98 protein-coding genes and 2 pseudogenes (2 of these 100 cut by a window edge) are annotated in these 114520 nt (G+C 69.7%); 63 read left to right on the top strand and 37 right to left on the bottom strand.

What is annotated here, in order from left to right; translation table 11 throughout:
- The 4 genes in view from Amac_RS06820 to Amac_RS06805 are tightly spaced (at most 3 nt apart) and all read left to right on the top strand, a layout consistent with a single transcriptional unit that may run on beyond the window.
- Positions 1-1154: the 3' portion of an MSMEG_0567/sll0787 family protein gene (locus Amac_RS06820; protein WP_155353497.1), read on the top strand. 295 nt of this gene lie to the left of the window's left edge; the window shows 1154 of its 1449 coding nt (coding positions 296-1449); the start codon falls outside the window, past its left edge; it ends in the stop codon at positions 1152-1154.
- Positions 1151-1981: a carbon-nitrogen hydrolase family protein gene (locus tag Amac_RS06815; RefSeq protein ID WP_218040907.1), complete on the top strand. Its 831-nt coding sequence runs from the start codon at positions 1151-1153 to the stop codon at positions 1979-1981. The genes Amac_RS06820 and Amac_RS06815 overlap by 4 nt, the downstream gene beginning before the upstream one ends.
- 3 nt (positions 1982-1984) lie before the next feature.
- Positions 1985-2821, top strand: coding sequence for a carbon-nitrogen hydrolase family protein (locus Amac_RS06810; protein ID WP_155353451.1), 837 nt, complete (start codon positions 1985-1987; stop codon positions 2819-2821).
- The gene (locus Amac_RS06805; RefSeq protein WP_155353450.1) at positions 2818-3879 is read left to right on the top strand and encodes an MSMEG_0565 family glycosyltransferase; all 1062 of its coding nucleotides are present in this window, start codon (positions 2818-2820) and stop codon (positions 3877-3879) included. Before Amac_RS06810 ends, Amac_RS06805 begins: the two co-directional genes overlap by 4 nt.
- On the opposite strand, the gene Amac_RS06800 is transcribed toward Amac_RS06805, so the two are convergent.
- The gene (locus Amac_RS06800) at positions 3850-4317 is read right to left on the bottom strand and encodes a winged helix-turn-helix transcriptional regulator (RefSeq protein ID WP_155353495.1); all 468 of its coding nucleotides are present in this window, start codon (positions 4315-4317) and stop codon (positions 3850-3852) included. The genes Amac_RS06805 and Amac_RS06800 overlap by 30 nt on opposite strands.
- Positions 4318-4402: 85 nt before the next feature.
- On the opposite strand from Amac_RS06800, the gene Amac_RS06795 reads away from it, so the two are divergent.
- Entirely contained in the window at positions 4403-5086 is a 684-nt protein-coding gene (locus Amac_RS06795; RefSeq protein WP_246268116.1) for an SDR family oxidoreductase, read from the top strand.
- Between the two features lie 49 nt (positions 5087-5135).
- On the opposite strand, the gene Amac_RS06790 is transcribed toward Amac_RS06795, so the two are convergent.
- The gene (locus Amac_RS06790) at positions 5136-6221 is read right to left on the bottom strand and encodes a Gfo/Idh/MocA family protein (protein WP_155353449.1); all 1086 of its coding nucleotides are present in this window, start codon (positions 6219-6221) and stop codon (positions 5136-5138) included.
- Between the two features lie 322 nt (positions 6222-6543).
- On the opposite strand from Amac_RS06790, the gene Amac_RS06785 reads away from it, so the two are divergent.
- The 9 genes from Amac_RS06785 (at position 6544) to Amac_RS06745 (ending at position 18337) form a co-directional block, all read left to right on the top strand.
- Entirely contained in the window at positions 6544-9786 is a 3243-nt protein-coding gene (locus Amac_RS06785) for an amidase family protein (protein ID WP_155353448.1), read from the top strand.
- Positions 9787-9934: 148 nt separating this feature from the next.
- A complete protein-coding gene (locus Amac_RS06780; protein WP_246268114.1) occupies positions 9935-10687 on the top strand; it encodes a GntR family transcriptional regulator in 753 nt (250 codons plus the stop codon).
- Positions 10650-12164, top strand: coding sequence for an ABC transporter ATP-binding protein (locus Amac_RS06775; protein ID WP_155353447.1), 1515 nt, complete (start codon positions 10650-10652; stop codon positions 12162-12164). The genes Amac_RS06780 and Amac_RS06775 overlap by 38 nt, the downstream gene beginning before the upstream one ends.
- Complete coding sequence (locus tag Amac_RS06770) at positions 12164-13216, top strand: ABC transporter permease (RefSeq protein WP_155353446.1); 1053 nt, start codon at positions 12164-12166, stop codon at positions 13214-13216. The genes Amac_RS06775 and Amac_RS06770 overlap by 1 nt, the downstream gene beginning before the upstream one ends.
- Entirely contained in the window at positions 13213-14118 is a 906-nt protein-coding gene (locus Amac_RS06765; RefSeq protein ID WP_155353445.1) for an ABC transporter permease, read from the top strand. The genes Amac_RS06770 and Amac_RS06765 overlap by 4 nt, the downstream gene beginning before the upstream one ends.
- A 13-nt stretch (positions 14119-14131) precedes the next feature.
- Complete coding sequence (locus Amac_RS06760; RefSeq protein WP_155353444.1) at positions 14132-15271, top strand: BMP family ABC transporter substrate-binding protein; 1140 nt, start codon at positions 14132-14134, stop codon at positions 15269-15271.
- Positions 15268-15816, top strand: coding sequence for an isochorismatase family protein (locus Amac_RS06755; RefSeq protein ID WP_155353443.1), 549 nt, complete (start codon positions 15268-15270; stop codon positions 15814-15816). The genes Amac_RS06760 and Amac_RS06755 overlap by 4 nt, the downstream gene beginning before the upstream one ends.
- Positions 15813-16496, top strand: a complete 684-nt coding sequence (gene biuH, locus Amac_RS06750; RefSeq protein ID WP_155353442.1) for a biuret amidohydrolase — start codon at positions 15813-15815, stop codon at positions 16494-16496. The genes Amac_RS06755 and biuH overlap by 4 nt, the downstream gene beginning before the upstream one ends.
- Positions 16493-18337: an allophanate hydrolase gene (locus Amac_RS06745; protein WP_155353441.1), complete on the top strand. Its 1845-nt coding sequence runs from the start codon at positions 16493-16495 to the stop codon at positions 18335-18337. Before biuH ends, Amac_RS06745 begins: the two co-directional genes overlap by 4 nt.
- Positions 18338-18465: 128 nt before the next feature.
- Here the strand turns inward: Amac_RS06745 and Amac_RS06740 are convergent, their stop codons facing one another.
- Entirely contained in the window at positions 18466-19092 is a 627-nt protein-coding gene (locus tag Amac_RS06740) for an NADPH-dependent F420 reductase (RefSeq protein WP_155353440.1), read from the bottom strand.
- A 53-nt stretch (positions 19093-19145) separates the two neighbouring features.
- Complete coding sequence (locus Amac_RS06735; protein ID WP_155353439.1) at positions 19146-19802, bottom strand: TetR/AcrR family transcriptional regulator; 657 nt, start codon at positions 19800-19802, stop codon at positions 19146-19148.
- Positions 19803-19890: 88 nt separating this feature from the next.
- Here Amac_RS06735 and Amac_RS06730 point away from each other — a divergent pair, with 88 nt between their 5' ends.
- From Amac_RS06730 to Amac_RS06720, 3 genes are all read left to right on the top strand, one after another.
- Positions 19891-20769: an SDR family NAD(P)-dependent oxidoreductase gene (locus Amac_RS06730; RefSeq protein WP_246268110.1), complete on the top strand. Its 879-nt coding sequence runs from the start codon at positions 19891-19893 to the stop codon at positions 20767-20769.
- 222 nt (positions 20770-20991) lie between these two features.
- A complete protein-coding gene (locus tag Amac_RS06725) occupies positions 20992-21468 on the top strand; it encodes an anthrax toxin lethal factor-related metalloendopeptidase (protein ID WP_155353438.1) in 477 nt (158 codons plus the stop codon).
- A 16-nt stretch (positions 21469-21484) separates the two neighbouring features.
- On the top strand, positions 21485-21721 hold the full coding sequence (locus Amac_RS06720) for a hypothetical protein (protein ID WP_155353437.1): 237 nt from the start codon (positions 21485-21487) through the stop codon (positions 21719-21721).
- 226 nt (positions 21722-21947) lie between these two features.
- Here the strand turns inward: Amac_RS06720 and Amac_RS06715 are convergent, their stop codons facing one another.
- Positions 21948-23060 carry a sugar phosphate isomerase/epimerase family protein gene (locus tag Amac_RS06715; protein ID WP_218040905.1) on the bottom strand — a complete coding sequence of 371 codons (1113 nt, stop codon included), beginning with the start codon at positions 23058-23060 and terminating at the stop codon, positions 21948-21950.
- Between the two features lie 485 nt (positions 23061-23545).
- Here Amac_RS06715 and Amac_RS06710 point away from each other — a divergent pair, with 485 nt between their 5' ends.
- Both Amac_RS06710 and Amac_RS06705 read left to right on the top strand, forming a co-directional pair.
- Complete coding sequence (locus Amac_RS06710) at positions 23546-24076, top strand: hypothetical protein (RefSeq protein ID WP_155353436.1); 531 nt, start codon at positions 23546-23548, stop codon at positions 24074-24076.
- Between the two features lie 33 nt (positions 24077-24109).
- Entirely contained in the window at positions 24110-24403 is a 294-nt protein-coding gene (locus Amac_RS06705; RefSeq protein ID WP_155353435.1) for a LuxR C-terminal-related transcriptional regulator, read from the top strand.
- Here Amac_RS06705 and Amac_RS06700 read toward each other — a convergent pair.
- The gene (locus Amac_RS06700; RefSeq protein ID WP_155353434.1) at positions 24393-25253 is read right to left on the bottom strand and encodes a hypothetical protein; all 861 of its coding nucleotides are present in this window, start codon (positions 25251-25253) and stop codon (positions 24393-24395) included. The genes Amac_RS06705 and Amac_RS06700 overlap by 11 nt on opposite strands.
- Before the next feature lie 110 nt (positions 25254-25363).
- Between Amac_RS06700 and Amac_RS06695 the strand changes: the two genes are divergently transcribed.
- Entirely contained in the window at positions 25364-26200 is an 837-nt protein-coding gene (locus tag Amac_RS06695) for a hypothetical protein (protein ID WP_155353433.1), read from the top strand.
- Positions 26201-26396: 196 nt separating this feature from the next.
- On the opposite strand, the gene Amac_RS06690 is transcribed toward Amac_RS06695, so the two are convergent.
- On the bottom strand, positions 26397-28148 hold the full coding sequence (locus Amac_RS06690) for a hypothetical protein (protein WP_155353432.1): 1752 nt from the start codon (positions 28146-28148) through the stop codon (positions 26397-26399).
- Between the two features lie 112 nt (positions 28149-28260).
- Here Amac_RS06690 and Amac_RS06685 point away from each other — a divergent pair, with 112 nt between their 5' ends.
- On the top strand, positions 28261-30555 hold the full coding sequence (locus Amac_RS06685) for a vWA domain-containing protein (protein ID WP_155353431.1): 2295 nt from the start codon (positions 28261-28263) through the stop codon (positions 30553-30555).
- Between the two features lie 174 nt (positions 30556-30729).
- Here the strand turns inward: Amac_RS06685 and Amac_RS06680 are convergent, their stop codons facing one another.
- Both Amac_RS06680 and Amac_RS06675 read right to left on the bottom strand, forming a co-directional pair.
- Positions 30730-31518: a class I SAM-dependent methyltransferase gene (locus Amac_RS06680; RefSeq protein WP_155353490.1), complete on the bottom strand. Its 789-nt coding sequence runs from the start codon at positions 31516-31518 to the stop codon at positions 30730-30732.
- Between the two features lie 83 nt (positions 31519-31601).
- Positions 31602-34067, bottom strand: coding sequence for a GH116 family glycosyl hydrolase (locus Amac_RS06675; RefSeq protein ID WP_155353430.1), 2466 nt, complete (start codon positions 34065-34067; stop codon positions 31602-31604).
- A gap of 135 nt (positions 34068-34202) precedes the next feature.
- On the opposite strand from Amac_RS06675, the gene Amac_RS06670 reads away from it, so the two are divergent.
- The 10 genes from Amac_RS06670 to Amac_RS06625 all read left to right on the top strand — a co-directional run bounded on the left by Amac_RS06670 (position 34203) and on the right by Amac_RS06625 (position 44940).
- On the top strand, positions 34203-35198 hold the full coding sequence (locus tag Amac_RS06670) for a LacI family DNA-binding transcriptional regulator (RefSeq protein ID WP_155353429.1): 996 nt from the start codon (positions 34203-34205) through the stop codon (positions 35196-35198).
- Positions 35199-35326: 128 nt separating this feature from the next.
- The gene (locus Amac_RS06665; RefSeq protein ID WP_155353428.1) at positions 35327-36649 is read left to right on the top strand and encodes an ABC transporter substrate-binding protein; all 1323 of its coding nucleotides are present in this window, start codon (positions 35327-35329) and stop codon (positions 36647-36649) included.
- A 27-nt stretch (positions 36650-36676) separates the two neighbouring features.
- Complete coding sequence (locus tag Amac_RS06660; protein ID WP_155353427.1) at positions 36677-37627, top strand: carbohydrate ABC transporter permease; 951 nt, start codon at positions 36677-36679, stop codon at positions 37625-37627.
- On the top strand, positions 37624-38469 hold the full coding sequence (locus Amac_RS06655) for a carbohydrate ABC transporter permease (RefSeq protein ID WP_170322356.1): 846 nt from the start codon (positions 37624-37626) through the stop codon (positions 38467-38469). Before Amac_RS06660 ends, Amac_RS06655 begins: the two co-directional genes overlap by 4 nt.
- Positions 38469-39113 (top strand): hypothetical protein, encoded by a 645-nt coding sequence (locus Amac_RS06650; protein ID WP_155353425.1) that lies wholly within the window; start codon positions 38469-38471, stop codon positions 39111-39113. The genes Amac_RS06655 and Amac_RS06650 overlap by 1 nt, the downstream gene beginning before the upstream one ends.
- A gap of 16 nt (positions 39114-39129) precedes the next feature.
- Positions 39130-40122 carry a LacI family DNA-binding transcriptional regulator gene (locus Amac_RS06645; protein WP_155353424.1) on the top strand — a complete coding sequence of 331 codons (993 nt, stop codon included), beginning with the start codon at positions 39130-39132 and terminating at the stop codon, positions 40120-40122.
- Positions 40119-41585 carry an FGGY-family carbohydrate kinase gene (locus tag Amac_RS06640; protein ID WP_155353423.1) on the top strand — a complete coding sequence of 489 codons (1467 nt, stop codon included), beginning with the start codon at positions 40119-40121 and terminating at the stop codon, positions 41583-41585. Before Amac_RS06645 ends, Amac_RS06640 begins: the two co-directional genes overlap by 4 nt.
- A gap of 17 nt (positions 41586-41602) precedes the next feature.
- On the top strand, positions 41603-43243 hold the full coding sequence (locus Amac_RS06635; protein WP_155353422.1) for a fucose isomerase: 1641 nt from the start codon (positions 41603-41605) through the stop codon (positions 43241-43243).
- Positions 43244-43401: 158 nt separating this feature from the next.
- On the top strand, positions 43402-44019 hold the full coding sequence (locus Amac_RS06630) for a hypothetical protein (protein WP_155353421.1): 618 nt from the start codon (positions 43402-43404) through the stop codon (positions 44017-44019).
- Between the two features lie 147 nt (positions 44020-44166).
- Positions 44167-44940, top strand: coding sequence for a helix-turn-helix domain-containing protein (locus Amac_RS06625; protein WP_155353420.1), 774 nt, complete (start codon positions 44167-44169; stop codon positions 44938-44940).
- A 1-nt stretch (position 44941) separates the two neighbouring features.
- Here the strand turns inward: Amac_RS06625 and Amac_RS06620 are convergent, their stop codons facing one another.
- Positions 44942-45646, bottom strand: a complete 705-nt coding sequence (locus Amac_RS06620; protein WP_218040903.1) for a type II CAAX endopeptidase family protein — start codon at positions 45644-45646, stop codon at positions 44942-44944.
- A 79-nt stretch (positions 45647-45725) separates the two neighbouring features.
- Here Amac_RS06620 and Amac_RS57850 point away from each other — a divergent pair.
- Positions 45726-45995, top strand: a pseudogene (locus Amac_RS57850) (hypothetical protein); the annotation flags it as partial.
- 14 nt (positions 45996-46009) lie between these two features.
- Here Amac_RS57850 and Amac_RS55895 read toward each other — a convergent pair.
- Positions 46010-46293 (bottom strand): annotated as a pseudogene (locus Amac_RS55895) (helix-turn-helix domain-containing protein); the annotation flags it as partial.
- A 12-nt stretch (positions 46294-46305) separates the two neighbouring features.
- Positions 46306-47175, bottom strand: a complete 870-nt coding sequence (locus tag Amac_RS06610) for an SDR family oxidoreductase (protein ID WP_155353419.1) — start codon at positions 47173-47175, stop codon at positions 46306-46308.
- A gap of 55 nt (positions 47176-47230) precedes the next feature.
- On the opposite strand from Amac_RS06610, the gene soxR reads away from it, so the two are divergent.
- Positions 47231-47695, top strand: coding sequence for a redox-sensitive transcriptional activator SoxR (gene soxR / locus Amac_RS06605; protein ID WP_155353418.1), 465 nt, complete (start codon positions 47231-47233; stop codon positions 47693-47695).
- Here the strand turns inward: soxR and Amac_RS06600 are convergent.
- A complete protein-coding gene (locus tag Amac_RS06600) occupies positions 47673-48185 on the bottom strand; it encodes a winged helix-turn-helix transcriptional regulator (protein ID WP_174900145.1) in 513 nt (170 codons plus the stop codon). The genes soxR and Amac_RS06600 overlap by 23 nt on opposite strands.
- A gap of 99 nt (positions 48186-48284) precedes the next feature.
- On the opposite strand from Amac_RS06600, the gene Amac_RS06595 reads away from it, so the two are divergent.
- Together Amac_RS06595 and Amac_RS06590 are read left to right on the top strand one after the other, a co-directional pair.
- Complete coding sequence (locus Amac_RS06595; protein WP_155353417.1) at positions 48285-48626, top strand: Cif family virulence factor; 342 nt, start codon at positions 48285-48287, stop codon at positions 48624-48626.
- Positions 48627-48671: 45 nt separating this feature from the next.
- Positions 48672-49514, top strand: coding sequence for an oxidoreductase (locus Amac_RS06590; protein ID WP_155353416.1), 843 nt, complete (start codon positions 48672-48674; stop codon positions 49512-49514).
- 75 nt (positions 49515-49589) lie between these two features.
- On the opposite strand, the gene Amac_RS06585 is transcribed toward Amac_RS06590, so the two are convergent.
- A complete protein-coding gene (locus tag Amac_RS06585; RefSeq protein WP_155353415.1) occupies positions 49590-50930 on the bottom strand; it encodes a wax ester/triacylglycerol synthase domain-containing protein in 1341 nt (446 codons plus the stop codon).
- Between the two features lie 268 nt (positions 50931-51198).
- Here Amac_RS06585 and Amac_RS06580 point away from each other — a divergent pair, with 268 nt between their 5' ends.
- Complete coding sequence (locus Amac_RS06580; protein ID WP_155353414.1) at positions 51199-51837, top strand: SRPBCC family protein; 639 nt, start codon at positions 51199-51201, stop codon at positions 51835-51837.
- Positions 51838-51870: 33 nt separating this feature from the next.
- Here Amac_RS06580 and Amac_RS06575 read toward each other — a convergent pair whose 3' ends face one another.
- Entirely contained in the window at positions 51871-52500 is a 630-nt protein-coding gene (locus Amac_RS06575) for a hypothetical protein (protein ID WP_155353413.1), read from the bottom strand.
- A 376-nt stretch (positions 52501-52876) separates the two neighbouring features.
- Here Amac_RS06575 and Amac_RS06570 point away from each other — a divergent pair, with 376 nt between their 5' ends.
- Both Amac_RS06570 and Amac_RS06565 read left to right on the top strand, forming a co-directional pair.
- A complete protein-coding gene (locus Amac_RS06570) occupies positions 52877-53929 on the top strand; it encodes a site-2 protease family protein (RefSeq protein ID WP_170322355.1) in 1053 nt (350 codons plus the stop codon).
- 122 nt (positions 53930-54051) lie between these two features.
- Complete coding sequence (locus tag Amac_RS06565; protein WP_155353411.1) at positions 54052-54768, top strand: CBS domain-containing protein; 717 nt, start codon at positions 54052-54054, stop codon at positions 54766-54768.
- A gap of 13 nt (positions 54769-54781) precedes the next feature.
- Here Amac_RS06565 and Amac_RS06560 read toward each other — a convergent pair whose 3' ends face one another.
- Complete coding sequence (locus Amac_RS06560) at positions 54782-55129, bottom strand: spore germination protein GerW family protein (protein WP_155353410.1); 348 nt, start codon at positions 55127-55129, stop codon at positions 54782-54784.
- Between the two features lie 229 nt (positions 55130-55358).
- Here Amac_RS06560 and Amac_RS06555 point away from each other — a divergent pair, with 229 nt between their 5' ends.
- On the top strand, positions 55359-55898 hold the full coding sequence (locus Amac_RS06555; protein WP_155353409.1) for a universal stress protein: 540 nt from the start codon (positions 55359-55361) through the stop codon (positions 55896-55898).
- 81 nt (positions 55899-55979) lie between these two features.
- Here Amac_RS06555 and Amac_RS06550 read toward each other — a convergent pair whose 3' ends face one another.
- Positions 55980-57518 (bottom strand): DUF1349 domain-containing protein, encoded by a 1539-nt coding sequence (locus Amac_RS06550; protein ID WP_155353408.1) that lies wholly within the window; start codon positions 57516-57518, stop codon positions 55980-55982.
- Between the two features lie 140 nt (positions 57519-57658).
- Here Amac_RS06550 and Amac_RS06545 point away from each other — a divergent pair, with 140 nt between their 5' ends.
- The 6 genes from Amac_RS06545 to Amac_RS06520 all read left to right on the top strand — a co-directional run bounded on the left by Amac_RS06545 (position 57659) and on the right by Amac_RS06520 (position 62049).
- Entirely contained in the window at positions 57659-58321 is a 663-nt protein-coding gene (locus Amac_RS06545) for a response regulator transcription factor (RefSeq protein WP_155353407.1), read from the top strand.
- On the top strand, positions 58318-59502 hold the full coding sequence (locus tag Amac_RS06540; protein ID WP_155353406.1) for a sensor histidine kinase: 1185 nt from the start codon (positions 58318-58320) through the stop codon (positions 59500-59502). Before Amac_RS06545 ends, Amac_RS06540 begins: the two co-directional genes overlap by 4 nt.
- A gap of 37 nt (positions 59503-59539) precedes the next feature.
- Complete coding sequence (locus tag Amac_RS06535) at positions 59540-59821, top strand: PLDc N-terminal domain-containing protein (protein WP_155353405.1); 282 nt, start codon at positions 59540-59542, stop codon at positions 59819-59821.
- Between the two features lie 130 nt (positions 59822-59951).
- Positions 59952-60821 carry a universal stress protein gene (locus Amac_RS06530; protein WP_155353404.1) on the top strand — a complete coding sequence of 290 codons (870 nt, stop codon included), beginning with the start codon at positions 59952-59954 and terminating at the stop codon, positions 60819-60821.
- The gene (locus Amac_RS06525) at positions 60818-61309 is read left to right on the top strand and encodes a CBS domain-containing protein (protein WP_155353403.1); all 492 of its coding nucleotides are present in this window, start codon (positions 60818-60820) and stop codon (positions 61307-61309) included. The genes Amac_RS06530 and Amac_RS06525 overlap by 4 nt, the downstream gene beginning before the upstream one ends.
- 182 nt (positions 61310-61491) lie before the next feature.
- A complete protein-coding gene (locus tag Amac_RS06520; RefSeq protein WP_155353402.1) occupies positions 61492-62049 on the top strand; it encodes a hypothetical protein in 558 nt (185 codons plus the stop codon).
- A 106-nt stretch (positions 62050-62155) separates the two neighbouring features.
- On the opposite strand, the gene Amac_RS06515 is transcribed toward Amac_RS06520, so the two are convergent.
- On the bottom strand, positions 62156-63211 hold the full coding sequence (locus tag Amac_RS06515) for an acyltransferase family protein (RefSeq protein ID WP_170322354.1): 1056 nt from the start codon (positions 63209-63211) through the stop codon (positions 62156-62158).
- Between the two features lie 405 nt (positions 63212-63616).
- Between Amac_RS06515 and Amac_RS06510 the strand changes: the two genes are divergently transcribed.
- Entirely contained in the window at positions 63617-63928 is a 312-nt protein-coding gene (locus Amac_RS06510; protein WP_155353400.1) for a PadR family transcriptional regulator, read from the top strand.
- Positions 63925-64878: an HD domain-containing protein gene (locus Amac_RS06505; RefSeq protein WP_155353399.1), complete on the top strand. Its 954-nt coding sequence runs from the start codon at positions 63925-63927 to the stop codon at positions 64876-64878. Before Amac_RS06510 ends, Amac_RS06505 begins: the two co-directional genes overlap by 4 nt.
- 5 nt (positions 64879-64883) lie before the next feature.
- On the opposite strand, the gene Amac_RS06500 is transcribed toward Amac_RS06505, so the two are convergent.
- Positions 64884-66470, bottom strand: coding sequence for an alkaline phosphatase D family protein (locus Amac_RS06500; protein WP_218040902.1), 1587 nt, complete (start codon positions 66468-66470; stop codon positions 64884-64886).
- Positions 66471-66628: 158 nt separating this feature from the next.
- On the opposite strand from Amac_RS06500, the gene Amac_RS06495 reads away from it, so the two are divergent.
- Together Amac_RS06495 and Amac_RS06490 are read left to right on the top strand one after the other, a co-directional pair.
- Positions 66629-69748, top strand: a complete 3120-nt coding sequence (locus tag Amac_RS06495) for a CHAT domain-containing protein (protein WP_155353397.1) — start codon at positions 66629-66631, stop codon at positions 69746-69748.
- A gap of 5 nt (positions 69749-69753) precedes the next feature.
- Positions 69754-72615 (top strand): CHAT domain-containing tetratricopeptide repeat protein, encoded by a 2862-nt coding sequence (locus Amac_RS06490; protein WP_155353396.1) that lies wholly within the window; start codon positions 69754-69756, stop codon positions 72613-72615.
- Here the strand turns inward: Amac_RS06490 and Amac_RS06485 are convergent.
- The 3 genes from Amac_RS06485 to Amac_RS06475 all read right to left on the bottom strand — a co-directional run bounded on the left by Amac_RS06485 (position 72607) and on the right by Amac_RS06475 (position 80174).
- Complete coding sequence (locus Amac_RS06485) at positions 72607-76203, bottom strand: CHAT domain-containing tetratricopeptide repeat protein (protein WP_155353395.1); 3597 nt, start codon at positions 76201-76203, stop codon at positions 72607-72609. The genes Amac_RS06490 and Amac_RS06485 overlap by 9 nt on opposite strands.
- A 759-nt stretch (positions 76204-76962) precedes the next feature.
- Positions 76963-78087, bottom strand: a complete 1125-nt coding sequence (locus tag Amac_RS06480; RefSeq protein WP_155353394.1) for a macro domain-containing protein — start codon at positions 78085-78087, stop codon at positions 76963-76965.
- A gap of 26 nt (positions 78088-78113) precedes the next feature.
- Positions 78114-80174: a CATRA conflict system CASPASE/TPR repeat-associated protein gene (locus Amac_RS06475; protein ID WP_155353393.1), complete on the bottom strand. Its 2061-nt coding sequence runs from the start codon at positions 80172-80174 to the stop codon at positions 78114-78116.
- A 106-nt stretch (positions 80175-80280) separates the two neighbouring features.
- Here Amac_RS06475 and Amac_RS06470 point away from each other — a divergent pair, with 106 nt between their 5' ends.
- The 6 genes from Amac_RS06470 (at position 80281) to Amac_RS06445 (ending at position 87053) form a co-directional block, all read left to right on the top strand.
- Positions 80281-80628 (top strand): CATRA system-associated protein, encoded by a 348-nt coding sequence (locus Amac_RS06470; RefSeq protein ID WP_155353392.1) that lies wholly within the window; start codon positions 80281-80283, stop codon positions 80626-80628.
- Between the two features lie 249 nt (positions 80629-80877).
- Entirely contained in the window at positions 80878-81213 is a 336-nt protein-coding gene (locus Amac_RS06465; protein WP_155353391.1) for a PadR family transcriptional regulator, read from the top strand.
- The gene (locus Amac_RS06460) at positions 81210-82238 is read left to right on the top strand and encodes a permease prefix domain 1-containing protein (protein WP_155353390.1); all 1029 of its coding nucleotides are present in this window, start codon (positions 81210-81212) and stop codon (positions 82236-82238) included. The genes Amac_RS06465 and Amac_RS06460 overlap by 4 nt, the downstream gene beginning before the upstream one ends.
- Positions 82239-82440: 202 nt before the next feature.
- Positions 82441-83172 (top strand): SDR family oxidoreductase, encoded by a 732-nt coding sequence (locus tag Amac_RS06455; protein ID WP_155353389.1) that lies wholly within the window; start codon positions 82441-82443, stop codon positions 83170-83172.
- A 603-nt stretch (positions 83173-83775) separates the two neighbouring features.
- Entirely contained in the window at positions 83776-85881 is a 2106-nt protein-coding gene (locus tag Amac_RS06450) for a cellulase family glycosylhydrolase (protein ID WP_155353388.1), read from the top strand.
- Positions 85882-85958: 77 nt separating this feature from the next.
- Entirely contained in the window at positions 85959-87053 is a 1095-nt protein-coding gene (locus Amac_RS06445; protein WP_155353387.1) for a cellulose binding domain-containing protein, read from the top strand.
- 142 nt (positions 87054-87195) lie between these two features.
- Here the strand turns inward: Amac_RS06445 and Amac_RS06440 are convergent, their stop codons facing one another.
- Positions 87196-88122: an NmrA family NAD(P)-binding protein gene (locus tag Amac_RS06440; protein WP_155353386.1), complete on the bottom strand. Its 927-nt coding sequence runs from the start codon at positions 88120-88122 to the stop codon at positions 87196-87198.
- A gap of 103 nt (positions 88123-88225) precedes the next feature.
- Between Amac_RS06440 and Amac_RS06435 the strand changes: the two genes are divergently transcribed.
- Together Amac_RS06435 and Amac_RS55890 are read left to right on the top strand one after the other, a co-directional pair.
- Positions 88226-88792, top strand: a complete 567-nt coding sequence (locus Amac_RS06435) for a TetR/AcrR family transcriptional regulator (protein WP_155353385.1) — start codon at positions 88226-88228, stop codon at positions 88790-88792.
- A gap of 8 nt (positions 88793-88800) precedes the next feature.
- Positions 88801-89271: a CGNR zinc finger domain-containing protein gene (locus Amac_RS55890; protein WP_246268107.1), complete on the top strand. Its 471-nt coding sequence runs from the start codon at positions 88801-88803 to the stop codon at positions 89269-89271.
- Here Amac_RS55890 and Amac_RS06425 read toward each other — a convergent pair.
- The 7 genes from Amac_RS06425 to Amac_RS06395 are packed head-to-tail and all read right to left on the bottom strand — an operon-like array spanning position 89250 to position 98392.
- Positions 89250-90959, bottom strand: a complete 1710-nt coding sequence (locus Amac_RS06425; RefSeq protein WP_155353384.1) for an ABC transporter ATP-binding protein — start codon at positions 90957-90959, stop codon at positions 89250-89252. The genes Amac_RS55890 and Amac_RS06425 overlap by 22 nt on opposite strands.
- On the bottom strand, positions 90956-92668 hold the full coding sequence (locus Amac_RS06420) for an ABC transporter ATP-binding protein/permease (protein WP_155353383.1): 1713 nt from the start codon (positions 92666-92668) through the stop codon (positions 90956-90958). Before Amac_RS06420 ends, Amac_RS06425 begins: the two co-directional genes overlap by 4 nt.
- Positions 92665-93405, bottom strand: a complete 741-nt coding sequence (locus tag Amac_RS06415; RefSeq protein ID WP_155353382.1) for an ABC transporter ATP-binding protein — start codon at positions 93403-93405, stop codon at positions 92665-92667. The genes Amac_RS06420 and Amac_RS06415 overlap by 4 nt, the downstream gene beginning before the upstream one ends.
- On the bottom strand, positions 93402-94466 hold the full coding sequence (locus Amac_RS06410; protein WP_155353381.1) for a FecCD family ABC transporter permease: 1065 nt from the start codon (positions 94464-94466) through the stop codon (positions 93402-93404). The genes Amac_RS06415 and Amac_RS06410 overlap by 4 nt, the downstream gene beginning before the upstream one ends.
- Positions 94463-95467, bottom strand: coding sequence for an ABC transporter substrate-binding protein (locus Amac_RS06405; protein WP_170322353.1), 1005 nt, complete (start codon positions 95465-95467; stop codon positions 94463-94465). The genes Amac_RS06410 and Amac_RS06405 overlap by 4 nt, the downstream gene beginning before the upstream one ends.
- Entirely contained in the window at positions 95464-96468 is a 1005-nt protein-coding gene (locus Amac_RS06400; RefSeq protein WP_155353379.1) for an LLM class flavin-dependent oxidoreductase, read from the bottom strand. Before Amac_RS06400 ends, Amac_RS06405 begins: the two co-directional genes overlap by 4 nt.
- A 10-nt stretch (positions 96469-96478) precedes the next feature.
- Complete coding sequence (locus Amac_RS06395) at positions 96479-98392, bottom strand: YcaO-like family protein (RefSeq protein ID WP_218040901.1); 1914 nt, start codon at positions 98390-98392, stop codon at positions 96479-96481.
- Positions 98393-98935: 543 nt separating this feature from the next.
- On the opposite strand from Amac_RS06395, the gene Amac_RS06390 reads away from it, so the two are divergent.
- Complete coding sequence (locus Amac_RS06390; RefSeq protein ID WP_155353377.1) at positions 98936-99529, top strand: dienelactone hydrolase family protein; 594 nt, start codon at positions 98936-98938, stop codon at positions 99527-99529.
- Here the strand turns inward: Amac_RS06390 and Amac_RS06385 are convergent.
- Both Amac_RS06385 and Amac_RS06380 read right to left on the bottom strand, forming a co-directional pair.
- Complete coding sequence (locus Amac_RS06385; protein ID WP_155353376.1) at positions 99526-99933, bottom strand: hypothetical protein; 408 nt, start codon at positions 99931-99933, stop codon at positions 99526-99528. The genes Amac_RS06390 and Amac_RS06385 overlap by 4 nt on opposite strands.
- Positions 99934-99971: 38 nt before the next feature.
- Positions 99972-100637, bottom strand: a complete 666-nt coding sequence (locus Amac_RS06380) for a hypothetical protein (protein WP_155353375.1) — start codon at positions 100635-100637, stop codon at positions 99972-99974.
- Between the two features lie 140 nt (positions 100638-100777).
- On the opposite strand from Amac_RS06380, the gene Amac_RS06375 reads away from it, so the two are divergent.
- Complete coding sequence (locus Amac_RS06375) at positions 100778-101758, top strand: metallophosphoesterase (protein ID WP_155353374.1); 981 nt, start codon at positions 100778-100780, stop codon at positions 101756-101758.
- A 45-nt stretch (positions 101759-101803) separates the two neighbouring features.
- On the opposite strand, the gene Amac_RS55885 is transcribed toward Amac_RS06375, so the two are convergent.
- Positions 101804-103951: a DUF6055 domain-containing protein gene (locus tag Amac_RS55885; protein ID WP_246268105.1), complete on the bottom strand. Its 2148-nt coding sequence runs from the start codon at positions 103949-103951 to the stop codon at positions 101804-101806.
- Between the two features lie 360 nt (positions 103952-104311).
- Between Amac_RS55885 and Amac_RS06365 the strand changes: the two genes are divergently transcribed.
- The 4 genes from Amac_RS06365 (at position 104312) to Amac_RS06350 (ending at position 110978) form a co-directional block, all read left to right on the top strand.
- Complete coding sequence (locus Amac_RS06365; RefSeq protein WP_155353373.1) at positions 104312-104818, top strand: monooxygenase family protein; 507 nt, start codon at positions 104312-104314, stop codon at positions 104816-104818.
- Positions 104819-104874: 56 nt separating this feature from the next.
- Positions 104875-106614, top strand: coding sequence for a hypothetical protein (locus tag Amac_RS06360; RefSeq protein ID WP_155353372.1), 1740 nt, complete (start codon positions 104875-104877; stop codon positions 106612-106614).
- A 62-nt stretch (positions 106615-106676) separates the two neighbouring features.
- Positions 106677-108245 (top strand): hypothetical protein, encoded by a 1569-nt coding sequence (locus Amac_RS06355; RefSeq protein ID WP_155353371.1) that lies wholly within the window; start codon positions 106677-106679, stop codon positions 108243-108245.
- Positions 108246-108257: 12 nt separating this feature from the next.
- Positions 108258-110978 (top strand): hypothetical protein, encoded by a 2721-nt coding sequence (locus Amac_RS06350; RefSeq protein ID WP_155353370.1) that lies wholly within the window; start codon positions 108258-108260, stop codon positions 110976-110978.
- A gap of 402 nt (positions 110979-111380) precedes the next feature.
- On the opposite strand, the gene Amac_RS06345 is transcribed toward Amac_RS06350, so the two are convergent.
- The 4 genes from Amac_RS06345 to Amac_RS06330 all read right to left on the bottom strand — a co-directional run.
- Positions 111381-112289, bottom strand: coding sequence for a cytochrome P450 (locus Amac_RS06345; protein WP_170322351.1), 909 nt, complete (start codon positions 112287-112289; stop codon positions 111381-111383).
- Between the two features lie 319 nt (positions 112290-112608).
- Positions 112609-113478: an acyl-ACP desaturase gene (locus Amac_RS06340; protein WP_155353368.1), complete on the bottom strand. Its 870-nt coding sequence runs from the start codon at positions 113476-113478 to the stop codon at positions 112609-112611.
- Positions 113475-114344 carry an SAM-dependent methyltransferase gene (locus Amac_RS06335; protein WP_155353367.1) on the bottom strand — a complete coding sequence of 290 codons (870 nt, stop codon included), beginning with the start codon at positions 114342-114344 and terminating at the stop codon, positions 113475-113477. Before Amac_RS06335 ends, Amac_RS06340 begins: the two co-directional genes overlap by 4 nt.
- Positions 114341-114520, bottom strand: partial view of an acyl carrier protein gene (locus Amac_RS06330; protein ID WP_155353366.1) — the 3' portion only. Its footprint extends 99 nt past the window's final position; only the last 180 of its 279 coding nucleotides appear in the window; its start codon lies beyond the right edge, outside the window — the gene reads right to left on this strand; the stop codon is at positions 114341-114343. The genes Amac_RS06335 and Amac_RS06330 overlap by 4 nt, the downstream gene beginning before the upstream one ends.

Below are 114520 nucleotides of genomic sequence, written 5' to 3'. Positions count from 1 at the left end.
TCCGGCTGGGTCCCGCCGCCGACGGGCCGGACCTCGGGTGGTGGCGTGGCGGGCGGCTGGTGGTGGCGCCCGGGCAGCGCGGCGCCCCCGGCGTCGGCCCGGCTCTGGTCCGCGCCGCCTGCGCGCACGCCGAGGAGGCGGGGGTGGTGCGGTTCGACGCCGACGTGCAGGCCAGGCACGAGTCGCTGTTCGTCCGCCTCGGCTGGCGGCGGGTCCGGCCGGTGTCCGTCCAGGGTGTGCCGCACGTGCTGATGCGCTGGCCGATCGGCCGGGTCGCGGCGGCGGCCGCCGGGAAGGCCGCGCTGGGGCCGCTGCTGCGCGGGCTCGACCTCGGCGGGCGCGGCTTCGTCGGCGACGACGGCGCGCCGGTGCCCGGCGGCGATCTGGTCGCGGCTTGTGACGCGATCCTGCCGTCGATGGTGGAACGGGACCCTGACTGGGCGGGCTGGTGTGCCGTCCTGGTCAACGTGAACGACCTGGCCGCGATGGGCGCGGCTCCGGTCGGGCTGCTGGACGCGCTCGGCGCGCGGGACGCCTCGTTCGCGGCCCGGGTGCTGGCGGGGCTGCACCGGGCGTCCGACGTGTACGGGGTGCCGGTGCTGGGCGGCCACACCCAGTTCGGCGTTCCGGCGGCGTTGTCGGTGACGGCACTCGGTCGTACCTCCCATCCGGTCCCCGGTGGTGGTGGGCGTCCGGGGCAGCGGGTGCGGCTCACCGCGGATCTGGGCGGGCGCTGGCGGCCCGGCTACACGGGACGGCAGTGGGATTCCACGTCGATCCGCACCCCCGGCGAGCTTCGCACCATGATCGGCGCGGTTGGGGCGGCCAAGCCCGCAGCGGCCAAGGACGTGTCCATGGCCGGAATCGCCGGGACGCTCGGCATGCTGGCGGAGGCCAGTTCCTGTGGCGCGGTTCTGGATATGTCCCGACTGCCGCGGCCGCAAGGGGCCACCATGGGCGACTGGCTGACGTGTTTCCCCGGTTTCGCCATGCTCACCGCCGATGCCCCGGGCGCGCCCGGCCTGCCGGCAGGGCCCGCGACCGGCGCCGAGTGCGGCGAGCTCACCTCCGGCCGTGGCGTACGGCTGCGCTGGCCGGACGGCGAGCTGACCGAGGCGCTCAGCGGGCCCGTCACCGGAATGGGACCGGCATGATCAGGATGGCCGCGGTCGCGGCGCCGTTCGGGCGGGACATGGAGGAGTGTTTCGCCCGGATCGCCGACCTGACCGGCCGGGCCAGAGCCGACGGGGTGCGGGTGCTCGCCCTGCCCGAGGCCTGCCTCGGCGGCTACCTGGCCAACCTCGACGGCGACGCCGAAGGGCCGCCCGCGCTCGCGGCCGACGGTCCCGAGATGCGGCGGCTGCGCAGCCTGGCGGGGGACATGGTCGTCTGCGCCGGATACTGCGAGTCGGACGCGGGCCTGCGCTACAACAGCGTCGTGTGCGTGACCGGCGACGGCGTGCTCGGTCACCACCGGAAGGTGCACCAGCCGCTCAGCGAGGACAGCTCCTACGCGGCGGGTGACGGGTTCGCCGCCTTCGACACGCCGGTCGGGCGGCTGGGCATGCTGATCTGCTACGACAAGGCGTTTCCCGAGTCGGCCAGGGCGCTCGCGCTGGACGGGGCGGAGATCGTGGTGTGCGTGTCGGCGTGGCCGGCGAGCCGTACCAACCCGGCCCCTGACCTGGCCGACGACCGGTGGACGCACCGGTTCGACCTGTTCGACCAGGCACGGGCGCTGGAGAACCAGGTGGTCTGGCTGTCGGCCAACCAGTCGGGCTCCTTCGGCGATCTGCGTTTCGTCGGCCGGGCCAAGATCGTCGGCCCGGGTGGGGAGATCCTCGCGAGCACCCCCGTGGACGGCGGCATGGCGGTGGCGGAACTCGACGTCCAGGCCGCGCTCGCCGCCGCGCGGCGGTCCATGGGCCACCTGCGCGACCGCCGCCCCGAGACGTACGCGGTTCCCGTGGGAGGATCCTGACTCGTGGCAACGCTACGGATCGCCGCGGCCTCCGCGCACTTCGGCCGCGACCTGGAGTTCGACCTGCGCCGGATCGCCAAGCTGGTGGCGGACGCGCGGGAGGCGGGCGCGGGCCTGCTCGTGCTGCCCGACGCGGCGCTCGGCGGCTACCTCGCCGACCTGCGGCACCCCGACCCCGACGCGCTGCCGCCCGCGCTCGACCCGGACGATCCGCTGCTCAAACAGGTCGCCGAACTGGCCGCCGAAATGGTGGTCTGCGTCGGCTACTGCGAAGCCGGCGGCGACCGCCGCTACAACGCCGCCGTCTGCGTGACCGGCGACGGCGTGCTCGGCCGCCACCGCAAGGTGCACCTGCCCGCGGGCGAGGTCGCCGCCTACGACCCCGGCGACCGGTTCGACGCGTTCGACACCCCGGCCGGGCGGATCGGCATGCTGATCGACTACGACAAGACCTTCCCCGAGTCGGCCCGCAGCCTGGCCCTGGACGGCGCCGAGATCATCGCCTGCCTGTCCGCGTGGCCCACCAGCATCACCAACCGCGCCCCCCGGATGGCCCAGGACCGCCAGTCCCGCCTCTTCGACCTGTACGACTGCGCCCGCGCCGCCGAGAACCAGGTCGTGGTGGCCTCCTCCAACCAGACGGGGGCGCTCGGCGGGATGCGCTTCCTCGGCCAGGCCAAGGTGGTCGGGCCCGGCGGGGACATCCTCGCCAGGACCTGGTCCAAGGCGGGCCTCGCGGTCGCCGAACTGGACGTGGCCGCGGAGATCGCCAACGCGCGCCGGGTGCTCAACCACATCGGCGAGCGTCGGCCGGGCAGCTACCGGGCCGGTTCCGGGTGAGGATCGCGCTGCTCACGTACTCGACGAAGCCGCGCGGCGGGGTCGTGCACACGCTCGCGCTCGCCGAGGCGCTGGCCGGGCTGAACGCGGACGTGACCGTGTGGTCGCTCGGCAGGGGCGGGGATCTGGGTTTCTTCCGGCCGGTCGATCCCCGGGTGCGGGTCAGGATCGTGCCGTGCCCCGACGTTGAGGGTGAAAGCCTGGGGGAGCGGGTACTGCGGTCGATCGCCCTGCTGGGCGACGCCTTCGACCCCTCGTCGTACGACATCGTGCACGCGCAGGACTGCATCAGCGCCAACGCGGCCGGACCCTGTATCCGGACTGTTCACCACATCGACCACTTCACCACGCCGGAGCTGGCCGCCTGCCACGAGCGGGCCATCACGCGGCCGTGGGCGCACGTCTGCGTCTCCGCGGTGGTCGCGGCCGAACTCGCCGACGGGTGGGGCATCAAGGCGACGGTCATCCCCAACGGCGTCGACGCGGCCCGGTTCGCGTCGGCTTCGGGGGAGCGGTGGCGGGCCCGGCTCGGGCCGTACATCCTGACGGTGGGCGGGATCGAGCCGCGGAAGGGCTCGATCGACCTGCTTGAGGCCTACGCTCTGCTGGACCCGGCCGAGCACCGGCTGGTGATCGCGGGCGGCGAGACCCTGTTCGACTACCGCGACTACCGGGCGGCCTGGGAAGCCCGCGCGGCCGAACTCGGCGTGCGCCCCGAGGTTCTCGGGCCGGTGGCCCACGACGAACTGCCCGCCCTGGTCGCGGGAGCCGCCGTGTTCGCCTTCCCCTCCACGAAGGAGGGCTTCGGACTGGCCGCCATGGAAGCGCTGGCCGCCGGAGTCCCCCTGGTGACCCGCGACCTCCCCGTCTTCCGCGAAGTCTTCACCGGCGCCGCGCGCTACGCGGCCGACGTCCCCGCGTTCGCCACCGCGATCCGCGAAGCCGCCACCATCTCAGATCCGTCAATGCGCGCGGCGGGCCGCACGCTCGCCTTCCGGCACACCTGGACGGCCGCCGCCCAGGCCCATCTAGACCTGTACGCCTCGCTGACCGGCTGAGGGCACGAACTCGACGTCGCCCAAAGCCACCGCCTGGCCTGACTCGTCCACGAACGCCACCTCCAGACGCTGCCCGGTCGTGCGGCTGCGGCGTTCCATGGACGGGGAGCCGCCGAGCAGGCGATGCGCGTCCCCCCATTGCTGGAGCGCGCCGAGCACGACGCGCAACTCCATGCCCGTAGGGGTGAGGAGGTAGCCGTACCGGGTGCGTTTCCCCGGTTCGGAGTAGGGGCGCTTCTCCATCACACCCGCCTCGACCAGCACCGCGAGGCGGTCGGCGAGCAGGTCGGTGGAGATGCCGATGGCGGCGACGAAGTCGCTGAAACGTGTGGTGCCCAGGAACGCCTCACGCAGGATCAGCACCGTCCAGGGATCCCCGATCACCTCGAGGCTGCGCTGGATGGAGCAGTCGCTGTCCTGCAGGGCGCGGCGAGTCATCCTCCTCACACCGCACAGGCTACCCCCTTGCTTGCCTATTCCAAGTTTGATGCTAGCTTGGTTTTACCAAGCCAGAAGGGGAAGCATGATGAAGATCGAGAATTCGGTGGCGATCGTGACCGGCGGCAACCGCGGGCTCGGCCGCCGGTTCGTCACCCAGCTGATCGACCGCGGGGCGAAGGTCTACGCCGCCGCCCGCAGGCCCGAGACCGTCGACGTGCCCGGCGCGGTGCTACTCGAACTGGACTTCACCAAGCCGGAAACGGTGGCGAAGGCGGCCCAGGAGGCTTCCGACGTCACCCTGCTGATCAACAATGCGGGCATCTCCACCCACACGTCATTGATCGACGGCGATTTCGACAAGATCCGCCTGGAGATGGAGAGCCACTACTTCGGCCCGCTCGCTGTGACGCGGGCGTTCGCGCCGATCATCGAGGCCAACGGCGGCGGCGCGATCCTCAACGTGCTGTCCGTGCTCTCCTGGGCCCACCCGCCGGGGTACGGCGCCTACGCGGCGGGCAAGGCCGCCGGATGGGCCATGACCAACGCCGTCCGGCAGCAGCTCGCGCCGAAGGGCATCCACGTGGCGAGCCTGCACGTCGGTTACATGGACACCGACATGGCCGCGTCCGTCGCGCCCGAGAACAAGGTGGACCCGGCGGTGGTCGCCGCGCTCGCCCTGGACGGGATCGCCTCCGGCGCAGCGGAGATCCTCGCCGACGACGTCAGCCGCACGGTCAAACGGAACCTGTCGGAGCCCCTGGCCTAGGGTGTGGGCCCTTGAAAGTGGCCTCCGAGGCTTCAACCGGGGTCGTGATCTACTGGGCCCAGGCTTCGCGGGTGGTGGTGACAGGGGTTCCGGAGCGCAGGGACTCTCCGATGGCCAGGCTGATCTGGTGGTCCTGGCAGCCGTCGGCCAGAGGGTAGGGTTCAGCGGCTTCGTCCCGGCACCAGGCCGTCATCTGGCACAGGAGGCTGACGACGGCCAGGTCGTCCTCGGAGAAGTGGGCGCCCTGCCACTCATTCCTGTACACCACGCGGCCGTCGAAGCTGATGTGGTCCAGGTCGAAGCCTTCGAGGTTCAGGTCGATTCCGGTCTGGCGGCGGATGAGGGGGGACTCGACGGGGGTTCTCGGGTCGGCCAAGCGGACGACGCGGTCGTCCACCACCTCGCCCAGGGATCCGCGGATGACGATCCGGCGGGCGCGCAGCGGGTTCCACCACTGGTTGTCGGTGAAGTCATAGAGGCCCATGCCGCCGGTGAACTCCAGGGTGGCGATCGTGGTGGACGCCGGTTTCGGGGTGGAGTCGCCGGTCCATCCGTCCCTGGACAGCGGATTGGCCAGGGGCGCGGTGAAGGATCGGGCGCTGACGGCAGCCTCCTGGAAGCCCGCTCCCAGCAGGTGCCTGATCATCGAGACGGCGTGGTAGAGGTGCGTGGACGACACCTGGACGGAGGTCACCTCGCCGATCACGCCCTCGCGGACCAGGGCCAGCCTCGCCGCGTGTCCCGGCATGTGCAGGTACTGCTCGGCCACCTGCACCAGACCGCTCGAACCGACGGCGTCCCACAGGTCGCGCAGCCCGTCCAGGTCGGCGGCAGGCGGGGTCTCCGCCAGCACCGGGACGCCGAATTCCACGAGCTCCTTGATCACCACCGGGTTGACCGGCCACGGCACCGACGTGATGACGAATTCGGGCCGTCCGGCCGCGAGCATGTCCCCGATGGAGCGGAACGCCGGCACTCCCCATTGGGACTCGACCTCGGCCCCCCGCTCGGCCGATCGCGTCACCACGCCCGAAACCGACAACCGCTCAGGTAACTGCCTGGCCAGACGAACGAAGAACTCCGAACGCCACCCGCTGCCCACCAACCCGAAACGGCCCGCGGACTGTGCACCCATCACGCTTTCCTTCCTGCGAAAGAGAGTCGATCTGCCGGCGCCGCCAGGGTTCAAGGACATCCGTGACACCCAGCGGACACATAACTGCCCCTTCTGGGTCGCATGGAACAAACGCCTCAAGCGTCACATTAGTTCTATCATTTACGCTTGCTGGGCTGCTGATCAGGCGCGTAGGAAATCGCCCACCACGGGATCCATCAGTACATTGCGCCCAGATTCGGACCCATGATCTTTGGTTTCGGGCCGGGAACATTCCGGACATTTGGCTGTAACTGGCCGTCTATACGGTCACGGCATTACCGGGTTCCTCAAGGAGCACGTGGTGCACAGATTGCGCTTCACCCTCATCGCCTTACTCTCCCTCACCCTCACGACGACGCTCGCCCCCACGGCCGCCACGGCCAAACCCAAGCCGCCCGTACTCGACCTGGAAACGCTCACCGGCGCCCAGGCAGTGGACATGATGGCCAAGGGACAGCTCACCTCCGTCCAGCTCACCCAGGCCTATATCGACCGGATCGACGCGCTGAACAAGCGCGGTCCGGGGCTCAACGCCGTGACCCAGCTCAACAAGGACGCGCTCAAGGACGCGGCGCAGGCCGACAAGCTGCGGGCGAAGGGCCAGGTCCTCGGCCCCGCGCACGGGCTGCCCATCCTGCTCAAGGACCTGATCGACGTCACCGGCATGTACACCTCGGCCGGCAACTACTCCCTGCGTGACTCCTACCCGGCGACCGACGCGGGCATCACCAAGAAACTCCGCGCCAGCGGGGTCGTGATCCTCGGCAAGCTCGGCCTCTCCGAATACGCCAACAGCTTCGGCAGCCAGCCGTCAGGTTTCGGCAACCTCACCGGGCAGGTCCTGCACGGGCTTGACACCGACCAGAACCCCAGCGGCTCCTCGTCCGGAACCGGCACGGCCATGGCGGCGGCCATGTCCACGCTGGGCATCGGCACCGAGACGTCGGGTTCGATCATCAGCCCGTCGAACGCGCAGAGCCTGGTCGGGCTCCGGCCGACCGTCGGGCTCGTCCCGGGGTACGGCATCGCGCCGATCAGCGCCTCGCAGGACACGGCGGGGCCGATGGTCCGCTCCGTGTCGGACGCGGCGATGACGCTCGCCTCGATCGCCGGTCCCGACCCGGACGCCGACGCGGGCTACCGCGCGATGTTCGGCGACGACTACATCGCCACCGGCATCATCCCCGCGCTCCCGGCGCAACTGCCGGACTATATGAAAGCGCTGGACGTCGACTTCGTCCAGGGCAAGAAGATCGGCTACAACGGCACCCTCACCGACGGCAGCCCGCTCAAGATCGCCTACGACGCGCTGACCGCCGCGGGCGCGATCATGGTGCTGCGGCCGAGCGTGTCCATCCCCGCGCTGCCGAGCCTGCCCAGCGGGTACGAGCAGCACAAGAGCATCGACGAGTACTACAAGCGGCTCGGCCCGCAGGCGCCGATCCAGTCGCTGGTCCAGGAAGTCGCCGACAATCAGGCCAACGCCCACCAGGCCCTGAAATACGGCAACAACAACCACCTGAACTCGTCGCTCTCCGACGTCACCCCCGGCGGAGCCAACGAGGCCGCGTACCGGACGAACCTCGCCATCCGCAAGGCCGCCTGGCACAAGGCCATCAACGACATGGTGACCTACCCCAACTCCGACCCGACCCAGCCCGCCGACCCGGTGATCGCGATCCTCGGCAGCGTGCCGAACGGGCCGCAGGCCGGATACCCCACGATCACGATCCCGATGGGGTACTCCGCCACGCAGCGGCGCGCGGTGGCCGTCCAGGTCCACGGCAACGCCTACAGCGAGTTCGACCTGCTGGGCGTCGGATACGTCATCGAGCAGGGCACCCACCTGCGCCAGCCGGCCAGCTCGGTGAACCCGAGCATGTACCGCTGCGCCAAGACGGTTCCCGCGCCGCCGTACAGCGAGCGCGAGCACTGCAACCCCGACTATGACACGATCATGGACCTGCTCGGCTACGAGCCCAGGCCGCTGCCGTTCTCGCTGGAGACGGAGTCGGTGCAGAGCCTCAAGGCCCGGCTGCTGTCCAACAAGCTGAGCTCGGAGGCCCTGGTCAGGGCCTACCTCTACCGGATCGCGCTGACCAACGCCGAGGGCCCGGCCACCCAGGCGGTCCGCTCGATCAACGAGGACGCCATCAAGGAGGCGCGCCGGCTCGACTGGGACAAGGACAAGTACAAGAAGGACAACGCCAACCCGACGGACAAGCGGCCGGTACGCCCGCCGCTGTACGGCATCCCCGTGCTGCTCAACGACGGGTTCGACGTGGACGACCTGGCGACCACGGGCGGCTCGATCGCGATGCAGGACCTCGAGCCGAAGGACGACTCGACGGTGGCGGCCAAGCTCAAGGCCGCCGGCGCGATCATCCTCGGCACGACGAACATCACCGAGCTGAACGGCGTGTTCGACGCGAACCTGCCGAAGGGGTACTCCTCGCTGGCCGGTCAGGTGCTCCTGCCGTCCGACACGGACAAGACCCCGGCCGGTTCCTCCGCCGGTTCGGCGGCGGCGACGGCCTCCGGGCTCGCGGCGTTCACCGTGGGCATGGAGACCTCGCTCGACTCGGCCCAGCTGGTGGCTCCCGCCGACGCGGCGGGCGTCGTCGGGCTGAAGCCGACGGTCGGCCTGGTCAGCCGCGCCGGCGTGCTGCCGGTCGCCCGGTCGCAGGACGCGCCGGGGCCGATCGCCCGCACGGTGTACGACACGGCGAGCGCGCTCACGGTCCTGGCCGGGCCGGACGCGGCCGACCCGGCCACGGCGGGCGCGCCCGTCAAGGACTACACCGCGGGCCTGACCACGACCGCCCTGCAGGGCAAGAAGATCGCCGTCGTGGCGAACACGGCCGAGCCGTACGCCACGATGGTGAGCAAGCTGCAGTCGCTCGGGGCCACGACCACCCAGGTGACGATCGGCGCGCCGAACCCCGACCCGGCGAGCATCGTGGCCAGGGAGTTCAAGCGCGACCTGAACGGCTACCTGTCCGGCTACAAGAACAAGTCGCTGCAGGCGATCATCGATTACAACAACGCCAACCCCGTGGAAGGACTCAAGTACCAGCAGGGTCAGCTGCTCGCCGCCCAGGCGGTAGACCTGGCCGATCCCGCGACCAGCGCGGCGTACACGGCCGACCTGGAATCCGGCAAGGCGTCCAACAAGGCGCTGATCGACGGCATCCTCGCCAACGGAACGCCCGGCGACAAGTCCGACGATTTCGACGCCATCATGGTGCCGAGCGGCAACGCGCTCGTCGGTAACGCCGACCGCGCGGGCTACCCGGTGCTGACGCTCCCCGCCGGATACGGCGTGCAGACCAGCTCCGCGGGCCGCAACCCGATCGGCGTCACCCTCGTCGGCACGGCCTTCAGCGAGGCGACCCTGCTCGCCGACGGCTACGCCCTCGAACAGGCGACGAACGTCCGCCTGGCGCCCAGCTACACCAACCCGAGCATGTGGCGGTGCGTGCCCGGCAGCACGTTCTTCACCGGGGAGTTCTGCCACCCCGGCGACCGCCTCCTGTCCGACTGACCCTCAACCCCCTTCAGGGCCCGCGCCGTCGACCGGCGCGGGCCCCTTTTTTGTGTACGAAGCCCCGCGAGGGATCGTGAGGGGTTGGCTACACCGAATTAACCCGAGCCGACTTGTCAGGAAATAGCGCATCTTTAGCGTCCATGCCGTGGATACAGGTCTGTATACAGAACGGGATCCAGCCATCAAGCTGCGGCGGGACCAGGTCTACGGCGAGTTGCGCCGCAGGCTGATGATCGGGCATTTCGCGATCAGGGCCCGGCTGGTCGAGGAGCGAGTGGCGGCCGAGCTCGGGGTCTCCCGCACACCCGTGCGGGAGGCGCTCGTCCGGCTCCTCGCCGACGGCCTGGTGGAACGCGGTGAAGACGGCGGTTACTACGTCGCCCAGCCAGACCTGACCGACCTCAGAGATCTCTACGAACTGCGGATCACTCTCGAACTGCGCGGCATCAGCCGCGCTCTCGACCCGGACGTGCGTGCCCACGACCCGGCGATCCTGGAACCGCTGCGCGACCAGTGGCGCGCGCTGCGGGACGACCAGCCGGAGCCCGATCCCCAGTTCGTCCTGATGGACGAGGACTTCCACGTCACGATGAGCCGCGCGTCGGGGAACGCGGCGCTCACGAGCACCCTGGCCGCGGTCAACGCGCGGATCCGGGCGGTGCGCATGTACGACTTCCTCACCGAGGACCGCATCACCCTCACGATCATCCAGCACCTGGAGATCGCCGAGGAGGTCCTGGCCGGCCGGCACGCCGAGGCGCTGACCGCGATGCGCCGCCACGTGGGGGAGTCGATGGACGTCGTGGAGCGGCGCGCCGCTCGCGCGATCACCCAGATGGCCCTCAACCGAGGCAGGCGCCATGACATTGACCGAACCCCGAACCGGGCCCAAGACTGACATACCACTCCTCGCCGTCCGGGGCCTGACACGCCGGTTCGGCGAGGTGCTCGCGAACGACGGGGTCGACTTCGACGTACGGCCCGGCGAGGTGCACGCCCTCGTCGGCGAGAACGGCGCGGGCAAGAGCACCCTGCTCAAGCTCGTGTACGGCGTGCACCGCCCCGACGCGGGCGACATCTCCGTCGAGGGGGCGCCGGTCACGGTCGGCTCCCCGGCGCAGGCCCGCTCCCTCGGGATCGGCATGGTCTTCCAGGACCTGCGGCTGGTCCCGGCGCTGACCGTGACCGAGAACGTCGCCCTGGCCGTGCGCGGCGTGAAGTCCCGCATGATCGCCGAGGCGGCGGCCGAGCACGGGCTCGCCGTCGATCCGCAGGCGCGCGTGGCGCACCTGTCGATCGGGGAGCGGCAGCGCGCCGAGATCCTCAAGGTGCTGATGACCGGCTCGCGCATCGTCATCCTGGACGAGCCGACCAGCGTGCTGGCGCCCCAGGAGGTCACCGCGCTGTTCGGCGTGGTCGAGCGGCTGCGGGCCGCCGGGTACGGCGTGGTGATCGTCACGCACAAGCTCAACGAGGTGCGCGCGATCGCCGACCGGGTGACCGTGCTGCGCGGCGGCCGGGTCATCCTCGGCGGCGTCGATCCGGGCGGCTACACCGACGCGGAGCTGGTGGAGGCCATGGTCGGCAGGGCCGTACCCAGCCTGCCGGCCGATCGGCCCGAGCCGCCCTACGAGGCCGAGCCTGTGCTGGCCATGCGCGGCGTGAGCGCCTTCGGCGCGAGCGGCGTGCGGCGGCTCAAGGACGTGAGCCTGGAGGTGCGGCCCGGCGAGCTGGTCGGGGTCGCGGGGGTGGCCGGGAGCGGGCAGCGGGAGCTGTGCGAGGTGGCGTGCGGGCTGCGCCCGGCCTCCGCCGGTTCCGTCACCGTGGCCGGGGCCGAGGTGACGGGCCCACGGCAGGCGCTGGGGCGCGGGGTCTGCGACGTGCCCGAGGACCCGCTGGCCGACGCGGTCGTGCCGGGGCTGACGATCGTCGAGCACGTGGCGCTGGGCCTGCCCGCGGTGCCGCGCCGCCGCGCGAACGTGGACTGGGCCGCGGTGCGCAAGACCACCGCCGAGCTGGACTCCCGGGTCGGCCTGCAGATGGCCGCCGGGCACCGCCGGGTCGCCGAGCTGTCGGGCGGCAACGTGCAGCGCGTCATGCTCACCCGGGCGCTCGGCCGGGGCGACAGCGTGCTGGTGGTGGCGGCCTATCCGAGCCGCGGGCTCGACATCGCCACCACCCGGCGCACCCAGGAGCTCCTCCTGGAACGCCGCAACGCGGGCGCCGCCGTGCTCGTCGTCTCCGAGGACCTGGACGAGCTCATCGCGATCAGCGACCGGATCGCGGTGATGCACGACGGCCACCTGGCCGGGATCGTGCCGGCGCGCGGCGCGGACCGCCAGGAGATCGGCCGCCTGATGCTCGGAGGTGCCTGATGACCACGCAGCTCACGCCGACCCCGGTCGCCTCGCCCCTCGTCTCGCCCGGATCGGGTTTCGCGGCGGCGGCCGGCCGCTGGGCAGGGGCCTTGGCCGGGGCGATCGCGATCTTCAGCGTCCTGCTCCTGGCCAAGGGCGCCGACCCGCTCGCCACGCTCGGCGACATGGTGGTCTCGATGACCACCGGGGCGAGCCTCGAACAGATCGTGATCAAGGCCGCGCCGTTCGTCCTGGCCGCGATGGCCGTGGTCCTGCCCGCCCGGGCGGGCCTGGCCAACGTCGGCGGCGAGGGGCAGGTGATCATCGGCGCGGTGGCCGGGGCCGGTGTCGGTCTGGTCGTCTCAGGACCGGCGGCGCTGCCGCTCATGCTGGTCGCGGGCGCGCTGGGCGGGGCGCTGTGGGCCGGGCTCGCGGTCGCGCTGCGGGTGACCGTGGGCGTCAACGAGGCCGTCACCACCCTGCTGCTCAACTACGTCGCCCTCGACGTGATGCTCTACCTCATCTACGAGCCGTGGAAGGACGCCAACGGCTCGGGCCAGCCCGCGACCCCGCCGCTCGCGATCGAGCAGCGGCTGCCGCTGCTGGGCGGCACGGCCGTGCACGCCGGGATCATCCTGGCGCTGCTGGCCGCCGCCGCGGTCTGGCTCACCCTGCGGCACACCGCGTTCGGCTTCCGGCTCGCGGTCACCGGCGGCAACCCGGAGGCGGCCCGCCGGGCCGGGCTGCCGGTGGCCCGGCTGCTGCTGACCGCGATGCTGCTGGGCGGGGCGCTGGCCGGGCTCGCGGGCGTGATCCACCTGGCCGGCATCGAGTTCAAGCTCCGGCCGGGCCTGACCACCAACATCGGCTACATCGCCTTCCTGGCCGCCTGGCTCGCCCGGCACAACCCGCTGCCCGCCGTGGCCGCCGCGTTCATGCTCGCCGCGATCACCGTCGGCGGCGACAGCCTCCAGCTCGACAGCGGCCTGCCCGCCGCCACCGTCAACGTGCTGATGGCCCTGATCCTGCTCGCCGTGCTCGGCTGGACCGCCAAGAGGAGCCCGTCATGAGTGACCTGGTCGTGGATGTTCTCACCGGCGCCGTCCGGGGCGGCACGGCGATCATGTTCGCCGCGCTGGGGGAGACGATCGCCGAGCGCGCCGGCGTGGTCAACCTGGGCACCGAAGGGTCCATGCTGGTGGGCGCCCTCGGCGGATACGCGCTGGCGGCCGAGACCGGGAGCCCGTGGGTGGGCCTGGTGGCCGGGGCGCTCGCGGGCGGGCTGCTCGCCCTGGTGCACGCGGTGATGGTCGTCTGGCGGCGATCCGACCAGTTCGCCACCGGCCTGACCGTCATGTTCCTCGGGCTGGGCCTGACCTCGCTGTTCGGCGCGGCCTACGTGGGCCGGGCCGCGCCCGGATTCGACCCGGTGCCGGTGCCGCTCCTGGCCGACGTGCCGGTGCTCGGCGAGATCCTCTTCCAGCACGACCCGGTCACCTACCTGTCGTTCGCCGCGGCCCCGCTGCTGTGGTGGTGGCTGCGGTCGACCCGGGGCGGGCTGCTGCTGCGCACGGCGGGGGAGCGCGCAGATGTCCTGCATGTCCATGGTTACCGGCCGGGACTCATCCGGGGCGCCGCCGTCGTGGCGGGCGGCGCGCTGGCCGGGATCGGGGGAGCCCAGCTCGCCACCGCGTACGCGCACGCCTGGTTCGAGGGCATGACCGCCGGGCGGGGCTTCATCGCCGTCGCCCTGGTCATCTTCGCCGCCTGGCGTCCGCTGTGGGTGATGGCGGGGTCGTACCTGTTCGGCGCGGCCCTCGCTCTCGCCCCGGCGCTGCAGGCCAGGGGCGAGTCGCTCAACCAGTTCGCCCTCGACGCGCTGCCCTTCCTGATCACCCTCGCGATCCTGGCGATCCTCGGCCGCCGCACCCTGCGTGCCGCCCCCGAGGAACTGCGCCGCGTGTTCACCTAGGAGAGACAACCTCATGCGAAAACTCACCACGCTGGCCGTCCTGCTCACCCTCCCGCTGATCGCCTGCTCCGCGAACACCACCGGCACCGCCACCGCGCCGACGGCCGGGAGCACCCCGCCGGGCAAGGACTCGGCCGCCGTCGGGTTCATCTTCGTCGGGCCCAAGGACGACTTCGGCTACAACCAGGCCGCCTACCAGGGCAGCCAGGAGGTGGCCAAGGCGTTCCCGAACCTGGAGGTGATCACCGCGGAGAACGTGCCCGAGGACGACAACGCCGCCCGGGTGATGAACTCGATGATCGCCAAGGGCGCGAAAATCATCTTCGCCACCTCCTACGGCCACCTGGACGCCGCGCTGAAGGTCGCCGCCGAGCACCCCGACGTCGCCGTCGTGCAGCAGGGCAACCTGATCACCGCCGCGGTCCCGCCGAACGCGGGCACCTTCTTCGGCACCGTGTACGAGCCGGTCTACCTGGCCGGGATCGCCGCCGGGAAGGCCACCAAGACCGGCAAGCTCGGGTACGTCTACGCCTTCCCGATCACCCAGACCATTGACAACATCAACGCCTTCGAGCTCGGCGCCCAGTCGGTCAACCCGGACGCGCAGACGTTCACCGTCAGCACCTCGTCCTGGTGTGACCCGGGCAAGCAGGCCGAGGCCGCCGCGAACCTGCTGAAGCAGGGCGTCGACGTCATCACCCAGCACCAGGACTGCACCGCCACCGTGATCAAGGCCACCGAGGCGGCCGGCAAGTTCACGGTCGGCTACCACGCCGACGCCTCCGCGATCGCGCCCAAGGGCTGGCTGACCGGCTCGCAGTGGAACTGGGGCCCGCTCTACACCGACATCGTGAAGACCGCCCTCGGCGGCACTTTCACCGGATCGAAGTACAACGACAACTTCCGCGTCGGCTACCGCACGGGCGAGAACCCCTTCGTCCAGTCGCCGTACGGCCCGCTCGTGGACGACGCCACCAAGGCCGAGATCGACAAGGCCCGCGAGCTGCTGAAGACCAGCTCCCCGTTCGCTGGTCCGATCAAGGACCAGGAGGGCAAGGTACGCATCCCCGAGGGCACGGTGCCCGACTACACCACCATCGAGAAGATCGACTACTTCGTGGCCGGCGTGGTCGGCTCGCTGCCGAAGTCATGACCACCGTCCCGGGCACCACTCCTTACCCCTGGCCCTGGCACGGGCGTCTCGATCCGGTACGGCTGGCGCTGCTGGCGGTGGCCTGCCCGCACCCGGCCGACCGGGGCCAGGCGGTCGACCCCGGTCACCCGGTCGAGGTCCTGGCCGGCCAGGTGCGCGGGGCGGGCGGGCTGATCATCTCGGTGCGGGTGCGCCCGCCCGGCTGGCCGCCCGCCCCGCCCGCCGAGGCGCCGCCGCGCCGGCCCGACCAGGTCGTGCACGCGGCGGGCTGGGACGGCTTCCACGGCAGCGACCTGGACTCCGTGCTCCGGGCGGCGGGGCGTGACCTGCTGCTGCTCGCGGGCTGCTGCCTGGAGCTCGGCGTGCACTCGACCATGCGGGCCGCCAACGACCGCGGCTACGAGTGCCTGCTGGTCGAGGACGCCTGCGGCTCCGCCGCCCCGGACCTGCGCCAGGGGGCCCTGTCCACGATCGAGATGTCCGGCGGTATCTTCGGCGCCGTCGGCTCTCGCTCGGCCGTCGCCACTCTTATGGAGCGATCATGAAATATCAGGCTTTAAACGCGGAGCCGTACGCGTGGCCCTTCGACGGGCAGCTCGATTCCGCCACCACGGCGGTGATCTGCATCGACTGGCAGGTCGACTTCTGCGGTCCCGGCGGATACGTCGACATGATGGGTTACGACCTGTCGCTCACCCGGGCCGGTCTGGAGCCTACGGCGGCCGTGCTGGCGGCGGCCAGGGAGCACGGGCTGCTGGTGATCCACACCCGGGAGGGGCACCGCCCCGACCTGTCCGACTGCCCGCCCAACAAGCTGTGGCGCTCGCAGCGGATCGGCGCGGGCATCGGCGACGCGGGGCCGTGCGGGCGGATCCTGGTCCGGGGCCAGCCCGGCTGGGAGATCGTCCCCGAGGTGGCGCCACGCGAGGGCGAGCCGATCATCGACAAACCCGGCAAGGGCGCGTTCTACGCCACCGATCTGGACCTGCTGCTGCGCACGCGCGGGATCACCCACCTGATCCTGACCGGGATCACCACCGACGTGTGCGTGCACACCACCATGCGGGAGGCCAACGACCGGGGCTACGAGTGCCTGCTGCTGACCGACTGCACCGGCGCCACCGACAAGGGCAACTACGAGGCCGCCCTGAAGATGGTCACCATGCAGGGCGGCGTGTTCGGCGCCATCGCCCCGTCCTCCGCGCTCCTGCGTACGCTCGGATGACGGTCGGCAGCCTGCAGTTCGCGGCGCTCGCCCGCGGCTACGCGGCGGGGGAGTTCACCCCCGCCGACGTGGTCGGGGAGGTGCGCCGGCGGATCCGCGCGCGCGGCGACGACGGCGTGTGGATCACCCTGCGCCCGATCGAGGACGTGCTCGCCGAGGTCCGCCCCGGTCCGCTCTACGGAGTGCCGTTCGCGGTCAAGGACAACATCGACGTCGCCGGCATGCCCACGACCGCCGCCTGTCCCGCCTTCGCCTACGTTCCCGATCGTACGGCTCCGCTGGTCGAACGCCTGCTCGCGGCGGGCGCGCTGCTGATCGGCAAGACCAACCTGGACCAGTTCGCCACCGGGCTGTCGGGCACCCGCAGTCCCTATGGCGCGTGCGAGTCGCCCCTCGTGCCGGGGCTCATCTCCGGCGGCTCCAGCTCGGGTTCGGCGGTGGCGGTCAGCGCGGGCCTGGTCAGCTTCGCGATCGGCACCGACACCGCCGGCTCCGGCCGGGTGCCCGCCGCGCTCACCGGCGTCGTCGGCCTGAAACCCTCCCGCGGCCTGGTCCCCACCACCGGCCTGGTCCCCGCCTGCGCCTCTCTCGACTGTGCCAGCGTCTTCGCACTGTCCGTCCCCGACGCCGCCACCGCCGTCGGCATCATGTGCGATTCCAGGTTCGCCGTGGCCGGGGCGGTGGAACACGTTCGGCGAGCGGGCACTGGGGGATTGTCGGCGGCGGGACCGACCCGGCGGAACGCCCCCGGGGGTTTGCCGGAGGCGGGACAGGCCCGGTGGAACGCCCTCGTGGAGGGGACCGGGGGATTGCGGGTGGGGGTGCCGGAACTCCCCGAGTTCTTCGGGGACGAGGCGGCGCGGGTGGGATTCGGCGAAGCCGTGGCTGAGCTGGCCGGGCTCGGGCACGAGATCGTCGCCGTCGACTTCGCGCCGTTCCTCGCGGCGGGACGCCTGCTCTACGAAGGGCCCTGGCTGGCGGAACGGCTCGCCGGGATCGGGGACTTCGTGGCCGGGCATCCTGATGACATTCATCCGGTCACCCGGGACGTGCTGGCCCGAGGCTGGGACATCACGGGGGTCGACGTGTTCCGCGGCCTGCGGCGGCTCGCCGAGTTGGATGTCGAGACGGCGGCCACCTGGGCGGAGGTCGATGTGCTCGCGGTGCCGTCCGTGCCGACCACGTTCACTCTGGCCGAGATGGCCGCCGACCCGATCCGGCGCAACTCGGTGCTCGGTCACTACAGCACGTTCGCCAACCTGCTGGATCTGGCGGCGATAGCCGTACCGGCCGGAATGACCGCCACAGGCAGGCCGCACGGGCTCACCCTGCTCGGCCCCTCCGGCTCCGACGCCCTGCTCGCCAATCTGGCCCGCGACTTCCACCACGCCACCGGCGGGATGACCGGCGCCACCCGGGACCCCCTGGAAGAGACGCCGCGTGGGGAGGCGCGGATGCGGGAGGCAGCCACCTTGGCGGTCGTCGGCGCGCACCGGACCGGGCAGCCGCTACACCCCCAACTCGCCGCCCTGGGCGCGCGCTGCCAGGGGCTGGCCGGCACCGCTCCCGCCTACCGCCTCTTCGACCTTGGCGACCGCCCCGGCATGACGCGCATGCTCGGCGGCGAATCCATCGAGGTGGAACTCCACCACCTCACCCCCGAAGCCCTCGGCCGCCTCCTCGTCCAGATCCCCGCCCCCCTCGGCCTCGGCACGATCGAACTCCTCGACGGCAGCCAGGTGTACGGCTTCCTCTGCGAGTCCTACGCCGCGGCCGACGCCAAGGACATCACCGAGTTCGGCAGCTGGCCCGCGTACCTGGACAGCCGGGGCAGCGGCTGACCCCCACATGCACGGTCAATCCCGGCAGCACCCCGGCGCCAGGAGGCGAATAGGACAGCGGTGACGCGCGGTGGCGAGCCTCAGGAAGGCCGGCTCGCCACCGGCGATTTCAAGATGGTCGGGCCGTGTCAGGCCTTGGTGAGGGCTTCCCGGAGCTCGCTCGCGGTGAACCGGGGCCCGTAGGCGGGCTTGTCACGCTGGAAGCGCCAGCCCTCCGCGAGCGCCCCCGCGTCGACCGTGTCGAACCCGAACTCGTCCAGCAGCTCGGCCACGACGCGCTTCGCATCCGGATCGTCACCCGCGATCGGCAGCGCCCTCCGCGCGGGATCGCCCGCCGGGAGCCCATGCTCGCCCAGGTCCACGTAGTAGATGGTGTTGAACGCCTTGACCACGCGCGCCGTCCCCAGATGATCGGCAAGCGCCCCGCTGTCGGTGTTACGACCCTCGTCGATGTCCGGGAAACGGCCGTCCCGCTCGTGGTAGTAGTTGTTGGTATCGATGACGATCTTCCCCGCGAGCGGCCCGACCGGCACCTTCGTATGAACCCCGAACGGCACGCTCACGACCACGATCTCCCCAGCCCTCCCCGCCTCCTCCGCGGTGCCCGCCCGCGCGTTCGGACCGAGCTCGGCCACGAGCTCAGCGAGCGTCTCCGGCCCACGCGAGTTACTCACCACCACCGAGTGCCCGGCGTTCACCGCCAGCCGCGCCACGGTCCCACCGATGTTTCCACTGCCAATGAATCCAATGACCATGCCCGCTGCAACACCCCCACCCCCCGGATCGATTCCCGACCAGGTCAGGGGGTTTATTGGCGCCTGGCCGGATCGCAGAGCCGGGCCATGGCGCGGCTCAGCTGCTGCGGGGTGAGCGGCGCCTCGGGGATCGGGTGCGCGCGGTCGGCGCGGTAGGCGTCGATCAGCAGGTGCAGATGGCGCCGCCACGCGTGGGGGGCGATGCCGCTGGTGGCCTCCATGATCCGGCTCTGCGACCAGATCAGCAGATGCAGGTCCTCGGGGGTGAGATCGGGGCGGATGACCTTCTCCCGCTGTCCGCGCCGGAGGAGTTGTGTCCCCAGGTCGCGTACGCGGCTCTGCATGCAAGTGATGTCGTCGATCGCGTACGGATCGGCGGAGGTGAGGTCGTTGAAGCCGCGGTCATCCGCCTGCAGCTCACATAACCTTTCGAGCAGCATGCAGAACGCGGCCCAGGTGTCCTTCATGGTGAGCGCCTGTTCCGCGGCGGCGACAGAGGCCTGGAGCTTCTCGGAGAAGATCGCGCTGACCAGGTGCCCGCGGGTCGGGAAATGCCGATAAAGCGTGCCAATGGCGACCCCGGCTCTCTTGGCCACCTGCTCCAGGGAAGCTTCCAGCCCATGCTCGGCGAACGCGTCGCGTGCCGCCGCCACCAGCGCGTCGTAGTTGCGCTGGGCGTCACGCCGAAGACGCGGGGGGTCGGGTGCCATGCGCGTAGCCTATCAACCTGAGGGGTCCCTCATATTATGCTAACCTGAGGACCCCCTCACATTTGGTCGCAGGAGAAAGAGTGATGCCATGAACGACAAGACGGGTCAGGCCGCGCGCGACATGCGGGGCAAGACCGTAGTGATCACGGGTGCCAGCGCCGGTGTCGGCGCCGCAGCAGCCCGCGGGCTGGCCGCGCTCGGCGCGACCGTCGCCGTGGTCGGCCGCTCACCGGAGAAAACGAACGCGGTCGCCCGCGCGATCGGCGCGGAACCGCACCTCGCCGACTTCAGCCGCCTGTCGGATGTACGGGCGCTCGCGGACACCCTGCTCGACCGCTACCCCACCATCGACGTGCTGGCCAACAACGCCGGAGGCCAGATCGCCCGGCGAACCATCACCGAGGACGGCCACGAGATGACCTTCCAGGTCAACTACCTAGCTCCGTTCCTGCTCACCCACCTGCTCCTGGACCGCCTGGCCGCCGCCAAGGACGCCCGGGTGATCTCGACAAGCAGCCAGGCGCACAGCCTGGGCCGCGTCGACCTAGACGACCTCGACAGCACCCGCGGCTACGGCGCCTTCCGCGTCTACGGCACAACAAAGCTGGAGAACATCCTCTTCACCCGCGAACTGGCCCGCCGAACCCAGGGCACCGGCATCACCGCGACCGCCTTCCACCCCGGAGCCGTCGCCAGCGACTTCTTCCGCGACAACGCCATCCTGCGCCGGATCATGCGCTCACCCCTGGCCAGGGCCATCGCTCTCCCACCCGAGAAGGCCGCCGAACCACTCCTCCACCTGGCCACACTCGAAGACCCCCAGCCGACCAACGGCGCCTACTTCAACCTCCTCAAGCGCCGAGAGCCCAAGTACCGCCAGTCCGGCGACCACGAACTCGCCCGCCACCTGTGGGACCGCACCGCCACAATGCTCGGCCTCACCACCGCGGAACACCGGAACGGCTGACACGCCAACAGGGCACGTCGGCGCACATAAAGAGGCCAGTCACGTGATAGATGTGGGCCAGAATTGGCGCTCGTGGCTTCCCCCTCCTGGTGTCTGCCGTGGGCAGCGAACACCCACCCCATTCCGCGTGACGGCCGACGACACTGTGGGGTTCTGGAGCGAGTACTGCGCCGCCAGTGGGTACCGAGCGGCGACTTGCTACCTGCGGCTGAGCTCATCCACATGGTGGACGATCTGGCCAGTCTTCCCGTCCATATCGCCACCCGGCTGGCGGAGGAACTCGACGCGATCTGGCTGGGGCCGGGCGCGGTCCCCGATCTTGATGATCTCGGCCATCTGCGCGGCCAGGCCATCCCGTCGGGAGTCGCGCTCTGGGATGTCGTGCCGGGGATATGCACGGGCCGGGTCATCGCCATCGGCACCAGCGCGCACGTGTCGGCCAGCCTCGTCCTTCACGAGATCGGGCACGCATTGGACATATGGGATGGAATGTCGTCCTCAGTGGAGTGGACCACTGTCATGAAGATGATCAGTCCGCACATTCAGCACCCGCGATATCTCGATACGGTGGAGTGGTTCGCCGAAGCCTACGCCCTGTGCGCCTCCGGGCAGGCCAGCCGCCTTCTGCGAATGCTCAATGGCCAGGAGAATCTCGCCGCGGTAGTCTGGGGATACTTTCGTCGACACTATGGCGTATAGAGGGAGGGCGAACAGCATGTGGACCACTGTCCGTAGGAATGATGGCACCCTCCTGGCGCCTTTCCACGTCGAGACTCCCGACGGCGTGCATGCCGATGGTGTGGTCGAGCTCCAGCCCGGTGACCCTGGTTACGAGGAGCACGCGGCCCTCGCGATCAACGAAGAGGAGCTGCAGGGCGACCCCGAACAGGACGCCCTGCTAATCGCCAGGTGGTCTGCTCTCTACGACACCAATACCCGCAAGACTGCCTAAGAGCGGGTGCATGACCTTTCCTCGGTCGAATCGGGGATCCCCCTGAGATCAATGAGTACCGGTTGGTTCCCAATCGATGGTGCTCAGTGCGGAGTCATTGTCGTTTGGTGGCCGGCGAGAGGGCCCGTCCCCGGCGGACGGTGATGCTGCTCCGAGGAGTGTCAAAGCCCGGACCGCTACGCCTGCCGCGGTGACGGCACTGGTCGCGTAGGGGTCCGGGTGGTTGTCAGCCGCGGAGGGCGGCCATGTTGGTGTAGCTCAGTGCGGCGTAGTTGAGGGACTGTGCTGGGTCGGTGCCGGGGGCGTTGTCCTGCTCGTACATGGGGTTGTGGTAGCCCTTGGCGCCCATCTGGGAGAAGAAGCTTCGGTAGTCGATGTCGCCGGTGCCGAAGGGCACCATGTCGTAGCCGTTGGCGGTCGCGGGGTTGGACTTGCCGTCTTTGGCGTGGAACAGCGGGAAGCGCTTGGTCTGTGCCTGGACGACGGCGAGTGGGTCGAAGATGTCGGTCTGGGGTGAGCCGTCGGGGGCGGTGAAGGTGCGGTGCTTGAACTGCGCCACGTGTGCCCAGAAGATGTCCATCTCCAGGTAGACGAGCTTGGGGTCGGTGATGGTCAGGAAGTACTCCAGCTTCCTGATGCCCGAGGAGCGGGTCGGCCGGCCCTGCGCGTCCAGCGGGCCGCTGTCCAGCAGGAAGTTGTAGGCGGCGTCGTGGTTGTGGGTGTAGAGCTTGAGCCCGGCCTGGTCCGCCAGCGAGCCGAGGTGGTTCCACTTCGCCGCCGCGACGTCCCAGTCGGCCTTGTACGCGCTGCTCGTGGGGTCGCTGCCGGTGCCCACGTGGCCCAAGCCCAGGATGTTGGCGATTTCGAGCGTCTGCTTCCACCGGTCGAGGTCGGCGGTCGACAGCGGCCAGGAGCCGGGGATGAAGCCGTGGTTGCCCTCGGCCTCCAGCCCGTTGTCGTCCAGCCACCGCCGCAGCAGCCGCGCGCCCTCGACGGTTTCGAGGTTGGCGCCGCCCTCGGCGTTGGCGTGCTGGCGGTAGCCGGCGAACTCGATCTGCTTGTAGCCCATCCCGGCCAGGGCCTCGAACACGCGGCGGAAGCCGGAGGGGTGGGGTGTGGTCAGCGGGTCGCGCGAGATCGCGTCGCGGACCGTGAAGAGGATGAGGCCCCGCTTGGCCGGGGGGATCAGGACGCCGTTGGATGCGGCCAGCGCGGCGGCGGGCTGGGCGAGGGGGATGGCGGCCGCGGCGGCCATGCCGGTGGTGGCGGCCAGGAACTGGCGGCGGTTCAGGCCCAGCTGGCGACGGAGCGGTTCAACGCGGGCATGCGCGTGGCTCACGCTTCTTCCCTTTCATTGAGGGACGCGTGCGCCGACCACGTCACTGTGGTTCTGTGTCAAGCCCGCGAGCATGCCACCGCCGTGGAGCTGAGACGGCTCACATTGTTACTAGGTCCATTGCACGTGGTCAATGGCCGTCACACGCCCGTGACAATCCAGGTGACGTGGACCACTTTGATCCGTCCGTCGGCGTACTTCTGTTGACAAAAATCAAAAGTCCGAACTATTGTCTCGAAACGTGTAGGACATATGTGGAAATTTCCGCATAACATCCGATCTTTCAGTACCGGCGGCAGCGCCGGTCCCTTCCCTGCCCCCCATCCATCGATCTACCTCTCCGCCTCCGGAGGATTCGGTCCGGTCCCTTCCGCCGTCGCGCCGAGACAGCGGGCATGAGGGATGCCACCCCGTCCCGAATCCTCCAGGCGGCCATGTACGCAAAAGTACGTGGAACCCGCCTTCCGCCCCCGCCGATACTCGCGGGCATGGATCTGCCGTCGCGAGACTACGAGCGGATGCTGGACCTGGCCGTCGCACTGCTGGGCAGCACCCAGCCGGAACTCGACTGGCCGCAGCTGGCCGTGGAGCTCAACGACGCGCTCCACGGCGTCCTGTGCCTGTTCGTCGACGACATGCAGCCGAGCAGGAAAGCCGGCCACGTCAAGGCATGCGCCCCCGAATGGGCGGACCAGCTCCGGCTGGACGCGCTGGTACGCCAGACCATCGGCGACCACCCCCTGGCCGCCTACTACGCCGCCCACGACCACGACCGCACGCCGCTCGCCCTCACGGACGTGATCGCCAGGACCGGCTGGCACCGCACCCGCGCCTACGCCGTCCTCCGGTCGGAGGTCGGCGTCGACCACCAGATCGCGCTGCCGATGGGCATCACCCGCTCGTTCCTGATCTGCCGCCCGCCGGGCGAGGAGATCACCGACCGCGACCGCGGCTACGCCCGCCAGGTCCAGCCGCTCCTCGTCACCGCCGAGAAACACCTTCGCTACCTGCGGCGATGACGCGAATCCTTCGACCCGCCACCGGACAGCGGCCTGGCCGCACAGCTGGGCGTCACCCCACGCGAACTGACCGTCCTGACGCTGGTGGCCCAGGGCCTGACCGGGACCGCGATCGGAAGGCGGCTCGGCATCTCGCCGCGCACCGTGACCAAACACCAGGAGAAGCTGTACCGCAAGCTCCAGGTGAGCGACCGGGTCACCGCGGTCCTGCGCGCCCAGTCGTGGGGACTGCTGCCCGTCAACGAGGAACTCAGACCAGCCTCGCCGGAATCACCTGATTCGTCAGCGCGAAGACCGCTGCCCGTCGACGAGGACCTCAGACGCTGACGCACATCCCCTGGCCACGTACCGACCAGGCGGCGGCCGTGCCGTCGTGGTCCTCCCATGCCCACGCGACCGCCAGGGCGGGGGAGGAGAGTCCGGGCACCAGGTTCCCCAAGGCCACCTGGCCGTCCCCGCCGATGACCGCGCCCCCGGCGCTGATCGCCTCCTTCCCGCTGGGACAGGTGACGCTCCTCCCCTTGTCATCGGAGGTCGCCGCGCTGGTCGCGGTCACGAGCTCGTGTCCTGGCGGGACCGAGCCGCAGATGGCGTACGCGCGGACCCGCCAGTTCTCGCTCGTCCCGTTCTGGCCCTCGGTGGCGCCGACAGTGACACTGCGCAGGTTGGCGGAGAACTCGATCCGGTCCAGCAAGACCTGCCCCTCCGCCCCCTCGATCAGGCGGCCCGCGCCCAGCAGCCACTTGTGCGGCGGGCACGAGGCGACCTGCGACTTGCTCCGGCTGGAGTCGTACGCGCTGCTGGCCGACACCCGCACCAAGCTCGACAGCGCGCTGGCGCACACGGCTGCCGCCTTGATGCTCCAGTTTCCCGTGGTGGCCGTCTGGTCCTCCCACGCGAAGGCCGTCACCGAGGTCAGCGCCGTGTCCGGGATCGCCTCGGTCATGATCACCCGGCCCTGCGCCGCGGAGTTCATGGTGAGCAGCCCGGACGCGCCGATCACCTGCTTGCCGGCCGGGCACGAGACCTGGACGCCCTTGACCCCGGTGGAGTCGAAGGCGCTCAACGCCGTCACCCGCTCGATCCCGGTCAGCGGCGCCATGGCCGTACCGCTCGCGACCGCCGGCGCGGACGGGCACAGGAGAAGGAACGCGAGCAGCAGTCCACCGATTCTCACGGCAGACTCCTTCCAGTCGTCGGAGCTCTACTCTGCGTGAGACGGCGGGCGTTCGCAGTACGCACTTCTGCGTATGTCGGGTGGTCCAGCCGGGCGGCGACGCTGGGGGCATGAAACGTATCCTGCTCGCCGGGATCCTCGCGCTCTGCGGCACAGGCGCGGTGCCCGCGGCCGTTCCCGGCGGCGAAGTGATCGTGGCGCAGAGTTCCGCGGACTCGCTTCCGGTCAAGAGCGCGCGGGCGGTCTGCCCGAGCGGGAAGAACGTGGTCGGCGCGGGCGGGAGCGTCGGCGGCTTCCTGCCCGGCCTGATCATGACAGAGGTCGTCCCCGACGCAACGCTGACCTCGGTCACGGTCGTCGGCCGGGAGGACGAGGCCGGAACCACCGCCCAGTGGTCCTTCTACGCCTACGCGGTCTGCGCCGACCCGCTTCCGGGTCTGGAACTCGTCACCAGGACCAGCTCATTCAGCTCCGGACCCGTGAGGTCCCTGAAGATCCTCTGCCCGGCCCCCAAGAGAGCGCTCAGCGCCGGCGGCCGCATCGATGGAGCCGGGGGCGAGGTGCTGCTGACCAACCTGAGGGTGCATCCCTTCTCGGCTCCGCTCCCCAATAGTGCCTACCTCGGAGCGACCGAGGACGACACGGGCGCCAGCGGTAACTGGGGGCTGCACGGCTACGCCATCTGTGCCGATCCACCGCCCGGCTACCAGGTGGTCACCTACCAGAGCCCGGTGGGCTCCCCGCCCAGCCAGCCGCTACAGGGCCCCGCCTGCCCGACCGGCAAGCGAGTGCTCGGTGTCGGCGGCCAGGTTCTCTCGGTCAACGGTCAGGTGTCGCTGAGGCATCTCATCCCGCAGTCGCTCGCGGTGTCCGTCTTCGCGATGGAGGACCACGACGGCACGACCATCAACTGGTCCATGGGGGGCCAGGCGATCTGCGCCGACTAGGGCCCTCTGATCAGCGGGCTCGGGGACCGTGTGCCGGATCTTGCGGCTGCGCAGGTAGCTGCGATTGGCCCTGGAGCCACCACGACCCCATACGCCAAGCGTCACAAGCCAGGCACCCTGTCAGCCGATCCAGGAAACAGGGCCTAGACCACCCCTCCGGCCGGGACGCCTCCGCTGCCGTCTCCGCCCTGAGGGCTCAGGGCGTGTCGGCGGGCGGCGGCTCTCGGTCGGCAGCGCGCGGCCGGGACGGGCCGGGCGGGACGCTGCACTCCCACGGCATCGCGGCCAGGTGACCGTTCAGCCAGCGGCCCGACTCGATCCCGACGGCCTCGGTCAGGGCCCGGACGGCGGCGTCCGGGTGCTCGGCGGTGGCCCTCCAGTACGAGGTGTGCGCGAGCGGGGTGCCCCGCCGCAACCGACTGTCGGTGGTGACCTGGACGTCCTTGATGCCGCCGCCCAGCACGGGTGCCAGTGGGCCGCCCACCGGATCGCCGAAGAACAGGAAGCGGCTGGGGAAGTAGAGGTTGGTCCACCGGACCACGGCGAATGGAGCCCCCGCTGGCAGGGTCCGGACCGTGAGGATCCTGCCGTCGGCGAGGTACTGCACCCTGATGGCCAGCTTCTTGGGGTCGCAGGTCGGCGGGCATGTAGGGAGCTCCTGCCGTGCCTTGTGAAGTTCCAGGTCTGCCGGGGACCGGGCGAGCAGCGTGTCGGCGAGGCTCAGCGGGCTGCCGAGGGTGACGAAGTCGGTCACCAGCCAGGGCGAGCCGAGCCGCCGGTACTCCATCCACAGCTTCCGCTGCGCCGTCTGATAGCCGACCAGGTCGGTCACCGGTGCGGCGAGCAGCCTCCGGTAGGCGTCGAGGGCCTCCTGCTTGAAGGGCGGCGGCGAACCGTGCAGACCGTTCACCTCGGCCCAGTAGAGGCGGATGATGTCGTAGCCGATCACGCTGCCCAGGGAGTGCCCCACGACCACTATCCGGTCGTAGAGACCCCCCTCATGCAGGCGGCGCAGCAGCGCCACTCCGCTATCCCGGATGCCCTGCCGGACGGCCACATTGCCCGGGGCGTCGTCCAGGTAGCGGGCGACGTCGCCGAACGTCGACAGGAGCACGCCGCTGACGGCGCCGCTCAGCAGCGAGAGGAGCAGACTGACCCCGCCCGCCTGGGTGAGCGTAGAGGTGTTCGCCTTGATCCCGTCGAACCATTGGGTGCCGACCACCAGGACCAGCGCCCCGGCCCCCATCAGCGCGGTTAGCAGCACCCCGTAGAAGAGGAGGACGAGCGGGCGGAGCCTTGGATGGATCCGTCGTGGATCGCGCAGGAACACCGACCGGAGCCACGCGGTCAGCTGGCCCCATCCGGTGGTGGGCACGCGGTGCGCCCAGTACAGCTCGTAGATGTCGGTGCGCGGCCGGTTCCGCTTGCGTTCCAGCTGGCTGCGGCGCAAATCGTAGGCGCGGGACACCTGGTCGGGCTTGCTGAACTGCTCCTGGGGTGGGGCCAGCGCGTCACCGAGCCGCCGGACTGTGGCGTTCGGGCGCTGGTTGCCCATGCCGTGGATGACGACGACGGCCTGCCGAGGGCGGCGACGCGCGTGCGTCCGGTCGGCCAGGAAGCGCGCCGCGGTCAGCAGCCCATCCCAGCCGACGGCGAGGGCGTCGCCTCCGTAGTCGGTAACAACCATGATCGTGTCGGCGCCATCCGGTCGGACCTCGACGGTCGCGCGGCGGCCTCCCTCGAACAGCAACGACAGGGTCCCGTCGGGTGCGATGCCGTCGATCACCGCGGGACGGCTCCCTCGCACCGGCACCAGCGCGCCTTCCTGCAGGCCGGGATGCCAGGGGTCGCCCAGCCACTGCCGGGCGCCCGCCGGGCTCGCCAGCACCCGCCAGACGGCGTCCGCCGGGATCACGAGGCGCGTGCGCGCAAGGTAAGGCTCGGTCATCGCTCCTCGGCTCGTGGGACGGTGCTTCCGACCACACGGACGGTACGCCCACGACATCACCGAGTGGCAACAAATACAGCGGTGGACCCGGAGAAGGAAGATAGTTGGCGGTATGAGCGACCAGAGCGTCCGGATCCGCCTGGCCGAGCTGATCGTCGACGCACTCGAAGTCGGCACCGGCAAGCACGAGCGGGACGTGATCCACGACCTGTTCAGCCTCTTCGGCATCGACTTCACGGCCCTGGAGCGAGGAAACAGCCGGCACGGCACGGCACGGCTGCGCGCGGTAGCCTCCGCCGACCTCGCCGCCGCCGCGCCGACGGCGGAGGACCTGCTCAACGCCGTCCTCCAATGCGGCGGACGGTTCGTCGCGATGCTCGAGGAGATTTATCAGCGGCTGGACCGGCACACTGCGAGCACTAACGCCAACGAGGAGATCCGGCTGCGCCGCGCCGGCGTTAGGGAGGACCTGTTCACCGTCAGCCCCGCCTTCATCGAGCAGGTCCGGCGCACGATCGAGCGGTTGGCCACCATCCAGATCGGCCGGCTCGACGTCGAGGCGATCGGCCGCTTCCTCGGCGGGGACGGCGGCGAGTACTACGGAGTCTGGCCTCCCGGCACCGAGAACCGTTTCGCCAACGCTCTGCTCACCTTGCGCCGAGTGGAGGCTGGTCTCACCGACCTGCGCTTCACTCCGGCGGAGCGGCGCGAGGCAGCGATGGCGCTCGACCGTGCGACCCGCGCCGCCGAGCAGGTGATCGCGGCCGCGGAACGGCTGATCCGCTCCCATCTGCTCGGGCTCGATCTAGCTGGTGTGGACGCTCCCGACGGAGACACCGACTCCGATGACCGGTCTTCTCGGCTGGAGCAGAGGTTCAGCGACGAACGCCGCTTCTATCAGGAGACCGGCATGATCGGAGCGTGGCTCGGCACCGCCCGTTTCAACGGTGTCGAGCCGGGATTCCTCGGCCTGAACCGGCGTCTGGAGACGGTATGGCTGGCGCCGCCGGCAGGCCCCCGGTCACGGACCGATCTCGGGACGCTCGCCTGCTTCGTCGCCCAGTGGCGCGGCGGGCACTGGAGCGACCGCTCCAGCAACCTGTTCGGAATAGTGACCTCCTCGACCGAGCGGCTGACCGCATGGCTCGCCGATCTCACGGAGCATTGCGGTACCGCCGCATCCTGGCTGGCCGACCGGGTCCTCCCACCGCAGTCGACCGTGAGCGCCCGGGAGACCGTGGAGATTCTGGAAGACTTCCTCAACCTGCCGATGTGGCGACAGCGCAGCCTGATCTACGAGATCTGGGTGCTGTGCGCGACGCTGGAGGCGTGCGAGCGCGCGGGCTGGGAGACCAGCCTCCTCGGCCTCAAGGAAACCGGAAAGGTGTGGGAACTGCCGGCGCACGGCGCGGACAGGCCTGTCGCGCTACTGAGCCGGGAGGCTCCCGAGGAGCGGATCTTCCTGGAGGTATGGCGCGAGCCCCGGCGGGCCACCGCGTCCGGTGAACTCACCCCCGATGTGACGGTGAGCACGCCTCGTCCGTACGTACGGGACCTGGTCGTCGTCGAGGCCAAGGACCGGGTGCGCATGACCGCGAGGCGCCGCCGTAACGCCCCGCCCGGCGGCGACGACCACAGCCGGGCCCTGCCCGTCGCCGAGCGGTACGCGGCGGCCCTGCGCCCGGCGGTGACCTGGGTCGTCAACCACTGCGACTACCGCGATCCCGTCGACCCGGCCGAAGAATTCGGGACGGCCTGGTCCCACATCCGCCTCGCCGCCTGTTTCCGTCCAGGCGAGATCCCCGACGCCTTCCACGCCACGGTCCTCGCCGCGATCGCCCCGCCCGTCGTCGCCCCGCCGGAGACCGACGCAGAGGACGGCCCGGAGGAAGCGGCGCGCGGCGGGCTGCTGCTGGTCCTCGACATGACCTACAGCATGCGGAGGCGGCGAGACTGGCTCTTTACGGCGCTCACGGTCGCCCCGCTCGCGGAGCGGTTCTCCGTGTTCCGGGCGGTCGTCTACTCCGACCACGGTGCGGACGAGCCCTTCCTCGTCCGCACACTCGGCCCGTACCCCGCGCTCGGCGCCTTGCTTGAGGTGGTCGCGGAGCTTCCGGACGGGGACGGCGGTGACTGGGCCGAGGCGCTGGAGGATGCCTTGCAGCGGTGCCGGGAGCTGGTGGCCGAGGCCGGTCCGCAGACCGTGCTGATCCTCACCGACGCGAGTCCGCACTCGTCGGATGAGTGCCCTTATCGGATCGACGCGGCAACAGAGGCCGCCGCGCTGGCTGCGGCCGGCTGCCAGCTCCTGGCGGCGGGCGACTGGCTTCCTGCGGACGCCTGGCCCTGGGCGCCCGAGGACCTCCTCATCGCCCCGCTGTCGGTGCTCCTCGCCGATCCTGCCTGACCGACCCGGGACGCTCACCGGCCCGCCAGACGAGTAGCTCCGACGGCATCGCGTACTCGAATAGCGATGCATCCTCGATAGATCCACAGGCCATGGTCGCATCACGGGTCAACAACGAAGAGAACCATGAGCATGAGCACCTGGCAACCAGTGATCACTACGGAGCTAACTCATCTAGAGATCGATGATGACCTCGACGTACGCGGCGGGCAGGAGCAGCGTTGAGTTCCGCGCGACGTTGTCGGCCTGGAGGAGGTCGGTGAGGTCCTGGGTCAGGCGCTGCTGGGCGGGAGGGTCGAGGGCCGCGAAGGTCTGGCGTACCGGGCCGAAGTATTCGCGGTAGTGGTCGATCCAGTCCGTGGCGGAGTGAGCGCGGAAGACGTGGTCGCGGCGGGTGAGGGTGAACGAATGGCCGGCGAAGAGGTCCCGCAGGCTTTCCTCCGTGCCCCAGACCAGGGGAGAGGGCACATCCGGAGGCGGTGGGACGTGGCCGGCGAGTACGGCGAACAGGCGGCCGACGAAGCCGTCGGGCGCCCAGTTGGCCAGCCCGATGCGGCCGCCCCCGCGGCAGACGCGTACCAGTTCGCGGGCCGCCTGGTGCTGGTCGGGCGCGAACATCACGCCGAGCGTGGAGAGCACGACGTCGAAGGAGCCGTCCGGGTAGGGCAGGTCCTCCGCGTCTCCCTCCTCGACGGTGATCTCGAATCGTTCGGCCACCGCCCTGGCGCGTGCGATCTCCACCAGTTCCGGGACGAAATCGAGCGCGGTGACCACGCAGAACCGGCGGGCGGCGGCCAGCGCGAGGTTGCCGCTGCCCGTCGCCACGTCCAGCACGCGCTCCCCGGCCCGCAGGTCCGCCGACTCGCAGAGCAGCTCTGCCATCAGGACCAGCTGGCGGCCGATCACGAAGTAGTCGCCCGCCGACCACGTCTTCAGGCTGCCCGCTTTGACCTCGTCGCGCATGGTTTCCCCCTCGATGAAGGCGTCGGCACCAATCACCTTTTCATCGCGCCGTACTGGGAGGTATACGCAGAAATACGTAGAGGTCAGAGAAGGTCGACGGTCAGATCGGCCGGTAGTTCGCCGCCCAGGACGTCGATGGTCGCGTCATCGCCGGTGACCGTGATCGTGCCCCAGCCGGTGCCGGCGACGAACGGGAACCTGCCCGGCCGCCGCCCGATCCGCAGCCGCCGCGCCGTGGCGTCGTAGCCGAAACCGGTGTACGCGTCGAGCAGCGACCAGCCCGCCATCGCCCGCACGTAGTGGTCACCGCACTCGACCTCGTTGAACGGGTTGCGCCGGGTGCCGTCGTAGCGTTCCTGGATCGCCGTGACGATCCGCATGGCCTCGTCGTTGAGCCCTTCGTACAGGCAGTGGGCGGCCACCTGGTACTCCACGCCGGTCCACACCTCGTCGCAGTAGCGCAACGGCACCTCAGGACGGCCCCCGTTCGGCCAGCTGCACACCACCAGGCCGGTCTCGTCGCCGTCGGCGAAGACCCGGTAGTCGTGCGCGCCGAACCCGGTGCGCAGGTTGTATCGCACGATCGCGGCGAGCGCCGCCCGCACCCGGTCCTCGGGCAGGAGGTAGCCGAGGCCGAGCTGGTGCGCCCACCACTGGCCGAGAAGCTGATCGGACAGGCAGCCCACGCCGAAATCGTTGTCCTCGCCGGTCACCGGCTGGGCATAGTATTCGCCGTTCCAGAGCAGCTTGTCGTAGCTGTCGCGGCCCGTCGCGAACCGGTCCGCGAAGGCCGGCGCGGCGGCCGGTTCGACCAGTTCGGCCATCGCGCGCATCGCCTGCAACGCGGCCAGCCACAGCCCTCCGACGAACATGTTCGGCCCGTGCAGGCTGATGTCGTAGGTGACCGGCTGGTCGCCGTGCAGCACCCCGTCGCCGTCGGAGTCCCAGGTCGTCGTGATGTGGTCCATCAGGCGGCGCAACGCCGGCCAGTGCCCGCGCAGCCAGTCGACGCCCGCGCCGTCCAGCACCGAGCGGTAGGTCTTGAGCACCGCGCCGAGCATGCCGTCCAGTGCCGGCCGTTCCGGGCCGCCGATCCGCACGTCGTGCAACTGCGGCAGGAACAGCGGCAGCTCCACCCGGTGCGGCAACGATCCATCGGGCCCCTGCACGGAGAGCTCCGTCTCGCGCATGCTGCGCCCCAGCTCGGGGAAGAGCCTGGCCAGGGCCTGCTCGTAGTTGAAGACGTGGTTGCAGTTGAGCGGGCAGGAGCCGCCGGCGTCGCCGTTCCAGTTGCGGGTGGAGGCGCCGAGCGCGCCTTCGAAACCGTAGGCGCGCCCGTCGGCCGTACGGAACAGGGTCGGCGAGCGCACCAGCGTGCCCTGGGCGGAGACCACCTCCCGCAGTGGTTCCGGCAGGTCGCTGTGGGCGACCGCGTCGGCCCACGCCCGCGAGGCGGTGTCGAGGTGATCCCGGTCGGCGAGGTAGGCGTCCAGCACGTCCAGCGCGCCGCCGAACCGGCCGGCGTAGTGGTTGCCGACCCAGAACTTGCTCGGCCCGTACGACTGCGTGGGACCGAACCGGTCGAAATCCGCGTACCGGTTGGGGAACCACCAGGCGTGCACGAAATCGATCGTGGTGGTCTCACCCGGACGCAGCGCGAACGCGACCGCCACGCCGGCGTCCCAGGTGTGCCCGGCCGGGCTCGGGCCCGCCGGAGCGCGCAACGGCGACACCCCGTCCGCGACCGCGTCGCGCAGGGCCGGGTCGCTGTAGTCACCCAGCTGGATCGGGGTCACCAGCTTCGCGGTCTCGACGAAACGCAGCATCGCTTCGGCGCTCGTCGCGCGGGGCAGAGCCGCGGCCGGGCCGTCGGTCCACAGCAGCATTTCGCCGTAGGCCGGGTTGTCCTCGGCCAGGCCCGGATGATCCATCAGCACGCCGGTCTGGCCGGGACGGCGCAGCAGGCGGTTGACATTGCCGCCGTAGCCCGCGCCGCGGGTGCCGTCGATCGGCGTGACGCCGTCCCAGCCGACCGCGTTCTGCAACGTCCCGAGCAGCCAGCCGTGCCGGAACTCCGCGCTGGTGTTGCGCACCGTGAAGCGATACCGCACCAGCGGCAGCGCGCTGGCGTCCGGATCGAGCGGCACGAACGGCGTGAACGCCGAGAGCGACACCGCGACCGGCAGCTCCTCGTCGACGTAGGACACCTCGGCGAAGGGATAAGCGGCCCGGAACTCCGTGCTCGCCACGGTCGGCCAAGGCGGTAGCCGATCGGCGTCCGGCACTTCGGCGTCCGAGACGTTCGGCGCCGGGCGCTCGTGCGGCGGCAGCGGCGCGGAACGCAGCAGCCGGACCACGTCGCCGGGCGGCTCGGTCGAGGAGACCCGCAGCGCGAAGAAGCTGTCGGGCAGGAAGCCGCGATGGTTGGCCACCCCGGACAGCTGCCACTGGCGCAGCGCGCCGTCGCCGCCGAGAGCCACGTGTCCGGTGCCGAAGCCGCCGAGCGGAAACGCGACCGCGCGCCGCGCCTCTCCCGTGTAACGCCTCACCGGCGCCTTCCCTTCGTAACCCAGAAGACCTTGATCGTGAAATCGGTTTCACAAACGTAGGGCGAGGTCACAGGAGGTGTCAAGTGCGGTGACGACGGAGGCCGGTTTCACCCCGGGTCGGTAATGTGGAGCTCTATGGCCACGATCTACGAGGTAGCGGCGCTCGCCGGAGTCTCTCCCGCGACCGTCTCGCGCGTCTTCAACGGGCTCACCGTCTCGGAGGAGAAACAGCGGCTCGTCCGCGACGCCGCCGCGCGGCTGGCCTTCACCCCGAACAAGACGGCCCGCCGGCTGCGCAAGCAGAGCTCGGAGATCATCGCCCTGCTCATCCCGGACATCGAGAACCCGTTCTACACGGCGCTCGCCCGCGGGGTCGAGGACCGCGCCCAGGAGTCGGGCTTCTCGGTCGTGCTCTGCAACACCGACGACAATCCCGGCAAGGAGCTGCGCTACCTGCAGATCGCCGCCTCCGAGCAGATGGCGGGCGTCATCCTGTCCCCGGCCTCGGATGAAGTCGATCTCGGGGCGATCGTGTCGCTGGGGCGCCCGGTCGTGGCCGTCGACCGTACGACGCCGTATCCGGTGGACGCCGTCAAGATCGACAACCGCGCCGCCGGGATCGCGGCCACCGCCGCCCTCTTCGACGCCGGGTACCGCAGGATCGCCTGCATCGCCGGCCCGGCCGGGATCGAGATGACCGAGGACCGCTTCCTCGGCTGGCGGCAGGTCGTCGCCGCGCGCGGGACCGGCACGCACGAGGGCTACCTGCAGCACGCCAACTTCCGGGTGGAGGGCGGCCACGCGGCGATGAAGGCCCTGCTCGCCCTCGACACCCCGCCGGACGCGGTCGTGACCACCAACAACCTGATGGCCATCGGCGCTTTACAGGCGATCGCGGAGGCGGGGATCCCGCCGGAGACGTTCGGCCTCGCCGCCGTCGGCGAGCTGCCCTTCATGGTGCTGGCCCCCGCCACCGTGGTGCAGGTCCGGCTGCCGGCCCGCTACCTGGGCAGGACCGCCGCCACGATGCTGCTCGACCGCATCGGCGGCGACACCCAGCCGCTCCGCACCGTGGTGCTCCGCGCGGAGGTTAGCCCTCCGGTGCCGCCGGGCAAAGGCCTAGCCCTGTAATCGATGCCAGGACGTTATCTCCCTGATCAGAGGGCGTTCTGCTGACTTCTTGTTCGACTCTTGACGAAATCGATTTCTTAGACTTCACTGTGGCGCACCCCACAGCTGTTAGAGAGGGACGCAGGCCTATGAACATCCCCCAGCGCAAGGTCGCGCTGGCCTGCGCGGTCACCGCGCTGGCGGCGACCGCCCTTGCGGGTTGCGCAAGCGGCTCGGACACGCCGCCGTCGTCCGGCAACAAATCACTCGAAATCGTCTACTGGAACTACGGCCCCGCCGCCGAGAGCGGCAACAAGGCCACGGCAGACTCCTTCATGGCCTCGCACGCCGATGTCAAGGTCACCCTCACCCCGGTCACCGGCGAGAACTGGGGCACCTACTACGCGAACGTCGCGACGCTCATCGCGTCCGGCAAGCGCCCCGACCTGATGGTCATCTCCGGCGAGGGCGCCCAGTTCGTGCACGCCAACAACCTCGTCCAGCCGATCAACGCCTACCTCGACAAGGACGCCGGGGCGAAGGCGATCGTCGACGACATCGCCAAGGGCCTCATCGACGGCTTCACCGTCAAGGGCGACGTCGTCACGCTCACCTACGGCTGGAACGACATGGTCGTCTACTACAACACCGACGTCTTCAAGAAGGCCGGTGTCGAACCGCCGAGCGCCGACTGGACCTGGGACGACTTCAAGGCCACCGCCAAGAAGCTCACCGCCGACACCAACAACGACGGCAAACCCGACCAGTACGGCTTCACCTGGGCCAGCAACGAGATCTTCCCCGGCATCATGCCCTGGGTCGCCAACGCCGGCGGCAACCTCACCAGCGACGACGTCTGCACGGCCACGGCCGACACACCCCAGGTCAACAAGGCCGTGACCTTCCTCAACGACCTGATCAAAGAGGGGATCGCCCCGGCGCCGATGCCGATGAGCGACGTCTTCACCCGCTTCCAGAACGGCCAGGTCGCCATGTTCGGCGCGGGCCGGTGGCCGATCGCCACCTTCCTCCCGGCGGGGTTCAAGGCGTTCGACATCCAGCTCTACCCTAAGGGCGACACCTACAAGACGGTGTTCGGCGGCGCCGGGTACCCGATCCTCAAGTCGTCGCAGAACCCGGACCTCGCCTGGGAGTACCAGAAGTTCACGGTCAGCGACGAGATCGAGAAGCAGTACGTCGGGACCCCTGACAAGCCCGGCGACTCCATCCCGTCGCGCCGCTCGGTGGCGGAGACGATCTCCAAGGTCGGCGTTCCTCCCGCCAACTCCGACCTTTACTACGACAGCATCGACAAGTATCCGACGCTCGTGCCGTACCCCGCCCCGGCGAAGTACAGCACGTTCGAGTCGACCGTCCTCCGCCACCTGCAGCAGATCTTCGCGGCCGAGACCCCCGTCGCCGACGGCCTCAAGAGCCTGCAGAGTGAACTGAGCGGCATCGTCACCTGCTGAGTCCGACACGATCCCGCAAGGCAGATCATGACAACCAGTAGCACACTCCGGCCCGGGGCCGGCGACCACGCGGTCGCCGACCCCGGGCCACCGGCCCCGCGCACCCGAAGGGGAGACGGGCCAGCCGCGCTGGCGTTCCTGACGCCGTCGATCCTGATGTTCCTCGTCTTCGTCCTCGCCCCGACCGTGGGCGTGCTCGGGCTGAGCTTCTACAACTGGAACCTGCTCAGCGACGGCTCGTTCGTCGGCCTCGACAACTTCGACCGGCTCCTGCACGACGAGCGGCTGCTCGGGGTCTACGGCTCGACGACCTACATGGCGCTCGCGATCCTCGCCGTCAACGTCGTCGCCGGGCTCCTGCTCGCGGTGCTGCTCGAAACGCGGATGCCCCGCTGGCTGCGCGGGTTCTTCCGCCTGTCCTTCCTGTTCCCCTTCGTCGTGTCGGCCTCCGCGGTCGCCCTGATCTGGCGTTTCCTGCTCAACAAGGACCTCGGCCTGGTCAACTACCTGCTCGGCCTGGCCCACATCGACCGGATCGACTGGCTCGGCTCCTCGGCCTTCGCCCCGGTGTCGGTCATCATCGTCAACTCCTGGAAGACGATCGGGTTCTCCATCCTCGTCTACATCGCCGGCCTGCAGTCGATCCCGAACCAGCTGCGGGAGGCGGCCATCGTGGACGGCGCCGGCGCCTGGACCAGGTTCTGGCGGATCACCTTCCCGCTGCTCTCGCCGACCATCTTCTTCCTCGTCGTGATCAACACCATCAACTCCTTCCAGATCTTCGCCGAGCCGCGCGTGCTCACCCAGGGCGGCCCGGGCGACTCCAGCCGCACGATCGTGGAATACCTCTACGACCGGGCGTTCGGGGACTTCGACCTCGGCTACGCCTCCGCGATCGGCATCACCTTCGCGCTCGTCCTCGTCGTGCTCACCGCCATCCAGTTCTGGTTCTCGCGCAGATGGACGCACTACTCATGAGCACCCGCCTCCGCCCCGGGCACCTGGCCGCCCGCGTCCTGACCTTCCTGGTCCTGGCCGTCGCGGCCCTCGCCATCACCGCGCCGTTCCTGTGGATCTTCCGTGGCGCCTTCTCCGGCTCCGACGCGGAGCTGTACCGCCTGCCGCCGACCTTCCACGCCGAGAACCTCACGGTGCGCAACTTCGGGCTGGTCGCCGAGCAGGTGCCGTACTTCCGGTTCTTCCTGAACTCGATCATCGTGTCGGGCACGGTCACCGCCGCGCAGCTGATCACCTGCTCGACGGCCGCGTACGCCTTCGCCCGGCTGCACTTCCGCGGCAAGGGCGTGCTGTTCGCCGTCGTCATCGGCTCGCTCATGATCCCGATCCAGGTCACGATCGTCCCGCTCTTCCTGGTCATGTCGAAGATCGGCCTGACCAACACGCTGTGGGCGCTCATCCTGCCGGGCATCTTCAGCGCGTTCGGGATCTTCCTGCTGCGCCAGCACTTCCTGTCGCTGCCCCGCGAGCTGGAGGAGGCCGCGAAGATCGACGGCGCGGGCCGGTTCCGCACCTTCGCCCGGGTCATCCTGCCGCTGTCCGGGCCGTCGATCGCGACGCTCGGCATCCTGTGCTTCACCTACTGGTGGAACGACCTGCTGCTGCCGCTGGTGATGATCAGCGACACCGAGCGCCAGACGCTCCCGGTCGGCCTCGTCCTGCTCGCCGGCCGGTTCTCCACCGGGTCCCTGGGGACCATCGCGGCGGGCATCGCGATGGCGATCGTCCCGGTCCTGGTCGTGTTCATCGCGGCGCAGCGGTACATCGTGCAGTCCATCGCGTCGAGCGGGCTGAAGCTCTGATGCGGGCCGGGTTGGGCACCGCGACGCTGCCATGGCTGGTCAGGCGCGGCATGCTGGCGTGCTGGCAGGAGCTGCCTCGCTGCCTCGCCGCGGGCGTGTTCGGCCTCGCCGCGGCGACTCCGCTGCTGGTGGCGATCCTCGTGGCGGCCCCGGACTGGATGCCGGCCGCGGCGACCGTGCCGCCCGCGCTCGCGCTGACCGGTCTGGCCCGGTTCGCCGCCGCTCTGGCGCGCGGCGATGGCCCGCGCCTGGCCATGCTGCGCCAGATCGATCCGGCGCTCGCGCTGCTGCTCGCGTGCGGTGTGTCGCTCGCGGGGTTCGGGCTGGCCTCGGGCGGAGCCGCTACGCTGGCCGCCACTCTGGGCGCCGCCGGGCTGCTGCTCGTTTTCCCGTACGCGCTCGTCTACGGCGCGCTTCGCGGGCGGTACGGCCTGGGCGCGTTGCGGGGCGGGGCGATCCTCGTCGCGTTCCGGCCGAGCTGGGCGTTCACGCTCGTGGGCCTGGGCTGGCTGGGCGGCTTCGCGGTCGCGGCCTCCACCGGCGTCCTGGCCGTCGTGGTCCTGCCGCTGCTGCTCGCGATCACGGCCACCCAGACGCTCTCGCTTCTTGGCGAGATCGACGAACTTCAGGGTTCGCGGCAATGACCCCAGGCGGGACCGGATGGCCGACGCGAAGGTGACGATCTACCAGGTGGCCGCCCGCGCCGGAGTCTCCGCGGCCACCGTGAGCCGGGTGATGAACGGGGCGCGGGTCTCGCCGGAGTCCGAACGGCGCGTGCGAGCCGCCGCTGCGGAGCTGGCCTTCACGCCCAACCGGACCGCCCGGCGGTTGCGGCGCCAGTACTCGGAGGTCATCGCGCTGATCATTCCGGACATCGAGAACCCGTTCTTCACGGCGCTCGCCCGGGGTGTGGAGAACAGGGCACGGGCGGGGGGCTTCTCGGTCGTGTTGTGCAACACCGACGACGATCCGGCGCGCGAGTCGACGTACATGGACATCGCGATCGCGGAGCACATGGCCGGGGTCATCCTGGCCCCGGCCGACGCCACCAGCGACGTCAGCAGGCTCATCGCGCACCGGCGTCCCGTCGTGGCCGTCGACCGGAGCCTGAACCGGGCCGACATCGACGCCGTCACCGTCGACAACCGGGCCGGCGGGCTGTCGGCCGCGGAGTCGCTCTTCGCCGCCGGATTCTCGCGGGTGGCCTGCATCACCGGGCCCAGCTCGGTCGAGACCGCCCAGCTCCGCATGGAGGGCTGGCAGCAGGCCAGCCGCGACCGCCACGGCGCGGGCGACGACGAGCTGCTGCGCTACGCCGACTACCGCGTCGACGGCGGCCGCGCCGCCATGGCCGAGCTGCTCGCCCTCCGCGAGCCGCCGGACGCCGCGGTCGTCGCCAACAACCTGATGGCGGCCGGCGCGCTCGACGCCCTGCACGACGCGGGGCTCGCGCCGCCCGGGTTCGGCCTCGCCGTCTTCGGCGACCTGCCGTTCGCATTTTTCGGGCGGCGGGGCATCCGCGTCGTCGACCTGCCCGCCAGGAAGCTCGGCGAGGCGGCGGCGGGCCTGCTGCTCGACCGCATCGCCGGTGACGACGGCCCCGCGCGGACCGTGGTCCTGCGCGCCGATCGCAGATCAAGGGAGAAGCAGTGAAATTCTTTCTGGGCGTCGACATCGGCACGTCGAGCAGCAAGGGCGTGCTGGTGGACGAAACCGGGCGGCTGCTGGCCTCCGCCGTACGCGAACACGAGGTCAGCCGCCCGCGCCCCGGCCACGTCGAGATGGACGGCGAGCTGTGGTGGACCGAGTTCCGCGAACTCGCCGCCGAGCTGACCGCCGGGGCGGAGATCGCGGCGGTAGGTGTCAGCGGCATGGGACCGTGCGTGCTGCTGACGGACGAGGACGACCTGCCGCTGCGACCGGCGATCCTCTACGGCGTCGACACCCGCGCGGCCACGCAGATCGAGGACCTCACCGCCGAACTCGGCGGCCCGGAGGCGATCCTCGACCGGTGCGGCTCCGTCCTGTCCTCGCAGGCCGTCGGGCCGAAACTCCGGTGGCTCGCCGAGAACGAACCGGACATCTGGAGCCGCGCCCGCCGCCTGTTCATGCCCGCCTCGTGGCTCGCGTATCGCCTCACCGGGGCGTACACGCTGGACTACCACTCGGCGAGCCAGTGCACGCCGATGTTCGACATCCGCGCCGTCGACTGGCACCGGCCGTGGGCCGGGCGCATCGCGCCGCAGCTGGAGCTACCGGCACTCGCCTGGTCCGACGAGATCGCCGGCACGACCCGCGAACCGGTCGCGGGCATCCCCGCCGGCACCCCCGTCATCACCGGCTCGATCGACGCGTGGACCGAGGCCGTGAGCGTCGACGCCCAGAACCCGGGCGACCTCATGCTCATGTACGGCACGACCATGTTCCTGATCGCCACCGTCGAACGACCGCTCAGGACGCCGTCCATGTGGGGCACGGTCGGCGCGTTCCGCGGCTCGCACAACCTCGCGGGCGGCATGGCGACCTCCGGCGCGCTCACGACCTGGCTGCGCGACCTCGTCGGCGCGCCCGACTACGCCACCCTCCTCGCCGAGGCGGAAGAGTCCGGTCCTGGCGCGCACGGCCTGCTCGTCCTGCCGTACTTCGCGGGCGAGCGCACCCCCCTGCAGGACCCGGACGCCCGCGGCGTCATCGCCGGTCTGACCCTCAGCCACACCAGGGGCGATCTCTATCGGGCCGCGCTGGAGGCGACCGCCCTCGGCGTACGCCACAACATCGAGGCGCTCCACGCCGCGGGCGCGCACGTCGAACGCGTCGTCGCGGTCGGCGGCGGCACGCGCGGCGGGCTGTGGACGCGCATCGTCAGCGACGTCACCGGCCTGCCCCAGGTCATCCCGGCCACGACCATCGGGGCGGCCTACGGCGCCGCCTACCTCGCGGCGCGCACGCTCGTCTCGGCCGCCATCACCGACTGGAACCCGCCCGCGGAGACGATCATCCCGAATCCCGCGCTGCGATCCGGCTACGACGAGCTCTACGCGATGTACCGCGAGCTCTACCCGGCCACCCGAACCATCGCCCACACGCTCGCGGCCCGGGAACGGATGCTCGCGTAACCCTCGGAGGAAAGACCATGGACAGCTACACCCTCCCCGCTCCGGCCAGCCGCCCGGCGTCGTCGCCGAACACGGCCTATCTCATCGCCAGCGGAGACCTGCGGCCCACCGCCAACCTGGCGGGCTGGCCCACCCAGGTACGGATGGAGGCCGACCTCACGGCCGCCTTCGCCGAACTGGGCTGGGCGGTGCTGCGGGCGAACCCGGTCGACCCGGCCACCGGCCACGGCTTCATCTCCAGCCAGCGCATGGGGCTGGAGGTGTTCAAGAACATCCCCGTCGACGCGCCGCTCATCGTCGCCGAGGCCGTCTGGCAGTACAGCCACCACGTGCTCGCCGGGCTGCGCACGCACCAGGGCCCGATCCTCACCGTCGCGAACTTCGCGGGCGACTGGCCCGGCCTCGTCGGCCTGCTCGGCCTCAACGCCGGAATGGCGAAGATGGGCGTCGAGTACTCGACGATCTGGAGCGTCGACTTCACCGACGACTGGTTCAAGGCGGGCATCAAGAGCTGGGTGCAGAACGGGACCATCGCCCACGACCTCTCGCACGTCCGGGACCTGCCCGCCCTGCTCGAGAGCCCGGAACGCGCGCTCGGCCGCGCGCTCGCCCGGCAACTCCTCGCCGACAAGGCCATCATCGGCGTCTTCGACGAGGGCTGCATGGGCATGTACAACGCGATCATCGACGACGAGCTGCTCAACCCGATCGGCATCTACAAGGAGCGGCTCTCCCAGAGCGCGCTCTGGGCCGAGATGCAGACCGTGCCCGACCAGGAGGCGGACGCCGTCGGCGCCTGGCTCGTCGCCAAGGGCATGACATTCCGCCTCGGTACCGACGAAGCCACCGAACTCACCCCCGCGCAGCTGCGCTGGCAGTACAAGATGTACATCGCCGCGCTGCGCATCAGCGACGACTTCGGCCTGGACGCCGTGGGAATCCAGTACCAGCAGGGCTTGAAGGACCTCTCGCCCGCCTCCGACCTCGCCGAGGGCATCCTCAACAACGTCGACCGCCCGCCGGTGACCTCGCGCGACGGAGCGCGGGTGCTCTGGGACGGGCAAGCCCTGCCCCACTTCAACGAGGCCGACGAGGGCGTCGCGGTCGACGCGCTCGTGACCAACCGCATCTGGACGGCCATGGGCCTCGACCCCGCGACCACCCTGCACGACGTCCGCTGGGGCGAGGAATACGACGGCCAGTTCGTCTGGGTCTTCGAGATCTCCGGCTCGGTGCCCCCTTCGCACTTCGCCGGCGGATACGCGGGCGCCGTCGGCTGGCGGCAGGACCCCGTCTACTTCCCGCTCGGCGGCTCGACCATCAAGGGCGTCTGCAAGCCCGGCGAGATCGTCTGGAGCCGGGTCTTCGTCCAGGGCGGCGCGCTCCACGTCGACCTGGGCCGCGCCTCGGCGATCTCCCTGCCCGACGAGGAGACCGAACGCCGCTCGCTGGCGACCACACCCGCCTGGCCCATCATGCACGCCGTCTTCCACGGCGTCAGCCGCGACCAGTTCATGGCCCGCCACAAGGCCAACCACCTCAACGTCGCGTACGCCCCTGACGCGGCGACAGCCGACAAGGCACTCACCGCCAAGGCCGCACTCTTCACCGAACTCGGCGTCACCGTCCATCTGTGCGGCGACACACACCTGACCTGATCTCCAGGGTGGCTCTCACGTTGGGGCCACCTTGTCGGCGCACGTGCAGGGGTCGGACCTCGGGCCGGTCCGATCCCTCCCGTAATGCCCCTCCGCGTACAGGTACGCCGTTGGGCTGTTAAGTCGCGACTTTTCCAAGCGTGTTGGACAGTGGTCTCATGACACGTGCCGTGCTGGTGTTCCTCGGACTTGCCATTCTGATCATCGCGCTGGTTGTTCTTGGCCGGACCTTTCTGGTGGGCCGCGGCTCGTCGGGATCGCTCAGCCCCGCCGTACTCGACCAGGCCCGCCGGCAAGGCGCGGCGCCGGACCTGATCTACATGGTCGAGGTGAAAGGCTACGAGATAGCCGAGCAATCGGTCGGCGTCATCAACGACGAGGGATTCGGGGCCTTCTACAGCGCGAAGGACGGCCGGCGGGTACAGCTCAGAATCGATCGTGGCACCATGACCGATGCCCTGTGCCCCGGGCTACCGGTAACGGACATGGAACCGCTGACGGCGCTTGTACGGTGCGAGCGTGACGAGGTCGGCTGGTACCGGGAGGGCGGCGGCCATCATGAGTACATCGCCGTCCGCGACGGCCACCTCATCAAACTGGCGGGCAGTCTCGGCGACGTGGACCGCGCCACGCTGAAGGCGGCGGTCGCCGGAGCGCGCCACGTCGCCACCACCGCTCCCGCCGCGCCGTCACCCTCGCACACCCCGGTAACCCGCGGCGACCTACCCACCACCGGCGACGGCGCCCCAATCCAGAACACCGGCCCCGGCGGCTGACCGTCCGCGCAGCCGGTTTGTCGCCTGTCTTCGACGAGCATGATAGTCGTCTGGTCTAGCAACGAGGATCGACGACCCGGCGGTTGAGCGCGCCCCTGGGGCCTCGATTCAGGACGATCCGGCGCGACATCAGAGGAGGACCTGGGCATGGCCTGGAGCACGCGACAGCTCGCCGACCTCGCCGGCACCACCATCAAGACGGTGCGGCACTATCACCGAATGGGGCTGCTCGAGCTGCCCGACCGAGCGCCCAACGGGTACAAGCAGTATCAGACGACGCACTTCGTCCGGTTGCTTCAGATCAAGCGGCTGACCGAGCTCGGACTGTCGCTCGCCCAGATCCGAGCGATGGGGAGTACGGACGAGGAGCCCGACGAAGCCATCCGCGTGCTCGATGCCGAGCTGGCAGGAACGATCGAGCGCCTGCAACGGATCCGCGCGGAGCTGGCGGTCATCCTCAAGTACCGGGCTCCCCTGGACACCCCGGTGCCGTTCGGCCCGGTCGCTGAAGGACTGTCGGAGCGGGACCGGGCCTTGCTGACCGTGTTCTCGGGGGTACTCAAGGACGACGCGCTCGACGACCTCCGTCAGCTAATGACAGAGGTCACCGAGGGCACGGCCGATGACGAGTTCTACCACCTCCCAGAGGACGCCGACGACGCGACGATCGGGGCCATCGCGCGCCATCTAGCCGAGTCGATCCGGCGGAGCCAGGCCCGGTTCCTCTGGATGGCGGACCCCGGCTCCGCGGCGACGCGCGGCCCGGGCTTCGCCGAGGCGGCGATCGTGCCCGCTTTCGCCGAGCTGTTCAACGCCGCCCAGCTGAAGGCACTCGCTCGCGCCCATGCGCTGATCGAGGAGACGGAGCCTTACGACGAGCCGGCCAGAGGCATCTCAACCGGGGGGAAGCTCGCCGAATAGCTCAGTATCCGATGCCGTGGTACAGCAAGCCCACACTGTTGTAGACGGCGTGGACGACCACGGCAGGCCAGATCGAGCCGGAGAATCGGAGCACCAGCCCGGTGCTGAGCCCGACGACGAACGCGACCGGCATGACGCTGTTGACGCCGTGCGCGACGGCGAAGACAGCCGCACTCACGATCACGCCGATCCAGGTGCCCCAGCGGAGCAGAAAGCTCGCGAACACACCGCGGAACAGGACCTCCTCGCCGAGGGGCGTCAGCAGGCCGCCGAGCACGATCGTCACCACGAGGGAGAGCACGCCCGAGCGCGCAGCGTCGCGATAGCTCTCCTGGAGGCTCTCCGACCCGGGGAAGAACGGGTCGAAGATCGCCGAGACCGGCCAGCTGAGCGCGAAGCACGCGAGGCCGATCGCGATGGCCGCGAGCAGCCAACCGGGATGAACGCGCCGCATCCCGAACGGGCGGACGTCGCGGATGCGGATGAGCACGGCGACGGCGAACGCTCCGAGCGGCGCGAGGCCCGAGACGAGGAAGTTCGCCTGGCCAGGCGAAACCGGGGAGCCGGCCGGCAGCAGGTAGGCGATCGTCGACCCGACCCCGTACAGGATCGCGGCCGCGAGCACGGCGACGCCGAGCTCGGGCCAGCCGGGCCGGACGGGCGTGCGGCGGCTCTGGTTCATGGGGACTTCATCCACAGTGCTCATGGCAACGAGTCTCATCCGTGCCCTAAGGGCATGGTCAAACTGACGGCCCCCACCAGGGAAGTGGGCTTACATCGACCGCATGGGCGTTGTTGTGCTTGGTGCCTGCTGGCGGCTCGACTCCGGCCCCAGTCTCGTGCCCGCTGGTGGGACGTCCCGGCGCGTGAGCGATCAAGCGCTCGACGTCAGCAGCGTCCGTGACACCCCACCAGAGCCACAGCCGGACAAGACGCTGCCGGCCATCCGCCAGGCGCTGTCGCATCCGCGCGACCGCGAGGGATTCGGCGCAGGGCTGCCGGTGGCCGTGGAGAAGGCCCGCGCCGCGGGCGACTGGCGCGAGGTCGAGGACTTCACCCAGACCTGGTGGTACAGGTGCGCACGCTCGGGCTCGGTCAGGCGCAGCGCCCGCAGATCGCGTCGAGCACCTCGGCCGAGACGTTGATGTCGCGGCCCTGCTCCAGCCAGGTGTACCAGGACACGCCGACCCCGGCCAGCACGGCGACCTCCTCCCGCCGTAGCCCCGGCGTACGGCGCCTGCCCGCCACCGCCATGCCGACGTCGCCGGGCGTGAGCCGCGCCCGGCGCGTACGCAGAAAGTCGCGGAGCTGCTCGCGACGACGCCGTGCCGCTACGGGGGATTCGCTGGTCATACGCCATGTTAGCTATCGGGTGACGGCCTGCGGTCCGTGGAAATCGGGCGCGTGGTCGCGGGCCCACTCCCGGAACGTACGGGCCGGGCGGCCGGTCAGCTCCGCCACGGTGGAGGAGACCGGCTCCGGCTCGTCGACGATGCTGGCCCAATATCCGAGTGCCTGGTCCACGAAGGTCGGGTTTCCCCAGGCGGCGATCATCTGCTCGCGGGCTTCCTCGGGCGGCTGCTCGTCGAAGCGCAGGCTCCGCCCGATCACCTCGCCGATGATGCGCACCTGCTCTGCCTGGGTGAGCACCTCCGGGCCGGTGAGCACGTACCGCCGACCGGCGTGCCCGTCCTCGGTCAGCGCCAGCGCCGCCACGGCCGCGATGTCGGCCTCGTGGATCAGCGAGCGGGCCGCGCCCGCGTACGGCGCCCGCACCACGCCCGTGCCGCGGATATCGCCGGCCCAGCCCAGGGTGTTGGTGGCGAACCCGCCGGCCCGGAGGAACGTCCACTGCGTTCCGGCGTGTTTGATCAGCTGCTCCACCTCGCCCCAGACCCCGTTCTCCGTGCGGTCGTCGCGTACGGAGAAGGCGGACAGGTAGACCACGTGGCGCGCGTGCCTGGCGATCGCGTCCACGACGGGCCGCGCTCCCTCCGCCGTGAGGAAGGGCCACAGCAGGAACACCGAGTCCACACCCTTGAGCGCCGCGTCGAGGGAGTCCGGATCGGTCAGGTCACCGCGTACCACCTCGACCTCATCCGGCAGGCCGGCCGAGCGGGGGTCCCGGGCGAGTGCGCGCGGCGTGACACCCGCCTCGGCCAGCATGGCGACCAGGCGCCTGCCCACGTTGCCGGTTGCTCCCGTGACCAGCACCTTCTTGTTCAGATCAGTCATGCTGGCCATGTTCGGACTTAAACATATGTTTAAGTCAACCCATAGGCTCTGATATGTGAGCACCGTGCCCTGGAACACCAAGGAACTGACCATCGGCGAGCTCGCCGAGCGCAGCGGCGTGCCCGCGTCGGCGCTGCGCTTCTACGAGCGCCAGGGGCTCATCCGCAGCCGCCGTACGTCCGGAAACCAGCGCCGCTACCACCGGACGACGCTGCGCGTGGTGGCCTTCATCCGCGCCTCGCAGAACGTGGGCATCCCGCTCGCGGTGATCGGCGAGGTCCTGAACTTCCTGCCCGAAGGCGCCACCCCGACCCGGGAGTTCTGGGTACGGGCGTCCGACTGCTGGCGCGAGGAGCTCAACGCCCGGATCGAACGGCTGGAACGCATGCGCGACCTGTTCACCGAGTGCATCGGCTGCGGCTGCCTGTCGTTCGAGCAGTGCCTGCTGGTCAACCCGGGGGACCGGCTCGGCGAGAAGGGCAGCGGGCCGCACCGCCTCAGCTCAGGAGCCCCCGCTTAGGGCTCTCCTGGGGGGTGTAGCGGGCGCGCATGCCCGGGCCGGCGGCCGGGCCGGCGGTGAAGACGTACGTCCGGCTGTCCTCCAGGCGGCGGCCGGTCTTGGCGTCGACGACCACCGGCTCGACCTCTTCGCCGGTGGCGGCGTCGATCAGGATCATGCTGCGCTGTCCCGGGGCGAGGCGGGCGTTGCCCCACGCCGCCATGGCGACGATGACCGGCCGCAGGGATCGGCCCAGCTCGGTCAGGACGTACTCGTGGCGCACCGGGTTGGTCTGGTACGGGCGGCGTTCCAGCAACCCGTCGGCCACGAGGGTCTTCAGGCGGGCGGTGAGCATGCTAGAGGAGATGCCCAAATTCTCCTGGAACTGGTCGAAGCGGGTGTAGCCGTCGAAGGCATCGTGCAGGAGCAGCAGGGTCCACCACTCGCCGACATGTTCGATCGTGGTCGACAGCGGGCATTCGCGGTCCTCTGGTCTGGTACGCCCTGTCATGCCGCCCCCTCAGTTACTGCTATTATCGAAGCTACTTGCTTCTATTTTAGCAGTAACTACGTTGATGGAATACCCTTCCTGATCTCCGAAGGAGACGTCATGCCCATCGCCCTCGACGCGCTTCCCGGCACCATCTCCGGCTTCCTGACCGCGCACCGCGTCCGCGACACCGCCGCCGAACTCGCGCACTTCACCCCTGACGCCACCGTGGTGGACGACGGCCGTGCCCACACCGGCATCGGCGCCATCGAGACATGGATGAACCATGCGGCCAGCGAATACACCTACACCACCACACTGATCGCCGCCGAGCGGACCGGCGACCGCCACTACACCGTCACCCAGCATCTGGAGGGCGACTTCCCGGGCGGCACCGTGGATCTTCACTACCGCTTCACCCTGCGCGGCGCCCTCATCGAGCACCTCGTCATCGAGCCCTGAAGGCCGGCGGTCCGGGAATCCCTCTTCGCCCACGCAAGGACGTACATGAAGACCTGGTTTATCACCGGAGGCACCCCCGGCGGGTTCGGGATGGCCTTCGCCGACGCCGCGCTCGAGCAGGGCGACCGCGTCGTAGTGACCGCCCGCAGGCCCGCGGAACTGCGGGCCTGGGCCGAGCCCCACGGTGACCGGGTGCTCGTGCTCCCGCTCGACGTCACCGACACCCAGCAGATCCACCGGGCCGTCTCGGCCGCGGAGGCACGCTTCGGCGGTATCGACGTGCTGGTCAACAACGCCGGCCGCGGCTGGTACGGCTCGGTGGAGGGCATGGACGACGCCGCGGTGCGCAACCTGTTCGAGCTCAACTTCTTCGCGGTCCTGGCGGTCACCCGCGCCGTACTCCCTGGCATGCGCGCCCGGCGCAGCGGTTGGATCGTCAACATGTCCTCGGTCGCGGGCCTGGCCGGGGTCCTCGGTTTCGGCCACTACACCGCGGCCAAACACGCGATCGAAGGAATGACGGACGTGCTGCGGCAGGAGGTGGCGCAGCTGGGCATCAAGGTGCTGGCCGTGGAACCGGGAGCATTCCGCACCCAGGCCTACGCGGGCTTCGCCGACGAGCCGGTGAAGGAGACCATCGAGGACTACCAGGAGATGCTCCGAACCGTCCGTGCCGCCATGGTGGACCAGGACGGCAAACAGCCCGGCGACCCCCGCCTCGGCGCGCGGGCCGTCATCGCGGCGATCAACCGGGACGACCCGCCGCACCGGCTCGTACTCGGCAGCGGCGGGTACGACAGGGTCATCGACAAGCTCGAAACGACGCTCACCGAAATCCGCGCCCACGAGGCCGTCTCACGCGGCTCGGACTTCCCGCCCGGCCACTGAAGCTCAGAGAACGTACGTGATCGAAGGGAAGTACCTGTTCGAGCGGCTTATGCCGGAACGCCCCTGGGTCACTGCTCACCCGATCGGGTTGCCGGTGGGAGGCTGTTCCCTCATTGCCGCGAATTCCGCCTCCAGGGCTGCGGTGAGGATGGGCAGGTCGGGGACGTGGGTGGCGTCGGCGGCGATCGTGACTGTCAGAGCGTCGGCGTAGGACAGGACGGTGAAGGCGACGGTCACGTTTCCCCGTACCAGGGAGATCGGGATGATCGTGCGGACCGTGGCGCCGGCGAGGGTCAGGGGCTGTGCGGGGCCGGGCAGGTTGCTGACGACGGTGTGGATCAGACGCTGGTGGTTGAGCATCCAGCGCAGCGCGTGCAGGCGGGCGGAGATCCGGTTCACCCCGGCGACCAGCTCGGCGGAGGCTGCCGGTTCTGTTCCCGCCTTGCCGGCTCGGGTGATCGCCGCCGTGCGCTTCAGGCGGTGGGCCAGGGTGCCCGCGGTGGGCAGGCTGATCGGCAGGACGCCGACCTGGTTGCCGAGTTGGGCGATGGTGGCCGACGGCCGTGCCGACACCGGGATGGACACCACCAGCGCCGGTAGGGTCTCCTCGCGGCTGTGCAGCAGTGCCCGGATGGCGCCGGTGACGGCGGTCAGGACGGCGTCGTTGACGGTGCCGCCATGGGCGTGCGCGGTTCGCCGGACTTCTTGGAGGGGTGCGGTGACCACTGCTACCCGCTGGTGGCGGCCGGTGGGCCGGTTCAGGGAACTGCGGGCCGCCCGTGGGACGGCCCGCAGGTCCGTGACGGCGCGCCTGACATACCGCCAGGTACGCGGTGCGCGGGCGAGCGCACGCAGCCGAGCGGCCCACGCGTCGGAGGCGAGCCTGCGATAGGACGGCAGACGCTGCGGGAAGGAGTCCGGCGGCGTGGGCGGGGTTACGCCGTCGGCCAGTCCGGCCAGGATGGCCAGGCCTCCCATGCCGTCGGTGAGCACGTGGTGGAAGCAGGCGATCAGCCCGATCTGGTGATCCGGCAGGCCGGTCACCAGCCGCATCGACCACAGTGGCCGGGACGCCGGCAGCGGCTCGCTGAGCATCTGCGTGGCGAGGTCGAGCAGCGCGTTCTGGTCGCCGGGCGGTGGGCAGCGGGTAACTCGCAGGTGATGGTCGATGTCGAAGGACGGGTCCTCGACCCAGATGGGGCGGCCGCAGCCCACGGGCGTGGGGACCAGCCGGTGGCGCAGCCGCGGGATCGCCTGGACGCGCTGGGCGATCAGCCACCGCGCGAACGCCACGTCGTAGCCCGGCCCTGGGTCGAGGACCAGGCAGGCTCCGAACTGCATGGGAACCGGCCCGACATCGACCGCGAGGTTGACCAGGTCGGTGCCGCTGGCGCGGTCGATTTTCGCGTGTGTCACAGCCCGTGCTCCTCACACCCGTACGCGTTTCCAGCCTGGTCCGGCCGCACGCCGTTCGTCATGGGGCGGAGGTCATCATCAGCGGTGCCATTGGTCGGCTCGCCGAGACAGGCGTTCAGGCCGGTGATCCCGCGCCAGGTGGAGGCCGAAGGACGCGGGCAAATGGGACGTACGTCCCTCGCATCCGCCCGCTGCCGGCTGTTTGGCTGGGAACGGCGAGCCGCCACCGCGTGGTCGCCATCGATACACCGTCCCAGTGGAGGACACAATGATCAGATCTCTCGTCAAGGCGGGCGTGGCAGCCGGCGCGGTCACCGCCGCGTACGCGCTGTTCCTGCGCAAATGGAGCCTCACCTGGGGTGCGACCCCGGAGGAAGCAGGGCGCGAACTGCCAGGAGACGAACTTCTGCCGCCGCCCTGCCTGATCTCCACCCGCGCCGTCACCATCGGGGCGACCACGGACGCCGTCTGGCCATGGCTGGTCCAAATGGGCAGCGGGCGCGCGGGAGCGTACACCTATGACTGGATCGAGAACCTGCTCGGCCTGAACATGCACAGCGCCGACAAGATCCTTCCCGAGTACCAGGATCTCAAGGTCGGCGACAAGCTCCCGCTGGGGGACAAGGGACCGGTCATGTGCGCCGAGATCGTGGAACCCGGCCGGGCGCTGGTCTTCAGGTCCGGCGACGGCACCTGGGTGTGGGCCTTCATCCTCCTCGCCCAGGGCAAGACGACGCGCCTGATCAGCCGCAACCGCATCTCCACTCCGGCTGCGAGACCGTCCGCCAAGCTGCTCAACCTGCTGATCGTCGAACCGGGCAGCCTCATCATGGAGCGCAAGATGTTGCTCGGCATCCGCGACCGGGCGGACCGAACCACACCGGAAGGTACGGGCGTTCAGATCTGATGCCAGTCGCCCCCTGGCTCCTGCGCCACGTCGTCATCGGGGCCGGCTTGTGGACTTCGTCCGTACCGCTATGTGGCTCACGGCCTGCACCCGGCCACGGGTCGCCCTGGTGAAGGCGAGCCAGGCCGCCCGGCGGATGTCCTCGATCACCACGTCGTCGGGATCGTTGAGCAGCGAGACATAGATGTGCACGGTGCCCTCGACGTCGAGCAGCCGGACATCAGCTGTCTCTCCGAGTCGTCGGGCGATGGGCGCCACCGCCTCGATGACCGCTCGGCGGACGACTGGGCCGGTGGGCGCCACCGCCTTCGCGCACGCCGCGAGGAGCTCATCCTGCTCGCACACCTCCACGGCTTCCTCGGCGAGCGTGGATCCCGTGGGCGGGCGACCGGCGATCAGGAGTGGCGTGCCGGTGCGCACCGCGCACATCGCTCCCGCCTCCCGCATGGTGAACGGCCCGGGAGCCGGTCTGATGTCCACCACCAGATCCACCTCACCAGGTCTCAGCGGGCAACGGCCGCCGACCGCCAGCCCGATGCAGGGCGCGGGTCCTACATCGGCGCCGGCCGGGTGGCAGAACACGACGTTGTGGCCGTCGAGCGCCAGCATCGCCCCCGGGACCGTTCCGGCCGCCGGAACGGATTCCGTGACGAGGACTTTCATGGACTCCACCCTGCCCGGCCACGCGCGCACCACGTCAGGGGCTGAAGTCCTTTGCCGCGGGCCAAGAGTCCATTTCCCGAAACCGCGCTACCAACCCCCATCTTTCCCATTAATACAGCGCGGATCGGTTTAAATCATCCGGCGCTGCGGCGCCACCGGGTGGCGGCGCGGGTCTGACTCCGGCGGCGGCCAGGACACAACCTGGCGACTATACGACCAACGTCCCTGCTGGTAGGGCCGAGATGCTCTGTCCTCAGTCCGCTGGTGAGCACAGCGTGGAGTTATGAGACCGAATGTGCGGCTAGGCACCATTGCCAAGGTTCCCGTCGGGGCTCACTGGTCGGTCTTGGTGGTGCTCGTCCTGTTGGTTGCGATCTTGGGTGCCTCTGTCCTGCCGGCCGCCGGCGGCGAGGGCAGCCCGTTGATCTACTGGAGCGTGGCCGTCGTGACCGCGCTGCTGTTCCTGGCCTGCCTGTTGGCCCACGAGATCGCGCACCTGCTGGTGGCGCAGCGCACCGGGGTGGGCGCCATCTCGCTCACGCTCTGGCTGATGGGCGGAGTGACCGAGCTGAAAGGCGAGCCGCGCACCCCCCGCGCGGAACTGGCGATCGCGGTGGCGGGGCCGCTGGCCAGCATCGCGGTTTCTGCCGTCGGCTTTCTGCTGGCCACGTCGCTGCAGGGGGTGCCCGTCGTACGGGTGGCCATGATCTGGCTGGCCTTCATGAACCTGGTGCTCGGGGTTTTCAACCTGCTGCCCGGCGCGCCGCTGGACGGTGGGCGTGTCCTGCACGCGTTGATATGGCGCCGCACGGGCGACCGGGCTCAGGCTGATCAGCGGGCCGCCGGGGCCGGCAAGATTCTCGGCGGGCTGCTGGTGGCCCTCGGCGTCGCGCAGCTCCTCCTCTGGCCGGCTATGGGCGGGCTGTGGACGATCATCATCGGCATGTTCCTGGTGACCGCGGCCCACACCCAGCTACTTCAGCAGCAGCTGCGCACCGGCCTGGCCGGTATGCGTGTCCGTGATGTCATGACAGCCGACCCTGTGGCGGTCCCGGCCTGGTTCGACGTCGATCGCTTCGTCTCCAGCGTGGCCAGCCAGACCCACCAGACGGCCTTTCCCGTCGTCGACACCTCCGGCGCTCTCACCGGCTACGTGCTGTTGCAGACATTCCAAGGCGTCCCGCCCGGCCAGCGTGGCACCACCCGGGTGGACTCCCTGGCGCGCCCACTCCCGCCCGACCGGATCCTGTCGCCGGGGCAGGAGGCGACCGTCCTCCTCGACCTGCCCCTGACCGGCGACCAGCTCGCGGTGGTCGTCGAGGACGGCCGGATCGTGGGCACCGTGACCAGCGCCGATCTCGTCCGGACGATCCAACTCGCCCGCTTGCGACCGCCCAGCGTCCCAGGCCCGCCGACGTCACCATCCTGACGGGAACATGGACCTGAGATCCACGCGCTTACGGCCCCTGGCTGAAGGCCCTTCGCCTCTGCCCCGGCCATCGGTGGAAGCCGTTCACTGGTCCTGGAAACGATGAACAGGGAGAGTGAGCGATGAGGAAGCACCATCGGCCGACCGTCGCCGACGTCATGACCAGAGACGTGCTGAGCATCACCGAAGACACTGGGTTCAAGGACATCGTGGTGGCTCTGGCCGCCCGAGGGGTGAGCGGCGCACCCGTGGTCGACACCAAGGGTCAGGTCCTCGGCATAGTCACCGAGTCAGACCTGCTTCGCAAGGAGGAGTTCAAGAGCGTTCACGAGGACCGGCGCCCGTTCTTCGAGACCCGCCGCGACCGGCTGGTACGGGCGAAGTCCCAGGGGGAGAGAGCCGACGAGCTCATGACCACCCCGGTTACCACCGTGGATCCGGACATATCAATTCCGGCCGCCGCCCGGCTGATGGCCGAGCGCTCAGTCAAACGACTGCCGGTGATCGACTACTCGGGCCGCCTCATCGGCATCGTCAGCCGATCCGACCTGCTGAAGGTCTTCCTGCGCCCGGATGAGACCATCCGAAGGGAGATCGTCGATGACGTGATAGTCCGCGTCCTGTGGGAGACCCCGGCCAGCGTATCGGTCGAGGTCAATGAAGGCAGGGTGATCTTGACCGGGCAGATCGAACTCAAGAGCATGATCTCCTTCACCGGACGCCTCATCGCGGCGGTCGACGGCGTCGTGGACGTCGACAACCGGCTCACCTACGCGCGAGACGATTCCGTCCCCACGCATGATCCACTGTCGGATCGCCCGGTGTGGCCACACCGTTGATCGAGGGCGAGGGTTATGACCGCCGTGCGCGGCGGCGCGCGATGGCGCGCACAACGAGAAGGGCGACGATGGCGACCACCTGACCACCCAGGATGATCTTGTTGTAGTCGATCGCCGGGTGCCAGCGGACGTCGCCGTCCCTGATGACGAACACGCCGGCCGGTGTCGCTCCCACGCCGAAGCCGCCGCCCGAGCCCTCGCCGGGCCGCTCGCCGTCTTGGCGGCCGCTGCCGCCACCGCCACCTCCGCCGATGCGGGCCGCGGGAATGACGGTCACGCCGTCAGCGGTGATCGGCTCCCCGAAGACACGCCGGACTGTGGCGGAATCCCGTGCTTTGTCGATCATTTCCATGATGTCCATGTCTGTCCTTCTACTCTGGAGCACCGGTCGCCTGCGCGGCGATCAGCGGCCCCAGTGAGTCCACCAGAACCGGGTTCGGATGCTTGTCCACGCCAGGAACGCTAGGCGTCCCACGACGTCTGGATCAGAGCCGAAAGTCCCGTGCCTCGCGGGCTTCGGGCTCTGATCAGCACGTCGTCCTTGAGGGAGCGTTGAGTCGACGGACGTCCATTCGATGGAGGCGAGCGCGATGACCATCGTGGTCGGCTACGACGGAACCGACTATTCCATGCAGGCCCTGGACTGGGCGATGGATGAGGCCGAATACCGGCAGGCGCCCCTCCTGGTCGCGCACGCCTGGCACTGGCCGTACGAGCCGGGCGACGACCTCGGCCGCGACTCGCTGCGGCGCGCGGCCGAGCATGCCGACGATCACGTGCTGGAGTTCGCCTGCCGGGAGGCCTCGATGCGCAGCCTGCGCCTGGTGGTGGCGCAGGCCTGGCAGTATCCGGTCGGCGCCTCGTCGCTGATCCAGCCTGGCCCGTTAGGCGAGGAGGTCCTCGGACCGGTCACCGAAAAGTGGCGGACCAAGTATCCCGAGGTCGAGATCACGCACCTGCTGGAGGAAGGGCCGGTTCCCGATGTCCTGACCCGGCTGTCGGCCACGGCGACGCTGCTCGTCGTCGGCGCCGCGAGATCGCCTGGTCCGCTGGGCCGCATCGGGTCGGTGACCCGCCCGGTCCTGCACCGTGCCACCTGCCCCATCGCGGTCGTCAGAGGGACGCGATGACCACGGCGCAAGCGCCCGGGGGCTTGCGGTGAGAGCCTTGGGTTGCTACCGACGATCGTGGCCGGCCAGGTTTCTGCACCTTTAGGCGAGTGGAACCTGACGTGAAACTTTCCTGCGGTGTACGGCTATCGCCGCCCCGAGGGCGAGGGCGGCATACCCGCAGGTCACGGTCAAACCTGCCCATGGCGGGAGCGGGTAGTAGCCCCCGAGCAGTGACAGGTCCACGTCCACATGCGCGAACGTGGGGACGCTCTGCGTGATCGCGAACCCGGCGGCAGGGGTGATCATCAGCAGCCATGGCGCCAGGCCCGCGGTCGCCAGCAGGTAGGGCACGACGACCAGCGCGATGGCCAGCCCGATGGCGACGATGCCCCGCTTGACCAGCGCGGCGAGGCCCAGAGCCAGGACGGCGGCGGCCGCGGTCAGCGCCGCGTAGCCGACGATCACCCGCAGCTCGGTACCCAAAGTGATCGGCTGAATCGGGTTCTGATTGGCACGCAACATCGCCAGGCCGACAGGGACCACGACCCCCGAGGTCACCAGCCCCGCCACGAACGCGACCGCGCCGACCACCACGGCCTTGGCCGCCAGCAGCCGCGCTGGATGCGGCTCGGCCGGCAGGCCGGTCCCGATCAGCCCCCGCCGGTGTTCCGCCGTGAAGAACGTGACCGCCACCACGAGCACCAGGATCAGCCCCACAGCCCCGCCGATTAGCATGAGGTCAGCGCGCAGACCGCCCTCCACCGTGGCGGGCCCGATGTCCCCACCCCCGGTCACGAGGAGCTTGTCGCCGGACTCGACGACCCCGCCCGGGTGATGCAGGGTCTTGCCGTCGGGCCCCAAGGAGACGCCGACGTCGTCACGCCGCCACGAACCGTTCGCGCCCTGCAGCGTGATCTGGTCGAAGGTGGCGGTGGCCTGGGCGAAGGCTTTCGCCATCTCCCACAAGACGCCTGGCGAGGTGGCGAACAGCCCGATCTCGACCGTCTCCGGCAGCCCGGTCAGCCTGACCGTGCTGACCTCGGTCCACGTCTTGCCGTCGCCTGACTCGTAGCCGGTGAGAATGTCGCCCGACCTGGTCAGCCGCAGCCACAGGGGCCCCTGCACAGGACCGCCGGCCACGTCGTGGGTGAAGTTGTGCTGCATCCTCACGCCGTGGCTGCCGGTGATCATGACGGCGGCGTACGGTGTGCCCTGCGTGAGGCTCTGCCTGACCAGGAGCCCGGCCTTCGCCCAGGGCACCACGCCTTTCTTGACGTTGCGCACCCCGGGTACGGCGTCCGGCAGTCGCATCTGCCCGGTCATGTCCGACACGCGGGCGGTGATGCTGCCGTTCCCCTTGAGCGGCTGGTGCACGAAGTAGTACTTGTCCTTCACCGCCGTGCCATCGGGACCCACCAAGGGCGCGGGGCAGGGGCCCTCGCCTTTCCAGGTCACGCAAGTGCTGCGGGCGCCCCCGGCGATCAGCAGTCCGAGCGACACGGTGACCAGCACGGAGGCCGCCATGGACAGCACCCAGCCCCGCGCGGAGCGGAACTTGGTCCACTCCGCGCGCAGCAACTGAGGGAAGCGGTCCTGCCCGGCCCGCCGGCTGGATCGGTGCGGCGTGAATGAACTCATGCCGACGGTTGTACGCGGCACCCGGTTCCAGCCGGGTCGCAGCCGCTGCGACCCGGCTGGAACCGGGGATCTGGCATCGTTGCAGGCATGGCACCTCGACCCGGCGGCCCCGCCCGCACGACGACCGGCGGTCAGTGGCGGTGAGGGTCCTCGTCGTCGAGGACTTCGAGGTCCTCGCCCGCTCCATCGGAACCGGGCTGCGCCGCGAGGGCATGGCCGTCGACGTCGTCCTGGACGGAACCGCCGCCCTCGACCGCCTGGCCGCCACCCGCTACGACGTGGTGATCCTCGACCGCGACCTGCCCGGCGTCCACGGGGACGAGATCTGCCGGCGACTGGCCCACGGCCGCTGTGAGACCCGCGTACTGATGCTCACCGCCTCCGGCACGATCGAGGACCGCGTCGACGGGCTCAGCCTCGGCGCCGACGACTACCTGCCCAAGCCGTTCGCGTTCGCCGAACTGGTCGCCCGCGTCCGTGCCCTGGCCCGCCGCGCCACCCCGCCGCTACCGCCCACCCTGATATGCGGGGACATCACCCTCGACCCGGCCCGCCGTATCGCGTTCCGGGCCGACCGGCGCCTTGAGCTGAGCCCCAGGGAGTTCGCCCTGCTCGAATGCCTGCTCGCCGTACCCGGCCTGGTCATCTCCGCCGAAGAACTGCTCGAACGGGTCTGGGACGAGGCCGCCGACCCCTTCAGCAGCGCCGTCAAGCACACCATGCACCGGTTGCGGGCCAAGCTCGGCGACCCGCCCGTGATCGAGACCATCCGCGAAGGCGGCTACCGCATCGGACCGTCATGACCTCCCGAAAGCTCGCCAGAAGGTCTTTGCAGACGCGGCTCGCGCTCGCCTACGCGGCGGGCATCTACGCCGCCGGGGGCTTCGTGGTCGTATTCGTCGCCGTCCCGCTCGCCAGCATCCAGGCGGCCACCCCCACAGGCCACCCCTCATCGAGCGCGATCACCGAAACCGGGCCCGGGATCAGCCTGCCCCAACTCCTCGCCGGATCCGCCGTCGCCCTGGTCCTTCTGATTCCCGTCGCCCTGGCTCTGGGCTGGTCCGTCGCCGGCCGGTTCCTGCGCCCGCTGCGCGCCATCACCGCCACCGCCCACATCATCTCCGCCGGCGACCTCCACCGGCGCCTTGATCTCGGCGAGCCCACGGACGAGCTGACCGAGCTCGGCCACACGCTCGACGACCTGTTCGCCCGCCTGCAGGCGTCCTTCGACGCTCAACGCCACTTCGTCGCCAACGCCTCCCACGAGCTGCGCACCCCTCTCGCCGGCCTGCGCACCCTTCTTGAAGTCGCTCTCGCCGACCCCGATGCCGACACCGACACCCTGCGCTCGGCCTGCCAGGACGCCCTCGCTCTTGGCGAACACCAGGAGCGGCTCGTCCAAGCGCTGCTCGCCCTGGCCACCAGCGAGCGCGGCGTCACCCGCTGGGACACCCTCGACCTCGCCCACGTCGTCGAAGGAGTGCTCGCATCCCGCCGCGACCAAGCAACGCAGACAGGCATCGACCTCGCTGAACACCTGACGCCCGCAGTGACGGCCGGAGACCCGAGACTGATCGAAAGCCTCGTCGCCAACCTCATCGACAACGCCATCCGCCACAACCACGCAGGCGGGCACGTAAAGGTCACCACACAGACCTCCGGCACGCAGGTGGCCCTTACGGTCACCAACAGCGGGCCAGCCATCCCCGATGACCAGATCCAGCGTCTCTTTCAAGCCTTCCAGAAACTGGCGCCTGATCGTCACGGCCGCCGCGACGGCTACGGCCTCGGCCTCGCCATCGTCAATGCCGTCACGCAAGCTCACCACGCCACCCTCACCACCAGCGCACGCCCAGAAGGCGGCTTGTCCATCACCGTGCAGTTCGCGCACGGAAAACCTTCCCTAATGCCAGGTGCCGGCGTACAGAGGTCCTGGACAGACGGGACTTTCGACCGGTGTCGCGGCCGTTTCGGTGGAGTGTGATGAGTGAAGGCGCGTGGTGATGCGGGAGGTAGAACTCATGGCTGTACGTGCGAATGGCGGCGGTCGGTGTATTGGTGGCCGGGCGGGGTCACGAAAGCGGTGGGCGGATCTGACGGAGCGGCAGCGCGCGGCCATCCTGGTGCTCGCCTCGGTCGAGCTCTCCCTGACCGCGACCGCCGCCGTCGACCTGTTCTACCGGCCACAGGGCCGGTTGCGCGGCCGCAAGGCGCTGTGGTGGCCGGTTCTGGTCATCCAGCCCTTCGGCCCGATCGCCTACCTGATCATGGCCAGGAGGCGAAGCGGAGGACCGGCCGGGTGATCATCATCTCCGGAACCGGTACTCGCCGGTGGTCCAAAGGTCCCTTGGGAAAGTGACGTTCGCCCGCAGTTCGCGGTCGTGCCGGCAGGGTCCCATAGAAGGGGAACCCGAGCCTGCAGAGGAGATCATCATGGCTGGACTGGTCGTTGTCGGTCTGGACGGATCGGCGTCCGCTGCCCTGGCCGCCGACTACGCGGTGGACGACGCGGTGCGCAGGGGGGCGACTTTGAAGATCGTCCATGTACGCGATCCCTGGTCGGGCGATCTGGCGTTGCGAGGCCTGGACAACTTGACCGCGGCCGCCACCCGGCACGGGGAGGACATCCTGGCCGCCGCCAAGGAGCGGGCCCGCGAGCGAGTCCCGGACCTCGACGTGGTCACCAGGATGGTCACCGGCTCGATCGTGGAGCAGCTGAAATCCGAATCCGCTGAGGCTGACTGCCTCGTGGTGGGGAGCCGCGGCATGGGCGGCTTCGCCGGTCTGCTGCTCGGATCGGTGGGGCTGGGCGTGGCAGGCCACGTGCCCGGACCCATCGTGGTCGTCAGGCAGATGGCCCCGGTCTCGTACGGGGAGATCGTCGTGGGGTACGACGGGTCGGACCACTCCGAGGCGGCGCTGGAGTACGCCTTCGGCGAGGCGAGAAGGCGCGGAGCCGGTCTGAAGGTGATCTACACCTGGCAGGAGCTCATCTTTTCCCCTTATGCGATCGGTTACAGCCAGCTCCTGCAAGGCGTCTTCAACGATCGGGTGGCTGACGTCCACGACCGCCTGACCTCGTGGCGGGAGCGGAATCCGGACGTCAAGGTCGAGGAGTCGTTCCTCACCGGCCATCCGATCCCCACGCTGAACGAGGCGTCGCGTCTGGCCGACCTCGTGGTGGTCGGCTCGCGCGGGATGGGCGCCTTCGGCTCGGCGGTGCTCGGCTCGGTGAGCCACGGGGTCCTCCACGGCGCGTCGTGTCCCGTCGCCGTTGTCCGCCCGTACCAGGAGGAGCGATGACCACGCGCCCCCTCACCGCGGCCGACATCATGACCCGCGTCGTGGTGACGATCACGCCGCAGGAATCACCGCTGATGGCGTGGGAGGTGATGCGGCGTGCGAAGATCCACCATATTCCGGTCGTCGACGAGGGCCGCCGCCTGCATGGCATCCTCGGCCTGCACGAACTGGCGATGGGCTGGTCGGGCGCCATGAATGACCTGGCACAACGGGAAGCCCGCGATTTCCTGAACGACCGCAGGCTGCCCCGGATCCAGAAGGATCAATCGATCGCGTACGTCGCCGCCTTGATGCTCGACTCGGGCAGGGACGCGCTCCCCGTGGTCGACGAGCAGGGCTGGATTACCGGCATCATCACGACAATCGACATTCTCAAAGCAGTCGCCGGTCGGCTGGAAACGACCACCGGGACGGGACAGGTCAATTCCGCGATGTTCCGTATCGAAATGGTGAGCCCGGAATCGAATGATGAATCGGGCCGCCGTTAAAGGCGGTACTTCTGGACGAGCGCGTGGCCACAAGGTGCCGATGAGGCGAATCGCTCGCCGGCGCGATGGACAGCACGTGAGACGAAGGCCGAAAGTCCCCGCAAGGCGTGCCGGGCGGCACTCGTCCGGCACGCCGCCGGCCCCGATCGTGTGAAGGGACGAAGGTATCTCGGAGGTGTGTCATGACAGCCCGGACCGGCTGGCTCATGAGGCGCGTGCGCCTCTACCGCCCCGACAGGAATCCACTGCGACGCCCATCGGATCGGTGGGAGGCGCTGGTCGTGGCCCTCGCGATCGGCCTGGTGCTGTTGTCGATCTGGCCGGTCACCGTGGTGAGCGCCGCGGTCTACCAGCGCGGCCTGCGCGCTGAGCTGTCCGGATCCGGGGTCCGTGAATCCGTGACCGTGACTCTGGCGCGTACGCCGACGGGTGCTCTGCAGTGGCAGCGGGACGACGGTGCCCAGGTCACCGGCCTGGTCGCGCCCCGCGTCCAGGTGGTCGGCATGACGTACCAGGTGTGGGTGGATGCGGGCAACAGGGTGACTGCCCGGCCGCGCGACCACGCCGACACCATCATGTCGACCTCGGTCGCCGCCTTCGGACTGGAGCTCGGCGTGCTCCTTTTCGTGTGGCTCGGATACACGCTGGCCCGGTTCCTCCTTGACCGCGGCCGGTACGCCCAGTGGAGCGCGGCCTGGGTCGTGGCCGGCGAGCGCTGGCGCCGACCCCGCCAAACCTGAATCCGGTGATCACGATGCGAACCTACGCGGACGAACTCGGCGGCTACCTGGCCCGGATCGGCGCGATCGCGCTGCTGACCGCCGAGCAGGTAACCGTGACCGGGAGTCAGACTCGAGTGCGTCGTGAGGCGAGTTCGAACAGCCAGGTCGCCCGGGCCGCCTTCAGGCCGTACTCAGCGAGCAGGCACAGTGCCACGAGCAGTGCTGTCACGATGACCGGGTAGGCGACGGCGAGTACGGTCTGTACGGCCGGGCTCGCGTTCGACAGCTTTCCGATCAGGGTCACGTGCAGCAGGGCCAGGATCGGCATGTGGATGACGTAGATCGGGAGCGTGCGGCGGCCGAGCCAGGACAGGGCCGCGCCGATGTGGGTCCAGCGGGCCACCAGGGGGGCGGCGCTGAGGCCGAACACGGTGGCGATCAGGGAGACTGCCGTCCAGATCGTGGGGGTTTGCTGGGTGGCGGTGGCGGCCATGGCCAGCAGGGCGATCGCGTATACCGCGCCTATCGCGCCGGTTCGGCGCCAGGTGGTGTGCTGGGTCAGGCGTTCGATGTGCGGGCGCAGGTGCAGGCCGAGCAGGAAGAACACGAAGTTCTGGAGCAGGGAGCCGCGGTTGCCGGGGGTGGCGATCAGGTCGGCGGCGGCCACGACCGCCAGGAGGGCGGCGGCGCCGAGCAGGATGGGCACCGGCACCCGCTTGAGCGCCTTGGCGGCCACGAAGTAGAGGGCCAGCGCGTACAGGTACCACAGGTTGGGCGGGGTGATCGTGAGCTGTTCGGCGAATTGGCCGAGGCTGCGGGCGCTGAGGGTGTCGAAGCTGGGGGTGAACCACAGGATCGCGGTGTGGATGAGCATCCAGACCAGGTAGAGGTAGAGGAATTTGGCGACGCGGGAGCGCACGACCACCCGCCAGGGGCGGTGGAAGGCGCTGACCGCGAACATGCCGGAGATGGTGAAGAACAGCGGCATCCGCAGGGTCATCAGCTGGTCGCCGAAGAATCCCCACATGGCCGGGATCGCCCCGCCGATCTTCCAGTCCACCTGCAGGTAGTGCTTGTTGACCGTGTGCCAGAGCACGACCAGCAGGATGCAGACGCCCTTGGCGACATCCGCCCACACCGCCCGGGTCTTCGTGCTTTCGACTGTGGTCGCCGTTGCCATCTCCATCACGCCTTCCCGGTGAGTAGGGCAAATCTGTTCCGGTACGGCGACGATGAGGATGGCGGAATCCGCAATGCGGATAAGTACGCACACGCCTCAATTCACAAGGGTGGTCTTTCGCCGAATCCGAGGTTCTGAAAAGCCTTCGATCTGGGCATATTTAGAAATAGCTCCATCCGCCTTCAGTGAACTTTCAATCCCCTTGAAGCGAGTGATCGCCGATCATGATGTGCTGGACCGCGGATTTGGAGAATGCCGGAAGTGAACAAGATCGAGCAGATCCACCAGGCGGCGATCAGGAGCCTTGATCCGGCCTGGCGACTGGTCAGATGGTTATCACCCGTGAGGTGATGTCACGTTCCGCGTTGGATATCTAGAGTCCGACATATGACGGATGGTCCGCGAATGACCCTGCAGACGATGCTCGTGCTGGAAGAGATGCTGTCCGACCCGGCCAAGCGCCGCTACGGGCTGGAACTGTGCGAGAAGACGCGCCAGCCCAGCGGCACCATCTACCCGATCCTGGCCCGGCTGGAGCGTGAATTCGGTTGGATCGAACGCCGCAAGGAGTCCCCGGCCGAGCACCTGGCCCAGGGGCGCCGCGCCCGGTATTACTACACGCTGACCGAAGAGGGCGCGCTTCGGGCTCGCGCCGCCATCGAGCGAGCCGAGCGGTCCCGCGGACCGGCCGTGAACCTCCGGCCGGCGACGTCATGACCGGCCTGGTGGAGCCGCTGCTGGCCCGGCTGCCCGCCGAATTCACGGCTGCGGAGCGTGACAGGATCCAGCGCGCCTACGAGTTCGCCGCCCGTCGCCATGCGGGCCAGGTGCGCAAGAGCGGCGACCCGTACATCACGCACCCCGTCGCCGTGGCGGAGATCGCGATCGACGCCGGCCTGGACTGTGCCACCGTCTGCGCTGCCCTGCTCCACGATGTCATCGAGGACACCGGATGCGACGCCGCACAGCTCCGCGCGGAGTTCGGCGACGAGATCGCCACGCTGGTCCAGAGCATGACCGAGCTCGACCAAAGGCACGATCAGGCGGCCATCGACGCCGCGGACGACCGCACCCTCGCCCTGAAGGTGCTCGACCGGCTCCACAACATGCGCACCATCCAGCACCTCGACCAGGAGAAACAACGGCTGAAGAGTCGGCAGACGCTGGACATCGTGGCACCGCTGGCCGGGCGCCTCGGCCTGCGGGCCATCGCCGACGAACTCGAATCGATCGCACGCGACCGCCTGACCCACCTCCCCGGGGACACCGGCGCGACGTACCAGATGCTCGCCCTCGGCGCGCTGCTCCTCCCAGCGGCGGTCAGAGCGAGCTATCTGGACGAATGGCTCGGCGAGCTCGACGTGCTGCGGGACCGCCGGACCCGCACCCGCTTCGCGCTCAGGCTGGCCCTCAGCATGCCCGCTCTGGCTCTCACCCTGCGCCGCCCGACACGGCACACCCTGACCGTTCTCCGCTGGATCTTGCGGACAGACCTGCGCACCTGGACCCCGCTGACCGTGCTGCTCGGCTGGATGATCGTGGAGACCGCACGCAACAGCCTCGGCGACGCCGCGGTCATCCTGATCACCGTGCCTCCCGTCCTCCACGCCGGCGTCACCTGCCTGCGCAAGAAACTCGGTCTCGACCAACCAGACGAGCCCATCTGATTGCCTCAGATTCTCACCGCACCCGGCTTGCGGTCCTCGATCACGAACGACGCGAAGGTCGTCGCGGCCGCGTCCGCCCGGCTGACCGTCGGCACCATCCGCAGGTCGGTCCGCCATTCGTCCGCATTGAGCCGGCAGGTGACGTAGCCGCGGCGATCGCCGTCAAAGAACGTGATGTGCGGGTTCCACTGGATCATCGGCCCGTAGTACGGCCCGTACACCTCACCGTCGCCGTTGGTGCTGATGGAGGTGCCGACGAACTCCGTCGCCACGACCGGCGAGTCGGGATTGTCGAAGTCGCTCGTGATGTCGTTGACGAAGGTGGAGTGCCAGTCGCCGGCGACGAGCACGGGGTTGCGCACCTTGGCCGCGGTGAAGGTGTCGGTGATGGCCCTGCGGGAGGCCGGGAAGCCATCCCACGCGTCGTGCCAGATGATGTCGCCGGTCGGGCCGTCGTGGTCCAGGCGCGCCATCATCACGCTCGTCGCGATGACGTTCCAGCGGGCCTTGCTGTCGCGCAGCCCGTCGAGCAGCCACTTCTCCTGGGTGGCGCCGAGCATGGTCCCCTTCGCCGGGTCGTTGCCGGCGTCGCACGCCGGCGCCTCACCCCAGCCGCACGGCGGCGCCGTACGATACTGCCGCGTGTCGAGCACGTCGAGCTGGGCCAGGCGGCCCCAGCCGCGCCGGCGATAGAGCAGCAGCGATCCGTCCCGGCGCGGTAGCGACCGGCGGCCCACGGGCTGGTGCTCGTACCAGGCCTTGTACGCCGCCACGCGGGACGCGCTGATCGTGCCGTCGTAGTTCCCGGCGTAGTCGTTCTGGACCTCGTGATCGTCCCAGGTGACCAGCCACGGGAAGCGGGCGTGGGCGCGCTGCAGGTCCGGGTCGGACTTGTAGAGCGCGTACTGCATCCGCCAGCGGTCGAGGTCGGTGGGTCCCTCGCGCAGCACGTCCGGCGTCGGGGTCTGGCGCGCGCCGCCGTCGGCCGGGATGCCGTACTCGTACACGTAGTCGCCCAGGTGGATCACGAGATCGAGATCCTCCTCGGCCATGCTGCGGTAGGCCGAGTAGAAGCCGTGCGTCCAGTCCTGGCAGGAGGCGAACGCGAAGCTCAGCGCGCCCAGCGCGCCGTGCTCGCGCGGCGCGGTACGGGTGCGGCCCGCCTCGGAGACGTCGCCGCGGTAACGGAAGCGGTAGTAGTACTCCCGATCCGGCTCGAGCCCTTCGACCTCGACGTGCACCGAGTGCGCCAGCTCGGGCAGGGCCGACACCGTGCCCCGCTTGACGACCTTCCGCATACCCGCGTCGAGCGCGATCTGCCAGTCGACCGGCACCGGCCGGCTCGGCATGCCACCGTCGGGACTGAACAGCTCGGGGACGAGCCGGGTCCACAGCACCACGCCGTACGGCGTCGGATCGCCCGAGGCGACGCCGAGCTTGAACGGGTATTCGCCACCGCGGACGCGCGGGGCGGCGAGCGCACTGCCCTCCAGCGGCACCTGGCTGAAAGCCGCCAGTCCGGCGACGGCCCCGATTCCGCCGAGGAAACGGCGACGGTCCGGCCGGGACTGCGCAGCGGAGTTCGCGATCACGACCAAATGACATCGCCCCCCGCCGACCGCCCAGCATCTCCGGCATGACACAGAAACAGCGCCTCGCCGAAAGCCCGGTGAACACGGCACGGGCGTTCCGGACGGGACATCGGTGGCTTCGAGGGGGATTGCGCGAAGCCCGGTGTCAGGCTTGCGTTGTGAACGAATTTCGAGTGCCCGGGTTTGGCGAGGAGGCACGTGAGCGGCTGCTTGAGGACGTCCGCGAACGCGTGCGCCGTTACGCGTCCGGGGACGACCAGGCGGTTCTGTCGCCCGACGCGCTCAAGGTGACCGGTGAGCTGCTCGTCCACGTGCCGGGCGCCGCGCAGGATCTGGCGGTCGCCCGGGTGACCGGCCTGCTCATGTGGTGCCGCAGCGGTCACCGCGACGATGAGGACGACGATCGGGACCTCATCCCCGCCCTCGCGCTGCTGGCCCCGGTGTGGACGGCCGACCAGAGCCGGGTGCCGCCCGAACTCGCCGAGTTCTTCGCGACCGTGGGGCCGGGCGTGGTCAGGCCGTACGACATCTGGCACGGCCTCGCGCACACCCTGGCCGACCACACGGTCCAGACGGGCGACGCCGACGCCGCCGATCTGGTCGTTCGTCTCTTTCGCCGGGTCGTCGGCGCGATAGGGCTCGACGACGAGGAGTACGCCCCATGCCTGACCAACCTTTCCATCGCCCTTCAGCAGCGGTACGAATGCCGGGGTGACGCGGCCGACCTCGACCAGGCGATCGAGGCGGCCCGGCAGGCGGCCGCGGCCTTCCCCGGCGGAGACCCCGGCCGGCTCGTCGCCGTGGCATGCCTGGCGGTCGCGTACCGGCGGCGCTTCGACTGCGCGGGGCAAGGGGACGACCTCGACACGGCCGTGTCGCTGAGCGGGGAAGCCGTTGCGGCCACGCCGGTGGGCGATCCGGTCCGCGCCGACCGGTTGTCCAACCTGTCGGTGGCCCTGCGGTTCCGCGCCGAATGGACGGGCAGCGTCGAGGACGCGCGGCAGGCCGTCGACACGGCCCGGGAGGCGGTCGAGATGACGCCGGCCGGGCACCGGCAGCGTACGGCCCGGGCGTGCAACCTGGCCACCGCGCTGTACAGCCTCTATGAGGGGACCGGCGGATACGCCGAGCTGGAAGAGTCGGTCGCCGTCGCACGGCAGGCCGTGGCGGAGCCGGGCGCGACGGATCTGGTCCGCGCCGCCGCATATTTGAACCTTTGCGACAACCTCCGCGCGCGTTTCCGTTACACCAACGAATCGGCCGACCTGAACGAGGCCGTGGAGTCCGGCGAGGCGGCGCTGCGGCTCCTGCCGTCCGGGCGCCCCGAACGCCTCATGGCGCTGACCAACCTTGGCCTGGCGGCGCACTCCCGATATCAGCGCCTGGGCGTCGCCGGTGACCTCGATCGGGCGATCGCCGCGATGCGCGAGGCCGTGACCGGCTCGGGGAAACACGATCCGGATCTGCCGGGCCGGCTGTCCAACCTGTGCAACATCCTGCTGAGCCAGGCCGCCGGCACATCCGGGGGACAGGCGCACCTGGACGAGGCCATCGCGGCCGGGCGCCGATCCGTGGCGGTCGCGGCGGGCCACCCGCGCCGTGCGATGTACCTGTCCAACACGGCCGATGCCCTGCTGACCCGCTACGAGGCCACCCATGACGTCGCCGACCTGGACGCGGCCGTCGGCACGGGCGAGCAGGCGGTCCGGGCCTGTCCGTCGGCGAGCCCCTTCCTGTCCACCTGCCTCGCCAACCTGGCGGTCGCCATCCGTACCCGCTATGAGCTCACGGGCGACACCGGCGACCTGGCCCAGGCGGTGACGGCCGCACGCGGCGCGGCCCACGTGCCCGCGGGGCCCGCGGCCGTCCGGATTCGAGCCGCCGCACGGTGGGGAAACTGGTCGGCGAACGCCCAGGACTGGGCCGAGGGCGTGGCTGGGCTGGCCGAGGCGGTACGGCTGCTGCGCACCGTCGCGCCTCGTGACCTCCCCACGACCGATCAGGAATTCGAACTGGCCCGCCTCGGCGGCCTCGGCACGGACGCCGCCGCCTGCGCCCTGAACAACGGTGATCCGCTCGCCGCCGTCCAGCTGCTCGAACGTGGCCGCGGCCTCGTGCTCAGCCACGCGCTCGCCGGTGAGAATTCCGCGCAGCCACCGGAACAGTGGCCGGACGAGGTGGCGATCCGGGCGCTGGCCGCGCCGGGACCGATCGTCATGCTCAATGTGAGCCGCCTGCGGTCGGACGCGCTCCTGCTCACGCGCGACGGCTTGGACGAGCTCCGGCTGCCCGGGCTGACCCCGGACGCCGTACGCCACCAAGTGGGCCGGTTCCTCGTCGCACTGGAGACGCACCGGTCGCCGGAGTCCACCGAGGAAGAGGCGGTCGGGGCGGAAGCGGACCTGTCCGAGATTCTGGCGTGGCTCTGGGACACCATCGCGCATCCCGTTCTTGACCGCCTGGCGCGAATGGGCAGCCTGGCGCGAACGGACACGTGGGCGCCGCGGATGTGGTGGTGTCCCACCGGACTGCTGTCCCTGCTGCCTCTCCACGCCGCGGGACGGCACGACCCGGCGTCGCGGGAGAACGCCATGAACCTGCTGGATCGGATCGTCTGCTCTTCCGTGCCCACGCTCGCGGCGCTGGCCCATGCCCGGAGGCCACCGGAGCCGGCTCGTGATGTCGCGGAGATCATGGTTGTGGCGATTCCGGACATGATCGGAGCGCCGCGGCTCCCCGCTGCGGCCAAGGAGGCACGGCTTCTGGCCGACCTGTTCCCTGGCAAGGTCACCGCCCTTGTCGGTGCGGGTGCCACGCGCGCCGCGGTGCGGACGGCCATGCCTCAGCACCGCCGTGCGCACTTCGCCTGCCACACCAGAATCGATCTGGTGAATCCGTCCAAGAGCAGCCTGTTACTTACCGGCGAAGAAGGCGGCTCCTTGGCCGCGGTGGACCTCGCGCGGCTGAGCCTGCCGGGCGCCGAGCTGGCGTTCCTGGCCGCCTGCGAGGCCGCGCGCACCGGTCCAGCCCTGTCGGACGAGGCCATGCACCTGGCGTCGGCCCTGCTCGTGGCCGGCTTCCGGCAGGTGATCGCCACCCTGTGGCCGGTCATCGACCGTCCGGCTCTGCACATGAGCAAGGCGGTGTACGGACGACTGGCGGACAGTGACGATCTCAGCCGGCTGCCGTGGACGGTGCACGACGCGAACCGGCGGTTGCGCGACCGCTACTCCCGGCATCCTTATGCTTGGGCAGTGTATGTGCACATGGGCGCGTAGAGATCATGACGGACTCCACGGCGTACAACGATGCCGTTGACCTGCTGGAACACGCCTGGCGAACGGGCGACGACGGACTGCTCGACCAGGCTGTCCACCTGCTGCGCCGGCTGGCGGCGGAACCGTCCGCCGACGCCGCCGTGCTCTCCACGCTCGGGGTCGCGCTGCACCAGCGGTACGAGCGGTCGGGTGACCGTCACGACCTCGACGACGCGGTCGCGGCGCACCGCGGCGCCGTCGCCCGTTGCGCCGACGACCACCCCGATCAGGTCGCCGTCCTGGTGAACCTGGCGAACATGCTGCGCATCCGCTTCGACACCACCGGCCAGGACGCGGACCTGGAGGAGGCCGTCCAGCTCAACCGGCGAGTCGCGGCGATCCCCGCACTCAGCCCGGACGTGCGCGTCGTCGTGCAGACGAACCTGGGACTGTGCCTGCGGATCAGATTCCAGGCGACGGGCGCCGAGGGGGACATGGACGCGGCGATCGCCGCGTGCCGGCAGGCGGTCGACGCCATGCCGGAGGGTTACCTCGAACGCGCCGGAGTCCTGGCCAACCTGGCCGGCGCCTACCAGGCACGCTATGAGCACACCGGCGTCCGGGCCGACCTCGACCAGTCGATCGCGCTCGGCCGCCTGGCCGCCTCCGCCGGGGGCGCCGCCGCGCATCGGCCGCGCATCCTGTCCAACCTGTGCGGCGCGCTCCAGACGCGCTACGAGCACACCGGGGACGGCGGCGATCTGGACGAAGCGCTTGACGCCGGCCGAGCCGCCGTCGTGGCCACCGCCGGGCACGACCCTGGCCTGCCAGGCAGATTGGCCAACCTCAGCGCCGCCTTCCTGACCCGGTTCGATCGGACGGCTGATCCCGGCGACATCGAGGAGGCCGTCGTCGCGGCCCGCGCCGCCGTCGACCGTACGCCGGAGGACGATCCCGGCCTCGGCGGCCGGCTGTCCAACCTGGGCGCCGCCCTGCGGATGAAGGCCGACCAGACCGGCGGGCACGCCGACCTGGACCAGGCGATCGAGGTGTGCCTGCTGGCGGTGCGCGTCACTCCGGAGGGGCATCCACGACGGGCCGCCTACCTGTGCAACCTGGGCAACGTGCTGCGTGACCGATTCCGCCTCGGCCAGGAGCGGGCCGCCGCCGACCAGGCCATCCAGGCGTACGAGCAGGCTGTCGATCAATGCCCGCCCGGCCATCCCGACCTGGGCGCCTACCTGTCCAACCTGGCGGGCACCCGCTTCGACCTCTTCGAGCGGACGCACGAGGAACAGCTGCGCGCCGAAGCCATCGCAGACTTCCGCCGGGCGACAGGGCTGGAAGGGGTACGCCCGCGGATCCGGGTGGCGACGGCCACCGCCTGGGGGCGGGTCGCGGCGGACGCCGGCCGGTGGATCGACGCTTTGGCGGGCCTGGAACAGGCGATCACCTTGCTCGGGCTGCTGGCGCCCCGCGAGCTCGGCCGCGAGGATCAGGAACGGGAGCTGGCCCGCCACATAATGATCGCCAGTGACGCCGCCGCCTGCGCGCTCCAGCTCGATGACCCCGGCAAGGCGCTCACGCTGCTGGAACAGGGCCGTGGGCTGCTGCTCGGCCAGGCCATCGACGCCCGCACCGAGCTGACGGACCTGCGGGAACACATGCCCGACCTGGCCGAACGATTCGACCGGATCTGCCGTCTGCTCGACGCCCCGACTCCGCTGGACGCCGCGCCGGCCGCGGTCAGCGCCCAGCGCCGCCGGCACGCCGCCGATTTCACCGACGTCGTCGACCGCATCCGCGCGGTGCCGCGCTTCGCGCGCTTCCTGCGGCCGCCCGCGCTCGCGGACCTGCTGCCGCTCGCAGAACACGGTCCGATCGTGGTGGTGAACGTCAGCGAGCTGCGCTCGGACGCGCTCATCCTGACCACCCAGGGCGTCCGGAACGTGCACCTTCCGCTGCTCCAGCCCGCGGCCCTGGTGGAACAGGTCGCCGTTGTGGCCCGCCTGGACGAGGGGGCCGGCGGAATCGCGGAAGTGGAGTTGTCGGGCGTACTGGACTGGCTATGGCGGGCGGTCGCGGCGCCCGTCCTCGCGGAACTCGACCTGCCGGCGCCGATCCGGCTCTACTGGGTGGCCACCGGGCTGCTGACCTTCCTCCCGCTGCACGCGGCGCAGCCCGCCGACGGAGACGTCGGCCTGCTCGACCTGGCCATATGTTCCTCGGTGCCGACCCTGAGGGCGTTGGCTCACGCGCGCTCCCGGTCCCCCGTGCCTACCACGAGCGTGCTCGCCATCGGCGCACCCCCCGCACCGGGGCAGCGACCGCTTCCGGCGGCGCGGCGCGAGCCCCACCTGGTCAGCGCGGCCCTCCCGGTTCCAGTGAAGATCATTGAGGGCCACGAGGCGACCAGATCGGCCGTGCTGACCGCGCTGGTCACGCATGGCTGGGCCCATATCGCCTGCCACGCCGTCACCGATGACTCGAGCCCTTCCCAGAGCGCGCTGGTGATCCCCGACGCGGACGGCCGGCTGCTCACCGTGGCCGACATCGCCCGGCAACGGCTGACCACGGCTGACCTGGCCTATCTGTCGGCGTGCGCGACAAACCGGACGGCGGTGGCCCTGGCCGACGAGGCGATCCACATCACCTCCGCGTTCCAGCTTGCGGGCTACCGGCACGTGATCGGGACGCTGTGGCCCATTCCCGATCGCCTGGCGAGCCGGGTCATGCGTGATTTCTATGCGGGCGTGACCCTGGGGGGACGCGTGGACGCCGACCGTGCCTCGACGGCCCTGCACGCCGCCCTCCTGGCACTCCGCTCACGTGCTCCGCATCATCCGTCAGCCTGGGCCGCCTACATTCACAGCGGGGCGTCAGGGTGACCCGACGAGGATGAACGGCGCCCAGAAGCCGGTTCCCTCGGCCGGGCCGCTTCCCGCCGGGGCCGACCCATCGCGCGTGCGCGTCAGCGAACCGCCCGCGGACGCCTTGCCGGCGGCGGCGGCCAGGCGCCGGTACCGGATGGCCAGGTCCGTGCTGGGCTGGTCTTTCGTCCAGCGTTGGGCGCGGGACAAGGCTTCCGCGGGAGTGTCGCCCTCGGCGAGCCGCCGGTAGAACCTTTCCATGATCACGCAAGTGATCCGGTCGTGGACCGGCCAGAGCGAGACCAGGGCACGGCGCGCTCCGGCGGCGATCAGGGCGCGCGTGAACCCCACCAGCTCACCGCCGAATGTCGGCTCTCCCTGGCCGGTGTCACAGGCGCTGAGCACGACCAGGTCGGCGCGGAGGGCGAGTCCCGCGAGGTCGGCCATGGTCAGCTCGTCAGCTCCGGCCAGCGCGATCGCCGATGCCGTCGGCGCCTGCGGGGAAATGAGGCCATGCGTGGCGAAGTGCAGGATCCGCGCTCCCATGGCCCGGTCGCGTACCGCCGTCTTGCGCGCGGCTCCGCCCTGCAGCGGCGTCACGCCCAGCAGGCCGCCGACGTGGTACGCCTCGACGCCCGCCCCGCGCAGCCGCGACAGCCCGCGCTCCGGATGAAACCTGGGGTCCCCGACCACGAGCGCCGCCCCTTCGGCGGCCGGCCGCCATGGGAATGAGAGCCTGTCCAGCAGTTCGGCGCCTGGCAGGTAGGAAATGGTGTGCTCGGCGATGAGGGGGGTGGCCGGGCGGAGGTCGAGCGCGCCGAACGGCACGAGAGCGAGTGCGCCTGACGGCGCGACGAGCACCCGCTCATGATCTTCGAGCATGGTGCGCACGGGGCCGAGAAGGAGCGCGGCCAGCTCATCCGCCGCTCCCTCGCCGTCCTCCGGGAGCGATCGTCCGGCGAAGCTCCGCGTGGTGCGACTCGCCATCCCGGCCAGTTCGTCGCCGTCCACCTCGAGCTCCCAGGCATGTACGCGATCCCGTGAGCGAGCCCACACCAGCGTACGATCCGCGCCCACGAGGTAGTCGAGCAACAGGGTGCCGCCGGGCAGTTCCAAAGGGGGCGGCTTCGCCGGGCTCACCGATGCGACCCGTCGAGTACGCAGCAGGATGCCGGGCATCGCGTCGAGCGCGGCCCGCTCGGCCTGCTCGAGGGCGGCCTGCGCGGCATCCAGCCGTTCCTGCGCCTCCCGTACGCCGTCCAAGTGTTCCTGGGGCGAGGCCGGGCGGAGCGCGGCGACCTGCTCGAAGGCGGCGGTCCACGCGACGTTGGCCTGCTGCCAGCGGAGCAGCACCGCCGCATGAGCGGGCGGCGCGTCCCTGATCGCGGCGGAGTCCGCCAAGGTGTCATGCAGCGGAAGGGCGCGCAGCCGCCCGCCGTATTCGTGGCCGGAGCCCGCTGCGCCTGCCGCCCTGGCGAGCCGGGCGGCGAGAAAGTACGTCTCTCCCATCTCGGCGTCGTCGCAGACGGAGGTGCGATAAGCGTCCCGCCGCAACGCGGCGAACCGCCGCTCGAACTCGTCGATGTCCCTCTCCAGCTCGGCGAGCACGCCGGAGGCCGCGGGCCCGGTCACGTCACCGCAGCCCAGGGCGATCCGCGCGGCCAGGACGTGGCGGCGCCGCGGCAGCGTGCCGGCGAATGAGGGGTCCTGACCCCGCTCGCGCAGGAGCGTGCGGGCCTCTTGATAGGCATGCGCCGCGACGAGCAGTTCGGCGTGCCTCGCGGGTGGCATGTCCGGCGCCTCCGCGGCCAGGGCGCGGACCTCGTCGCGGGCCTCGGCGAGCCGCCCCGCCCAGGACAGGGCGACGACGGCGTACGGCCTTCCCTCGGTGCCGATATCGCGCGCGAGCGCGAGCACCTCCTCGACGAGGCGGTCGGCCTCGGCCGGAGAGCCGGATCGCCGGAGCCGTTTCGCCTCGATCAGCGGCGCCATGCACCGGGTCAGGTGAACCTGGGAGATGAGGCTGCCCGCGAGGGAGGCGACCAACGGCACGGCGAAGTCCTGGTGGGGCACCGGTTCGCCGGCCGCGGTCACCCTGCCGAGCCCGAAGCGCTCCAGCTCCCGCATGGCGAGGTCCCCGTGGATGACCGGATTCCGTACCGGGGGCGGTGTGTCCCGGCCTTCCGGGCGATGCTCGACGAGCCGCCGCATCCGCTGCCCGGACTGGCGCAGGCCGTCCGCGTCCCGAAGGTCCATGAACTGCGCGGTCTGGAACACGGTCAGCTCGGCGATCTCGCTCCAGAGCGCGAAGTCCACGCCGGGCAGGGCGTCCCAGCCGCCGAGGCCGCGCAGCCGCCGGTCGAGGGCGCGTTCGAGCAGCACCACGGTCGGCTTGCGGCTGTTCAGGGAGGCGTACAGGTCGCTGAGATCGCCGAGCGCGGATCGCTCCTCCGCCGCGTCGCCGACCGCGACGGCGATGTCGGCCGCCAGGCTGAGGCAGGCACGAGCCCGTTCCACCTCGCCGCCGTGGCGCCACATCCTGCCCACCGCTCGGATCAGGCGGGAGAGACCCAACGTCAGGCTGGGGCTGCCGGCGGCTGCCGCCCAGCCGCCGAGGTCACCGGCGAGCTCCGCTCCGGCTGCAGTGAACAACCCGTCATCGATCTCGGCCAGCACCCGATGGGTTCCGGTGAGATAGGCGCCCGCGACATCACCCGCCGCGGCGTAGAGCCGCTCGGCGCCGTCGAGAAGCTCGCGAGCGGAGCCGGGCCGGCCGGCGCTTCGTTCCAGGAATGCCCGCCGCACCAGCACGGCCGCGCGACCGCGCGGCGCGTCCGCGCGGTGGAAGTCCTCCTCCGCGTCGCGATAGGCCGCGAGCGCGAGCTCCCGCGTCCTGGCCGAGGGCGGGGGAGACGGCGAACGGTTCAGGTCGCCCAAATCGAGACCGAGAATCTCCGGTGAGCTGCCGGGAGTGGCGTAGGCGTCCCCGATGAGCAGCCGGGCGCGCGCCGCCATGGAATGATCCGCGGCGCGCCGGCTCCGCTCCAGCACCGCTTCGGCCAGCCGTACGGAATCCTCGGGGAGCCCGCCCAGCCCGAGCAGCTCGGCCTGGAGACAGCTCAGCAGATCGACGTAGCGGTCGAGGCCATGGTCGCGGGCCAGCACCATGAAGTCGTTCACATAGTCGCCGTATCGGTGCGCGGCCGCACGTCCTTGCGACACACCCACCCGTGCGGCCCCCATCACCGTCGACCGCAGCATGCCCACTTCTGCCATGGGACACATGACCAGCCAGTCGCTCCGGTCCAGGCCGAGGGTGTCGAGATGTTTCCGGCCGAGGTAACGCACCGCCGTCAGGTCGTCGCCCGAGAGATTGCCCGGAAACCAGGCGCGGGCCAGGCGCGTGATCAGGACGCCCATGAGACTTCGGAGGCCCTCGGGGGCTCGCGGCGCCAGCTGGGCGGCACGCCCCGGCTCTCCGGCCGCGAGGCACGCGAAGACGCAGACCGTCACGTCGCCCGCGCGGTCCGCCGCGGCGAAGATCTTCCCCGGCTGGCCGGACAGATCCTCACGGGCTGCCCAGACGAGCACGTCCGCAGGAACCATAGGACACATGCAACAGGGCGCGCGGTCCGCTTGGAAGGGCATCAGGTCGTTGATTCAGGATGCTCGTGGGCCGCGCTCTCGTCTGCCGGGCAGCTCACGCGGCACTCCAATGCCACTGCCTTTTTGTCCAGTTTTCGTCCCAGTTTTCGTCCTGTCTGTTGCACCGGCGACAGGCGATGATTGGGTCCCGAAGGTGGGGGATCGGAGCCGTCCGGTTGAGGGCATCGGACGGCTCCCTGGTCTACCCGGTCCGGGTGTCGGCGGTGAGCGGCTCAGGACGTGAGAAGGTCCTCCAGGCTGTCACCGAATCAACGCCGAGGCCGCTCATCGGCTCCCTTTCCTGATGTCCCGTTTCATGGCGTCCCGGCCGCGGCGCCGCCGACGGCGGAGTCGCGCTTGGTTCCGGCTCCGCCGCTTTCGCCTGGCGCGACCGCGCCGGGAATTCCGTGCGCTGTGGTGGCATGCGTGTCATTCATTTTCCAGCCGCTTTCTGTCGAGAATGGGGAGTGCTAACGGAGACGGCGAAGGCGCGCCGCCGGTCGGAACGCCCGGCGAAAAAGGATCGGGCGAAATCCGAATGGCACCGGCCATTCGAAATCGCCCATCTTTCCTGACAGGATTCGGCATAGCCAAATATGGCCACCGCATCCTCCGGCCATGACCGAAAGTGATTTGGCCATATGCTGCCACGCGCTTTCGCGGTGTTGTGGACAGTTCCTGGACAGTTCCTGGACAGCTGGGCGGCGTTATCGGCTGAGGTCAGTGATGGTGACCATGAGCCTGGCCGAAGTCGGCGAGAAACTGCGGATTGTCCTCGAAAACGGTCCGGCAGGCGATGAAGTCCGTGGTGCTGTAGGCGAGGAAGAGAACGGTCCGAATACCGCCCCGGACCGTCAGAAGGTGATCCAGGGCCGCGCCGACCAGCGTCCGGAGCGTCCCGGTCGGCTCGGCGCCGCCCACTCCGGCGCCGAGGATGGGGAACAGGATGGTCGTGTGGGCCGGCTCGGCGGCGGCCAGTCTCTCCGCCGCATCGAGGGCCTTGGTCACGCAGTGTCCGATGTCGTGCACCTGCCGGTATCCCGCGCCCGGCTCTCCCTGGACCGTCGCCACGTGCACGATGGAGCGGACCCTGTTGCTGCCGAGAAGATTTCCCGAATCGGTGGCGATGGCCGTGCAGGGGGCGACCTGGCCGTGTCGTCCCACCTTCTGGACGAGCGCGTCGGCGATCCGATCCTCGACCACCTGGCCCGTCTCGTCGCGCCGGGCGCCGAGGTACCGGATGATGGCCGAAACGGAGTGCTCCTCGAATCTCGCCATTTCCATGCGGGTGTTCTCGGGGTTCACCCATATGTCCGCGCACTTGACGCGCCGGATGTCTCCGGTGATGAAGCCGATGCGGATGTCCGAGGTCTCGGCCAGCGCCTGCGGCCGGTAGAGGTATTCGGTCTGATGGGCCGGCAGCCCGGCCGGACCAGATGTCATGGACCCCGATGCCATGGACCCCGATGCCATGGACACGGCCCCGTCGGCCTCCCGGCTCTTCAGCTCGAGCAGGCGGGCGGCCTCGTCGAAACGGCGTCTGGCGGTGCGGGCGTCCCGGTCGAGCTGCATGGCGAGCCATTCCATGCGTTCGTCGAGAAAGCGGAACTGGGCTTGCGGATGTAACGAGAGACCGACGCGGAAGGCCAGCGCGAGGTCGGGCGGCAACGTGCCGGCCAGGGACTCCAGGTAGGTGATCAAGCGTTCGCTGACCTCCCTGGGCCCGTCGGAGTCGTCGATCCCCGCCCGGGCGCGCAACAGCGGGCCGATACGCGCGACCAGGTTGGCGGCCAGGACACCACGGCCGGGACGCAGCTGAATCAACTCCGTGAACAGGTCACTCATCGGCTCGACTTCTCTGAGGCATGGGTTCACCCCGCGGACGCGCGGGCCGTTCCCGTGTGCCCGCCGCGCGGCGCTACAGGCGGGCACACGGCCAGCAGTGCCCGCGTATAGGACGCCGCCGCCAGCGAGGCGTACTTCCGCCAGAGGCTGCCGGTGTGGTTGTCGCCGTAGTCGCTGATGCCGCGGATGACGAGCCACTCGAGGCCGTTGGCGAACCCGGAGTTCCCGATTCCTTTGCCCTCCATCTCGAGAGCGCGAAGGTTGTACCGGGCGGCGACGTCGGCGCGTACGCGGGCGTTTCGCAGGGAGCGGTCGGCGCTCCCGATGTGGCCGTAGTGCACCTTCGGCCATCCGGGCCGATGTCCGCTGAGCCCCATGTCCGGATGCGGCACGATATGCGCAGACTCGTCGGCGAGGAAGAGCTGATCGGTGGCCGCATCCGGCCGGGCGAATTCCGGCAGGTCGGTCTCCGCGGCCCGGGCGAGCAGCTCTTCCCAGGGGCGCCTGCCCTGCAATTCCTCGGCGGCGAGCCAGTTCGCGCGGTGCGCGAGAAGCCGGGACGGCCGTGGGAACGGCTGGCGGAGAACCGCGCCGCCGGGTCGGTCGATCACGTGGTCGTAGTCGACGATCCCCCAGGTGGAGACGACGATGTCGCCGAGCCGTACGTGCCTTTCCGGGTGCTCGGGGTCCGGCACCCCGGCCGCGATGCCCACCATGAGGATCAGCGCCACCGAGCCGAAGCTCCGGGCGAGGTTGGCACAGCCGTCGGCGGCGAGATCGTTGCCAACGTCGCCCAGCAGCGTCAGCACGACCCGATGGGGGGTGTCCGGTTCAGGCCCCGGCAGGGTGCCGAGGATGTAGTCGGCCCGGTCGTTGGCGATATTCACCCGGGTCCGGTCCTGGAGCATGACGTACATGGCCGCGAACTCCTCGGGCATCGCCGTGACGATGCCCAGAACCGGATCAGCGGCGGGCGTCTGGGCAGGGGTGTGCGGGACGGTGAGCATCCCGAGGCTCTCATTCATCCGGGCCGCGCCCTCGTATGCCGATTCCAAGTAAGAGATGTCGTCCTCCAGTTGCCGCTCGAACCAGGCGCCGAGCTCCCTGTCGTCGTGGAAAAGGGCACCCTGGCCGGCTGCGTCGCCGCCGAGCGCCGCCTGGGCGCTCGTGTTGGCGATCTTGACCGTCCGATGCATGGTCTTGAGGAATGCGGCCCGCGTCGCCACCTGCGTCTGGTCGGCGCGCAGGGTGGCGAGCCCACGGCTGACCGCGTCCGTCGGGACGAACGGCCCGTTCGTCCTTCTCCCGGCGTTCACCAGCCCCTGAAGTTCGAGGATGCCACCGTCGATCCGCTCGCAGAGCTCGCTCACCGGGGTGGCGCACGCGTGTACGCGCGCCTGATAGCGGACCTTCGCGACGTGCTCGAGGTAGCGGGCGAACGGCGGAAACAGCGGCCTCCCGTCGGACCAGGTCCATACGCTGAGCTCCCGATCGCCGTCGGGAGCGGCGAGAACCACGATCCTTCTTTCTGTGCGCGTTTTCAGCCGGGGCGTCAACTCCCAAGCGGTCAGCCCGTGGACGGCCGACGAGGGTCGCTGCCACCAGCCCCGCTCCTGGCCGGATTCCGGCAGCAGGGCGGCGATCGCCGCACCGGTCTCCGCCGGCTCCATGACAAGGCTCTTCTCGGTGCGTTTACCGAGATAGAGGCGAGCGACGCCGATGAGCCCGTCGGTCACGTCCCCGATGACCGCGTCCAGCAGCCGGTCCATACGGCGCCACGGCGCCTCGTGCTCATCGACGGCGCTTTTCGAGGCGGCGAGCAGGATCGACACGCGCAGGACGCCGTTCTCTTTGCGCATCACCATCTGAGCGTCGCGATCCGGGCTCTGCCGGAGGGCGACCACGCCATCGAATGGGCCTCCGTTCAGCGGGATCGGATCGGTCATACGCAGATGTTCCTCGGCCCGCGAAATCAAAAGATCGATAGTCTGGCCGGCGCCGTCGCGGGACCGCCCGTCCGCGACCACAAATAAATGCGCGACGAGTTCCTGCTCCGCCACCAGGAGAGCGGCCGCGGTCGTTTTCATCGTCCACTCCCCGGCTACGAGCGCGGCGGGCAGCCGCGGGGAAATGCCGTGAATCAAGTGTATCGACAGCGACTCGCGGCGAAGCGGCAGCGAATAAAGTTATGCCATGCACGAGTACGGCCTCGGCGCCGATGACGAAGAACAGCCGATCGGCGCAACCCAGATCACGGCCGACGCACTCGATTCTCTCCGGGACGTTCTCGACTGGCGTTCCACCCCGGCGCACTGGGCCAAGATCTCCCGGATCATCGACGCGATGGCCACCGCCCTCGAGCGGAACGACCTGGCCGGCCTGCGCACAGCTACGATCGAGCTCGATCTCGCGAGCCCATATCGGGTCCTCAAAGTGGGAGAGGGCGACGACTCCGCACCGGATCACGTGCACGAACAGACGGTCCGCTTGATCCACACGTTGGAACCCAAGCATCCCGAAGGTTTCTCAGAACCGCGGTGAGGATCGTCCATCGCGGTCACGTACGAGGAAATTCCACACTCGGGCACTGATGTGTTCCTGCAGGTCCATGAGCAGATCACGGGCCTGCTGCACGGTCCAGGCGCCCGCTGGGATGAGCAGTGACGCCGGTCAGGTGGACCCGCGCAAATCAACGAACCAGTAAGCCAGCCTCCCCGCGACGTCGTCACACAGCCGGAACACGTCATCGTGTGTCTTGCATTAGTGTGTGACGCACACTATCGTGTGAGCATGCCGGCAGACGAGTTGTACGCACTACACCAGCAGGAACTGCGGCGAGGGACCATCGTGCTCGCCTGCCTGCTCATCCTCAAACAGCCGAACTACGGATACGCCCTGCTCGACCAGCTCGACCAATCCGGCTTCGCCGTCGACGCCAACACCCTCTACCCGCTGCTGCGCCGACTGGAAAAACAGGGGTTGCTGACCAGCGACTGGAACACCGAGGAATCCCGGCCGCGCAAGTTCTACCGCACCAGCGACCAAGGACTCACGCTCGCCGACGCCCTCAGACGCGACTGGGAAGAGCTGCACGCCGCCTTTCACGCCCTGAAAGAGGAATCATGACCGCCACCACCAGCACCCTCACCGACCGATACGTGGACCTGACCCTGCGCCGCTTACCGGCGAAACAACGCCCGGACATCGAAAGAGAATTACGCGCCTCGATCGCGGACGCCATCGATGACCGCACCGACGCCGGCAGCGACCCCGCCGAGGCGGAGCACGCGGTGCTCACCGAACTCGGCGACCCGGCCCGGCTGGCCGCCGACTACGCCGATCGCCCGTTGCACCTCATCGGCCCGAGCCTCTATCTGGACTACGTCCGGCTCATCGTGGCCATCCTCGTGACCGTCGTGCCCGCCACCGCGGCAGCCACCGGATTCATCCGCATCCTGCAAGGCGGCGCCGCCGGGCCGGTGATCGGGGACACGATCGGCACCGCGCTCACCACGACCGTCCACATCGTCTTCTGGACCACGCTGCTGTTCGCCGTCATCGAGCGCACATCAAGCCTGCGAGCCGGCCCGGCCCGGCAGTGGACCCCCGACGCGCTCCCGCAGCCGCCCAGCCGCCGCGCCCGCCATGGCGCCGTGATCGCCGAGATCGTGACGGTGGTCCTGTTCACCACCCTCGTGCTGCTCTCACCGGTCGTGAGCACCCAGACCGACGCCACCGGCGACCCCATCGGCATCCTCTCGCCCTGGCTGTGGCAGACCGGCGTGGTGTACGGGTTCCTCGGCCTCGCGATCGCCGCTCTCGGCGTCACCGTCGCCAAGAGCTACGTCCGCTGGAGCGTTCCCGTCGCCGTCACCGCCGTGCTGCTCAGCATCGCCACCACCACATTGCTGATCTGGATCGCGGCCAGCGACCGGTTGCTCAACCCCGCCTTCGTGGACGCCGCCGGGTGGCCGTCGGAGGTGGCGTACTGGACCAACGCGGGCCTCATCATCGCCGCCGTGCTCGCGGTCGTCCACGCCGTGGTCGAATCGGCCGCCGGATTCGCCGCCAGATCGTGGGTGACCCCCAGCTGGAAACCAATGATCCACACCATCGTCGAAAAGATCCCGGCCCGAGCTCCCCGCCGCTGATCGACAGGCACACACGCCCGGAACGCCCTCGCGTCCGGGCGGGCCTAATCCGGGACCCGGTAACGGCTGTCTGTGCGTCGGCCCGGCCGTTCCCGCCCGCTCGCGACGCCGGGCGCATGCTCCACCAGTTCGTGTACGTCCCTCTCGCGGCCATCCCCTTGTCGCGGCCTTCCCTGTCGCGGCCATCCCCTAAGGAGCGCTCATGAGCACTGTTGCACTGATCACCGGAGCGGCGAGCGGCATCGGGGCCGCCGTCGCCCGGCGCCTGTCCGCGAGCGGGGTCGACTGTGTCCTGGTCGACCGCGACGGCGAGGGCGTCGAGCGGGTCGCCAAGGAGGTCGGCGGCGGCTGGGTGGTGGGCGACGTCAGTTCGGAGGAGACCTCGCTGCGGGCCGTCGCGCTCGCCGATGAGCGGTACGGCCGCCTCGACCTCGTCCACCTCAACGCCGGGACCAACGGCGGCATCGACATGTCGGCCTTCGACGCGCAGCGGTACCGGACAGTGATGGGGGTCAATGTCGACGCCGTCGTCTACGGCGTCGCCGCCGCCCTCCCGCTGCTCAAGCGCTCCGGCGGCGGCTCGATCGTGGTCACCTCCTCCATGGCCGGGCTCATCGGCTTCGGCATCGACCCGATCTACTCCATGAGCAAGCACGCCACCGTCGGCTTGGTCCGCGCCCTGGTGGAGCCGCTGGCCAGGGACGATGTCAAGATCAGCGCTGTCTGCCCGGGCTTCACCGACACACCCCTGGTCGCGCCCGCCAAAGAGATGATGATCAAGCTCGGGCTCCCGCTGTTGACGGCCAAGGACGTGGCGGCCGCCGTGGAGACCGCCTTCCACGCCGAGCCCTCCGGCACCGTTCTCGTCGTACAACCGGGAATGGAGCCGACGCCCTACCAGCACGCGGCCCTTCCCCACCCCGCAGCGGAGTGAACAGCCCCCACCCACTCCGCGCGCAGCCCTTCCCCGGGGTGCCGGAACCAGAGCGGTTCCGGCACAGCAGCCGGGCCAGGAGATGCTCACCCTCGACTTGCCGAGGTGATGCATCGGCGACAGACGGCGTGCAGGAGCGCTATACCGTGCGATCCTGGCGGCGATCTTCGTCATGGGCGTGCAGAGCGTCCTGTTCGGCCTGATCCCGCTTCCACCACTCCCGCGTATGCCTGGGCCTGAAGGCGAGGTCGGGAGGGCCCTGTGAGGGGGTGCTTCCGAAATTTTCTTGGAATTGACAATACTTTCGGTCGTCGGTGCGTGTTACGAACCCGATATTTTGTTAATGGCCAGATGAGAGTGCCGAAATGTTTCGGGAGCGTCCTTCTCCAGTTCAACGGGCATGAATGAACTTTTCAGCGGCGTTTTCGGTCTTTTCCAAGGTCGGCGCAGGTGTCTTGATTGCTTGTCCGGAACGCTCTTGCGAAGCAATTTGCGGCGGAGGAATGTGGGAGCGCTCCCAATTCCGGACGAGAACCGGGTCGGGTGCTGCTTGGCCCGCTTCAAGGAAGCGTGCACCCATCGGTCTCGTCTCGGAGAACGCTTATGCGAATCAACCGGAACACCTGGCGCAGAGCCGTGATGGCCGCGGCAGCCGTACTGCTCGGCGCGGTCGGGCTCGCCGCGGTCCAGACCGCCGCCGACGCCGCTGTGTCGTGTTCGGCGACCTATGCCAAAGGCTGGGACAACGGCAGCGGGTTCGGCGCCACCATCACGGTGACCAACACCGGCGACCCGCTGACCAGCTGGACACTGGGCTTCGACTTTCCCAACAACCAGGTGATCACCCAGATGTGGGACGGCGTGCCCACCCCGGCGACGCCCACCCCGGCAGGTGCGGTCGTCGCCATCAACCCGGCCTCCTACAACGCCGCCAAGGGCACCGGCGCGACCTGGAGCGTCGGCTTCAACGGCACCTACACCGGTGGCGTCAACACCAACCCGCCCAGCGTCTCGTGCACCGGAACCGGCGCCGGAGGAACGCAGCAGGCCCTGGTGGTCTCCGCCACCAGCGTGAACGTCCCCGAGGGCGGGACCGTCGGCTACACGGTCCGCCTGCAGTCCCAGCCATCCGGCAACGTGACGGTCACCAACACCGCGGGCACCGGTGACAGCAACATCACCGTGACCGGCGGCGCCACCCTGACCTTCACCAGCGCCAACTGGAACATCCCGCAGACGGTGACGTTGAGCGCCGCCGAGGACAGCGACTTCACGAACGGCACCAGGCCGATCGCCGTGGCCTCCAGCGGCCTGACATCCGTGACGGTGAACGCCACCGAGGCCGACAACGACATGAGCTGTACGCAGGGCGTGACAGTCACGCCGACCGGCGTGATCGTGCCGGAAGGATCGACGGCCACCTACACCGTCCGCCTGAACTGCCAGCCGGCCTCCACTGTGACGGTCACCAACACCGCGGGCACCGGTGACAGCAACATCACGGTGATCGGCGGTGGCACCCTGACCTTCACCAGCGCCAACTGGAACATCCCGCAGACGGTGACGTTGAGCGCCGCCGAGGACGCCGACAGCACCAACGGCAGCCGGCCGATCATCGTGGCGTCCACCGGCTTGACGTCCCTGACGGTGAACGCCACCGAGGCGGACAACGACGGCAGCACCGGGGGCGCGGCACCCGCCCTGCACGTCTCCGGGAACCGGCTGGTCACCTCCAGCGGCGCGACCTACCGTCTGCTGGGCGTCAACCGGGCCAGTGGCGAGTTCGCCTGCGTGCAGGGTAAGGGCATGTGGGACAGCGGCCCGGTGGATCAGGCCTCGGTCGACGCGATGAAGGCCTGGAATATTCGCGCGGTCCGGATCCCGCTGAACGAGGAGTGCTGGAACGGCACCAACGGCTCGCCCAGCGGCGCCGCGTATCAGCAGAACGTCAAGGACTACGTGAATCTGCTGGTCGCCAACGGCATCACGCCGATCGTGGAGATGCACTGGAACTACGGTCAGTACACCGGTCCGGGCGCCGGTTGCTCGGACATCGCGGCGACGTGTCAGAAGCCGATGCCCGACGCGCAGTACGCGCCGATGTTCTGGACCGGGGTGGCCAACGCCTTCAAGGCCAGCAACGCGGTCGTCTTCGACCTGTTCAACGAGCCCTTCCCGGACGCGGCCGCGAACTGGAACGCGACCGCCGGCTGGACCTGCTGGCGCGACGGCGGCACCTGCCCCGGCATCGGTTACCAGGTGGCCGGCATGCAGTCACTGGTCAACACGGTACGCGCCACCGGCGCCACCAACGTGATCATGCTCGGCGGCCTGACCTGGTCCAACGACCTGAGCCAGTGGCTGACCTACAAGCCGACGGATCCGACCGGGAACCTGATGGCCGCGTGGCACACGTACAACTTCAACGCCTGCTCCAACGTCTCCTGCTGGAACAGCCAAGTCGGCGCCGTCGCCGCGCAGGTGCCCGTACACGCCGGTGAGATCGGCCAGGACTCCTGCGCCCACGACTACATCGACCAGGTGATGGCCTGGGCCGACGCGCACGGCGTCGGATACACGGCCTGGACCTGGAACCCGTGGGGCTGCGGCCAGGGCAACGTGCTCATCACCGACTACAGCGGCACCCCCACCAGCACCTACGGCGAGGGCTTCAAGGCACACCTGCTCACCCAGAACCCACTCTCCTAGCATCGCCCGGCCGGGCCCGTCACGTGGCGGGCCCGGCCAGGTGCGCGTCCCTCGGTCGTCTCTAAGAGGAGTCAGCCATGCTTCGCAGACCCCACTGGTACGCCTTCCTCGCCGCGCTCCTCGTGGCAGTCACCTTCGGCGTCGCCCTGCCCGCGCTGTCGGCGGCGGCGCTCGTCCGGATCATGCCGCTCGGCGACTCCATCACCGCCGGGCCGGGCTGCTGGCGCGCCCTGCTCTGGCACCGCCTGCAGACAGCCGGATACACGAACATCGACTTCGTCGGCAGCGACCCCGACGGCGGCTGCAACTACGGGTTCTCGTACGACGGCGACCACGAGGGCCACGGCGGCTACGCCGCCACCGGCATCGCCGACCAGAACCAGCTGCCGCCGTGGCTGGCCGCGGCCAGGCCCGACATCGTCCTCATGCATCTGGGTACCAACGACATGTGGGGCGGCTTCATCCCCACCGCCACCGTCCTCGCCGCGTACACGAAGCTGGTCGGCCAGATGCGGGCGAACAACCCGAACATGAAGATCATCGTGGCGCAGATCATCCCCATGAACCCGTCCGGTTGCCCCACCTGTGCGGCCAGCGTGACGGCGCTCAACAACGCGATCCCGGGCTGGGCCGCGGGCCTCACGACCGCGCAGTCGCCCATCGTCGTCGTGGACCAGTGGACCGGCTTCAACACGGCCACCGACACCGGGGATGGGGTGCACCCCAACGACACCGGCTTCCAGAAGATGGCCGACCGCTGGTACCCGCCGCTCGCCCAGGTGCTCAACGGCGTGATCCCGACGCCGACGGCCAGCCCGACGCCCTCACCCAGCCCCTCGCCTTCCCCGTCTCCTTCGCCCGGTGCTGCCCGGTGCACCGCCACCTACCAGGTCATCTCCCAGTGGGGCGGCGCCTTCCAGGGTGAGGTCGCGGTGAAGAACACCTCCCCGACCGCCTCCTCCGCGTGGACGGCCACCTTCACCTTCGCGATCGGCCAGCAGATCAACCAATCGTGGAACACGACGCTCACCCAGAACGGAGCCACCGTCACAGCACGCAACGCGAGCTACAACGGCAGCCTGCCGGCCGGCGCGTCCACCACATTCGGCTTCATCGCCACCTGGAACAACACCACCAACGCGCTACCCCAGGTGAACTGCACGCTCAGTTGATCACGCGCGCGGAGCCGATCAACGGCTCACCTCACCTCACCTCCCGACAACCTTCTGGCTCGGGCATGTGCCCGGTGGGACGACTCGGATCCGGTGCGGATCCGGGCTTGACGAGGAGCAGCGTGCCGGGCCCCTGACAGGGTCAGGCCGCGGCCTGGAGGTGTTTGCGCGTCCATTCCTTGAAGGTGGTGAGCGGGATGCCGAGGGCCCGCGCGTACTCCGGGCGGGCGGGTTGCCCGGTCACGTTGATCCGTTCGTGCGAGACGCCCGCCCACGCGGGCATCCCCGCGGCGATCGCCTCTTCCTCGGTCATGTCGGGCGCGGTCAGCTCGGCGCCCAGAGCGTCGGAGAGGATCCCGGCGATCTCCGTCATCGTCAGGTAGTCGCTGGCCAGTTCCAGCTCGGTCTTGTGGAACCGATCGGGTTCGGCGATGGCCGCGGCGGCGGCCTTGCCGATGTCCTCGACCGCGACGAGGGAGAGCCGGGTCCGGGGCTTCAGGACGGTCGCCAGGCCGCCCTCGACGCCGCGCGGGAACAGGTACGCGACGGACGGCAGGAAGTTCTCCATGAACCAGCCCGGCTTGATGAGTGTCCAGTGCTTGAAGCCGGCCTCGCGTACCCGGTCCTGGATGCCGGTCTTGGTGGTGTAGTAGGGCTCCAGGGGCGCCCAGCGGCCTTCGGCCCAGCCGGCGGTCTGGGTGTGTTGTCCGGCGCCGGAGACGGAGGTGTGCACGAACTGCGGCACGTCGGCGGCCAGTGCTCCTTCGATCAGGTTGACGGCTTGGGCCAGCTCGCCGTCGAAGTCGATAGTGTCTGCCTTCATCGCGGGCATCTGCACCGAGAAGACGGCTCGGGCTCCTCGCGCGGCTTTGATCAGCGAGTCGCGGTCGTCGAGGTCGCCGGTCACCAGTTCGGCGCCGAGCGCGTGGACGGCCTTCGCCCGGTCGGTCGCGGGGTCGCGGACCAGCGCCCGGACGGGGACGCCCGCCGCGATCAGGGCGCGGGCGGTGGCGCCGCCTTGCTGTCCGGTGGCGCCGGTGACCAGGACGGGTGCGGAATCAGTGGACATGAGGCCTCTCCTGAGGTGCACGTTCATTAAACGGCGGGGTCCGCCGGTTATGTTCGAGTAAGATACGGCGGACCCCGCCACTTAGCAACCCTGAGGTGATGCCATGCCCGTCCAGCGTGCGGACGCCCGGCGTAACTACGCCCGCCTGCTCGCCGTGGCCGAGGAGGAGATCGCCGTGCACGGCGCCGATGCGTCCCTGGAGCGGATCGCCCGCATCGCCGGAGTCGGATCGGGCACCGTGCGCCGGCATTTCCCAACCCGCCACGCCCTGCTGGAGGCGGTCTTCCATGAACGGATCGAGACGCTGTGCGTCCTCGCTCGCGATCTGACCGGCAGGGCCGACACCAGGGCCGCGCTGCTGGAGTGGCTGGGCGCCGTCACCGCGTACGCCGCGACCATCCGGGGGCTGGCCATCGCACTGACCCGGGACAGAGCGGCCGACCCCGAGGTGGCACATGAGCACTGCGCCTCGGCGCAACTCACCGAGGCAGGCGCCCCACTTGTACGCCGCGCCGCGGACGCTGGCGCGCTGAGGCCAGGCGTAACCATCGCCGACCTGCTCGCGCTGATCACCGGCATCGCCCTGGCCACGGAGAACTATCCGGACCCTGCCGCCGAGGCGAATCGGCTACTCGAGCTGACCATAGCCGGAATAAGCCCTCATCAGTGAATGAGTGTGTGGCGGACCCGGGTCCCGGAACCACTGCGACAAGTCGGACGACATCACCGGCTGCGCGTTCGCCCCTCGCTGAACCGGCGGATCTCGGCCACACCCTCGACGTACTGGAGGCCTGGATCGAGGTCGTCGACGCCCCTGGCGAGCGTGAGCGGGCCGGGCTGGTCAACGACATGCTGGCCCGGTCCGCCGCCTACCCCCGGCTGACCGACCACGCGAGGGGCTGGCACCTGCACTACCGCGACGACCGGCAGCCGCTCGGGGCGGTGCTGTTCGCGCTCATCTCCGTGGGTACGGCGCTGCACCTGGTCAGCCGGGGGATGGACCAGCTGGGGCGCTGCGCTGCCGCCGACTGCGAGATGATCTTCGCTGACACCTCACGCACCGGACGGCAGCGCTACTGCCGCCAGCCGTGCGCCAACCGCGACGCGGTACGACGCCATCGCGCCCGTCACTCCACGCCCGCCACCTGACCGGCCAGCAGGCGACGGTAGCCGGCGTTGCCGGAGAGCAGGTCGTCATGGGTTCCAGTGGTGATCGTGCGGCCGTCATCGAGCATCACCACACGGTCGGCGGTGCGGATCGTGGACAGCCGGTGGGCGATGACCAGGGTGGTGCGGCCTGCTCTGACCTGGGCCATCGCCTGGGTGACCTCCTGCTCGCTTTCGGCGTCGAGGTTGGAGACGGCCTCGTCCATGATGAGGATGGGGGCGTCCTTGAGCAGGGCGCGGGCGATGGCGATGCGCTGCCGCTGCCCGCCGGAGAGGCGCGCGCCCAGTTCGCCGGGGATCGTGTCGTAGCCATCGGGGAGGCCGGTGATGAACTCCTCGGCCAACGCCGCTTCCGCCGCCGCGACGACCTCGGCGTCGGTGGCCTCGGGCCGGCCGAGGCGGATGTTGTCCTTCAGGGGGATGTTGAACAGGTAAACGTCCTGGGGGACCAGGGTGATCAGCTTGCGCAGGTGGTCCTGCGGGAGGTCGCGGATGTCGTGGCCGCCGATGGTGATCGCGCCGTCGGCGACGTCCCAGAAGCGCATCAGGAGACTGGCGCAGGTCGACTTGCCGGCGCCCGAGTGGCCGACGAGGGCGACGGTCTCTCCCGGTTCGACGGTGAAGGTGGCGTCGGCTACGGCGTCGGGTAGCGCGGGCGCGTACCGGAAACGGACCGTGTCGAAGACCACGCGCGGGGTGATGTCGCCAGAGAAGTCCGTGACGCGGTCGCGGACCGGCGGCTCGGTGTCGAGGATGGTCATGATTCGCCGCCCGGCGGCGACGACCAGGTTGACGTCGCGGGCCACGTCGGTGACGGCGATGACCGGGGCGAAGGTCGTCGCGGCCAGGACGACCGCCACGGGGAACAGCGCCGGGTCGAGAGCACCCCGGGTGACCAGGAGCGCGGCGGTGACGAGCACGGCGAGCAGGCCGAAGACCGTCAGGGCGTTGGTGACGCCGTGTTCGAGGCCGGAGCGGCGGGCGTGCGCCAGTTTCGCCCCGAGCAGCTTGGCTTCCAAGCCGCGGAAGCGGCCGATCTGGCGTGGGCCGGCGCCGGAGGTGACGAGTTCGCGCAGGCCCTGGAGGGTGTCGACGGCCTCGGCGTTGAGCTCGCCGACCTGGGCACGCAACTCCGTGCCCTGTGCCTCCGCCTTCTGACGCAGCCACGACGGCACGGTGGCGAGCAGCACCAACGCGGGAGCCAGGGCGCCCGCGAGCGCGGGGTCGAAGGTGCCGAGGGCGGTGAGCGCGGCCACCGGGACGGTCGCGGCGCTGACCAGGGGGCTGAGGGTGTGGGCGAACCACAACTCCAGTTGCTCGACGTCGGAGATGGCCGCCGCGCCCAGGTCGCCGGAGCGGCGTTCCAGCAGGTAGCCGGGGGCCAGCCGCTCGAAGGCGGCATAGATCCGGCCGCGGATGTCGGCCAGGACCCGGAAGGCGGCCACGTGGGCGAGGTAGGACTCCAGCCAGGGGGTCAGCGCCACGAACGGCAGCAGCACGCCCAGCAGGATGAGACCGCCGGTGAACTCCTGGCCGGTGATGGCCCGGCTGACCACCCACGCGCCTGTTCCGGCCGAGGCCAGGACGACCAGGTGGTGGGCGATGCCGCTGACGATGGCGAAGACCAGCAGCGTGCGGTGCGGGCCGATCAGGGCGAGGAACCTGGTCATCGGGCTGCTCCTTGCTGGGCGGCTACCAGGCGGGCGTAGGCGCCGCGCCGGGTGAGGAGGTCGTCGTGGTGGCCGGACTCGACCACCGCGCCGCCGTCCATGACGATGACGCGGTCGGCGTCGCGGACCGTCGAGAGGCGGTGGGCGATCATCAAGGTCGTCCGGCCGCCGGTGAGGGTGTCGAGGGCCTGTTGGATGGCGGTCTCGTTGGCCGCGTCGACGCTGGAGGTGGCCTCGTCGAGGATGAGGATGGGGGCGTCCTTGAGCAGGGCGCGGGCGATGGCGATGCGCTGGCGTTCGCCGCCGGAGAGCTTCAGGCCGCGTTCGCCGACGATCGTGTCGTAGCCCTGGGGGAGTGCGGTGATGAACTCGTGGGCGCGGGCTGCGGTGGCGGCGGCGGTGATCTCGTCGTCGGTGGCGTCGGGGCGGCCGAGGGCGAGGTTGTGGCGGACGGTGCCGTGGAACAGGTACGTGTCCTGTGCGACCACGGCCACCAGCGAGCGCAGCCGGTCCAGCGGCAGGTCCCTGATGTCGACGTCGTTCACGGTGACGCGGCCCTGCGTCGTGTCGAAGAAACGCGACAACAACGCGGCGACCGTGGTCTTCCCGGCGCCGGACCTGCCGACCAGGGCGACGCGTTCGCCGGGGGCGACATCGAGGGTGAAGTCCCGCAGGGCGGGCCGGTCGCGGTCGCGGTAGGTGAAGGTGACGCCCGTGAACGCCACCGAAGGCGGGCCGGCCAATCCGAGTGCGGTGGTCCCTGCCTCCGGCACGGGCTCGTCGAGCACCTCCAGCACGCCGCGCAGCGACGGGACGGCGTTGTAGCTGGAGTGGTAGGCCGCCTCCAGGTCGCGTAGCGGCCGGAAGCACTCGGCGGTCAGCATGAGGATGAGCAGCAGGTCGGTGACGGTGATCTCCCCGGCCACCAGCCGGTGCGCGCCGATCCCGATGGCGATCGCGGTTCCGGTCGCGATGACGAAGGCGACGCCGCCGACGTACAGGACGATGACGGCCATCAGGCGGATCGAGTCGGTGCAGAACTTCTCGGCCAGCGCGGCCAGTTCGGCGCCCCTTCGGCGGCTGGCGTTGAACGCTTTGAGGGTGACCATGCCCTGGAGGGCGTCGAGGTTCTCGGCGTACAGGCCCTTGTAGGCGGTGAACCACGCCCTGTTCCGGCCGCGCAGCACCGTCTCGGAGACCAGGGGCAGCACCGGCAGCAGGATCGAGCAGCCCAGCACCACCAGGCCGACCACGACATCGAGGGTGAACAGGTACGCCGTAACGGCGATCGCCCCCACGACCGCGGCGATCATTTGGGGCAGGAAACGGCCGACATAGGCGTCGGCGGTCTCGATGCCGTCGACCAGGCTGGTCTGGGTCGAGCCGGTACGGCCTCGCTGCGCCCACCCGGGTCCCAGAGCCAGAAGCTTGCCCACGAGGCGTTCCCGCAGCTCGGCCTTGACCAACCCCGAGGTACGCAGCGCCGCCGTCTCCCGCAGGGCCAGGGCGCAACTGCGTACCACCTGAAGAAGGGCGATGCCCACGAGGGGCCAGACGATGGCGGTGAAGCCGTCCCCGGCGAAGATCAATGCCAGCGAGTGGGCGACCAGCACGCCCTGGAACACGTAGGTGGCGGTGATGGTCAGCAGGATCGCCACCAGTCCGGCCAGCCGCCATCGGACCGCCGGGATAAGCAATCGGAAGATCATGTCTCCTCCTTGAGGCGTTCGAAGGCGTACTGGGTACGGGGCACCGCGCGCACGCCGAACACCCGGGCGATCACCTCGGGGGTGAGTTCATCGGCGACCACGCGGCCGGTGTCCATGACGTAGACCCGGTCGGCGAACTCCCGGGCGTGGTTGAGGTCGTGCAGCGCGGCCAGCGTGGTCAGGCCCAGGTCGCGAACCAGGTGCAGCACGTCGAGCTGGTGGCGGATGTCCAGGTGGTTGGTCGGTTCGTCGAGCAGCAGCAGGCGGCTCTCCTGGGCCAGCGCGCGGGCGATCAGGACCCGCTGTTTCTCCCCACCGGAGAGAGTGGCGAAGGACCGGCTCGCCCGGCCGGCCATGTCGACGCGTTCGAGGGCTTCGGCGCAGCGTTGCCGGTCGTCGCCGGTGGTGCGGGAGAGCGGGCGTTTGTGCGGGGTACGGCCCATGAGCACGACATCCTCGACGGTGAAGTCGAGCTCGGCCGGGTACTCCTGGGCCACCACGGCGATCCGGCGGGCGGTCTCCCGGTGCGAGAGCTGCCGCAGGTCCTCCTCGTCGAGCGAGATCAGCCCGGCCGCCGGGCGCAAGGCCCGGTAGACCGCGCGGAGCAGGGTCGATTTGCCGCAGCCGTTGGGGCCGACCAGGGCGGCGAAGGCGCCGGGTCCGACGACGAGGCCGGCCTCCCGCACGATCGGGGTGCCCTCGATGGTGACGGCCACGCCGTCCAGGACGAGTTTCACGCGCGCCTCCGCAGCAGCCACAGGAAGAAGGGCGCGCCGAAGACGGCGGTGACGATGGTCAGCGCCAGTTCCCGCGGCGCGTCCACGGTCCGGGCCGCGATGTCGACGAGCTGGAGGAACGCCGCGCCGAGCAGCGCGGAGACCGGCAGCACGCGGCGGTGGTCGGCGCCGACGAGCAGCCGGGCGGCGTGCGGCACCATCAGCCCGACGAACGCGATCGCCCCGCTGGTGGCCACCATGACCCCGACCAGCAGCGAGGTCAGCACGAACAGCTGGAGCCGGAACGCCCCCACGTGCACGCCCAGCGAGGTCGCGGTGTCCTCCCCGGCGGCCAGCGCGTTCAGCGGCCGGTGCTGGACCAGCAGGTAGGCCACGCCGGCTCCCAGCACCACGGCCGGGATGGGCAGCATCTCCCAGCGCGCGCCGCCGAGGGAGCCGAGCAGCCAGAACAGAACCTGCTGCGCGGCCCGGCCGCTCTGCGCCTGCTGAAGGATGTAGGAGTAGATCGCCTGGAACAGGAAGTGCAGCGCCACCCCCGCCAGGACCAGCCGGGCCGGAGTCAGCCTGCCGCCGCGTTGCGCCAGCACGTACACGAGAACCAGCGCCATCAGCGACCCGCCGAACGCGGCGGCCGACAGCGACAACCCGCCGAGGGTGGACGCGCCGAGCACGAACACCGCCACCGCCCCGAGCGAGGCCCCCGAGGAGACCCCGAGCAGGAACGGGTCGGCCAGCGGGTTGCGCACGAGCGCCTGGAGCACCGCGCCGACCACGGCGAGCCCCGCGCCGACGAGGATCGCCAGCAGCGCCCTGGGCAGCCGGAAATCCCACACGATCTGCTCCTGGACCGGCGTCCACGTGCGGGCCACCGACCCGGGAAACAGCTGGTCGGCCACGATGCCCCAGCACTCGGCCAGCCCGACGGACACCGCCCCGATGCTGACGGCCAGCCAGGTGGCGAACACCACCGCTCCGGCCAGCAGCCCGAGGACCAGCCCGAACGTCGACCCGCGCCGGGCGATGGGCGCCGCCCGGCCGGTCGCCTTCTGCGTCAGCGTCATCGGGTGAACGCGTCAGGGTGCAGGAACTTGGCGATCTCGACGATGGCCAGGATGTTCCGGTAACCCGGATGCGCCGCCGCCGCGGGCACCGGCATCGTGCGCTTCTCCTTGGCCGCCGGGCTGTTCTTCACGACGCCCAGCACGTCGGCGGCCTTCTTGTCCGCCGTCGCCACCGCCTTGCCGTCGTAGACGACGTAGTCCAGCACCAGCAAGGCGTCGGGGTTGGAGGCGGCGACCTGTTCCACGCTGAACTCGGAGTAGTCGGCCTTGGTGTCGGCCAGCACATTCTCACCTCCGGCCAGGGTGATCATCTGGTTCATCAGTCCCGCGCCGCCGTAGGCGGTGACCGGTCCGGTCCCGCCGTCGGTGGCCAGGATCCGCACCTTGGGCAGGCCCGACACCCGCTTCTCGACGTCGGCCAGGGCGGCCCTGAGGTCGGTGATCAGTTTCTCGGCCCGGTCCTGGACGCCGAAGATGATCCCGAGATCGCGCAGGTCGGTGAAGGTCTGCTCGATGGTGAACTTCAGTGTCTCCTCGGGGCTGCACCAGTTGCCCAGGATGAAGACCGGCGCCCCGGCGGCCTGGAGCTCGTCGACCGTCGCGTAACCCCCGGCGGCGTCGAAGCTGCTCTGGCCGTTGTCGATGACGAAGTCGGCGCCCTGGGCGAGCATGACCTCCTTCTGCGGCAGCATGATCGTGTCGGAGATCTGCGGGATCGCGTCGTAGGCGGCCTTCTGGCCGGGCAGGAAGCCGTCCGGCCCGTTCTCCTCGAACGCGGTCCTGGCAGCGATCTTGTCCTGGAGGCCGAGCGCGAGCAGCGTTTCCAACGCGGGCTGGTAGCCGGTGACGACCTTGCTCGGGGGTTTGTCGAAGGTCAGCGTGCGACCGCAGTTCCGCACGGTGATCGGTGCCGCGGCCTGCTCGGCGGGAGCCGTCGGCGGGGCGGCCTGTCCGCATGCGGCCAGGACGAGGAGAAGCCCACCGGCCAGCAGACGCTTCACGCCGCCGCCTCGCAGACGACGTCGAGCAGCGCCTTGTCCCGGGTGATGAGCGCGAGCGTGGTCACCCGCGACTCCCTCCAGGCGGCCACCCGGTCCCGGACGCGCTCGGCCGGCCCCAGCAGGGCGACCTCGTCGAGCAACTGGTCCGGTACGGCGGCGACGGCCTCGGCCCGCCTCTTCTCACGGTGGTGTTCGCGGATCACGTGTGCTTCTTTCTCGAACCCGAGCGCGCAGGCGAGCTCGTAATAGGTGTTGCGGACGCCCGGCAGATCCGGGCCGATGAAGGCGGCGTAGAGCGGGCGCAGGTCGTCCCGCGCTTTGGCCACGTCTTCGGTGATGGCCCCGTGGGTGATGACGGTGATGTCGATCGCGCTCCGGCCGGAGGCCCTCAGGCCCTCGTCGAGCGGCGCGGTCATCACCTTCTCCCGTTCGGGGGAGTAGAAGCCCGGCAACCAGCCGTCGGCGACCTCGCCCGCCAGCCGCGTCATGCCGGGGCCGATCCCGGCGATGTAGGTCGGGATGGTGGTGCGGACCGGATCGAGCAGCGCCTTGACCGGCCGGGAGCGTTCCGTCGCGGGCAGCCGGTAGTACTCGCCCTCGAACGCCACCCGCTCGTCGCAGGCGATGGCCTTGCGGAGGATCTCGACGTACTCGCGCATGCGGGTGACCGGCTTGCCGAACTCCTGGCCGTGCCAGCCCTCGACGATCCACGGCACCGACACTCCCAGGCCGAGCAGCAGGCGGCCTGCCGAGAGGATGTCCAGGGTCAGCGCGGTCATCGCGGTGTTGGCCGGGGTGCGGCCGGCGAGCTGGAGGATTCCGGTGCCGAGCTTGATGTGCTCGGTCCTGGCGGCCAGGTAGGCGAGGATCGTCACCCCGTCGGCGCCGTACTCCTCGACGCTCCACACCGAGTCGACGCCGATGCGGTCGGCGTGTTCGACCAGGGGCAGCAGCTCCGAGATCGGTTCTCCGTGGTAGCCGAGGGCCAGGCCCACACGCATGTCGCGGCTCCTAGGCGAGAGGGAGCGGATCGAGGACGACCGGCCGTCCCAGGCGGGTGCCGCCGAGAAGCGGGAAGGCGGCCGGGGCGTTGCCGTACAGGCCGGGCACGACGACCCGCACCACCCGCAGACCGGTGCCGAGGATGTCCGGCGTGGTCAGGTCGACCGAGATCGCCCGAGGTTCGGGCAGCGGCTCGGGCAGCGTGATCTGCTCCGGATATCGGAGCCGGTCGAGGTTCGGGCCCTGCATGCGCGGATCGAGGTAGAGCTGGAGGTTCAGCTCCAGGTCGGTCAGGTCGTGCCAGTCGGCGCGGAAGTCGTCGCGGTAGGCGCGGTCCTTCCGATACGGCCGATAGGGATGGTCGGCGGTTTCGTAGGTCGCCGCGTCGAGGAGCTTGATGCTGTTGGTGTACGACACGCAGGCCTCGGTGAACGCCTTGGCCGCCGCCTCACCCGCCGTCGCCCGGCAGGCCGCGCCGAACCCGACGATGTGCTGGAAAGCGTCCTCGATGAACACGCCGACGACCAGGCGCCTGAAGTCCGAGGGGATACGCAGCAGCGTGACCGTGAGGCCCTGGGCCTCCGCGCCGGCGATGGCGCTGACCAGCTCATCGGGTCCGTCCAGCCGGAGCTCTCCGGCCGGGCCGCCGCGCATCCACCAGGTGGTCAGCGCGTCCCGCTCGTAGAGCTCGTTCAGCGCCGCCTCCTCAGCGGCCGCGCATCCCCTTCCCGCCGCGATCCCGGCGCTCATCTGAAAGTTCGTGTACGGCTCCCGCCTGCGGTTGAGCAGCACTAGCGCACTGGGCACGCACACCGGATCCCCGGTCGCCAGATCCCGGCCGGAGATCCAGTCCTGCACCAGCTCCCGGCTCATCGGCACGAACGGGAAACCCCGGGCGGCGTACTGGTCCGCCGAGTACAGCGCGAACTCCTCCGGGTCGACCGCGTTCGGCAGGTCCAGGTAGGCGGCCCGGGCGGTCGCCTTGGGCGGCGCGTTGCCGCAGTAACGTTCGACCGCCTCGCCGATCGCGGCGGCCCGCGCCCGCGCCGGATCCGCCAGCGCGGCGCCCCCGGCCACCCGGTCGGCCGGCCAGGGGGCGAAGGTCCGGGTGTCGGCCACGTAGGCCCGGTAGATGACGCACGAAGGAACGGCGCTCGGCTCGCGCACGACCTTCGTGATGACGCCGAGCCGGGGATCGACGAGGGCGGTTCCGGAAGGTTCGGTGAGCGACAGCACCGGGTGGTGCGTCACCTCGTTGTCCGTGGGGTCGAACTCGTACTGGCAGGCCGGGACGGTGCGTCCGGACAGTACGGCGAGCACGTCGGCGACGATCAGCCCGGCGACCACCGCCACCCCGCCGACGGATGGCCAGGGGACCGGCGGCGTGTCGCCCGCGTCCAGGTAGGCCCAGTGCGCGACGAGTTCCCCGGGCAGCCCCGAGGCCGCCAGCCGCCGCGCCCGCACATCGGTGTACGGCACCCCGCACGGCCCGGCGAAGAGCCGCAGCCCTTCCACGTGACAGCGATGCCACGGGACGCCTCGCTCCAGGCACCACCGGTCGATCTCCAGCCATTCGGCGTCCGGTAACCATCCGGCGCACGCCACGACCATGTCGGGAGTGCCGCCCAGCGGACCGCGTACCACCTTGACCTGCTGCTCCAGCAGCCGTTCCACCTGGTCGGCGACGGGCCCGTACCCCACGACATGGACCACCCCGGATGGCTCCACCGGAGTCTCACGGACCAGCAGCCCACGGTCCTCGAAGGCGCGCAGCAACTCTTCGTCGTCGGGTAGTTCACCGCGCGCGAAGGCGCGCATCAGTGCGTCGGGAGCGTTCACGAGGGTCACCCGGCCATCGGGTGCGTGCTGCCGCCACACCCCGTCGGGGCCTGGATGCAGGTGGTGCCCAGGGGCAAGACGCAACAATCGGATCCTCCGCGGTCGGGGGGTGCGGGAGACCGCGTGGGGCAGCGGCCTCCCGCGGGGGACTACTCGGCTTCGTCCTCGTTCCAGGCGAACGCCTCGTCCACGGCGGGCGTGTGCGCGCGGACGCAGACGCTCGTCTCGGCCAGCTCTTCGAACGTGGGATGTGCCATGGGCCGTCCTCCTTCGGATTGCTTGCCATTCGCAAGTGCGAACGATTCGCAACATAGATCGGCTCGCCGGACGGGTCAACCCATTGTTGCCTGAATCACGTTGTTGCGAAAGATTCGCAATAGGAGGACGCGATGGGTCGGCACACGCCCGGGAGCACGCCTACCACCTGCAGCACCGCAACGTCCGGCCCGACTACGTGGACGTAGGCGGAGCGGTCTTCGCGACGGAACGGGTCGGCGATGGTGCGCAGCGCATGAGGTGCGGTTACGATCTTGCGTCTCGAGGTTCGGGGAAGCCGGTATTGATCTAGGGCACCCAAATATGCTGCATTGATGGGTCATTCGTGTTGGCGGTGGCGGTCGGGGAGAGATGGCGAATATTGTTCTGTTTCACCACGTTCTGGGGCTCACGCCGGGCATCACCGCGTTCGCCGATGAGCTGCGGCAGGCCGGGCACATCGTCCACACGCCTGACCTCTTCGAGGGCCGTACCTTCGGCAGCATCGAGGAGGGGATGGGTTACGTCCAGCAGGTCGGCTTCGGTGCGGTGATCGAACGTGGGACCCGAGCGGTCGAGGACCTGCCCGCCGACCTGGTCTATGCCGGCTTCTCGCTCGGTGTGCTCTGTGCGCAGAAGCTGGCTCAGACTCGATCGGGCGCGCGGGGCGCGCTGCTGTACTACGCCTGTGTACCGCTCTCGGAGTTCGGCGACGCCTGGCCGGACGGCGTGCCGGTCCAGGTGCACGGCATGGACGCCGATCCCTTCTTCGTCGGCGAGGGCGACATCGGTTTCGCTCGGGAGGTGGTCGAGTCGGCCGGGCAGGGCGAGCTGTTCCTCTATCCCGGCGACCAGCATTACTTCGCCGACCGCACGCTGCCCTCCTACGACCCGGACGCCGCCGCGCTGCTGCTTTCCCGCACGCTGGCTTTCCTGCGGGTACCCCCCTTGGACCAGACCACCTAGAGGCCGGATTCCAGGAGTTTGCGGAGAGACTCGGCGCGCTCCTCGCCGTAGGCGACGTTGGTGTCGGGGCGGTGGTCGATGGTGAGGGTGCCGTCGATGAAGCTGAAGCCGGAGTCGCTGTAGTAGTCGCCGGCATTGCGGATGATGATGCGGGTGAGGCCCGCGCGGAGGGCGTCGCGGCCGAGCTGGTCGATGGTGACCCCGGCCAGGGCGTCCACCAAGGGCTGGAAGTAGACCTGCGGGAAGAATTCGGCGTAGGAGTCGGCGTAGTCGTTAACGGCAAGTTCGTCCCAGAACACCTCGACGGGTACGGCGAAGCCCGCCGCCTCCTCGATCCTGGTCGCCCACTGGGGGTAGTCCTCATTCTTGAAGCGCTCGGCGGCGCGTCGTTCCGCCAGGCCCATAGGGTCCTCCTTGTGACGGCGATTAGAGTACGGGCGATTCAGAGCAATGTGTTGAGCTGCCCGCGCAGCTCGACTCCCATGCCGCGGGGGAGCGCCGCGGTCAGATCGGCGACCACCAACAGCACGTCCGCATCCTTGCGCATCGACAGGGGTTCCCGCAGGGAGTGTTCGACACGAACCGCCCGAATTTGCGCCCATGCCTGTCGCCCGAGCTCGTCGACCGCCACCTCCTGGGCGGCCGCCCGCAGCTCGCGAAGCACCTGACTGAGATTGTGCAGCGCGGAGTCGGGCAGCGCCTCCCAGTCCACCTCCAGCGGAAACTCCGCCGTGGGCGCGTACCCGCGGCGCAGCGCGAGCCGGGTCACCGGCGAGTCTGTTGTCTGGGGCGGCAGGGCGCCCCCGGTGAGCACGTCCTGGAAGGGGCGGGGGTCGTCGACGGTGACGGTGACGACGTCTCGCGCGGACAGGTAGGTGAGCGCGAAACCCGAGTCGGGCGCGAGCACCACCACCTCGTGCCCGTCGTCGGCGCCCACCAGGACCAGCCGCCCCGCCACGACCTGGCCGTTGGACAGGCCCACCCGCACGACGGGAAGATCATCCTCCCCGAGCCCGGACTGCCCGGCCGCCCTCGCGAGCATCCTCAGCACGGCGGCGGGCGTGAGCGCGACGCTCGCCAGGGGAAGCGCGGGCTGCGACAGGCTCATGGGGGGTGATCCTTCCGGACGATCTCCAGGCGACACCGTACCGCCGGTCTCACGGGGTCCGGGGCGGAGTTATGAGAGGGTTTCCTGTGGCTTGTGTTTCGTGTCATGGATTGGTGGCCGGGAGCCGCGATACATCTACCATGCGCAAATCTCTGTTCGCGGCCACCCTCATCGCCGCGTCCCTGACCGGCGGCATCGCCGCCCCCGGCTTCGCCGACGCCGGTCACACCGGTGCCCAGTCCGGTCGCGGGTCCTCCTTCACTTTCGCCCTGCTCGGCGACACCCCGTACGGCGCGGCGCAGGAAGCCGCCTTCCCCCTGCTGGTCGACGACATCAACGCCGACCGGGACGTCAAGCTCGTCTTGCACGCGGGCGACGTCAAGAGCGGCTCCTCCTCCTGTGACGACGCGCACCTGACCGCGACGCTGAAGCAGTACCAGACCTTCGCAGACCCGTTCGTGCTGACTCCCGGCGACAACGACTGGACCGACTGCCACCGCGCCGCCGCGGGCGGCTTCCTGCCCACCGAGCGGCTCGATTTCTTCCGCCGCACCTACTACCCGGTGGCCGGGCGTACCCTCGGCCGCCACCCGATGAAGGTGGAGACCCAGGCGCGCGACCGCCACCACCGCGACTACGTCGAGAACGTGCTGTTCACCGAGAAGCGCGTCGTCTTCGCGACGGTGCACGTGGTGGGCAGCGCGAACAACCTGGCTCCGTGGGCCGAACTGCCCGGCGGCGACCGGCCGGAGCTGCGGCTGGCGGAGTTCGAGGCGCGCGAGGCCGCCGCCCTCGACTGGATCGACAACGCCTTCGACATCGCCCGGCGCACCCACGCCCCCGGCGTCCTGCTCCTGCTGCAGGCCGAGCCCACCCAGACCGAAGGGTTCGCCGCCATCCGCGAGCGCATCGTCGAGCGCTCCCGCGCGTATGGCAAGCCGGTCCTGCTCGTGCACGGGGACGAGCACGTCCAGGAGTCCGAGCCGAACTACGCCGGCGTGCCCAACCTGACCCGGCTGGAGACGTTCGGCGACACCGCGAGCCAGTGGCTGAGCGTCACCGTCAAGCCGAAGTCGCCCGAGGTGTTCACCTGGGAGCAGCGGACCGTCCCGGCCGCCTGACGCACGGAAACCCCCTGCCGCCAGTGGCGGCAGGGGGCTGGGGTGCTACCTCGCTGTGCAGGTCAAGGCGGGTACGGAGTTGGTCGCGCCGGCGTTGGCGAGGAAGCCGAACGCGGCGGTCGCGCCGGCCCCGAGGCTGCCGTTCCAGTCCAGGTTGCCGGCGGTGACACTGGCGCCGCTACTGGTGAGCGCGGCGTTCCACGACTGCGTGATCGCCTGGCCGTTGGCGTAGGTCCAGGTCACGGTCCACCCGGTGATCGCCGAGCTGCCGGCCCGGACGGTCACGTCGCCCTGGAAGCCGCCCTGCCAGGCACCCGTGATCACGTAGCTGGCCGAGCAGGTGCGCGCACCCCCGGAAGGGCTCGGTGAGGGCGAGGGAGAAGGACTCGGTGAAGGGCTCGGCGAGGGTGACGGTGACGGACTGGGGCTTGGCGAGGGCGAAGGGCCGGAACCCAGCGCCAGATCGGCATCGGTGAACGTCCCGTGCGCCGGGTTCACGTCGGCCTCGCCGCCCGCGCCGTTGCAGCCCCGGTCGGGGTTGAACATCAGGTAGGTGCCCGAACCGCAGGCGATGGCCGGCTCGGCGTCGCCGCCGACGACCACGTTCCCGCTGAGGTTCGCGCCACCCTGCACCAGGGCGCTGTCGCGGACGATCGCGTTGCCGGTGACCGTGGCACCGCTGTTGACCCAGGCCATGCCCTCGATCCGGGCGTTGCCGCTGACCGTGCTGTTGCCGTAGACCGCCGCCCGTGGCCCCACGTACGCGCTGGCCGGCACGTTGGCGCGGCTGTCGACCCAACCGCCGCCGTTGGAGTGCCACCGGCCGCCCGTGGGGGTGGGCCGGGTGTGCCCGGCCTCGTGCCCGTACGGGACGGCCCCCTCGATGCGGAACTGGTAGGGGTTGCGGTAGTTGCGCGGGTACCCGTCCAGGAACGCGTACTTGTGGATGACCCCCGGCGTGCCCGCCACGACGAGGAACACCTCCCGCTCACCGGCCTGTGTCTGGAAGCTGAGCGTGCTGTCGGTCGTCACGGTCACCGGGCTGTAGCGCGGCGTCCCGTTGCGTACGGCCACGAACCCGACCGCGAGACCGTTCTGCCCGGCGGCGCTGACGTGGGCCCGGATGCGTACCCGGATGAGGGCGCCGTCGCTGGCCGGGACGAGCCGGATCTTGTTGTATCCGTAGGTGGACGGCGCCAGCGCCTCGGGGATGCGGTAGTGCCCCGCCGCGGCGTTGACCGCCTCGACCGGATGGCCGTTGTAGATGGTCACGAAGGGATACAGCCGGTTGATGAAGGGCATGATGTCGGCGCGGTTGGCGTAATCCCAGGTGACGTTGCGCTGGGCGTACTCGCCGATGCGCCGGTTGAGCTCGGCCTGGGTGATTCCGGTCAGCCGCCGGTAGACCTCGAGCGGGTGCTCGGTGTTGCGGGCCTCGTTCCACATCCGGTTGAACATGGCCAGGCCGTCGCGTTCCTTGATGTACTGCATCAGCATCCAGTTGCCGTAGTGGTGCCGGCTGCTGCTGTAGGCCAGGTGCTCGGTGCGGATGAACCGGGTCAGGTCGCCGGCGGCCACGGTGGGGTAGACCTGCATCGCCATGAACTCGGCGCTGGTCTCCCAGAAGGTGCCCGCGGAGGCGTGGGTGAAGCCCATCCCCGAGCGGCCGAGGAAGGTGTAGTTCTGGAACACGTGCGCCAGTTCGTGGGCCAGCCCCCAGGATCCGGGCGCCGCGGCGGCGGGCGCGATGTTGATGACCCCCACCAGGCCGTCCACCGAGCCCCCGGTGGCCCAGGCGTCCAGGGCCGTGCGGTTCCAGGTCCGGGTGACGATGACGATGATCTTGTACTGGGCCAGCAGGCCGGTCTCGGGCGTGAACCGCATCGTGTTCACGTAGAAGTTGTAGAGGCTCTCCAGCTGATTGAGGATGTTGTCCGGGTCGAACCGGACGTCTGCCGGCGCGGTCAGCGGGTTGGTGCCGGACCGCTCGCCCCACAGCAGGATGAAGTTGGCCGACTCCCTGGTGCGATTCTGGGCCCAGGGCACCTCGCCCGTGGTCACCCAGCGGCTGGGGATGTAGACCGTCTTGGCGACGGCCGCGGAATGGGGGAGGGGCGTCGCGGCGAAGGCGGCGAGCACCAGGATGACGGTCGCGATGATGGAGCGGAGACGCGACCGGCGCGATTGAACCATCTGAGTCCTCACGGTTGCGGCCGATGCGGCCCGGCGCCGGCGGGGGTCCGCCCACCCGCGCCGAGGTACCCGATCCACACCCGGCAAGACCTTTTGTCGTCCACATAGTTTGCATTCCAAACAAATACTGTCAAGGTGGTCTCGCCCGATCGGGAGGGCTCTCGCCGCCGTCAGAGCGTACTGACCACGGTCGATCAGCTCCTGTGGGTACGGCCTGAGCTATGTAAGTTTCGGACCGAACCCGGGCACTTGACGATCGCTGAACGAGCGATTCATTTCTCGTCAAGTACGCCGATTTAGCCTGCGGACATGAGATATGCGCACGGAGCCGTGTCGTTCTCCAGCCCGGAGGAGCCCTAGATGCCAACCCGAGTCATCCGGCAGACCGTCGACCTCTCCGCCTATCCAGACCTCCTGGTCCTGTACCTCGGCATGCGGGTGAACCGGCTGTACGGTATCCGGACCTTCTTCAGTTTCGGCCGGAAGATCAGTGAGTCGGTCGCCGGCAAGCCGGACGGACTGCTGCTGCACGAGCCCGTCTACTACTCGTTCTTCCCGATGAACATGGGAATGCGCCAGTACTGGCGCGATCTGCCCTCGCTGCTCGCATTCGCCCGGTCGGAGCCGCATCGACAATGGTGGCTCGACTTCCTGCGAGATTCCGGCGGCACCGGTTTCTGGCACGAGACGTACTCGGCCAAGGGCGGTATGGAGGCGGTCTACGATGACGTGCCCAAGCCGCTCGGCTTCGGACGGTTCGCCGGGATCCAGCGCGCTCGTGGTCCCATGTTCGGCTCCGCGGCCCGGCTGGGACGTTCCGAAGACGGCAGCCCGGTCCTCAGCGAGAAGGACCTCTACGAGTCCTAGCCACGCGGAAACTTAGGTCTGGGTGTCGCGTACGGCTATCGGATATTCTCCCGGCCATGGGGCCAGGGGAAACCTCCAAGCTCGCGGCCGTCGAGGAGACTGTGCGGCATTTGCGCCCTATGCTGGAAGACGTCTGGCGGGCCCTCGATGCTCCGGACACCATCGGAGGGCGCTGGGAGGAGCTCCGGCTCGGGTCGCCGGGCAGCCCGCTGTTCGTCTGCGTCGACGCCATGGGCAACGTGCTGCATGCGCGGTATGGCGGAGGGTCCCTTTCGATCGTCTATCTGCCCGGCTGGTTCTTCGAGGTGGCGAGCAGCGCCCTTGGCCGGCTTCCGGAGCTGTCGACGACGACCGTGGTGGACGTCGAAACGGCGCAGCCGCTCTCCTTCGACCTGACCGTGGTGAACAAGGTCCGCGGCGCGACCGAGACCGTCAAGGTCCGGGCGAGCGGCGGCGGGGAGACCGGCTGGAGCTGGAGCTTCGGCGACGCCGCCGAAACGAAAACGATCGAATACGAACTCCTGCCCTTCGGCTACGCCTTCACACCCGCCCGCGGCTTCTGCGTCACGGAGTCGCCTCCGGACGGCGATCCGACACTGGACCCGGCGGCGCTCTATCACTGGAGCGCGATGCGGCTCCGGATCGCCGCCGCGCCCGGCGTCGGTTTCACGCAGGCGCCGCTCCTCGGTGAGGCCGCGTTGAGCGCGGCGCGCGCGGCCTACGTCGCCGGCGAAGCAGAGGTCACCTGCGACCAGGCGCTCATCCTCGAGTTCGAGCGCCACCGGCATCCGATGACGCTGCCGCCGCTCGGCGCGCCGCTCCGCCCGACGCCGTTGGCGGAGCCCGACATCGTGGCGAGCGCCGTGGCGATGCGCCACGCCTTCGGCGAGCAGAACGAGGCGCCCAAGCCCTTGGCCGTGCAGCAGACGCGCCCGGACGGCGTCGACCTGCTGCTGATGAAGCCGGATCTCCGCCGGCCACCCAGGGGACGCCCGTGGGGCTGGCAGCCGGACTGGCTGGTCAAGGCGGCGTACGCCCTTGACGACTTCGTCTTCTCGCTGGTGATAAGCGTTCTCGACACCTATGTCGAATGGCTCGGCGGGCTGCCGGAGACGGCGCCGGCGCTGATCCGCATCCGGGTCGATCCGGCGAGCGCGGCGGACCGCTTCGCCTACCGGCTCGACTACCTGGACCCGGACGGCAAGGCCTCCGCCGAGCCGCCCGCGAGGGCCGTGCCCGGCGGGCCGAGTTTCCGGCTGACGGTCGTCCGCACCGAGCAGGTGCGCGTCTTCCTGGACGACGCCATCGGCGCCGCCGGCGAGTCCGATCTGGAGGGCATCGTCGAGTACCGCGAGCAGGTCGCGGATTTCGACGACGTGCCGCTGGCGATCACGGCGGACGAGCAGGTCGACGTCGCGGACCTGCGGTCCCGACCGGCGACCATCGCGGAGATCCTGCAGATCGTCCTCTCGATCGGCGAGTTCATCCCGCACCCGGCCATCCAGGCCATGTACGACCTGCGCGACCTGGGCAGCGTCGGCGCCTATGTGCTGACCGGGAAGGACCTGTACGGCGAGCCCATGAGCGGTCTGGAGGCCGCCCTCACCCTCGGCGGCGTCCTCGTCCCCGAAGTCGCGGAACGCGCGGGCAGGTCCCTGCTGGCCTCCGGCCGCCGGGTCTTGACCGTCGGCGACAATCCGTCGGCTCGCCTGCGCGACGCGGCGGAGGCGGTCGAGTCCGCGGACGCGGCGCTGGCGAAGGCGACGGCCGAGCGCGCCGAAGCGAGCTCACCGTGAGCCCGCCGAGGGAGGTCCGGACACGCCTGGGAGAGCTCCTCGCGAACCCGCCGATCCGGTCCATGCCGGAGCAACTCGCGCTGTTGAACCAGCTCCAGCGCATGACACCGCAGGTCCGGGCGATCTTCGCCGCTGACCGCGCGCCCCGCTCGTTCGCGCGGGATCCCCGCGAGCTGATCGACCCATCCGGCCTCTGCCTGCGGTCCGGCTGGCTGCAGAACGCCTTCGAGGCCGTACGCGAGGACTTTCCGAACATCAGCATCGAGGGCTTCCTGGCCGGCGGAGACTCCCGGTCGCTGCTCCACGCCGTCGTCGACGCGTGGCTCGGCCCGGCCTCGGCGACGCTGCTGCGCACCTCGAATCCCGAGGAGTACGTCGACGCGCTCCGGCGGGCCTATCTCGATTTCAGGACGACGATGACGCCCTTCGACGGCGGCGTGTCCTACGGCTCGTACCGGTATCACGAGGGCTTCCACGTCGAGTTGCCGGACAATCTCAACGTCACGCCCATGAACGCGCCGGTCGGCCCGGACCTGCACTACCCGCCCTACGGAAGTAAGGTGACGAAGCGGGGCCACCGCTCGATCGGCATGGTGATGGCGTCGCGGGTCTGGAACCGGGAGATCCCGCTCACCGCGCGTGACGTGGAACTGTTCCGTGAGCTGCAGGTCAGAAGCTACGACGAGGTGCACGCGTGGGACTACGACCCCGACTTGCTGCTCTCCGAGGTGCAGATCGCGCACATGATTTCGACCGGCGAGGCGCCGATCTACAACTTCAGCTACGAGCAGGGGCCACCTAGGGCGCGCACTGTGGTGCAGGCGCGGTGGGAACTCGCGGCCCGGCTCCAGGACGAGAGGATTCTGACGGTCGATAAAGCCGAACTTGAGCAGATCCGGTCCCGGATTGGCAGTGACACGGTCCGGCGGTCCGGAAATTCGCTCGACTTTCGCAGCCGCTACGCCCGTGATCCGTACTACCGGCTGTCGAGGGACGAACTGTTCGAGATGGCGCTGGCGCGTCCTAAGGCGCTGGACGTGGCCGTCCTGGTCAACGAGTGGGAGCATGTCGGGGGGACTCAGCGTTTCATCAGGGTCATGGGTGACTGGGTCCGGCGGCTGCGCAATCAGTACCCGAAGAAGTCCGATAAGTTTCCTCAGGAGTTCTGGGCGAGTCGGCTTGCCATGATCACCGGGGCGTCGGAGCCAAGCAATCTGCATCTGCTGGGGCGATGGGACCATGCGCGGACCGACCTCGAGGCGGGGCGAAACTTCATCGGAACCCGGCTCGACCGCTACGGAAACCGCGCGATTCCGACGCTGGACGAGGTGTCCCTTTACACCTATGAGCAGCGCGCGGAGGGGCGCACGGGGTTCACGTTCCCGTCGGGGGAGACCTTGGGGTCATTCCCCCTTACCGATTTCGACCGGGCCACCGACGCCGTCGTCGGATTGGACCAGCGGACCCTGGCCGAACTCATGAGCGCGTTGCAGGAGGACGAATGGCAGAGCGCGCTCAGGTTGCTTCAGGACGCGGACCGTCGTGAGGAGTGGAACGGGCTCGTGCGAAGGCTCAATCTGCAGGTCGATTATTACGGCATGCCGGCCGCCCTGCGTTTGCCGGAAATCTAAAGGTGAGGACTGATGTCAGAGGCTTCGTTACGTTTCGTCCAGCTGCGCCGTACGAGCGATCCGGACGGCTCGTGCTCGACCGGACCGAAGGTCGTCACGGAAGTCGTCGATTTCGGTGACGACTGGTCGCCGCAGGTGAAGGAGGCGGTGACGGCGGGCGACCGCGAGCAGGCCCTGGCTCTGCACACCGCGCGGGCAGCGGAACGCGACGACCTGCTGGAGGACGTCGGGCGGCTGGCCTTGGCCCTGCTGCTGCGCGCCGCCATCGACTCGCGCCTCACGGTCGGAAAGCTGCGCGCGGTCATCGCCGAACGCCGGATGGCGCCGGACCCGCCCCGTGGCGCGGTCGCCGACTTGACCCGCTGGGCCGTGGACATGATCGTCCTCGGCCGGTTCCTGGGCAGGCCGAGGGGCGCGGCGGCGGCGCTGACCCGCCTCTTACGCGGCATCGCGCTGCTCCGCCTCGCGAGTTCGAAGGCCGAGGACGCCTGCCTGGTCCGCACGCTGATCGGGGGCCGCGAACTGGAGCTGCCGCCGCCGCCGAAGCCGGTTCCGCCGCCGGACCCGGACGCCGAGCGGGTCAAGCGGTTGTCCGGCCTGAGCGTCGAGGTCGGGCGTCTCCTGACCCGGGCGCGTGCCGCCGGCAAGCCGGACCCGACGCTCGCCGACATGCAGTCGGGCGGCTTCAAGGACCTCCACCCGGCCATCGAGGCGACGGCGCTCGCCGCCGCCGAACTCGGGGTGCCGCCCACCGCCACGCTGCGCGGCCTCCGCAAGGTCCTGGACACCGAACGCGACGTCGCCCGCCGCCGGTCGAGCACGGCCGAGGCCGGAGACTTCGAGGCCACGGTCGAGGCCGAGACGGCCTACATTCCGCCGAGCGTGCCGGTGCTGAAGGCCCAGGCGCGGATCGCGGGCCGCGGCGACCTCATGATCATCCGTACCACGCATCTGCGCTACGAGCCCGGCGAGATCTCGCACATCGAGAACGTGCTGGCCAGCGAGGTGCGGGCCCGCACTCACGTCGTCGACACCCGGACCAGTGAGACGATCACCACCTCGACCCAGTCGATCTCCGAGACCACCCGGGAACTGGAGACCACCGAGCAGAACAGCCTCGACCGGGCGCTCCAGACGGCGGCCACGCAGAGCACCTCCATGTCGCTGGGCGTCAGCGTCTCCGGCGGCTTCGGCCCGATCCAGGCCGGCGTCGACATCAACGCCGACCGCTCCACCACGACGGAAACGAGCATGAGCTCGGCCGTCTCGTACGCCAAGACCATGACCGAGAGCGCCGCCGAGCTGCTGCGCACCGAAGTCTCCCAGCGCCGCACCAGCATCAGCACGACGCGCGTGACGGAGACCAACGAGCACAGGTTCGACAATGCGGGCGGCTCGGCGAACATCGCCGGCGTCTACCGCTGGCTCAACAAGGTCGACCAGGCCCAGCTCTACAACTACGGCGAGCGGCTGATGCTGGAGTTCATCGTCCCCGAGCCGGCCGCGCAGCTGGTCTACCTGGCGCAGCAGGACACCGATCAGGGCGCCGTCCCGAAGCCGGCCGGCTGGTTCCTGGAGATCGAGGAGCTGACCGAGGAGAATTACGTCGCCAAGGCCGCGCGCTGGGACGTGCTCGGCGTCGAGCCGCCGCCCGAGGAGGAGGTGTTCGCGACCGCGACCTTCGCCGATCCGGCGGCGCGGCCGTTCGACTACCCCAGGAACACCACCGACAAGTCCCAGCCGGAATGGGGCTACAGCTCCTACGTCGGCGAGGTCGGCGTGCCGAACGGCTATGCGGCCGGCGACGCCTACGTGACCGTCACCTGGGCGTTGGAGAGCGGCGAGTATTCCACCGAGGGGGGCCAATCCACCCAGGCGGTGCAGATCGCGATCGGCGAGAAGCGTGTCACCGTCAGCGACGCGGACGACGGCGAACTCACCGTCCCGCTCGACCATGTGCTTCCCGGGCCGCTGCCCATCGGCCTCAGCGCCGATCAGCGCGGCGGCCTCACGGTGGTGGTGCGGGTGCGCTGCGAGCGTACGCGCGCCGCCTTCGAGGCGTGGCGGCTGCGCACGTACGAGACGATCCGCGCCGGTTATCTGGCGCAGTCGTCCGCCTACGAGAACGACCAGCGACGGCGGCAGGCGCGCGAGGCGTACCGGTCCGACCAGCCTTCCTCGGTCAATCGGCGCGTCGAGCAGGCGGAGTTGAAGCGGGCGTGCCAGACCGTGCTGAGCGGCCAGGATTTCGACCTGTTCGGCGCGCTCACCTTCCCCGCCGACGACGCCCCGCGCATCAACCGCATGGAGCTCGCCAAGGAGGCCGACTACATCCAGTTCTTCGAGGACGTCTTCGACTGGGAGAACATGGTGTATCTGTTCTACCCGTACCAGTGGGCCGGGCGGGAACGCTGGGGCACGCTCCGGGCCCGGACCAGCACGGATCCGACCCACGAGGCGTTCCTGCGGGCCGGGGCGGCCCGGGTGATGGTGCCTGTCCGGGCGGGGTACGAGCACGCGGTCGGGGATTACTTCGCCACCTCGGAGGTTCCGAAGCTGTCGCCGAAGCGGTGGCGCGGCCGCTCCAACCCCTATCCACCGATCGAGGAACTGATCGGCGACGCCCTCGACCGGCCGGGAATGGAGATCGCCGTCGACGAGCCCTGGGAGATCGTCACGCCGACCTCGCTGATCTATCTCCAGCCCGACGCCGAACTCAACCCAGCGCCTTGAGCAGGTCGCCCCCCGCGTCGGCCGCTGCTTGGGCTTGGACGTCGGGGCGCGGGCGCTTGCGGCGACGAGGAGGGACCGTCAACTTGACGGGCCCACCCGCCTGGACCTCCGTCGGCGTGGTCGACTTGGTGGAGTTCTCAGGAGTATCGCCATGCGGCTTGACCTGGACGGATGAATAATCGGCACGCGCAAGGCCGAGTTGAACGTGGCGGCTGGAGAGAGGAGATGAAGGTCGGTTACTCAATCCAGCCAGGGGCCGCCGAACAGATCGAGCGTTCGCAGTCCTCCCCCGTGCAGGGGACCTCTGCCCGCGTTGGTCGCGTCCCGGCCCCAGGATCATCAGTTGGTCGCCAACCCGCCGAATAACGGGTCCCGCTGGAGGGATGGCTTCGCCTGTCCAGGTCAGCGCATCAGCCTGAGTGGCAGTCTCTGTAGGCCACGGAAGCTGACGTTAGGTCGCCAGACCAGGTTCTCGCTGGTGAGTTCAATCCTGGAGTAGCGTCGTAGTAGCTCCGTCAGCACCACAGAGGTCTCCAGCTTTCCCAGCGCGGCGCCGATGCAGTAATGGGGCCCACTGCTGAAAGCCAGCGTTTTTGTTCCGGTACGAGTCAAGTCGAGGCGGTCCGGGTCGCAGTAGCGTGCCGGATCACGACTGGCCGCCCCGAAGAGCAACATCACCTTGGCCCCCGCAGGAAGCGTGACGTCCTCAAGGGCGACGTTGTCGGTCAGGAGCCTGGAGACGATCTGCACGGGGGCGTCGTAGCGAGTGATCTCGTCCATGGCATCAGTGATCATCTCCGGGTTCTCGCGCAGCATTCGCAACTGGTCGGGATGCCGGAGCAGCGCCAGCAGACCGTTTCCGATCAGATTGACAGTTGTCTCATGACCTGCGACGAACAGAAACAGAACATTGGCGATGATCTCGCAGTCAGTCAGCCGGACGCCATCGACCTCAGCGTGCACGAGCAGAGACAGGATGTCTTCTCGTGGTGTTGACCTGCGCTCGTCGAGCTGCTCGGCGACGTATTCCCGAAATTCTACTTCCGCCGTGTTCATGCCGGCCGTGTCCTCGAACGTTATCGAGGGGTCGATCACGCGACTTATTTGTTCCGTCCAACGGCGGCACTGGTCTCGATCGTACGAGGGCAAGCCCAGAAGCTCGCAGGTCACGGTCACCGGAAGGGGCAGTGCGAGACTGTCGATCAGATCGGTCTCACCTTCGCCCACGGCGTCGAGAAGCCGGTCGGTTTCAGCGGTTATACGTGGCCGCAGTCGCGCTACGGAGGCGCGGGTGAAAACCTTGCCGATCACGCCGCGGATCCGCCTGTGTGCGGGCCCGTCAAGCATGAGCATCCAATTTCGCACACTCTGCAGGAGCGGGCTGTCCGCGCCGCCGCGGCGGTTGGCCCATGTGGTGTTCCGATAGAACTCACTCGACGCCCCTGGTGCGCACAGTACGGCGTCGACGTCGGCGTAGCGGGAAAGAACCCAATAGCCGAAATGTGATTGATGAATCGGATCAGTCTCGCGGAGGCGTCGATAGACAGGATATGGGTCCGTACGTATCGATGGATCTCGCGGGTCGAAAGTAATAGACATTTCCATCCTGTTGTACGAGTGGACGAGCCGGTCAGACCGCGCGGATCCGGTGCACGAACTCGGCCAGGTCGGCCATTGCCGCATTGCCTTGCGACGTGGCGAAATCGTTGACGAGCCGGACCAGCGCCTCGTATGCCTCGGTATGGTCGTAGGACGTGGCGTCCGCGATTTTCAGTGACCACCGCCAGTACCCGTTCAGCGTGTCCGCCAGCGGCATCCGAAAGGTGGACAGCACGTCCTTGAGATCCGGTACGCTCGCCGCGAGCCCGTGCCGCTTGACGTAGGCGCCGACGAGTTCGGAGTAGAAGGCGAAATGCCGCGCCTCGTCCCTGGCCAGCCGATGCAGCAGATCACGCAGTACCGGCTCCGTGGCCACCGTCCTGAACCGCTGGTAGAACAGCTGCGTGGCCTTCTCCTGCACCAGCGTATAAGTGAACGCCTGCAGCGGGTTCTCGTAGGGCAGTGCGAACTTCTTCCGGCCCTCCTCGGCCAACTCCCGCATCAGTGTGTCGGGGTCGCTGATGCCGGCCTCGATCTGGTACCTGGTCAGCACCGAGGCGTGTCGTTCCTCCTCGTTAGCCCAGGAGATCAGGAAGCGGAAGTACTCCCGGTTGAAGCAGAACTCCTCGATCGCCAAATCCTCGCCGGAGACGGGGAAGGCGCCCAGGAAATAGGTGAGATACCCAGGGATATGGTCCTCGATGAAGGTGATGAACCGGACCACCGACCGGTCGGTGTCGGTGAGTTCCTCAGGCCGCAGCGACGCCCAGGACAGCTCGTCGATCGACCACTGCCGCGTGCCGGCGCGGCTCACCGCCTTCCGCGTCAGCTCCCGGATTTCCCCAGGGTCGACGAACTTTCGCAACCGCTGGGAATCGGACTCGGGCAGGGTCTCGGTCATGGTGCCTCCGTTGGACCCATCCGGGATTTCAGTGCGCTCAACGCGTAGTGCTTGGTGGTGTAACCCCAGCCGGCATTGGCCGTGCGGAGATATCGGATGAGTGGCTCGCTCATACCTGGCGCCACCAGTTCGACGTGGTCACGCGCGGCCCCAACCCGCCGTTCCCACTCCTCGATGGTGCGGTGGTAGTGCGCGGTGAGGTCGGCGAGTCCTGTGAGGCTGAACCTGGCCGATTCCACGGCCTCTACCAGCACCGACAGCGGCACCATGTCGGCGAATCCGAAAATGCCCTCGGTGACGTGCTTGGTACCCGGCCGCTGCGAAAACTCCTCATAGGCGGCGTGGTCCCGGAAGCAGCTTTCCGACAGGTACAGCGACCCGCCGCCCCGTAACAGCCCGTACACCTTGCGCAGCACCGCAGTCCGGTCGGGCATGTGCACGATTGAGCCGAGCATGGTGACCGCGTCGAACGGCCCGGCCACCTCGACGTCGGTGAACGAACCGAGCTCCAGCGCGATCAGCTCGGCCACGCCCGCCTTCTCCGCTTGCGCCCGGATGTATTCGGCCTGTGGGCGTGACGGGGTGACGCCGGTGGCGTGGCAGCCGTACTCCTGCGCCATGAACAGGATCAGGCTGCCCCAGCCGCAGCCGACGTCGAGCAGCCGCTCACCGCCGGTGAGGCCCAGTTGCCGCGCGACGAAGTGCAGCTTGTTCGTCTGCGCCTGGTCAAGATCAGAGTGCCCATTGGTGTACAACCCGGAGCTGTACTTCAGCCGCCGGTCGAGGTAGATGCCGAACAGTTCGGCGGGCAGCTCGTAGTGCTTGTTGGTTGCCTGATACGCCTCTTGCGGGGTCAGTGTGGTCATGACCCCGCCAGATCCCCGCTGACGTGCTTCTCGACCAAGGTGACCAGCTCGTCGATGGTCCGCGCGCCGAAAATAGCCTCATCGTCGAACTCGACGTCCCACCTGCGCTCCAGTTTGGACACCACACGTAGCAGCTTCAGTGAGTCTGCACCGGGCAGTTCCTTGAGCACGTCGGC

The organism is Acrocarpospora macrocephala, from assembly GCF_009687865.1.
Lineage (GTDB): Bacteria > Actinomycetota > Actinomycetes > Streptosporangiales > Streptosporangiaceae > Acrocarpospora > Acrocarpospora macrocephala.
This window is presented reverse-complemented; position numbering and strand designations above follow the sequence as displayed.

What these genes read in the sequence shown, in the direction of transcription:
- Amac_RS06815 (WP_218040907.1), top strand. Translation starts at nt 1,151, where the DNA reads ATGATCAGGATGGCCGCGGTCGCGGCGCCGTTCGGGCGGGACATGGAG.
- Amac_RS06800 (WP_155353495.1), bottom strand. Translation starts at nt 4,317, where the DNA reads ATGACTCGCCGCGCCCTGCAGGACAGCGACTGCTCCATCCAGCGCAGC.
- Amac_RS06795 (WP_246268116.1), top strand. Translation starts at nt 4,403, where the DNA reads ATGATGAAGATCGAGAATTCGGTGGCGATCGTGACCGGCGGCAACCGC.
- Amac_RS06790 (WP_155353449.1), bottom strand. Translation starts at nt 6,221, where the DNA reads ATGGGTGCACAGTCCGCGGGCCGTTTCGGGTTGGTGGGCAGCGGGTGG.
- Amac_RS06775 (WP_155353447.1), top strand. Translation starts at nt 10,650, where the DNA reads ATGACATTGACCGAACCCCGAACCGGGCCCAAGACTGACATACCACTC.
- Amac_RS06770 (WP_155353446.1), top strand. Translation starts at nt 12,164, where the DNA reads ATGACCACGCAGCTCACGCCGACCCCGGTCGCCTCGCCCCTCGTCTCG.
- Amac_RS06765 (WP_155353445.1), top strand. Translation starts at nt 13,213, where the DNA reads ATGAGTGACCTGGTCGTGGATGTTCTCACCGGCGCCGTCCGGGGCGGC.
- Amac_RS06760 (WP_155353444.1), top strand. Translation starts at nt 14,132, where the DNA reads ATGCGAAAACTCACCACGCTGGCCGTCCTGCTCACCCTCCCGCTGATC.
- Amac_RS06755 (WP_155353443.1), top strand. Translation starts at nt 15,268, where the DNA reads ATGACCACCGTCCCGGGCACCACTCCTTACCCCTGGCCCTGGCACGGG.
- biuH (WP_155353442.1), top strand. Translation starts at nt 15,813, where the DNA reads ATGAAATATCAGGCTTTAAACGCGGAGCCGTACGCGTGGCCCTTCGAC.
- Amac_RS06745 (WP_155353441.1), top strand. Translation starts at nt 16,493, where the DNA reads ATGACGGTCGGCAGCCTGCAGTTCGCGGCGCTCGCCCGCGGCTACGCG.
- Amac_RS06740 (WP_155353440.1), bottom strand. Translation starts at nt 19,092, where the DNA reads ATGGTCATTGGATTCATTGGCAGTGGAAACATCGGTGGGACCGTGGCG.
- Amac_RS06735 (WP_155353439.1), bottom strand. Translation starts at nt 19,802, where the DNA reads ATGGCACCCGACCCCCCGCGTCTTCGGCGTGACGCCCAGCGCAACTAC.
- Amac_RS06730 (WP_246268110.1), top strand. Translation starts at nt 19,891, where the DNA reads ATGAACGACAAGACGGGTCAGGCCGCGCGCGACATGCGGGGCAAGACC.
- Amac_RS06725 (WP_155353438.1), top strand. Translation starts at nt 20,992, where the DNA reads ATGGTGGACGATCTGGCCAGTCTTCCCGTCCATATCGCCACCCGGCTG.
- Amac_RS06720 (WP_155353437.1), top strand. Translation starts at nt 21,485, where the DNA reads ATGTGGACCACTGTCCGTAGGAATGATGGCACCCTCCTGGCGCCTTTC.
- Amac_RS06710 (WP_155353436.1), top strand. Translation starts at nt 23,546, where the DNA reads ATGGATCTGCCGTCGCGAGACTACGAGCGGATGCTGGACCTGGCCGTC.
- Amac_RS06695 (WP_155353433.1), top strand. Translation starts at nt 25,364, where the DNA reads ATGAAACGTATCCTGCTCGCCGGGATCCTCGCGCTCTGCGGCACAGGC.
- Amac_RS06690 (WP_155353432.1), bottom strand. Translation starts at nt 28,148, where the DNA reads ATGACCGAGCCTTACCTTGCGCGCACGCGCCTCGTGATCCCGGCGGAC.
- Amac_RS06685 (WP_155353431.1), top strand. Translation starts at nt 28,261, where the DNA reads ATGAGCGACCAGAGCGTCCGGATCCGCCTGGCCGAGCTGATCGTCGAC.
- Amac_RS06680 (WP_155353490.1), bottom strand. Translation starts at nt 31,518, where the DNA reads ATGCGCGACGAGGTCAAAGCGGGCAGCCTGAAGACGTGGTCGGCGGGC.
- Amac_RS06670 (WP_155353429.1), top strand. Translation starts at nt 34,203, where the DNA reads ATGGCCACGATCTACGAGGTAGCGGCGCTCGCCGGAGTCTCTCCCGCG.
- Amac_RS06665 (WP_155353428.1), top strand. Translation starts at nt 35,327, where the DNA reads ATGAACATCCCCCAGCGCAAGGTCGCGCTGGCCTGCGCGGTCACCGCG.
- Amac_RS06660 (WP_155353427.1), top strand. Translation starts at nt 36,677, where the DNA reads ATGACAACCAGTAGCACACTCCGGCCCGGGGCCGGCGACCACGCGGTC.
- Amac_RS06655 (WP_170322356.1), top strand. Translation starts at nt 37,624, where the DNA reads ATGAGCACCCGCCTCCGCCCCGGGCACCTGGCCGCCCGCGTCCTGACC.
- Amac_RS06650 (WP_155353425.1), top strand. Translation starts at nt 38,469, where the DNA reads ATGCGGGCCGGGTTGGGCACCGCGACGCTGCCATGGCTGGTCAGGCGC.
- Amac_RS06645 (WP_155353424.1), top strand. Translation starts at nt 39,130, where the DNA reads ATGGCCGACGCGAAGGTGACGATCTACCAGGTGGCCGCCCGCGCCGGA.
- Amac_RS06635 (WP_155353422.1), top strand. Translation starts at nt 41,603, where the DNA reads ATGGACAGCTACACCCTCCCCGCTCCGGCCAGCCGCCCGGCGTCGTCG.
- Amac_RS06630 (WP_155353421.1), top strand. Translation starts at nt 43,402, where the DNA reads ATGACACGTGCCGTGCTGGTGTTCCTCGGACTTGCCATTCTGATCATC.
- Amac_RS06625 (WP_155353420.1), top strand. Translation starts at nt 44,167, where the DNA reads ATGGCCTGGAGCACGCGACAGCTCGCCGACCTCGCCGGCACCACCATC.
- Amac_RS06620 (WP_218040903.1), bottom strand. Translation starts at nt 45,646, where the DNA reads ATGAGCACTGTGGATGAAGTCCCCATGAACCAGAGCCGCCGCACGCCC.
- Amac_RS06610 (WP_155353419.1), bottom strand. Translation starts at nt 47,175, where the DNA reads ATGACTGATCTGAACAAGAAGGTGCTGGTCACGGGAGCAACCGGCAAC.
- Amac_RS06600 (WP_174900145.1), bottom strand. Translation starts at nt 48,185, where the DNA reads ATGACAGGGCGTACCAGACCAGAGGACCGCGAATGCCCGCTGTCGACC.
- Amac_RS06595 (WP_155353417.1), top strand. Translation starts at nt 48,285, where the DNA reads ATGCCCATCGCCCTCGACGCGCTTCCCGGCACCATCTCCGGCTTCCTG.
- Amac_RS06590 (WP_155353416.1), top strand. Translation starts at nt 48,672, where the DNA reads ATGAAGACCTGGTTTATCACCGGAGGCACCCCCGGCGGGTTCGGGATG.
- Amac_RS06580 (WP_155353414.1), top strand. Translation starts at nt 51,199, where the DNA reads ATGATCAGATCTCTCGTCAAGGCGGGCGTGGCAGCCGGCGCGGTCACC.
- Amac_RS06575 (WP_155353413.1), bottom strand. Translation starts at nt 52,500, where the DNA reads ATGAAAGTCCTCGTCACGGAATCCGTTCCGGCGGCCGGAACGGTCCCG.
- Amac_RS06565 (WP_155353411.1), top strand. Translation starts at nt 54,052, where the DNA reads ATGAGGAAGCACCATCGGCCGACCGTCGCCGACGTCATGACCAGAGAC.
- Amac_RS06560 (WP_155353410.1), bottom strand. Translation starts at nt 55,129, where the DNA reads ATGGACATCATGGAAATGATCGACAAAGCACGGGATTCCGCCACAGTC.
- Amac_RS06555 (WP_155353409.1), top strand. Translation starts at nt 55,359, where the DNA reads ATGACCATCGTGGTCGGCTACGACGGAACCGACTATTCCATGCAGGCC.
- Amac_RS06550 (WP_155353408.1), bottom strand. Translation starts at nt 57,518, where the DNA reads ATGAGTTCATTCACGCCGCACCGATCCAGCCGGCGGGCCGGGCAGGAC.
- Amac_RS06540 (WP_155353406.1), top strand. Translation starts at nt 58,318, where the DNA reads ATGACCTCCCGAAAGCTCGCCAGAAGGTCTTTGCAGACGCGGCTCGCG.
- Amac_RS06535 (WP_155353405.1), top strand. Translation starts at nt 59,540, where the DNA reads ATGGCTGTACGTGCGAATGGCGGCGGTCGGTGTATTGGTGGCCGGGCG.
- Amac_RS06530 (WP_155353404.1), top strand. Translation starts at nt 59,952, where the DNA reads ATGGCTGGACTGGTCGTTGTCGGTCTGGACGGATCGGCGTCCGCTGCC.
- Amac_RS06525 (WP_155353403.1), top strand. Translation starts at nt 60,818, where the DNA reads ATGACCACGCGCCCCCTCACCGCGGCCGACATCATGACCCGCGTCGTG.
- Amac_RS06520 (WP_155353402.1), top strand. Translation starts at nt 61,492, where the DNA reads ATGACAGCCCGGACCGGCTGGCTCATGAGGCGCGTGCGCCTCTACCGC.
- Amac_RS06515 (WP_170322354.1), bottom strand. Translation starts at nt 63,211, where the DNA reads ATGGCAACGGCGACCACAGTCGAAAGCACGAAGACCCGGGCGGTGTGG.
- Amac_RS06510 (WP_155353400.1), top strand. Translation starts at nt 63,617, where the DNA reads ATGACCCTGCAGACGATGCTCGTGCTGGAAGAGATGCTGTCCGACCCG.
- Amac_RS06505 (WP_155353399.1), top strand. Translation starts at nt 63,925, where the DNA reads ATGACCGGCCTGGTGGAGCCGCTGCTGGCCCGGCTGCCCGCCGAATTC.
- Amac_RS06490 (WP_155353396.1), top strand. Translation starts at nt 69,754, where the DNA reads ATGACGGACTCCACGGCGTACAACGATGCCGTTGACCTGCTGGAACAC.
- Amac_RS06485 (WP_155353395.1), bottom strand. Translation starts at nt 76,203, where the DNA reads ATGGTTCCTGCGGACGTGCTCGTCTGGGCAGCCCGTGAGGATCTGTCC.
- Amac_RS06480 (WP_155353394.1), bottom strand. Translation starts at nt 78,087, where the DNA reads ATGAGTGACCTGTTCACGGAGTTGATTCAGCTGCGTCCCGGCCGTGGT.
- Amac_RS06475 (WP_155353393.1), bottom strand. Translation starts at nt 80,174, where the DNA reads ATGAAAACGACCGCGGCCGCTCTCCTGGTGGCGGAGCAGGAACTCGTC.
- Amac_RS06470 (WP_155353392.1), top strand. Translation starts at nt 80,281, where the DNA reads ATGCACGAGTACGGCCTCGGCGCCGATGACGAAGAACAGCCGATCGGC.
- Amac_RS06465 (WP_155353391.1), top strand. Translation starts at nt 80,878, where the DNA reads ATGCCGGCAGACGAGTTGTACGCACTACACCAGCAGGAACTGCGGCGA.
- Amac_RS06460 (WP_155353390.1), top strand. Translation starts at nt 81,210, where the DNA reads ATGACCGCCACCACCAGCACCCTCACCGACCGATACGTGGACCTGACC.
- Amac_RS06455 (WP_155353389.1), top strand. Translation starts at nt 82,441, where the DNA reads ATGAGCACTGTTGCACTGATCACCGGAGCGGCGAGCGGCATCGGGGCC.
- Amac_RS06450 (WP_155353388.1), top strand. Translation starts at nt 83,776, where the DNA reads ATGCGAATCAACCGGAACACCTGGCGCAGAGCCGTGATGGCCGCGGCA.
- Amac_RS06445 (WP_155353387.1), top strand. Translation starts at nt 85,959, where the DNA reads ATGCTTCGCAGACCCCACTGGTACGCCTTCCTCGCCGCGCTCCTCGTG.
- Amac_RS06440 (WP_155353386.1), bottom strand. Translation starts at nt 88,122, where the DNA reads ATGTCCACTGATTCCGCACCCGTCCTGGTCACCGGCGCCACCGGACAG.
- Amac_RS06435 (WP_155353385.1), top strand. Translation starts at nt 88,226, where the DNA reads ATGCCCGTCCAGCGTGCGGACGCCCGGCGTAACTACGCCCGCCTGCTC.
- Amac_RS06425 (WP_155353384.1), bottom strand. Translation starts at nt 90,959, where the DNA reads ATGACCAGGTTCCTCGCCCTGATCGGCCCGCACCGCACGCTGCTGGTC.
- Amac_RS06420 (WP_155353383.1), bottom strand. Translation starts at nt 92,668, where the DNA reads ATGATCTTCCGATTGCTTATCCCGGCGGTCCGATGGCGGCTGGCCGGA.
- Amac_RS06410 (WP_155353381.1), bottom strand. Translation starts at nt 94,466, where the DNA reads ATGACGCTGACGCAGAAGGCGACCGGCCGGGCGGCGCCCATCGCCCGG.
- Amac_RS06400 (WP_155353379.1), bottom strand. Translation starts at nt 96,468, where the DNA reads ATGCGTGTGGGCCTGGCCCTCGGCTACCACGGAGAACCGATCTCGGAG.
- Amac_RS06390 (WP_155353377.1), top strand. Translation starts at nt 98,936, where the DNA reads ATGGCGAATATTGTTCTGTTTCACCACGTTCTGGGGCTCACGCCGGGC.
- Amac_RS06385 (WP_155353376.1), bottom strand. Translation starts at nt 99,933, where the DNA reads ATGGGCCTGGCGGAACGACGCGCCGCCGAGCGCTTCAAGAATGAGGAC.
- Amac_RS06380 (WP_155353375.1), bottom strand. Translation starts at nt 100,637, where the DNA reads ATGAGCCTGTCGCAGCCCGCGCTTCCCCTGGCGAGCGTCGCGCTCACG.
- Amac_RS06375 (WP_155353374.1), top strand. Translation starts at nt 100,778, where the DNA reads ATGCGCAAATCTCTGTTCGCGGCCACCCTCATCGCCGCGTCCCTGACC.
- Amac_RS55885 (WP_246268105.1), bottom strand. Translation starts at nt 103,951, where the DNA reads ATGGTTCAATCGCGCCGGTCGCGTCTCCGCTCCATCATCGCGACCGTC.
- Amac_RS06365 (WP_155353373.1), top strand. Translation starts at nt 104,312, where the DNA reads ATGCCAACCCGAGTCATCCGGCAGACCGTCGACCTCTCCGCCTATCCA.
- Amac_RS06360 (WP_155353372.1), top strand. Translation starts at nt 104,875, where the DNA reads ATGGGGCCAGGGGAAACCTCCAAGCTCGCGGCCGTCGAGGAGACTGTG.
- Amac_RS06355 (WP_155353371.1), top strand. Translation starts at nt 106,677, where the DNA reads ATGCCGGAGCAACTCGCGCTGTTGAACCAGCTCCAGCGCATGACACCG.
- Amac_RS06350 (WP_155353370.1), top strand. Translation starts at nt 108,258, where the DNA reads ATGTCAGAGGCTTCGTTACGTTTCGTCCAGCTGCGCCGTACGAGCGAT.
- Amac_RS06340 (WP_155353368.1), bottom strand. Translation starts at nt 113,478, where the DNA reads ATGACCGAGACCCTGCCCGAGTCCGATTCCCAGCGGTTGCGAAAGTTC.
- Amac_RS06335 (WP_155353367.1), bottom strand. Translation starts at nt 114,344, where the DNA reads ATGACCACACTGACCCCGCAAGAGGCGTATCAGGCAACCAACAAGCAC.